Genomic DNA, 115,343 nt, shown 5'->3' on the forward strand with positions numbered 1-115,343 from the left:
GATCACCCGGGAGACTGTTGAAGGTGCAACTTCCGCAAGCTGTGCCACATCTTTTATCGTGATGGCCATGTAGTTTTCCTCTCCTTTCTTTAGCCTTAATTGACTTCATTGATAAATGCCAATGAACAGTTAATAATTTTTATATTTATACATTTATATGTATTAATAATACACTCTTCCCAATAGTGATTTCCATACTTTTTTATCGTTTTACTGTTTTTTTCAGAAAATACCAACTATTCTTTTTTCCTTTTTATTATATAAAAAAGAAGCTGATTTTTGGATCAGCCTCTAAAATCAAACAAAAGGACATGGAAGGAAGGTGAGGTCAGACGACTAACCTTATGTCGTCCCATTGCTGCATTCAATGATTTTCCTTTTTGTTCATTAACGATAAACCCTTGTTTCATATGGCCGTAATTCAATGATCGGCCCATCAGGACACTCATCATAATTTGCAAGCAATAGCTCCATCGCCCCCCAAAAGGATAGGTCGATTTGATGGTGATTCGTACTGAAATTACATACTACCTTGACTGAATCGCCATTCATGGTTCTTGTATAAATATAAAGTTCAGGGTGATCCTCCCATAACAACTCGTATTCTCCGTAAACAAGGACCTCATGTTTTTTTCTAAGCTGAATCATCTTCTTATAAAAATGGTAAATGGATGTAGGATCATTTCTCTGCTGCTCTACATTGATCGCACGGTAATTAGGATTAACCCTCATCCAAGGCGTCCCATTAGTGAATCCACCATTTTCCCGCTCACTCCATTGCATCGGGGTTCTTGAATTATCACGTCCGCTGTGCCATATGATGTGCATGATTTCGTCATGCGGGCGGCCTTTGGAGGTCTCGATACGATAGAAATTTTTCATTCCGACATCATCATAATCATCAATCGAGTCAAATTGGACATTCGTCATGCCTATTTCCTGACCTTGATAAATGAAAGGGGTCCCTTGCATGAAAAAGTATAAGGCCGCAATCATTTTTGCACTCTCGAGCCAATATTGATGTTCATTTCCCCATGTCGATACGCTTCGCGGCTGATCATGGTTCTCAAAAAACAAGGCATTCCAGCCTTTTCCCTTTAAGCCCTTTTGCCACTTGGTCATGGTGTGTTTCAGTCCGATTACATCAACATGCTGGTTTTGTCCTCGATTCCATAGCCCAAGATGCTCGAATTGAAAAATCATATTAAATTTCCCATGGGTTTCCCCAACCCAGTCTTCAGCCTGCTCGATCCTGACACCATTGGCTTCCCCGACCGTCATGATGTCAAATTTAGAGAAAGTTTCCTGTTTCAGCTCTTGCAGATATTCCAGGATCCCATCCTGGTTCGTATGCATTTCGAACGCAGGCACATACTGATGCCAATAAGGGTTTGGCATATCCGGGAGACCTTCCCGCTTATGGATATGCGTGATCGCATCGATCCGGAAGCCGTCAATCCCTTTATCGAGCCACCAATTGACCATCTGATACAGCGCCTTCCGCACATCAGCATTTTTCCAATTTAAGTCTGGCTGCTTTTCGGCAAATAGATGTAAATAGTATTGATGTGTACGTTCATCGAATTTCCATGCACTTCCCGAAAAGATGCTTTCCCAATTATTCGGCTCGCGGCCGTCATGTCCATCCCTCCATATATACCAATCGCGTTTAGGATTATCTCGGGACGACCGTGACTCCATGAACCAGGGGTGCTCATCACTCGTATGGTTCAGCACAAGATCGAGGATCACCTTCATTCCGCGCTCGTGAGCATTTTTCAATAATAGCTCGATATCATCGATTGATCCGAACTCTTCTGAAACTGCCCGATAATCGCTAATGTCATAACCATTATCAGCATTGGGAGACTTGTAAAATGGGCAAATCCAAATAACATCGATTCCTAAATCCTGGAGATAATCGAGTTTGGATATCACCCCTTTTAAATCCCCTATTCCATCACCATTACTATCCATGAAGCTGCGCGGATAAATTTGATAACAAACGGCTTCTTTCCACCAAATTTTATTCATGATGAACCCCCCGATCCTGTTTTCACAAAAGCCTTGGGACGTTATTCCTCAGTCACAGAAAGATGTGTTCAGTTTGGTTGGTTCCTTTTGGACCGTTTCATGATTAATGCGATGAATAGGAAAAAAATGAGAAGAACCAAACCGATTACGAACAGGTAAGGAATATTGATGGTCGACTTAGGGGACAGTGTGTAGACCTCCGTCGTTTCCCTATCGATTACGATTGTGTAACTGTTGTCCTTACTGCGGACCAGATCGCCATTCAGCATGCCCCTCAGCTCTTTATTTTGACCAAGTTCCTTATCGGCAATTTTTATCGTTTGGGTTTCAGACGTATTGTTCATGGTAACAACCATCGTCTCCTTGCCATAAACCCTTTTAAATACCGAGGTTCCCCCCCGTTCATATAAAAGTTCCATATCCCCCTTTGTCAAAGCAGGATGCATGACTCTAAGATCGGTGAGCTTCGTGATGTATTCCACCAGCTCCTGTTCTGTCTTGAAGTTCATCAATTTATGATTATCAGGGGCCTTATTGCCATTCAAGGCAATTTCGGAGCCATAAAATACGATGGGCACTCCCGGCATCGTATAAAGATAGGATAATGCCATTTTCCACCTCGAACCTGGGTTTTCATTGTTGTCGGCTGCATCCTTCGTAAAACGGGGCATCGCCTGCGTATCCATGAACAACGCTTGGGAAGCCTTACCGCCAAACTTCGCTTCACTCTCCTTGAACGCATCAAAAACCGGCTTCAACTCTTTGTCAGGAGAGGCAAACGCTTCCCTTAATTCAATATTCTGCGGATAAGCCATAAAGGCATCGATACCCGTTTCCTTGTAGCTTGAAATCGTATTAGCGTCACCTTGTACATCCCCGATCGTATAGAAATTTGATTTTTCAGATTTGACCGAATCCACAAATTCCTTCCAAAAATCCTTTGCCACATATTGGACTTTAGTTAAACGATACCCATCAATATCCGTTTCCGTTATCCACCACTTTGCAGCATCAAGTAAATATTCCCTTGTTTCGGCATTGTCTTGATTCAAATCGGGAAGACCGTCAAGCCAGGCGGTTTCCTTCTGCTTCTGATCGCTGTCGTTTGAAGCTTCCTTTTCTTCATGGAACCAATCTTGTTTATCTGCATCTTCCAGCCAGGATGAATGCGGTCCCACATTATTGACCTGAAAATCAAGGATCACTTTCATGTCAAGATTATGTGCCTCATTCACAAGCTTTTTGAAATCTTCAATTGTCCCATAGTGTTGATCCGTTTTATAAAAATCGGTCACCCAATCCCCATGGTAGCCCTTATCTTCATTAGAAAAAATCGGTGAAAGGATGATAGCGGTATAACCCATGTCCTTCAGATAATTCAGTTTCTTCGTGACGCCTTCGAAATCCCCGCCATTAAACGCAGAAGGGTCATTTACATCCGCATCACCATTATTTTTGGTGTTTCCATCGAAAAATCGGTCCACCATTAATGAATATACGATTTCATCCGTCCAAGTTCGTTGTTCTTTTTCAGCTGCTCCTACTGGAATGGCGTAAAAAAGAAGCAACGGAATCAAAGCGAGTGCCAACACTCCATTTCTCATATCCGCTCTCCTCCTAGCTATCTCTTTACGCCTTTAAGATTAGCCTTTTGACCACATCTCGTCAAATCCAAATTATAAAAATCTTTACACTAAAGGGACAAATTGGGCATTGATCTGAAGTGCAGTGAAATTGAAGAGTGAAAATGAGGAAATCATTGTTTTTTTATCGCCTTAACCGCTTCATCCAAGGTCCGTTTGGGTTTAGCCCTTTCCATCGTTATCCGATTCATCGCAGAATCCATCGGTCCCCAAACTTTATTCATTTCAGGAATATTAGGCACAGGTTCAGCGTATTGTAATTGTATGCTTAAGGCTTGTGCCTTTTCCTTATCTTTAATCGATTCAGCATGCCCGATCGATTTGTTCGGTGGGAAATCCCCTGTCGCCTCATAGCGGTGCCATGCTTGTTCGTCGTTTGTCAAATACTCGACTAATTTTGTCGACCAATATGGATGTTTCGTGAATGCCGTTACATGCCAGCCTTTGACTTCCAAGAACGGTTTCACCGGCTTGCCGTTTGGCAACTCAGGCAAATGCGCCATTCCTGTTTCCTCATTCCCGGAAATTGAGTTAGCGTCACCTAAGAATGAAGCCAATTTCCCTTGCCTAAACAAATTCTGGATTGCAGCCTTATCACCGTTAGGAATCAAATCGGCTTTATACCATTTTTGGATATAGGCAGCTGCTTTTATGGCATGCTTATCATTCAGACCGACATCCGATGAGATGAAATGCCCTTTTTTATCCTTGAATACATAGCTTCCCATCCCGGCCATCACACCATACGCATCATGAAAGCCATTCCATTCGGCGTGGTAGCCATATACGTTTTTTTTCCTATATTCCTTTGAGATTTTATATAAGTCATTCATCGTTTCGGGTGCCTTGGACAGCATTTTTTTATTGTAAATCAAAACGGAAGTGTTGACGGATTTCGGCAAGCCAAAAACTTTATCTTGGTACATTTCGGCCCTGATTGTTGATTCATGGAAGGCGTTCAATACTTCCTTCTCCACCTTCACTTCCTGAATCAGGCCTTCCTTCACCAGCTGTCCGATTTGTTGATGGGAAAATGTTACGACATCCGGAGTTTTCCCGTTTCCGATCGGGCCATCACGGCGAAGTCTGTCATGCATTTCACGTGCAATTTCCAGCTCTTCATGTACAATCTCGATCCCATATTCTTTTTCGAATTTTTCAATCATTGGCTTTAGGGCCTCTGCTTTACCTTTTTCCTCCCAAATGACCATTTTTTCCGGTTTCGCTTCATCGGTGGCTTCTTCCACAGGTTTCTCATCATCTAAAATCTTCCTATTATCCTTAGCTGAATCAATACCACAAGCACTTGCCACCATGATCAAGAATATGGACATAATCAAATGAAAAATCTGCTTCTTCAATTTCATTCTCCTTTTTAAAATGTTTCTTCTATCATGTCCAATTGCGCCAAATTGTTTACAATGCTTGTTTGTGGGTTCAATCATTGAGAAGGTTCAATCATTGAGAAGCTCCCATAGGAATGTAAGCGATATCACCCCTGTTGTTATCATTATATGAACCGGTTTTATTTTTACAACATTTTCCTTGAGGTTATAATTTTCTTGTCGTGATACTTAATTTTTGTTATTTTTTAGTTAATCCCCGCTTTGTTCAATGATTATCGGGTATATATTCATATTGAAAATACGAATGACGGCTGAGCTCAACTTATAAAATTCCCACATTCACAGCCTACAGTTTCAATTTTCAATTCACCTCCTCAAATACGCTTATAGAATTGGAGTGATTATTATTGGAATTTTCATCCATACATCATAGACCTACGGACAATTTCGCCTATACCATCGACAAAGAAACCCTGCATATCCGTCTGCGTACGAAAAGACAAGATATCTCCACGGTGGAATTGATTTTTGGAGATCCATACATATCGAATGAAGGACAATGGCTATACGAAGAGAAGGTGATGAGCCTATCCGGCCGTGATGCCCATCATGATTATTGGGAAGTGTATGTGTCGCCCCCTTACCGCAGAATCCGCTATGGCTTCAGGGTCAGCTCAGGAAATGAAACGTTCTTTTACACGGAAAAGGGTTTTTTCCATGAAGCTCCAAAGGATCCCGGTAGTTATTTCGCCATTCCATATTTGCATCAAAATGAAATATTCGGTGCTCCTGAATGGGTAAAAGATACGATTTGGTACCAGATTTTCCCGGAACGATTCGCGAATGGCAACCATGATAACGACCCAGAAGGTGTAAAGCCCTGGGGGAGCGAAGAACCGACAGTGGATAATTTTTTTGGAGGTGATTTTGAAGGGATCATCGAGCATTTAAATTATTTAGAAGAACTTGGCATCAATGGTATCTATTTCACACCAATCTTCGAAGCCCACTCTAATCATAAGTACGATACGATCGATTACCGGAGAATAGATCCTCAATTCGGAACGAAGGAAACATTGAAAACACTCATACAGGAGTGCCACAAGCGGGGAATCCGCGTCATGCTGGATGCCGTTTTCAACCATAGCGGCTACTACTTCCCACCTTTTCAGGATTTACTCGAGAAGGGAGAGGGATCAAAGTATAAGGAATGGTTCCACCCACATGATTTCCCCCTTCATGGAGGGGAAAGGCCCAATTACGAAACATTCGGTTTTTTCGAATCGATGCCGAAATTGAATACAGCGAATCCGGAGGTAAAGGAATATTTGCTGGAGGTTTCGACCTATTGGATCAAGGAATTCGATATAGACGCCTGGAGACTGGATGTGGCCAATGAAGTTGACCAACCCTTTTGGCGTGATTTCCGTAAAGCGGTCAAGGAAATAAAGCCGGATCTTTATATCCTAGGAGAAATTTGGCATGACTCCTTGCCTTGGCTGCGCGGGGACCAGTTTGATGCGGTGATGAACTATCCGTTCACCAACCAAGTGTTTAGCCTGGTGGCTTCGCAAACCATCAATGCTCGCGAGTTCATCGAGGAAATGACAGCCATCTATCAGAGCTATCCAACCAATGTTTTTGACGTCACGTTCAATCTGCTCGGAAGTCATGATACACCGCGGATCTTCACCGATTGCGACGAGGACTTGGCCCGGGCCAAACTTATCCATGCCATCCTGCTGACCTTCAATGGCAGCCCCTGTATCTATTATGGAGATGAAATCGGCTTGACCGGCGGCATGGATCCTGGATGCCGTAAATGCATGGTCTGGGAGGAAGAAAAGCAAAATGGCGAGCTTTTGGATGAAATCAGGGAATTGATTTCATTACGAAAGGAGGAACGGTTACTTGCCAATGAAGGGATGTTCAAATTCCTGGATACTAGCGGAAATGAAAATATCGTGGCCTACTTAAAATATAATCAAGATCGTTCCGTGGTGGTCATCATTAATCCGACCGAATCGTTACAATCCTTCACCCTGCCTTTCGACTTGAAGGGACAGAGCGTAACCGATGTAAGGACGAAAGCTGCCGTTAAGGATCCGCAAATTCAATTGGGCGGCTATCAATATAAAATCCTGACAATCAATCATTAGGCAAAGGGAAAGGGGCATGGATAATATCCTGCCCCTTCTTATCATTCAATGATTTGAATATCGTATTCTTTGAACCATACATGTGTCTGGGCAAGATGGGCAAGTAACTGCGGACCCGACATCAATTGGCCGAACCATGGCACCTTAAATGCTGCACCTTTGGAATCGACAATGTCATGTAACTTCTGTTTATCGAAAAACTCGTGCAGAACCGAATTTTTGTCCTTCAGCAGCTCTTTCAGCCATCCCTGCACTCGATCTGTATAGTAAGGATTATGCGTTTTTGGGTATGGACTTTTTTTACGATACAATACCTCATCAGGCAACAGCCCTTCCAGCGCCTTCCTCAGTATCCCCTTTTCGCGGTTACCCTCCATCTTCATGTCCCAGGGGATGTTCCACGCATATTCGACAAGGCGATGATCGGCAAATGGCACCCTGACCTCCAGGCTCGCTCCCATGCTCATCCGGTCCTTGCGGTCAAGAAGTGTCGTCATGAACCATAATAAATTCACATAAAACAGCTCCCGGCGCTTTGCCGCTATCCCGTTTTCACCATCCAGTCTAGGCGTTTCGGCAAGGGTGGTCAAATATGCTTCCTGTGCGTATTCCTCCAGCTTCAGTTTTTCACGCCAGCCCCCCTTCAATAATGACACTCGCTCATCCGTTGACCTCATCCAAGGAAACCCAGCCCGATTCAAGTCATCCTCGCGATGAAACCATGGATAACCGCCGAAGATTTCGTCCGCACATTCACCTGATAGGCCTACGACAAAATCCTGCTTGATTTCCTTGCAAAACCAAAGTAAGGAAGAGTCTACGTCCGCCATCCCTGGGAGATCCCTTACAAGCACCGCTTCCGTCAAATGATCGGTTAACTGTTCCTGGGTGATGATGGAGGAATGGTGAACCGTATTGAAGGTATCTGACATTTTTTTAATCCAATACCCATCGGAGTTTGGCTGAAAATCATTCGCCTTGAAATAGCGTTCATTGTCTTCATAATCGATCGAATACGTATGAAGCTGTCCTTTTCCTTCTTTTTGATAGGAATTGGCTGCAATGGCCGTAATCGCACTGGAATCAAGTCCTCCGGAGAGGAAGGTGCAGAGCGGAACATCGGATACGAGCTGCCTCGTCACTGCATCCTCGACTAGGAAGCGAACCTTCTCTGCCGTCTCATCCAGGGAATCCCGATGCTCTTCGCTTTTCACATTCCAGTAGCGCCATATCCGAAGACCCTGCCTTGATAATGTAAGCGCATGGGCGGGTCTTAATTCGTGAATATTACGAAACACACCAGAGCCTGGCTTTCGGGATGGACCGACACCAAAAACTTCAGACAGTCCTTCCCGGTCTATCTCTGTTTTTACATCCGGATGGGCCAAAATCGCCTTCAGTTCCGAACCAAAAATGAACCCGCCGTCCTTTTCCGTGTAAAATAAAGGTTTCACCCCCATCCGATCTCTTGCAACGAATAATTTTTGCTCCTTTTCATCCCATATTGCAAACGCAAAAATTCCATTGAACAAGTCAATGCATTTTTCTTTCCACTCAATATAAGAAGTTAGTAAAACTTCTGTATCAGAATGACCCTTGAAGGAATATCCTTTTAATAATAGCTGTTTGCGAAGATCTTCGGTGTTATATAGCTCCCCATTGTAGCTCAGCGTATATCTGCCGTCCTGTTGATTTTTCGTCATCGGCTGTTTTCCGCCTTCCGCATCAACAACCGTCAACCGTTTATGGCCAAAGGCAACATGGGCTTCGCTCCAGACATTATCCTCGTCCGGCCCCCGTTTTGCCAATGTTTTCGTCATGCTTTCCAGTGTTTTCGTTTCAGTTCGTAAATCTTTTCGAAAATGCACCCAGCCTGTTATCCCACACATTTTACACTTCATCCTTTCCATCGGGACTACTACAGAATATTGGCTCCTGTCTTAAAAAAGATTTACCGTCCCTTATTTCCTAATTCGAAGACATGCACAACAAAGTTTAAGTATCGATCAGCATCATTCGTAGGATTTCTGCCCCCAGATCGCCCCCTGTAGTGATTACGAATTGGTGAGCAAAGCATCCCGTGTTTAAACATAGCCTATGCAAAGACGGAAAGATGGTTATTTGTCCATAATATTTTAAAATATACCGTTATATTTTCATTGGATTTTGACTAAAAAGTAGGTGAGGATTCCACTATTGGAGGTATATGTATGAGTCAGCAACAACGAACCAAACTAATGAACAGGCAAACGAGAGCTTTTACCGAAGGAACAGTGGAAAATATCAATCAACAATGGATTTTCTTCGATGATGAAACAGATGAGGCCTGCTCCATCGAAGACCATGTTGATAGCGTCATTGAAGTATACAGGGGTGGGCGTTGGCAGCAAGGAGTTATTGAGGAAGAGGGAAAAATCCTGCTTCACCGGGAAATCACCTTCCTAAGGGAAAACGAACCCATCCGGATCCGCAAAAAGCTGCTCTACTCTTTCGAGCGTTTATTGGAAGAATTGAACGACGATTCGTTTTTCCAATTTGTAACGACCTTGAATTCTCTTGATTTTTCCATTTATGATTGCATATATAGCTATAACCAGCTCACGTTTTTAAGGACCGTCCCGAACCAGTCCGGCGTGAATTTCTTCACCTTCGATAACGAGAATCAAATATGTCTCGTCCAACACCATTTCTCGTATGGAAAAAAGGATCATGATCGCTTCGAATTCACCTTGAACACGGGGAAAAGGATCGTGATTGAGAAAGTGAATTCCCAATAGCAGAAAAAAAGCGGGTAAATGAGATCAGCTCATTTACCCGCTTTTTCCATTCCTATTTAAAGAGGTAAAGTCCTTGCGGCAGGGATAGCCCCAAATACACGACGAATACTAATGCAACGGCGAATAAGATCCACATTGCACTTGTGCTTTTCCTTTTCTTCGTGCGTACCAGCACCATTTCCATCGCAGCAATCACGATGATGCCGACGATCATTTTAACGGCATATGCACCAAAATCAGTAATCAGCATTCCGCCAGTCAAAATAATCAATAGATAGAATAACCTTGTAATCATATGTAGCATTTTCGCTTTCGGATTTCCACTTTTATACATCGAATATGTGACAAAGAAAAGGATGATTCCGATTACCCATGCTGTAATATGCATATGAGTCATTTTATTGCCCCCTCGTTCAGTTTCTCTCTCATCATATCATAGGCTTTTATAGAAAAACAAAACTAAGATGCCGCCCGGATGGGAAAAACCAACAATTTCATGAACATCCCCTACCTTTTCCCTTCACTGGTCTTTCCTTGCGCATAACCGGCTTTTTGCCATATGTAACACAACGCCAGATATATTCCACCGGGCCGTATTGATACAGGCTCATCCATAAGTGGGATAGCAGGATTTGCAGGCAAAATATCCCTAGCAGCAGGACGAACCCTGTCGTGTACGAAATCGATCCATATAGGCCTAAGCCATATGAATAAAAAATCCAGGTACAGACAAGCGATTGGAATAAATAGTTGCTCATCGACATCCTGCCAACATGGGCAAGGAGCATCAACAGCCGGGAAACTCCATTTTTTTCCGCAAGAAGCGTGATGGCTGTGATATAAAATATCGTCAATAACGGCCCGCCAAAATAATCCTGTACGAAAATCGTGCCAAAATCGTATATGGTCACATATGGAAGAATTTTGATAGTCAGACCCAGTAGCAGGCTTACGATCATGATTGCTTTCAATTTCCTCCTAGAATGCATCGGGTTTAGCAAATAGCCTCGCTTGGCAACACCTGCCCCGATCAAGAAAAACGGAAAAATGGATAAAAAAAGGATGCCGGCATTAGCGAGATTATTCACCATATACCAATCTTGCACCCTCTGATTGATGATTTCCGTAAATGTGCCAGATTGATAATTTTCCAAAGATCGCTTCATCATCGTCGAATCTGTCGGTATCGTCAGCCCCTCGCTATCGATGCTGCCCATAACCAGGAGAAGTGCACCCAATATGGCAAAGGGCAGAACATAACACACCGTGCCCACTAAAATTAACGTCTTTGCCTTCATTTGATAAAAAAACAATAATGCAAACCCGAACACAGCATAATTTATAAGGATATCGCCATGCCAGATGAAAAAAGCATGGATGCACCCAAGAAGCAGCAGGAAGGATAGCCTTCTCATAAACAGGGCAGGAAAGGATATCCCCTTCGCTTCACTCCTGATGGCCAGGATAATCGCACCGAAACCGAATAAAAACGCAAATAATGGATAAAAACTGGCCTGTGCCATGACATCACTGAGCCTGTATAAAATCCCATCCCAGCCCTCGGGCCATTGCCTTTCACCATCAATGTACAAGAGCGGGGAATGGAAAGCAGGCATATTCACTAAAAAAATCCCTAAAATGGCCAAGCCCCGTAATATATCGATGCTAGCGATCCGTTTATTTTCCTGCAACGACCCCATCGTTCCGTTCAAGAATGTCACCCCTTTCCACTACAGAATTTCTTTCTTCTATAGCCTCACTGCACCATTTCCACAGTGGATACCGCTTGCCTCTTTATCATTATGACGAACAAGCTTCCTAATAAACAGAAGATCCCCGCAAGGAAAAATGCCCAGGTATAGGAGTTGAAAACCTTGAAAATCAGCCCTCCGCCGTATGCCGCCACTGCAGCACCGGCCTGGTGGGAAGCGAATATCCACCCGTAGACAATCCCGCTTTTCTCCACCCCAAATACTTGCCTTGAAATGCTGATGGTCGGGGGAACTGTCGCAATCCAATCCAAGCCATAAAATACGGAGAAGATGATCAACAGGGTGATCGTCCCCTCTTTGAGTGCAAAAGGAAGCAATACGAGGGAAGCTCCCCTTAACCCGTAATACCAAAACAGCAGCCAGCGGTTATCAAAACGGTCCGATAACCACCCCGACAAAGTCGTCCCAATCAGATCGAAGATGCCCATGAAAGATAGCAATGATGCTGCCGTAACGACCGGCAAACCAAAACTGATGCAGTAAGAAATGAAATGTGTGCCGATCAACCCGCTAGTTGACAGTCCGCATATAAAAAAGCTACCTGCCAATAACCAGAATTCCTTGACCCGCACCGCTTCATTTAATGATCGAAAAGCCATGCCAATAGGATTCTTCTTGTGAACCGCAGCTTCCTCCTTGATTTCTTCTTTTGCCCCATACGGAAGGACGCCAACTTCCTTCGGCGTATTTTTCATGAAAAATAGGATGATAGCAGCATGATTATGCTCAGGAAAACAATTAATCCAAGCGCCCATTTAAAAGAGTGGTTCTCAATGATGATGGCTAAAACCGGCAGCAAAATGAGCTGACCTGTAGCCGTGCTGGCTGTTAAAACCCCAACTGCGAGACCCCGCCGCTTTTCGAACCAACGGTTCGCCACATATGGGCTCAATACCGTCAAAAACACGCCAGAACCCAGTCCTATGATCATCCCCCAGATAAGCATTAGCTGCCACTCATGCTCCATGAAAAATGTGAGGCATATACCTGCCAATAAAGTCGACATGCCAAGTACCATCATTTTCTTTAATCCAAGCACTTCAATCAAGGCTGCCATGAAGGGTCCCGATAATCCATAAAGAAATAGACTTATCGCAAATGACAAGGAAATGATGGAACGGTCCCACCCATATTCATTTTCAAATGGTACGATGAATACGCCGGATGAGGATCTGATGATCCCTGCTACAATAATTGAAAAAAACGTAATGATTAAGATGACCCAGCTATAATGAAGTCGTTTCAATGTCCTCCCCCTCAATCCAAAACTCTTAGAATTAACATGACGAAAAGATGAAAAATCATAATAATTCGAAATATTTTATAATCGTAACACTTTATCGTTAATCGGGAAGCTTTTTTTCGAAACAACTTCCTTTGCTCTGGATGACCCATCCATTTTTAACAATGGCATGAGTGCCCCTTCACAGCTTAATATGAAACTCGAATGAAATGGACATAAAAAAAACGCTGTTCAGTTCTGAACAGCGTTAGCGGTGGTTCAATTAACGAATCTGCCGGATTTTCCGTTAGCTTCCCAGTAATCATTGCGGAGATGGATTTTTTGTATTTTCCCCGAGCCTGTTTTTGGAAGCTCATCAACGAACGACACACTAGAAACTGATTTGAAATGAGCTAGTTTTTCCCGTGTGAAGGTTCTTATGTCATCCTCCGTCAATTTCACGCCCCTTTTTGGCACAACGAAGGCATGCGGCGTCTCACCCCACTTTTCATGCGGAACGGCAATGACTGCCGCTTCAAGAATATCCGGATGTTCGTAGAGTACTCCTTCCACTTCTATCGAAGAGATGTTCTCTCCGCCACTGATGATTATATCCTTTTTGCGGTCAACGATATCAACATTTCCATTTTCATCGATTGTGGCCATGTCCCCTGTATGCAGCCATCCATTTATCAGTGTCTGGCTGGTCGCTTCTTCATTTTTCCAATAGCCTAACATCACTCCATGACTGCGGACGATGAGCTCTCCCATATCCAAGCCATCACGAGCAACTTCCTCACCATTTTCGTGGATAACCTTTATCTCACTGCCTATGATGGGATATCCGGCTTTTGCCTTCATCCTGTATTTTTCTTTATCGGAGAGATCATCGAATTCGGAACGAATCTGTGATATCAGACTAATCGGGGTTGATTCAGTCATTCCGTAAATTTGAATGAATTCCCAGCCCAACTCTTTTTCCACCCTTGTAACGAATGCAGGAGGAGGAGCGGAACCCGCGACAACGATTCGGATATCCTGCTCGATATCCGGAACATTCCGTTCATAATATTGAAACAGTGAATTCAGGACCGTCGGTGCCATATGCATGATGGAAACCTTGTGCTTTTGTAGTGCATCAAATATCATTTCTGGGCTGGTTTTCCTCAAACAAATTTGAGTAGAACCATTTGCCGTGTAATAAAATGGAGCACCCCACCCATTCACGTGGAACATGGGCAGTACATGCAAATATGTATCGCGGTCATTGACCCTGAAATGATGCATAGCACCCAGAGCATGTAAATAATTGTTGCGGTGGGTCAGCATCACCCCTTTGGGATTGCCTGTAGTCCCGCTAGTATAAAGGAGGCTCGCAACATCCTCTTCATCAATTGACTCCCGGTTAATATACTTATTATCATAACGTTCCAGCCAATGGTTATAATCGGTTTCATTAATCTCTCCATCTTTATAATGAACGATAATGTGCTCCACCGATTCAAGTTGATTCTTGACAGGGGCTATTAAATGATACAATTCCTGATCTACAAAAAGGATCTTTGATTCGCTATGGTTCAAGATGAATACATAATCGGCGGGCTTCAAGCGGATATTCAAGGGAACGATTATGGCCCCAAGTTGACATACCCCATAAAAACCTTCAAGCATTTCAACTGAGTTAGGTGCCAAATATGCCACCTTATCGCCCTTATGGACTCCAAGCTCTCTTAAACCATTTGCAAGCTGATTTACACGGCCGTTCAGCTCTAAATATGTTAAAACCTTGTCATCTCCTATGATGGCTTTCTTATCCCCATATAGTAAGGCTGCTCTGTCTAAGAAATGCGATAATACTAATGGTACTTTCACTTCATCACCTCTAATTTTATATGATACCCAAAAACAAGGATTATTTTTCCATATATGTCAACACCCTTCAGCAAATCTGGTATTATATTACCATATATGTAAACTGTTTTCAATTAAATTAGTATTATATCACTATTTTTTGTTATCAATCTTTCTCCCATAAGAAACATTGTTTTACGACAGTATATTGGTAGGCAAATGAATCACATCAATCATTAGCGAACATACAATACATGGAAACTCCCTTCATGATGGGCCCGTAGCCTGGGATTTAGGGGAAAACCGAATGAAAAAAGGGTGATTTTCTTGCCGGCCATTGTAGGAGTCGTTCAAGTCATTAACGTCGGGAGCAGTGGGGTCGTCCACATTGGAGACGTCTTTAAAATAAATCCATACTCCGCTTCAAAAACATTTGCAGGTGCTGGTTCGTTCAATACAGGTGAATCCATTTCACTTTATAATGCCTATAGCACCACAAACACAAATGATACAGATGGTGTCGACCAGCCAATGGTCTTAAATCTCTAATGGTTGTATAGAAAGGAGCCATCATGATTTTCAATATTCACCAAACCATCCAAATCAATATGATAAAAATTGAAAGCATCGCCAATTCCTCCGTTTTTCAAATTGGAAGTGCAGGGGTGATCAAACCTTATTCCACATTAGCCAATACTGGCGGTTTCACTGAGCCTGCTCCGGCAATTGAAGCTGATATAACACCATTGACCAGCTTCGTCCCATTCACACCTCCTAGTTCATAGGCATTCACCTACCACAAACTTTTTCATATACTGTCATATATGAAAATATATCTTGGTGAAGGTGAGGTGTTGAATCGTGAATCAGGATCTTTATTCGTACTCCATACAAATGCAGCGTTTTCTAGAAGCCCAGGATAAACGGATCATGAAACTTGAACACGAGCTCAAACGCCTGACGGATGAACTTGCCGAGCTTAAAAATAGACCGCCTATCCATGTTGATAGAATCGAATATAAATTCGATCAGTTAAAAGTCGAATCGTTGGACGGCACGTTGAACATCGGTTTAAATCCCAATGATTTAAACAACATCGATGAATTCGCCGTTAATAACCAACCGGTTCAGCCTGCTCCAAATTTATTTCCTGGCCGGGAGCTCGTCGTCCAGGAAATCCATAACGATATCCTTTCAGACTTGGAAGATTTGATTCATGATACGGAAAGCCAGTTGAAGATATCATTGGAGCCTTCCTATCATGATTTCATTAAACAAGACGTCGAACGTCAGCTCCATCAGCGGATCAATATGTATTACGATAATCTGTCTCACCCCGAACGTGCACCGCAGCAACGTGATAACGTCAAGGAAAAGATCAGGGAAAAGGTAAAATCCGATATTCAAGCGGCATTGTTTCAATTCATCACACATTCACAAGCCGAAACAGGAGGAAATGTAAATGGAGTTTAACGTAACCAATCATCAGCTTTGTGTCGGTGATATACAAATCACGGGTGTAGCCAGTTCAGCTTTATTTCTTATCGGGGATGTCCAAACGGTCCAACTATCTTCCGCATTCGATACTCCGCCTGAATCCCTAATCATCGGACCATTCGTACCGGTTTCCCCGGAAGGATAACCAACATGTTCTCTCGAATATCAAAAGTGAAATCCATATTATCCGATACGGTTTCATTTTGTTCCACCATGCAAATCGGGGATACCTCCTATATTGACGGAAATGCCCTTGCTTTAGCGGTTCAAAAGAAAAGTGAAACGTTCGGTTCAGTGGACATTCAATTCAAAGATTATGACATTTTCAAGAGACCCATTTATATCCCGAGATTATATGAACCCGTCAACACCAGATTTTCAAATTCAAATCCCTTCATACGTGTCGGCAACATCAATATCATCGGGATATCATCCTCATCCGTGGTTGGTGTCGGCAATGTCGGCCATATCCGTATGGAATCCAGGGTGAAGCACATACGGCAAGTTCCTAAGAAGGTAGAAGAAACACAAATTGAGAATTCAAGCAATGATTGATTTTTTAATAAGGAGGGGTTCATATGCCAGCCATAGTCGGCCCAATTCAAATATTCAATGTAGGCGAAGGAAATCTATTATTCGGTGATGCTGCGGTCATCTCCCCAAAATCATCCTCCAAATCGGTCACAGGATCAGGTTCAGCTAACACTGGTGCCATCGTCTTTACCGCCAATGGATTGAATGGAAGCAATGTACTTGATATCAACGGAATCGACCAGCCCATTGCAGGGAATAATTAAAGAAAGAAGCCTACAGCTTCCAATCCCCTATAGTGTAGACATATTCATCTAAAGTCTACCCTGTAGGGTACATTTTGTTAGTAACAAGACAAATGCCCTCAGCTTCCGATATTTTCTTATCGATCTGCATCATTAGATAGCGGTCATCCTTCATGAAAGACGCTTATGTTTATTTCTGATAAAGGAAACCACTGTTCCGCTCCGTGTTTGATTGAGGACAATCATGACATGCCAGAAAAAAGATTGGTATCCTGCTACACGAGGCCTGAAGAAAATATTAGATAGTCTATTGAACGCTTTCGAGGACATTTGAGGCTTAAAAAAAAAATGCCGCCTGCAAAATCCAGACAGCATCTTCTTTGAGTTCCCTATTTTTATAGGATCACTTTATTCCAGAAAGGCTTTCATGTTTGTCGGCTTTCCCGATTGTTCCTTCCCGCTTCTCCTAAACTATACTTCCATTAAATGCGACCCATCAAAGAAAAACAGGTAACGGTTGGTAACCTTCTTATTCAATATCCCTTCGACAGCCCTCGTATAAAGCTGGAGCTGCATCCGGTATCGATCGGCAAGGATTTCTTTGGCCCCTTCAAACCCGCTGGCAAACCGGCCTGATATCGTATCCGTTTTATAATCCAGGAGGACAAGGCCCTGTTCATCCTCAAAAATGCAATCAATTACACCTTGAATGAGGATTTCCTCTTCGCCAGAAGTCCATTCAGCGTATGCTTCCTTTGCCGGCAACGACATCGTGAATGGCACTTCCCGGCGAATATTCAGCGACCTTTGCATTCTTTGCCCGATTTCACTCTCAAAGAAAACGACAATCGTCTCAGGCTCCACCGCTTCTTTCTGCTCCTCTGTCAACAATTCACGTTCAATCAAGTCATCCATCAAGTTTTCGACCGCCTGAACGGTAATCTCCTTTGATAAATCGATATGCTGCATCACTAAATGGGTAATCGTCCCCCTTTCCGCAGGTGTAAGCGACTTTTCCTGCATGAAAGTAGGACGCTTCGTGATCGGACGCTTAAATTTGCGCAATAATTCCGTGGAACCCGCCTCGTCCCTCAATTCGTATTGACGCTTCAGCTCAGAAACAGATTGCTTCGAGCGGTGCACGGACGCTTCAGATTCCGGGTACTTCCATCCAAGCTGCGCCTTGATATCTTCATAAAACTCGGAAACGATCCCGACCTTTTCCGATTTCTGGACATGCTCAAGTAATTGCTCCTGTGCAAGCGCCTCTTCCTGATCAAGAACGGCAAGCTCCTCACTTGGAACGATCGTAATCGACCAGTTTGATGGATGCGACTCCATTTCGAATCCTTGACCTTCAACAAGCGAATCGCGATGGCGGACTAAGGCTGGGCCGATCCAGTCAAGATAGCTTTTTGCACCTGCCCGCACATAGTCCTTCAATAGCCATTCCCCATGCGCCGCATTGCTTGCCCAGTCTTGCTGCGTTTTCTCGGCATCACTGATGCTTGCTATCAAATAAAGCTTTTCCTTAGCCCTTGTAAGTGCCACGTAGAGGACCCGCATCTCCTCGGCAATCGATTCAAGCTGCTTCTTCTTCTTAAATGCCATCTGGGGCAAGGATGGATAAGTGATCCGTAATTCTGGATTAACATACTTGGCTGCGAATCCATAATCCTTATCGAGCAGATAAGATTTGCGGATATCCATCAAATTGAATGGTTTGGACAGTCCGGCAATAAACACGATCGGGAATTCCAAGCCCTTTGAGGAGTGAATCGTCATCAGGCGGACTACATCTTCCTGTTCCCCTAACGCCCGAGCCGCCCCTAAATCATCTCCGCGCTCCTGCATCCTTTCGATGAAACGCAGGAAACGGAACAATCCGCGGAATGAGCTTGCCTCATATTGCCGCGCCCTGTCATACAAAGCCCTTAAATTGGCCTGACGCTGTTTGCCGCCAGGCATCCCCCCTGCAAAATCGTAGAACTGGGTGTCGCGGTACAATAGCCAAATTAAATCTGACAAAGCTTCCTGCCTGGCAAGCTTCCTCCAACTGATCAGTTTTTTATAAAAAGCCGAGGCCTTTTCATAAAGCACCGGATACTCCTCCCGATCACTCTTCCTGTAAAAATCGGCTAAGGCCTCGTAATAGCTCCCGGTATGGAATAAACGTATCTGTGACAGTTGTTCTTCATCCAATCCGACAATGGGGGAACGAAGAACGGATGCCAAGGGAATATCCTGTTGCGGATTATCGATCACCTTCAATAAGGAAATCATAATCGCAACTTCTGTCGCTTCAAAATACCCTGTCGATAAGTTGGCATAGACTGGAATCCCCTGCTTCTTCAATTCTTCCATGATTTGCGGTGCCCATGGCATCGAACGCAGCAGGATGACCATATCACGATAAGTGGCCGATCGGTACTGTTTGGTTTTCGTATCATATATCGGATGTTTTTCGCTAATAGCCTTTTTAATGAGCCTTGCCATCTGCCTTGCTTCGAGCTGAGCTTTTTCAAGCTCTTCTGCCTCAAATCCATCCTCTTCCGCCGGTTCCGCATGAGCATTCGGTTCAGCTGCTCCATCAATCAAATGAAGTTCAATGGGGTTGGGAGCGTCTTCGGGATAAGGCGCACCTTTTTTCAATTGAGCATCCTCATCATAATCAATCTCCCCGACTGTGATGCCCATCAACTGCTGAAACAAGAAATTCGTTCCATCAAGAACCTCTTTACGGCTCCGGAAATTGCGGTTCAAATCAATTTTCAGGCCAGAATCAATTCCATCACGGGTGAACCGATTGTACTTTCCAAGGAAAAGATTCGGTTCGGCAAGCCTGAACCGGTAAATGGACTGTTTGACATCACCCACCATGAAAAGGTTTCCGTCATATTCACCATCGGCCGTTACCAGTTTTAGAATCGATTCCTGAACAAGGTTCGTATCTTGATACTCATCGACAAGCACCTCTTTGAACTGGTTTCTGTATTCGATGGCCGCCGCCGAAGGTTTACGCTCACCCGCCACGGTTTCACCAGTAAGGATTTGCAGGCAATAATGCTCCAAATCAGCAAAATCGACCAAGTTCTTTTCTGCTTTGGCCGCGAAGAATCGAGCCTCGAATCGTTTCACCAGCATGATGAGTGTGTCCACATATCCCTTGAGCTCCCTTATATCGCGCAGATAGCTTTCCGGCTTACGGGAAAACAGCTCCTCCTGTAACGCTTTGATGATTTTTTTCGCCTTATCACGATATTTCGTGGCCTCATCCGTTATTTCCTTGACGAAATCAGCACCAGTGCAGCGTTTTGCCGTTCCAAATTTCACGTTTTGGATTTCTTCATAGAGCTCATCCCAGGATTCCTCCTTCGCTTCAGACAGCCTGGCCACCAAGGCCAGGTCAGCCAAATAGTTTTCAGCCCTTGGCGCCGGTCCCCCTGGTACCTTTGTCAGCGTGAGCGAGCGCTCCAATAAATCCCTTGCGGTGTCCAATTGTAAACCAATATCGAATTTCAATGAAGTGATGAACGAAAGGTCGTCGATCCCCTCATCCTCAGCCAGCTCATACATGCTGGCGGCCCCATCGAGCCATTGATCGGGATCAGGGTTCGATTGCGAAAAATCATGGAGGGCCCCTACGATATCCTGAAGTGCATCATCGTTTCGATCGCTCGTAAATGCATCAACCAATTGAAAGAACGTTTCATTATCATTTTGTCCGTACTGCTCCTCGAAAAGCTCTTCCATTACTTCATCGCGAAGCAGCTGGACCTCTGTGGAATCCGCAATCCTGAAAGCTGGGTCGATATCCGTCATGTAATAATACTTCCGGATCACCTCTAAACAAAAAGAATGCAGTGTCGATATCGAGGCCCGATTGATCAAGCTCAGCTGCTTACGCAGATGCTGTGACTGCGGATTATCCTGGATCGCTTTTTCCAATGCTTCCCCTACCCTGTGCCGCATTTCGGCGGCCGAAGCATTGGTGAATGTCACGACGAGCAGTTCATCAACATCGATCGGCTCTTCTTCCGATATCACCTTTTGAATGATCCGATTGACAAGCACCGCCGTTTTCCCGGAACCGGCAGCGGCCGCAACCAAAATGTCCTGATCCTTGGCCCATATCGCCTTCCATTGATCTTCAGTCCAGGTCACATCTTCTGGCAGAGCAGGTATTTTCGTTTTACTCATTACTCTCACCCTCCCCTCTCAATAGATCAAGTACATCATTTTGTTTCTTTTGCGCTAAATTCCTAAACTGATTTTCCTCCAGGGACTGGTCGAATTGACATACAGATTTGAAGGAACAGAAGGTACAGGGCGTTTTTTCCTTTAATTTATATGGCGTTATATTCACGTCACCATCAACCATTCGATCACCAGCCTCCTGATAAACGCGGCGAACATGGCGATTCAGCAGTGAAAACTCTTCCCTGCTGGCAACTTTGGAAGCGGCGAGAAGCGATCCATCCTTTTTGAATCCTGCCGGAATGATATCCGACTTACCCGAACTTTCGATATCGAGCGATTGGTCCATCATCTGGATGACATTGGAATGATTCAAAATAAGGCCATTCATTTTAAAGCTTTTATATATCTCTTCCTCAATTTTATCCAAGCTGAGCATACCTTTTGATTTGACGACGGGGTTATGCACATGAAAATATAAAACGCCGGCAGGGATCGCTTCCTTGCCGATCAGCGAATTCGAATGTGTAACGACAATATCGAGATACGTCAGCATTTGCAGGGCAAGTCCATAATATACTTCACTCATGTTCAATTCCTTTTCACTCGACTTATAATCGAGCACACGCAAATAGACCCCTTCCCCTTCTTCCGCTTTATCGACGCGGTCGATCCTGCCGATCAATTCCATCTTCGTACCATTTTTCAATGTGAAAGTCAGCGGCGGCAGCTCCCCATTTTTCCCAAACCCAAGCTCCAAACCAACCGGAGCAAAACCGCTCACCTTAGCATGCTCGCTCAATACCATCGAGGCACGTCCGATGACATTCTCCAATTTCCTGCGTAAATAGTGATGACGGTTCGTACTTAATAGAATTTGGTTTTGCAGTTTAGGCGCGAGTTTCTCCACGGCAAGCCTGGCAAGTTCCAAGCATTGTTCATTCGTTAATGCGGACCAAGGAATATCATGCTCCCTTAAATAATCCGAAATCATTTTCAATGCTCCGTGGAACATCTCTCCGATATCCGGTGCATCCAAACGGAAAATTTGCCTTTCCCTTAATTTCAAGCCATGGGCTGCATAGTGGGAAAACGGGCAGCTATTGAACATTTCCATTCGCGACACACTTGTAAGTATGCTTTCCCCATATAATTGCTTACTCGTTTCTTCGGATAATTTCTTCGTTTTGTTCTGGTAAAATAGGCTCGATAACACCTTGGTTGCAAAAGGGCCAACCACTTCATCCTCTATAATGACGTTATAAACATCCCACCATAATGAATGGATTGGATAGTTCCTTTTTTTAAGCTGTAATTGGGCAGCCAGATACGATAGGGCCACCTCGTGATTCGCGGCATATTTAAGTTGTTCCGCAGCAGGCAGGTCGGATGGATCATTCATGTAATGCACATCGGAGACGTTAGGCAGCACATCCCTCACCCTCTTTAAGTAGGAAGATGGCAACAGTGCTTTTCCTTCCTCATCGGCAAGCGGATATGATAAATGGAGGGACTCTGCAGGCGTCGTGAATGCTTTATACGCGGTGAACTCCTCATCAAGGAGGCGCACCTTGGAGCTTGGGGCGACATCAAGTCCACCTGACACGAGCACCTCGCGATCACTATCGGAAAAAACTCCGTCAGAAACAGCCTTGCCCGGCAGGACCCCTTCATTCAGGCCGATGACAAAAGCCGTCTTCACATCGTCCAGACGGGATAAATCGAGATTGGCGACTAGGACTTGGTCAATGGCAGGAGGAACCAAAGAGAATTCAAGCGATTCCAGTCCGGCTTCGATGATTGCCGCAAATTGCTTCATGGAAAGCTGCTCCCCGCTTAAAAGCTCAACGAATTGGTCCAATAGATCGACAATCGCATTCCATGTTTGTTCATGCTCTCTAGCCGAAACCAAATCCCCGGCTCCTTCGGCGTCCTGTTTCAGTTTTTCCAATTTTTCCGGCACATGCAATTCTTCAAGATATAAATAAAGGGCTTCGCATAATTCCCTTCCATTATCAGCCTTCTTGACACGTTTTGAAAGCTTAAGGATGGGTTCGGTAAATAGTTGCTTCATTTCATTCAGCTCTTGCTCGAGCAGCATTTCCTTGTCCGTCTGGTTCCGGTCCTCCAGCTCCAGTCCCCGGAAGCGCCTGTATGACCAACGATCCTTTGCAGTCCATCTGCTCCCTTTAATTCCACGGGACAGCACATAGTTCTCCAGCTTATCCACCTGCTCGCGCATCCTGTCATGATTATTTTGCAGCGGAAAGAGAAGCTCCGTCTTGATGGCCCGAAACACCGGCTCATATCGCCAGTGACCATTGATTACCTCCAAAGTGGATCGAATCAATTCGATTAAAGGATGATTCAGCATCGTCCGTTTCGAATCGACGAATAACGGAATCTGATAATCGCGAAAAACAGTTTGTAAAATATCCGAGTACATTTCCCCATTCCGAACTAAAATTGCGATATCACGGAAACGATGTTCCTTTTTCCGGACGAGCGTCAAGATATCCCGGGCAACGCCTTCAATTTCTGCCCTGCGGTTAACGGCCTGTGCTATCGTTACATCAGGTGAGCGATCAAACGCCCGTATAGGACGAATGGCAAAATACGTTTCGAGATGATCCAGTCCTGGACTATTACGGAACCTTTCCGTTCCCGTTAAAACCCGATCGGCTGAAATTGGGATGTTATTCCTCAATCCCGCTTGATAAAGGTGATGATACAGGTTTCCCGTTTGCCTGAACAATTGCAGGTCATCCGGGGCATATTGCTTATAGGGCTGATCCAACGTCAATGAAACCGTCACATTTTTGCACAGCTTCATCATTTCTTCGACAATCAATAATTCCTGTGGCGTCAAGCTATAAAAGCCATCGATGTAGATTTCCGCATTCCTTATATATGAAGACTCGGCCATTTTCTCGATCAGTAAAGTGAAATAGTCTTCGGAGTCGAGATATTTGCCGGTCATTTCATCCTCAAACGCCTGATAGATCAATTCAAGGTCATGCAGTTTATCCTGGATGCCGCTTGCCTCCTTTAGTGGTTCAGTCAAGAAGTTTTGAATGTCCCGCGGCTCGATGCAATACTGCTTGAATTCAGCCAGCATTTGCTCCATCTGGCCGATGAATCCCTGCTTATCCGCCGAACGGCGAAACAGCTTGAATTCCTCTTTTTTATCATCCATGATTTTCCGGATCAGCATATTGACGCCAACGCTGTCCAAATGGAGGCGGCTCATTCCCCCGGTTTCCTGAAGAACCCGCCAAGCCAGCCTGCTAAAACTGAAAACCTGTGTCCGAATCATTCCGGCAAGGCCTGGCGTTTTAATTAATTTATATTCAGATAGAAACGTCATCTGATCAGGAACGAGGTAGATGATTGGATTGCCTTCGGGATCTTCTGCCAGCTTGGAGCGGATTTCGTCCAATATGTTCGAGGTTTTCCCTGCACCCGATCTTCCCAGTAAAAAACGGAGTGACATCTCTTTTTCCCCCTTATATAACAACATTTTGTCTAAATCTATCATACCAGAAAACCCTTCATCGTTTTGGCTGGGTTCTGTTTCCAATCAAGATTCACTTTCTATCATTTTACCGTTTCCGGACCCCGAATACCAATCATACGTTCGCGTATCTCCAAAAGAAAAAGCCCTCTGCTTTATCGGGCCTTCGCAAAATTATTCACCTGTAAATCTATAATTGAATTCTTTGAGGGGCCAATACCGAACATCCACCTTACCGACGACATTTTCCACTGGTATGAAGCCAAAGTGGCGGCTGTCCGCACTCTCCAAACGGTTGTCACCCATGACAAACAGTTTTCCTTTCGGAACGGTGGTCTCATCCGTCAATTCCTTCAATGTGAAATCCCCCGTAAAATCTTGATCTGGGAATCCTTCCTTCCACTTCTCGAGATAGGGCTCATCCACCTTCCTGCCATTTACATAAAGCCAATCATCCTTATAACGGATGCGGTCACCTGCAATTCCAATCACTCGCTTAACATAATCTTCTTGTGAATTCGCATGAAAAACGATAATGTCAAACCGGTGAATATCATGAATTTGATAATTGATTTTATTCACGACAAGTTTGTTGCCATCTTCAAGGGTCGGCTGCATCGACTTGCCTTCAACATCATAGCTTGAAAAGAAAAATGTACGGATCAAGATGTAAATAACAAAAGCTATCATGGCTGCTTTTATCCAATCGGATAAAGAATTCTTGTTTGTTTTTCCCATCTCGTCAACCCCTACTACATTTATATTCTAACTTATTGTCCATCTTCCCTCTTCATGCTTTTATTTAATCGGGCTTCGAGTCTTTTTCCGACATACCACAGGATGAATATGACGACCCCGATAATGATCGTGCGTATCGGCTTATGTATCAATGATACTAAATCATAACCTACGAAGCTAATCGTGAAAATCATTACCGCTTTCCCGCCTACGACCGCAAGCCCATATTGCAACGGACTCACCTTTGACAGTCCAGCCACGATATTCACGATGGCCGAGGGTGTAAAAGGGAAGCAGAGCAGGATGAACAAAGGTCCGAATCCATGGCTTTCCACCCAAACCATCAACCGCTTAACCTGCTTATGTTTTTGTAAAAATCGAAAAAACCTCATTTGACCATATCTTCTGATGACTAAAAAGATCAAAAATGACCCTGCAACCGCCCCAATCCAGGAAAATAAAAATCCCCACCAAAGACCAAAAGCGGTTGCATTAGCCAATACGAACACCACTAATGGTAAAAAAGGCAAAAACGCTTCCAGCATCGGCAGTAAAATTCCGGGAATTGGACCGAATGAGCGATATTGCTGAATAAGCTGTGATATATGATCAAGTGTAAACCACTCACGTATTGTCTCCAAGTCCATAATTATCTCCCTCGACATGCTGCTGTCAAAGCAGCATAAACTTATTAAAAAGCTGTTTATTTTAGATATATCACTTTCCTCTGAAATTGCAAGAATTATTATCCATATATCTTCATACTTTCCCTATCTCAGGAAAACATAATCTTGTTAATGAACATTTCATCATTTTTCAAAACAACTTGCAAATCGATTGAAGGTACAGTAGGATAATTGAATAAGAACAAACGTTCTTATTATTACAAAAGGTACATATCCATAGTAAAAAGCGCTTTGTCAGAAAGGGGCGGTCATGATGACCCGCATTCCAGAAGTTGACCGGGACATGATTGAAAAAGCCATCTACCTCCCGATGGTGATTACAATCTTAAACCGGGATCTCAAAGTCATCGAAATCAGTCCATTTAAATTAAAAAGGCCTTATTCCCAACTGGTCGAGCATATCCTCAAAATCGTTCAGGACGATTTTGCCGAGGTTCGACGCTATCTTCGCAAGGAAAATATCAAGGTGAGTGAAATCAAACGCGATGAATCCTTCACCATGTATTGTTTTCTATACAAAGGATACGAGGAACATCATAATTATTTCAATCCACGCCTTCGCAACAAAACCGAAGACCTTTTATGTTATTACTTTTTCGAAAGAAGCCATGGTTCAAGGAAATAGCCGGGTTATAGCCATATCCTTTCTGCAGAGATGTTAGTGCGAAGAATAACAAAAGTCCTTGAATGTTCAGGATGCATTACCATAAACAACTCCCTTATCTTTATTGATAAGGGAGTTCATTTTGATGAGGTTCATTTAATCCACACACCTCGATTCGCCGGTTTAACGATGAGCCTTGAAAAGAGCCTTGAACAGTACAAAACTGGATTAGCCAAACTCGGTCGAATCTTCCAACATACGCATATAACCTTTCCTTACATTAATTTCCCTTCTCTAACGCGGAATATACTTTGACATTACCTCTGAAGCCTTGGTTCCATTGGCATCGGTGAATAAATAGAAAGACTTTCTCTTGGTTTCCTCAATCCTCTGAAGCAGTTTCGTTTTTAAAAAGGAGGTACGGTGCAGTTGATTTTCGAACGAGCTGAATGATACCTCTATGTCGATCGTTTGTTTGTTCCGGAATGTGACGGTTGTATGTTTGGAATCCAGGCGATCATAGGCCACCACATGCTCATGTGATAACCAGATGCATGGAGGACGCAGCGGAGATGTAGTCGGAAAGAAGAATATCGAACTGGTCGGATCAATCGCGATAGGTGCTTTATGTGTGATGTTTATAAGCTGCTTGGTCCCTTGTCGACGTCCTTCATAGCTGGAACCAAAGAATTCGCAGCTTTTCTTGATGATTTCCAAAGGCTTGTAGGGGGATATGAACTCGTCCTCCATTTCAATGATACGGGTATAAATTTTACTGCCGTAGTTGAGCGGTGCAACCATAAGTGTATGTGGCGATATTTCATATTCCTCAATAATTCCCTGATTTTGTTGCATCAATTTTAACCCACCTCTTCCTCATTGCATTAGAATTCAATATTTTACTATAGGCATTTGTCCCCCTTTCACCGACATTTGGTGAAAAGAATTAGTCCATATAAGTAAATTTACTCATTATGATAGCACAATAAATTATCAAAGATGTAAAGTTCACAAAAAATTTAGAATTATATAAAATAACCACTTGTCCGCCATCTATACGACACATTTATTATTAATATTAGAATTTTTTAAATTTTCAGTTGATTTTATCTCCGCAAATCCATATACTAATAAAAAGGGTCAGGGGTGGTAACTTTGAAAAATGAAAAATCTTATTCAGAGTCAGTGAAGTCCTTATCAATGAACGAAATGAAAAACGATGCCGTGGTTCAGGAAATGTTGATTGATATGATTATTCTGGAAGCCGTCCTTACTACCAAAAGAAATATCCTTGCGAAGCAAATTGATGATGCCTTGGATATGAAAAACAAGCCTTTATTCCTGAAACTTAGTTCTGAAATGAACGTTTTACTAAAACAGTTTGGAAATTAAGTGCCTCGATAGAAATTAAAAATGAATCAAACAAAAAGCCTCCCATATTAAGGGAGGCTTCAGTTTGTAGGCAAAAGGGATTGAAAATCATAAAACACCGGACCCCTTTTGAAAATTCCCCATTGATTTTCACCTAAAGTTATAAGATTGCAGCACCCACCATGATATAACTAAGCTGAGAAGGAGGTTCCATTCCCAATGCTTCGGATTAGTATTGGGGTTTCACCTACTCTCACTCCTTATGAAACATTCCCATGACTTCGGCTGTTTCGGTTATATTGACGAAGGCATGCGGATCCACTTCTTTTATCATCGCTTTGACGTCGGTTAATTGGTAACGGGTGATGACAGTCATCATCACTTTACTTTTTTCCCCGGAGTATGCACCTTCTCCATCCATAACTGTAATCCCTCGATATAAGTTGGTGAGCAGCTTCGTTTTCAACTCGTCACTCTTTTTCGTAACGATCATCAAGGTTAACTTAATGTGGTTGGAGTGAATCGTATCGATCACTTTTCCTGCTGCATAGATGGAAATCAATGTATAAAGTGCAGCATCCCAGCCAAAAATGAAGCCTGAAATGACCACCACGACTGCATTCATCCCAGATAGTAATGAACCAAGCGGGAAGTCGCTCTTCTTAGCCAAAAGCATGGCAATGATATCAAACCCGCCGGAAGAGCCTGAAGCACGAAAGATAATCCCGATGCCGAATCCGGAAATGATCCCGCCGAATAAAGAAGACAAAATCGGTTCAGTGGATATGCCATGGATTGGAATCAGGTATAAACTGATGGAAATTACAACAACTGACAATATCGTATAGGTAATGAACCGCCTTCCCAATTTTAAGTAGCCAAGGATCAACAAGGGCAGGTTCAACAGAAAATTCAAGATTCCAGTATTCACCGGAGTAATGATTCCCAGCATGATCGCTATTCCGCTGAGTCCGCTGCTTAAAATTAAATGAGGTATCAAAAATAAGTTATAGGCAACTGCAACCAGCACCGAGCCTATGGTGATGAAAAGTACATTATACATAACTGATCTCCTTAAACGAGCTGAGAATTTAATTAATTATAGTGGAGATCATCGGCATTTATAAAATAAAAGTTTTTTCTGATAAATCCCCGACAAACCTTACTCCCAACTAACGGATAAGAAAAAAACCAGCTGTTCATCAGCCGGCTTTCAATCACCCTTTGTATCTGCCTTTTCAATCGTCGAGATTCGTTCGAGCATGGTTGGATGTGAATACCGCAGCCATTTCACCAGAAGTGGAGGGTTCACTTGACTTAACCCAGCCCTTGTAAGTTCCTGAAATGTGGTGATCGCCGATTCTTTATCCCCGGTCATTTCGATTGCATATCGGTCAGCCCTTGTTTCTTCGTATCTGGACACAACATTAGAAAGCGGACTGGAGGCGAATAGCAGCATGGCCGTGATCAAAAGGAATAATGGCAATGAGGAGATGCTGGCTACCGAATCCACCTTTAACAGATGGCCCCAGCGCTTAATGATATAATTCATGATTTTCGATGTCAGCCACAGCCCGATCAAGGTCATACCTAAATAGCCTGCAATGCCAAAATAGATATGTTTTTCGACATAATGTGCCATTTCATGTGCCATGATAAAAAGGATTTCATCTTCCTTCAGCTTGTTCAATGTGGTATCCCAGAGGACGATCCTTGAATTGGAGCCTATGCCTGTCACATAAGCGTTCAACGAATTCGTTTTTTCTGCCATATTAACTTCATATACGTGTTCAGCAGGAATTTCTGCCTGCGTGGCAAGTGACAATATTTCCGTTTCCAGCTCTTTGTTTTTGAGTGGATAAAATTCATTATACAGCGGATCGATCAATACCGGCTGAACGAACATCAAGAACAGCGTAAAGGGAATCGACAGCATCCAAGCATAAAGCCACCACTTTTTTACACTTTTCCTCATCAACCAGTATAGAACGGATACAATGATGAACATCATCCCGAAATTCACCCAGAAGTCGATGATTCCATCCTTCATCCATGATGTGAAGCTTTGTGTACTGATATGGTAGTTCTTACTAAGCCGGTAGCCAATGAAGCTTATTGGAAACAGGACCAAATAAGATATGATGGAAAGCCAGAATAAGTAAATGCCGGTTTGAATCACTTTTCGCCTGGAAACGGCCAATGCCGAATTTTCAAAGACCCTGGATATGCCAAATAATAAAATGAAAAAGTACAGCAGCCATTCAAATGGTGTGGAAACGAAAAATATGAAATTCCGCAATCCCGAATACTCTTCGCTAAGCTTCATTTCCCTTGCATTCAAGAATGTAGCGGGGTCTGCCGCAGTGCCTCGCAATGCCTCGGGAATGGCGGTATCAGCCCCATGAAAAATATACCAATACATCACTGCCACATAAAGGATATAGACTAAAAAAGCTCTCCCAGCCCATTTTCTAACCATGATGCCCCCTCCTTCGAATCTCCCTCATAATAGTTTAATCCAAAATGGACAGGTTAGAACCGCATTTCCATCTAATATCCTTCAAATCAACAGGGTCTTTTTACTGCTGTACCTCTGTGCAGAAAGTATATCCTTCAAGGACAATACTTTTGATTGCAAGCAACGATTGTCAGCTAGGCAAGGATCGTCCCTCCCTTGCTTATTGAGGAGGCTCAAGTTCTATTTTGGAACTTATACAAAAGTGCCAAAAGCTCGGGGCGATTGCTTACATTCATTTTTTTGTAAAGCTGGCTGATATAATTTTTGACTGTACCTATGGATAAATATAGATTTTCGGAAATCTGCTGATTCGTTTGCCCTTCAGTGAGGAGAAAAAGCAGTTCATACTCACGCTTGGAAAAGGATCCTAAATTTTTTATTGCCTTTTCAAAGGCCCCATTCTCCTGCCCCATCCCACTCTGCTGTAGTTTTCTCATCAAAAAGGATTTAACGGAGGCAGGATAGACAATTTGCCCATTAGCGCATTGACGGATTGCCGCCACGACTTGTTCAATTCCGCCGTTCTGTAACACACAACCTGCTGCTCCATGTGCTATCGCATCTATAAGATAGTGATCCTCTGGATAAGCTGTACGTATGACTATTGGAATGGAAGGATGTTTTTCCTTCAGCAGCAGCATCATTTCCTGTCCATGTTTCCATGATGAGCGTACATCAAAAAGAATGACATCGGCCATGGCGGCCGCTGAAAAAACATCCAGGCTGCGCAATTCCCTTTCACTTTCTGTGGCACCAATGATGGAAATATCCTGTTCCTTATCAATGATTTCCTTAAGCCCCCCTTGTTTACTGACTATCAATAGCTTAATCGGCTTCATATCTTCACCTGTTCTTCTCTTTATTGATAATAATTTTCTTCATTCCTCCACATAATTCATTTGAACTATATTCCGCTTTTTATTCACTTGATACCAATATAAGTGAAATATATGTAAAATCAAAATTTAAACTGCAAGAACACCTTAAAAAATGAAAGGTCCTGAATGTAAAAAATGCTATCAACCCTTTTTCCTTCAGGATGATAGCCTTTTTCTTTGTTCTTCATCAATGAGTTCATCAAGGTTCATGATACTTTCCTTTGCCCGGATGAAATCAATTTTACGATAATGGTGCTTACCGCCTTCTTCTTCATCTTTTTCGTCAGCCCATTTAACGACCTGCTGCAGCGGGGTCCGGATAATATCATTTGAAGGTAAAAATGAATCGGTGTGAAATAAAATGGCGAGGGAAATGGTCTTTGCCTTAATTGGATTTTCGCCTAGGCGGATTAACAATTTATGAGCTCTTTCCGCTCCTTTGATCGGATGAATATCATTTTGCTTGTACAGGTCATAGTCCCATTTTCCATTGCGATACCAAGTGAAGTGACCCATATCATGCAAGAGACCGGCTTTGGCCGCTATATCCGGATCGATGTTATATTCAATGGCTAGGTGAAACGAATGGTATGCCACCGCAATCGCATGGGCAAGGCCAGAGCGGTTCAAGTATTTTTGAGCAATGGGATGTGTGAAAACATCCAACAACTTTACATCTCTCATGTAACCCCTCCTTACAATTATGTGGAAATTTTTAAAATCAATCATAACTCTTTTAGAATAAACAATCAAGTCTTACAGCTTACCTCATATACATTTTATGCAGCGCATGATTCTTTGTTTGTACAAAAAAAAGGCCATCGCCGATATCTGGCAATGGTCTTCCTCGATTTATCATTTAGTTTTGGATTACTTGAGTTTTTAACGAACGTCTTAAAATTTTTCCTGTTGCATTTTTTGGAAGTTCATCCAAAAAGTCAATTTTCGCCGGAACCTTATATTTAGCCAAGTGCTCCAAGCAATAGTCCAGGAGATCTTCCTCGGTCAATGCTTCGTTTTTCTTGACCACGAAGCATTGAACCACCTCTCCCTGATTTGGATCGGGCACTCCTATCGCTGCTGCCTCAACCACTTCAGGGTGGGCATAAAGGATTTCTTCGACTTCCCGCGGATATACGTTATAACCACCGACGATGATTAGCTCCTTTTTGCGATCTACGATGAAAAAGTACCCTTCATCATCCATCCGCGCCAAATCTCCGGTATATAACCAGCCATCTTTTAACACGGCTGCCGACTCTTCAGGCATCTTATAATACCCCTTCATGACATTAGGACCCCTGACGATCAATTCTCCCACACCATTCACAGGAACCTCTTCACCAAGCTCATTGACGACCTTGTTTTCCACCCTTAGGATGGATGTCCCGATAGATCCCGCCTTCCTTGGGCGATCAAGAGGATTGAAGCATGTAACAGGAGATGCTTCTGAGAGGCCATACCCCTCCGAAACCGTAACATTGAATTTTTGCTCGAATGATTCAAGCAATGATATTGGCATGGCGGATCCGCCTGATATGCAGATACGCAATGAACTTAAATCGTCTTTTTGTCCACCCGGATATTGGAGCAGGAAATTGTACATGGTCGGCACGCCAGCAAAAACGGTCGCATCATATTTTTTGATTTGCCTGAATATTTCCTTCGGGCTGAATTGCGGAACAATTAAAAGCGTACCTCCTTGCAGCAACGGTGCGTTCACGACGACGGTCAGACTGAAAACATGGAACATGGGCAAAGTGGTAATGACACGATCATTTTCCGTGATTTTCAAATATTCGCCAACATCCTGTGCATTGGAGAATATATTGGTGTGCGTGAGCATCGCCCCCTTTGGTTTACCTGTTGTACCGGAAGTATAAAGGATGATGGCCGTATCATCGGGATCCAATTCTGGACCTTGAAAACTGGCATTCCCCATTTTAATCATTTTTGTAAACGATTTCATTTTTTCATAAATGCTTAATTCAGCACTATTCCCGTTATCGGGCTCTGTTTCACAAATAACATAATAAGCTACATTTGAAAGAATGGGGTTCATTTTCTCAAATAAGGGCAACAGCTTATCCAATGCCACGACAACCTTTACATCTCCGTTATTCAGGATGTATCCAATCTCATCAGGTGTGTAAATTGGATTTACGGGTATTACGGTTGCTCCTGCACGGATGGCTCCATACAGCGAAATAATGAAATGTGGTGAATTCCCTAAAACCAGTGCTACATTATCACCTTTCGAAACACCAAGCTTATGTAGTTCATCAGCGAACTTTGTAACGGCTTGATCCAATTCCCCATATGATGTGGATTGGTCCATAAAATAATAAGCTGGCTTTTCAGCCTGTCTTAAAGCCGTGTGCTGCAGCTTTTCGGATAAATTCATCGTTCTCCCTCCCCAGTAAACCTTATGAATGAATAATCATTCATTTTTATATGAAACTAAACACCTTTTTATTATATTAAAAGAAGTGTATAACAGCAACAATTTTATCCATATTAAAGCAATTACTGTCATTTTTAGACACAAAAGCCGTCCCATCAAGTCAGGACGGCTTTTTCTGGCTTAGTAGATTAATGCCAATATTTCCTCTTTCGTTACATTGCCAAAATAATGCTGAACATCCACCTCATCCAAGGCCTTGCTAATGGTGTCTTTTTCATAGCGAATCCCCGTAAGTTTTCTCTCTATATCCGCAACCTCTCCTACCCCAAAGAAATCACCGTAGATTTTACAATTTTCAATGATCCCCTTGTTCACTTCCAAACGGATATCAACTGACCCCACTGGAAATCTGTGCGAATTCTGCAAATTAAATTTTGGTGATTTTCCATAGTTCCATTCCCAGCTTTGGTACCGCTCTTCAGAAATTTTATGGATCTGCGCCCAATCTTCCTCCGTTAAAACATACTCGGTGACCTTACCGCTATCCTTGAATATGTTTTCTAGCAGGAATGAACGGAATTCCTCAATAGACATCGGTTCTTTCAGGAATTCAGCAATATTGGCGACTCGGCTTCTTATCGATTTAATACCTTTTGACTCAATTTTATCTTTTTTCACTTTTAAAGCGGATACAATATGGTCCATTTCAGATTGGAACAACAATGTTCCATGACTGAACATCCTGCCCTTAGTCGAAAACATTGCGTTACCTGAAATTTTCTTTCCTTCAGCCAGGATGTCATTACGGCCGCTTAGTTCAGCTTGAATTCCCAGTTTCTCGAGCGTTTCCACAACAGGCTGGGTGAATTTCTTGAAATTATGGAAACTGTCGCCATCATCCTTCGTGATGAAGCTGAAGTTGAGGTTTCCCAGATCATGATAAACCGCCCCGCCGCCGGAAAGCCTTCGAACTACCGTAATGCCGTTTCCATCTACATAATCGGCATTGATTTCTTCAATTGTATTTTGGTTTCTCCCGATGATGATTGAAGGGCGGTTAATGTAGAATAGAAGATAGGTTTCATCAATATCCAAATGTTTAAGCGCGTATTCTTCAATGGCAAGATTGATTCTCGGATCCGTAATTCCCTTATTATCAATAAAAAGCACGATTGTTCCTCCTTGAATGCTTCATTCGCATCACTAATTTTCCCATCATAGTTGGAATTCGAGATTGGTTTTCGCCACAGCTATTTCCCTTTTGAATACCTCTGCAGCCTCTTTCTTCAGCTGATTGAGATCTCCGTAATGGGGGAGGTGGGTTAATAGCAAAAGCTGTACGTCTGCCCTATCCGCTAGCATGCCCGCTTCCCTAGCAGTCATATGCCCCGCCTGTGAACCATCCATATCACTGTAAAAATTGCTTTCACACACTAAAACATTTGCATCTTTAGCAAAATCGGCCAGCTCATCCATATAAGAACTATCACCTGTATAAACAATCGAATGATTTTCAGCTTCTATTCTCATAGCAAAACAAGGGACTGGATGCTTCGTTTTCATGAATGTGAATGTACACGGACCAATGGTCAAGGGTTTATCGGCAGAATACGCGATTCCCTTTGTCACGTCTTTATAAGTTAACTTTCCAAATTCGGCTTCATCCAAATCATGGCCATAAATGGGAATGGTCCTTTTTTCGCTGCCCAATATCTGCTGAATGAGTGCAGCATGCTGCAGAACACCGACATCCGCTATGTGATCCGGATGATAGTGGGATAATACGACCGCACCGAGGTCTTCAGGCTTCATATGATTTTGGAGCTGTGATAGTACACCGCTGCCACAATCAAGCAAAATGCGAAAATCTTCATATTCAAGCAAATAGCCAGAGCTTGCCTCATTTTTAGCTGGATATCCTCCCCAGCAGCCAATTACGGTGATTTTCATCCATAGGCACCCCTTTTTTATCTCTCATTGACTTCCCCATTAATATAAACTATTCCAGCCCTTATTTCACCTTTTTTACTTATGTTATAAAACATCATTGACACACATAACCTGTTATAATACAATAAGGATACTAAAAGAAGCCAAAAAAATACAGGAGATGATGTTCATGATTCAAAGCAGTGTCGAGTTCTTCAAAAATCTTCCTCCTAAACAATGTGCCGAATGCGGCAAAAAAATTGATGAGCAGCACGAATGCTATGGAAACCACTGTGACCATTGCCTTTCTGGAGAGTAGGCACCATGTGTGACACAATCGCATATTCTCGCAATTGAAACCCATCCCCACAAAAAAGGAAGAGATACCTTGAATTCACGGTATCTCTTCCTTTTTTGTGATATGGATCGGTCAAAAAAAATAGAATTATCACAAAACGGATAATCCTTTGAACAAATATATCTTGAATAATTCTGCAATTTCTTCTTTCCCTAATGGATCATGGTTCCTCTCCCAATCAAAGATAAGGGCAAGGTACATTTTCAGCATCAGGAACGCTGTTATCTCTGGATCACAAGGCTGAATATATTCCTTGTCGATTGCTATTTTTAGTTTTTCCTTAATGTAGGCGACGATCGCCTCTTCCATTTCATTGACCATTTCCTGAACGGCCGGGGTACCAATCTCCCGCTCTTCCTGAAGAAGCTTCAGCGATAATTGATGTTCCTGCCTGAACTCGAGAATCCGATAAACGGCCCGGTGCAGGTTTTCAAAGAAAGAAAGATTTTCGTCCAAAGATTGTTCAGCCTCATATTTCATTTCCTCGATCAATCGCTGAACAATTTCTTTAAACAACTCTTCCTTGTTCTTATAAAAAGTATAAATGGTCCCTTTACCCACATTGGCAATTTTAGCGACTTGATCCATCGTCGTCGCCTTGTAGCCAAAAAGTGAAAAAGACTTGGTCGCAGCTTCCAAAATTAATTTTTTACGATCAACAGACATCTTCCACCTCAATTCTGACCAAACGGACAAAATAGTCATTTATATATTACCAAAAATATTCAGTTTTTTCAAACATTATCTGCAGAAAAGGTGGCCGTCCCAGATCGGGCAGCCACCTTTTCCAAACCCAGTATTCAATTCAAGCGATCATCAATTTTCCTGCAGTCGGTTCAAGACGATGGTTGCCAACGCATCAATGAATTGCGGCTTTACATTAGGCATATCGGGACGGTAGTATACCGCACCAATATCGTCCGTCACTACCTTGCATTCATAATCATTATCATAAAGGACTTCAAGATGCTCGGCTACAAATCCAACCGGAATATATATGAATGCCTGATAGCCTTTTGCTTGATGAAGGTCCCTCGTTAAATCCTGGACATCTGGTCCTAGCCATGGTTCAGGTGTTTGGCCCGCGCTTTGCCAGCCAACGGCATAATTGGCAACTCCCGCACCCTTGGCAATCATTTCAGCCGTTTCCTTCAATTGATCTGGGTATGGGTCTCCCAGCTGCAATATCTTTTCGGGAAGGCTATGTGCCGACACGATCAAAGCATAATTATCCCGTTCTTCCGAGGTCATCCTCCCGATCACGGCTTTCACTTGATCCACCCAATATTGAATGAATTTCGGCTCATCATACCAGCTCTCGACGGAGGTTATCGTCATATCACCGAATTTAGCGGCCTCGTCCTGTGCACGTCCGTTATAGGACTTGACACTGAAGGTTGAAAAATGCGGAGCCAATACAATACTGACAGCTTCCCTGATGCCGTCATCATGCATCTGTTTCACTGCATCTTCCACAAAAGGTTCAATATGTTTCAATCCTAAATATGCTTTGAATTCTATTTCTTCTTGAATTGTATTCAATTGCTTTTCAAGGGCTTCAGCTTGTCCAGCCGTTATTTTTGCAAGCGGGGACAATCCGCCTATCGCTTCGTAACGCCCTTTCAGATCTGCAATCAATTCGTCACTCGGCCTTCTTCCATGGCGAATGTGTGTATAATACCTTTCAATATCTTCTTCTGTATAAGGAGTGCCATAAGCCATGACCAGAAGGCCCATTTTTTTTCTTGACATGAAATTACACCTCGTTTAAATATTCGTATTGTCCACCATCATTAAAGGTTTATACAAGCAATACCATTCGATTCGTCACTTCATTTTTGATGAATATTCGTGAATGAATGAAGTCAACCTTTTCAGTGTTTCCGGATTTACGGAAGGGAAAACCCCATGTCCAAGATTGAAGATATAGCCATCCTGTTCCATGCCCTGATCAAGAATCTGTTTCGCCCGTTCTTCTATGACATCCCATGATGATAATAGCAAGGCAGGATCAAGATTGCCTTGAACCGTTTTTTGGATGCCCAGCTGTCTAGCTTCTGTAATCGGAAGTCTCCAATCCAAGCCTACAACATCGATCGGCAAATCATTCCATTCAAGCGCCAGATGACTTGCACCGACACCGAACATGATTAATGGCACATTCTCTTCACGCAGAGTGGAAAAAATGCGCTGCATGATTGGCTTGATGAATACCCGATAATCTTCAACGTTCAATGCCCCTACCCATGAATCAAAGATTTGGATGGCCTTGACGCCTGCTTTGATTTGGGACTTAACATAAACAATGATCATATCCGCTAATTTATCCATCAAGGCAAACCATGCCTCAGGCTCTGAGTACATGAAGGCTTTTGTTCGATTGTAATTTTTCGACGGGCCACCTTCAATCATATAGGAAGCGATCGTGAATGGTGCGCCAGAAAACCCGATCAAAGGCACGGACAATTGCTCCGTGGTTAATAATTTGATCGTTTCAAGTACGTATGGAATGTCCTCTTCCGGGTTCAAATCCCCTAATTTCTCAACATCTTTGACTGATTGGATCGGGTTGGAGATGACTGGACCGATCCCCGACTTGATCTCTACATCCACACCAATGGCTGGTAGCGGTGTCATAATATCTTTATATAAAATGGCTGCATCCACATCATATTGCTCTACGGGCAATCTCGTCACATAAGCACATAATTCGGGCTGATGGGTAATTTCAAAAAGGGAGTACTTCTCTTTCAATTTTCGATATTCAGGCTGTGAACGGCCAGCCTGACGCATATACCAAACAGGCACATGATCCGCTTTTTCTCCTCTCGCAGCTTTTAGGAATGTGTCATTCGTAATTTCCTTAGACATTAATATCCACCTTTCAAGCAATCACGTTTCTAATTTCATTCAATACATAGAATATCAGAAGGATGTTTAATTTCAAATTGAATCACCTTCAACTATAGCTTTTTCTAGAATGGAAGTATAGCCAACCTATATATTTGTCAAAAATTCGACGTTTTTATCTCATTTCAGCACAACTTTTCCACCTTTCCTCTATAAAAACGGCTTAAAAATATTAGGCAGAATGAAAATGGTAAAAGCGCTATTCATTGGGTAAAATGGGTATACAGGTACTATCTAAGAAGTTGGAGGGGAATTTTTATGAATGTATACATCACGTCCGGTACTTACGAATTTTTGAAGAACAAGAAAAATGAGCATCCGAATGAAAAAATATTATTGATGCAAAATCTTGATTCTGCCGTCCTTTTACATGAAACAACAGGTAAAACGCTTTTTAGCGCCCCGCGAAAATATGAAGTCGTCGATGGGAAGGGAAGCCTGCAGGATCATGGTTATGTCGTCATGAATAATATCCCTGTCAGTGAGGAAGGACAGCCCGTATTTGAGCATCAGTTTAAAAACCGGGCAGGTCTCATTGAAAATGAATCAGGTTTTGTCGCCCTGCGTATCCTGCGGCCACTCAATTCAGAAACGTATGTCATATTGACGATATGGGAGAAACAGGCTGACTTTACGAATTGGAAGAAGTCCGCTTCCTTCCAGAAAGCGCATGATCACGGCGCTAAAGCGGCCGCTACGAACTCCAGCCAGAAGCTGTTTACGGGTGATGCCTACGTCACACAATATACATTGGTACAAGATTCAGAAAAATAGTTCTTTCGATACAAAATAAGCCCGTCCCATTAAGAACGAGTTTAAACTGTCGACATACTCCTTGAATGGAGTATGTTTATTCATTTTGTTCTGTCTCAATCCGCTTCAATCAGCTTCGTTTTTAATTGTTAGGATGGATTCGTGATGACCATTTCTGGTATCGACTCATGCCGACAAATAATTTCTATATTACCGGGTAAATACACCGATTCGTTACAAATTTTTTATCTTTTACCACCATTCTCAAATGAACCTTCCCAGCAACTTATTTAACTTAAACAAGACAAGAGTGAAGGCGACTCCCAATCCATAACCAGCGATGACGTCTGTTGGAAAATGGACATTCATGGCAATCCGACTGAGCCCGATCAAAAGGATGAGGACAAAGAACCCGATTCCCACCACCCATTTCAATGCGTTTCGCTTTATTTCTTTAATGATGAGATATGCCAAGATACTGAAGAATATTAGGCCAACCATGGCATGCCCGCTTGGAAAGCTGAAGCCGGGTGCCTCCACAAACTGGTTGTCAGGTCGTTCTCTCTGGATTTGATTTTTGATCTTCTTATTTAACAAATCTGCCCCACCCATTCCTATGGAGAATAAGGCCATCAATAGGTAATCCTTCTTTACGATCCATAAATATAGAACAATCAGTATGCTTCCAACTCCGATGACCATGGACTTACCAAGATAAGTGATGCATTTGAAAAACGAGAACGATAAGGCATGTTCATCCACGGCAAAGTCCAGATATGCATCCAGCACAAAGGTCCGCGCACTCGAGACTTCATACGCTAGCAAAAAGAATAGCAATAAGCACAGCACACTTGCTGCTATCCATGAATGTTTTACCATGACTGCACTCTCCTCGACGACTAATTGACTCTGATTATTCAGAATATGATATACTATTTACCATAAAACCAAGCATTGGGAGGTGCAACATGATACATCAATTACACGCTCTTCTGGAAGGCTCTTACGATGAAATGGTTTCCATCAGGAGGTATCTTCATCAACATCCCGAGCTTTCATTTCATGAAACGCAAACAGCTGCCTACATCGCTGATTTTTATGAAAAACTGGGAATTGAACATCAAACCAATATAGGCGGCAACGGTATCATTGCTACGATTACAGGCAGCAAACCTGGTAAAACCGTGGCCTTGCGTGCTGATTTCGATGCCTTGCCCATTCAAGATGAAAAGGAAGTTCCCTATAAGTCTACCGTACCTGGCGTCATGCATGCTTGCGGACACGATGGTCATACAGCCGCTTTACTGGTTCTTGCGAAAAACCTGAATGAGCTGAAGGATGAGCTCGAAGGTCGTTATCTATTCATCCACCAGCATGCCGAGGAATATGCTCCAGGGGGGGCCAAGCCAATGATCGAGGCTGGCTGCCTCAATGGGGTCGATGTAATTTTCGGCACCCATCTATGGGCTACCGTCCCGACCGGAACTGTTCAATATACCTACGGTCCGCTAATGGCTGCTGCTGACCGTTTTGAAATCATCATTCAGGGGCAGGGCGGACATGGAGCACAGCCGCATAAAACCCGTGATGCAATCGTCGTCGGCTCTCAGCTAGTCACGAACCTGCAGCAAATCGTTAGCCGCCGTGTCAATCCGATAGATTCTGCAGTCATCACCATCGGCTCCTTCGTAGCTGATAATGCCTTTAATGTCATTGCTGATAAAGCCAGAATAATTGGGACAGTCCGAACCTTTAAGGAGGATATCCGTTCATTTATTAGCGAAGAAATCGAGCGGGTTGTGAAAGGTACCTGCTTGGCGGCGGACTGTACTTATGATTATCAATACTTCCAAGGCTATCCGGCTGTCATCCCGCATGACGAGGAAACGAAATTCCTTATCGAGAGCACAAAATCGATCAAGGAAGTAATGGTTACGGAGGAAATTGATCCGGATATGACAGGAGAGGATTTTTCTTATTATTTACAAAAGGTGAAAGGAACATTCTTTTTTACGGGTGCCAGGCCAAATAATGAACATGTGTATCCACACCATCATCCTTTATTTGACATCGATGAAAAAGCCATGCTCATTGCAGCAAAAATTTTAGGCACGGCAGCGATAACTTTTCATTCTAAGGAGCAATCCGCACTCAGTGCGAACGAATCTTTATTACGGTAAAGGAAAAAGGGACGGGATGCTCCCGTCCCTTCATTCTTTAAGCAGTCTGATCCGATAACAATTGACGGCCGTCTCCCCAAGCTGTTCCAGTAAATGATGGTTAGCATATGCACCGACAGCGGCACCCAACCCCGGGACGAGCTGGAACAGCTTGATGATATCGATATGATCGCGATATTCCTGCTGAAGCTCCTGCCAATCAATTTCCGGAATATCCCCGAAATCCCATCGTTCCAGCACCATCAATGTCTCCAGCCGTTTTTCTTCGCTCGAGAAGGCCATCTGGAAAATATGGAGGATGAACAAGCGTTCCTCATATTTATTCGGATCAAAACCATACAAACGGGATATTTCAAATAGCAATTTCATCTTGATGCTAAGCAGTAAAGGAAAATCAGCCAGACCAATCAAAAGCCCTGCCGCACCTGTACCTGCCCCCTCTAAGATAGCCGTTTTACGATATGCCGCTATCGTTTCCGTAACCCATTCTTCTTTTTGCTGTAAAGAAAGCAGCATTACATTCTTCTCTTTGGACATATACTTGGACCCTGACAATACTGCTTCAATCATGGCCTTAATGCTATCTGCAATCATTTTATGCACTCGGTCAGGGATGTAACCATTCACTTTCGTTTGCGCCTTTTTTGAAATACGCTCAAACTTGCCTGATTTCTTGGCCATCTTCTTTTTCCATGTCACCAGCTCCGCTATGGCCGTTTGCTCATATTCATTCATGTACCCACCCCCGTTATGTATGTATATACTTCTCTCAAGGTTTTTAGTTTTCCTTTTTTAAACGAAAAAGCTGATTTATGAAAAATCAGCTACCCGTTCAAAAGTTTTTAATTTTCTTTGTTGCGTAACCTCTAAAGCCGACCAAGAAAACAAGACCCAGCGCCAAAGCAGCCAAAGCTGACACCCATTCCCCTTTCACCAGCAGGACGACACAAAAGACGAAGTCCTCAAAGAATAAGAAATAAGAAATAAGCTTGATCACTGCAGATTCTCTCAATTTTGCCGGTAATGGATACAGTGAAACCCACACTTTCCATTCGTGAATCTTCCAGACCGGCAGCAGCTGCAGGGCTGTCATGAATAGGAATAAAAAAGTCACGATCAAATGGGCCCACAAATTCGTGAATGCACTTAAAATGACCGATCCAATGATGGTTAAACGGAAACAAAGACCGACATAATCATTGGATCGCAGCAAGGTACGGGCATATAAGAAGGTATAAGTGGATTTTTCACCATATGGAATGAACGATAAAAACCAATCCATCCATTTCCTTCTTGCCACCTTCCCTTTTAGATGGGGGACATCCGTGAACATATTGGCAATCCTATAGAATGAATTCATCCGCTTATTTTCCAATTCAACTAGCCGGTCCCACTTGAGGACGTAATCCTTTGCTGCGCTTCGGTAATACAAGTAAAGCCCTATCAATAGACACATTGTAATGATGGAATAAAGAATATTTGCCGCTGAACAGACGAAATAAAGCATCACACCATTAAGTATGAAGCGGATAAGTGAATCCCAATGGCTGACTGAAGGATCCTGGTATTTCAATACAATCCAACGGATCGATAAATTCACATACTTCAATATCAACAATACGGCGAGAATGATACCAAAATCACTTCCGCCAGCATCCGTGACTTTCGCATACATCGGCATGAATGCAATGAGGACTATAAGCAGGATAAATCCCTGCATGACCCAGCTCAGCATCAGTGAATTGCTAAAATAATTTTTCAGCTTCGTTTCAAGCGGAAGCAAAAATACGGTATCGGGTTCCTTCAAAAAGGTATTTATCGGACTCCTTGTGATAAGCAGCGATAAAACAACCGCCATGATCCATTCAGCGGGGAAATCACCATCGAGCGTCTTCACCCAATCACTGTAATAATAAGCCAGACCTCCTAAAACTAATACCATCACAAAAACAAGATGCCCATTAAAAATATAACGAAGGTATTTCTGCGTTTCATTTATATAGCCCAAATATCTTTCCTTCCAGAGATTTTGACTATTCATGTCCGATTTCTTCTTTCGTTAATTGAATATACAAATCGTCAAGCGTCGCTCCCGGCATGTCAAATTGCTCGCGAAGCTGCTCAAGATCGCCCTTTGCACGAATTTCCCCATTATGGAGAATGATGAAGGAATCACAATACCTCTCCGCCGTTGCCAGGATGTGGGTGGACATTAAAATCCCCGCCCCGCTTTCCTTCATTTTTCTCATCAAGTCAAGCAATGATTGAATGCCCAATGGATCAAGACCAACGAATGGTTCATCCACGATATACAAAGAGGGCTGCACCAAAAAAGCGCACATGATCATGACCTTTTGTTTCATCCCCTTGGAGAAATGGGCCGGAAACCATTTAAGTCTTTTCTCCATATGGAACTCCTTAAGCAATGCATCCATCCTTTCTTTGTATGTCGCTTCCGCCAATCCGTGCGCCATGGCCGTCAGCTTCAAATGCTCCTCAAGCGTCAGCTCATCATATAAGATGGGTGTTTCAGGAACATATGTAAATTGTTTTCGATATGTATCAGGGTCCTGCGCAAGCGTCTTGCCATGTATCGATACACTTCCGCCCTTTGGCTCCATCAGCCCGATGATATGTTTGATTGTCGTGCTTTTCCCTGCACCATTGAGCCCGATCAGCCCCACCAGTTCATTTGGCTGAATGTCAAAGCTTATCCCTTTTAAAACAGGCGTTTTCGTGTACCCACCTACCAATTGCTTAATTTCCAATAAGGACATATAAACGATCCTTTCTATTATAGAGGTTCTAATTTCCATTTTATCAAATTCTCCTGCATTTATATAGTCGAGTGTCCTCGAGATAAATTTCCATAAATAACTAATTATATTTTCCCGGCTAAGTGGCTATCATAAATAAGGAAGAAGGGGTTAGTCATTACGTGTGATTCACATCATCTTGTAAATGAGGTGTCAGTTAAAGACGTATTACACTGAAATGCCCAAATGTTTTATTACAAATGATTCACATCATATTGTAAATGAGGTGTCAGTTAAAGACGTATAACTGAATTAAACCATAAGCTTCGTAACAAAAATCGTTTCGAGCAAGGAGATGGTTCTCTTGCACGTAAAAGCAGAAAAATCATTCAATGATTATCATTTATGCTTTATAAGTTGATGAGACTTTAAAGATATAGGAGATGGTTGCTTTGAATGGAAAATCTCTAACCAGATAACCATATTTTACTTTATTGTAGATGAGGTGTTTGTCGCAGAGAATTTATGCTAATGCGAATTTTGAAGCAAAACCCCCTTTTTCTAGGCAGGGTGCAACTCAATGTTGCATCCTGTTTTTTGATTTTTCTTTTCGCAACGATTCATGCTATGGTACGATTAATCAAATACACTAATTAACTCTTAAAGGAGCGGTTTCAATGAGTGATTGCATTTTTTGCAAGATAATCGATGGAGAAATTCCCAGCACCAAAGTATTCGAAAATGATCATGTATTGGCCTTTCTTGATATCAGTCAAGTAACGAAAGGACATACGCTTGTAATTCCTAAAATACATAAAGAGAATCTCTATGAGTTGACACCGGAAATTGCAAAAAGTTTATTTGAAGTCGTACCGGAGATTTCCCGCGCGATGAAACAGGAATTCAACCCTACAGGTCTTAACCTCTTGAATAATAACGGGGAAGCAGCAGGTCAATCCGTTTTCCATTTTCATATGCATCTCATTCCGCGACATGGAGAAGGAGACGGCTTTGGGGCAGTCTGGAAAACGAATGCCAGTGCGTATTCCCCTGATGACCTGAAGCAGATTGCCGATTCCATTGCCCAGCATATTAAATGAATCAGCATGCCTGCAATCAAAGGCATCCAAACTTTGGTCCACACTTAAAAGGTGCTGGGCCATTTCTCCATGGTGATTCATTTCGCATTCCGACCATTAAATTCTAAAAATTCTTCCAATTGAATTTCAATTTCTGTTAGGATGGATAAATAGATTAAATGCTTTAACACACTATCGTATAGGAGGAAAAAAATTGAAACGTGCACGCAATTTTAACGCCGGGCCAGCTGCCCTGCCCTTGGAAGTTTTACAAAGGGCCCAAACTGAATGGTTGAATATAGACGATTCCGGCATGTCGGTCATGGAATTAAGCCATCGAAGCGGAGAATTCGAAAAAATCCATAACCATGCCATCCAAACATTAAAAGAGCTTATGGACATTCCGGAAAATTATGAGGTCCTTCTGCTGCAAGGCGGCGCAAGCCTTCAATTCTCCATGATTCCGATGAACCTGTTGCCTAAGGGGGAAAGGGCAGATTATGTCCTAACCGGTTCTTGGTCCGAGAAAGCATTGAAAGAAGCCAAGAAGGTTGGGGAAACGGCAGTAGTAGCTTCATCCAAAGCCGATAAGTATAGATTCATTCCTCAAGTGGAAGATATCGAAATGAATGGGGATGCTGCTTATCTTCATATTACAAGCAACAATACGATTTACGGAACGCAATGGAAAGAGTTCCCTGAAACAGGTGACGTCCCTTTAGTGGCGGATATGTCCAGTGATATACTCAGCAAAAAAATCGATGTAAGTAAATTCGGACTCATATATGCAGGAGCACAAAAAAATCTTGGTCCATCAGGAATCACGGTGGTCATCATCCGTAAAGATTTGATAAAGGATATTGACAGCATTCCATCCATGTTAAACTATTCCATTCATGCAAAAAATAATTCTTTATATAATACGCCCCCTACTTTGGCCATTTATTTATTATCGCTTGTATTGGATTGGGCAAAAGAGCAAGGCGGAGTCGCGAAGATTGCTGAAAACAATGAAGAAAAAGCAAAAGTCATATATGATGCCATCGACAGCAGCGATGGTTTTTATAAAGGGCATGCAGAACCTGGCAGCCGCTCTTTCATGAACATAACGTTTACACTTCCATCTGAAGAAGCTGAAGCTCAATTTCTTAAAGAAGTAAAGCTGGCCGGTTTCGTTGGATTGAACGGCCACCGTTCCATTGGCGGCTGCAGGGCATCCATTTATAATGCCGTGCCCCTGTCCCATTGCCAAGAACTTGCCGCTTTCATGAAAAAATTCCAGGAAGCATATAACGCAAAGGAAGCTCATACCCTATAATCGTGTGAATAAATTTAACTTCTAAAAAAATAGGACTTATGGTATACTATCTTATACTTCTTGCAACAAGCAATAGTGCATTGTTGAAGAAAAGTCGTTAGTTGAGATGAGAATAGGAGAGATGAGTATATGAAAACGAAAACCCTTGTGTCGCTGTCCCTATTAATTGGGATCGGGGCTGCCCTGCATTTTATCGTACCAGGCTTCTTCCTTGGAATGAAACCGGATATGATGCTGTTGATGATGTTTTTGGCGATCACCCTGTTTCCGGAGAAAAAGAATGTATTCATTGTCGCCTTGGCTGCTGGAGCCATCTCTGCCATGACAACTACATTTCCTGGAGGACAGATTCCAAATATCATCGACAAGTTGGCAACAGCCTTTCTGTTTTACCTTTTATTCATCGGTCTTAAAAGGTTTTCGACCTCCATTGTGACGGTAAGTATCTTGACTGCCGTAGGAACAATCGTTTCCGGTGCTGTCTTCCTTGGATCGGCATATTATCTCGTGTCCCTTCCAGGTCCTTTCGTTGCCCTTTTCGGAGCTGTCGTGCTTCCTGCCGTACTGCTCAATACAGTTGCGATGGTCATCATTTATCCAATTGTGAACGGCATCGTCAGAAAATCGAATGTAACCATCAATGCATAAACACCATACTTAAAAAGCGCCGGACTGTAGTCTGGCGCTTTTTTTCACCTATGGATTCGGAGTAAGCAAGCCTCCTGCAATCAATGCATGAACAGCCACATCAACCAAATGAAAAGCAGCAGAACCCCGGGCAGGCCCATGGCGTAGGCCCTGGCCTGGAGCACTCTCTTAGACGGATAGCTGCCTGGATTTTTTGCTTTCCTTAGAAAATACCCCATCCCGCACAGGCCTATCAGGCCCAATAAGAAAATGATTTTCATAATAACCCACCAGTGCCATCAATGATCCGACAGCTTGTTTTTACTATCTATATGCTCCCCATTCCTTTATATGAAGCGTTTTCGCTACAATTTCAAGTTATTTTTAAATATTATATAATTCCTATCTAAGTTTAAGAAAATATTTTTGTGATATAAAGATAAAATGGTAGATACTCTTCCATAGGAATGAAAATTATGGTATTTTGTTATCAATAGTATTTCCATCACTATTCATCAAAATTTCCAATTGAGTTTTTTTTCAGCAGGGAATCAGACCATGTAACGCGAAAACAATATTATTGAATGAGGTGATCCTAATGAAAGCAAAATCATTATTAATTGGCTTTTTAACCGGAACGGTCGTAGCGGGCGCCGCAACTTTGTTTGCAGCACCAAGCTCTGGCAAGGACTTGCGAAATCGCATTAAAACGAATGCGGAAGATATGAAGACTACCATTGAAGAACTGAAGGTAAAAATGCAAAATATTAAAGATGACTCGTTGGAAGCCACTCAAATCAGTAAAGAAACGGTAAAAACCTTCATTTCGGACGTTCAGACGGTCATTGAGAACTGGAAACGGGAAATCGAACCGAACAAGAATGAATTATTGAAAAACGTTCAAGAAATTGAAACTTCATTAAAAGAATTGGAAACGTCCATCCCTGCTTCCAAAAAATAATCGGTAACATCGCTCCAGAAGTTCAATTCTCCATTTTTCCCATAAAATAGCATTTTACACAAAGGGGAAATGGAGAATCTCTTAAAAAAACTAAAATTTTCTAAAAATTTTGCAAATATTTATCTTTATTAATTTTTATTTTATTGTCATAATAAATATACAGAATCTTATAAGTAGGTGAGCCCATAATATGCAGAATAAAAATTATTCTATGAAAGAAGCAATGATTTTTAGTCAAAGAATTGCACAATTAAGCAAAGCATTATGGAAATCGATTGAAAAAGATTGGCAGCAATGGATCAAGCCCTATGATTTAAACATCAATGAGCATCATATTCTTTGGATTGCCTACCATCTTAATGGCTCTTCCATTTCAGACGTTGCAAAATTTGGGGTCATGCATGTTTCTACGGCATTTAACTTTTCAAAAAAGTTAGAGGAACGCGGTTTCTTAACGTTTTCAAAGAAAGAAAATGACAAGAGGAATACGTATATCGAGATCACAGCTGAAGGTGAACAGATCCTGCTTGATTTAATGGAGACTTACGATCCTGGTAAAAATTCTGCTTTCTCAGGTGCACTGCCACTTCGTGAGCTTTATGGTAAGTTCCCCGATATGATAGAAATGATGGCTGTCATCCGTAATATATACGGAGAAGATTTCATGCAAATCTTTGAGCGGTCCTTCGATAATATTGATCAGGAGTTTACTGACACGGAGGGTAAAATCACAAAAAAAAAGATAGAGAAAGAAACTGAGCCCGTTTAATCTCACACTCTATCCATTTCCCTCATGAAGGATACATATAAACCTTGTGAGAGGCATGCGTCAATGCATTCCTTAGTCGTAATTTTGGAATTGACCTTTCTTTCAAATTGGTTAAAAAGCGGTTGAAAGTTCATGTATCCTTCCGCTTTTTCTATTTCATAGCGTTTGCTCATAATATCACATAGTTCCAATAGTTCTTCCGCCTCCCTCTTCGTGAAATTTTTTTCCACAAATAAAAAGTCCAATCTTGCCTTTGGATTGCGTATCAAGTTCAATAAAAGCCCTTGGTGAAAACGGAGTATATCTATTTCTTCGTTTATATTTCTCATACATCATTAATCCCCAATCAATCATTCATATTCAACATATTTCAGATTAAAAATTTCCGTGATTTCCTGACTAATAATGGAACACCATGATGTTCCATTGCCCTCACTCATAACCTTTTGTCTTTGTCCATTATTTAGTAATGATTATCTTATAACTAAATCCAAGAATTCTATTGCTTTTTCCATCCATTCATCGTAATGTATGTAAGTAAATTCAACGGTCTTTGGAGGGCTGATTTCAAAATGAACTCGTGGAAAACAATTGACATGGCAAAACAATATGGGAATTGCCGTCTGATCTTTTTTTCAGTTTTCACTATATTGATGTCTTTTGTTTTGATCTATACATCATTAAGTGCCGTTTCATCCCAGGTCGTATTGTATGACGATCGAACAATGCAATTTTTCAGCCTATTAGTCTTATTATATCCTGTTCACAAACTATTACACTATTTACCTTTACGAATATTATGCAAAAAAGTAAAAACTTCTTGGACCATCAAGTGGAAACTTGTGCTTACATGCAATGTGAACGTGCATTATCCGATTCGCAAGCATCTCTATCTTTTGACACTTGCCCTGCCTTTCTTCGTTATGTCGGTATTATTAATCGGCTGTGCACTTAGTTTTCCGCATTACATCCATTATTTCACCATTTTACTTTCCCTGCATACCGGATTATGTGTATCTGATTTCATTTATATAAAACACTTGGTTGGTTCGCCAGGACATTCCTTTATCGAAGAACATCGGGAAGGATACGACATCCTGATCCAAAAGTAATATTTTTTCAAGGATGTCCCAAAGATTTTTAGGTATCTTTTTTCATTATAATTTGGTATCGTATTTATACATGACGTTTTGCAAGGAGGGATTTTAGGTTTTGATCTCGTTCTGGTTTATTATTGTTGCCATTTTGATCCTTTATAATATTAATAGAATGACCAACTCTTTATGTATCCAAAAGGAAATTGCGGAAGACCGACAGCCTAAAGTATTCAGGACCATTAATGTATTGATTACTATTATGTTATTATCCTCCTATATTGAAATTTTGTATACGTAGAGATGAGCAGCAAATGATGGAGCATCATTTGTTACATACATTGGTGATACCCGGCACATTTTCGAAGAAAAAGGGCGAAGCGATAAGCTTCGCCTTTTGTTTATGCATTTATAACCAAGAAGCCCCAATGATGACTAACAGGATGAAAAGAACGACAATTAGAGCAAAGCCTCCACCTATTCCTCCAGACATTGATCTTCCTCCTTTCCATTCTTAAGTAATAACAAGTTCATGCACACTCTTATATCCGCCAAAAGGAATCCATCCCTTTCGTAGCTTGATAAACATTTTATTCATTTCTGTTGAGCGGCTACCCTATCCTATTCAACTCCACGGCAAAAGGAGTGGGCACTTTCCATTATTAATTTTGCAATTGTTTAGCAAAAAGCTGCTCCCACAATTATTAATAAAATGAATAACACTACTAACAAGGCGAAACCTCCGTTAAATCCATTACTCATTATGCTACCTCCTTTTGATGTCCTCGACTTATCATATGTAGATGATCATAAACTGGGTAGGCTTCTACCCAGTTTTTTTAAAATTCTTATTGGTACATCAATATATTATTTTTTGTAAAGCAACCAGAATATGTTATAGTTAATTTTGTGGAAATACGAAGAATAGTAAACCAGAAACTTAAAATTAGGAGTTGTTCTCAATGAAGAAATGGGCATTATCGATTGCTGTTACTGCAGGGCTGATTGGACTTACAGCATGCAACAGCGACAAAGAGGCAGTCGTGGAAACTAAAGCGGGGGATATTTCGAAAGAGGAATTTTATAATGTCATGAAGGACCGTTATGGTGATGCCGTTCTTCAGGAACTTGTTTATGAGAAAGTTCTTTCCGAAAAATATACAGTAACGGATAAAGAAGTTAAGGCTAAAACGGCAGAACTTAAAGAGCAAATGGGTGATAATTTCCAAACTGCCCTAGCCTCTTCCGGATATAAGAGCGAAGATGATCTTAAACGTGCACTTAAGATCGGCATGCTTCAAGAAAAAGCAGCAGTTGCGGACATTACAGTCAAAGAAGCTGATGTGAAAAAAGCCTATGAAGACTACAAACCACAAATCAAGGCTAGGCATATTCTTGTAAAAGACCAAAAAACAGCTGACGAAGTGAAAGCTAAATTGGATAAAGGTGAAGACTTCGCCAAACTTGCCAAGGAATATTCAACAGACACCGGGACTGCTGAAAAAGGCGGCGAACTTGGCTGGTTCGGACAAGGTGAAATGGTGCCTGCATTCGAAGAGCAAGCATACAAGATGAAAAAAGATGAAATCAGTAAACCGGTCAAATCGGATTATGGCTACCACATCATCCAACTTGAAGATATGAAAGAAAAGAAACCGTATAAGGATATGAAAAAAGACTTAGAGTATGATTTGAAAGTCGCGCAAATTGACCAAACCAAGGTTCAAGATATCTTGAATAACGAAGTGAAAAAAGCAGACGTGAAAATCAAAGATAAAGACCTTAAAGACGCCATCACTTCCGGTGACGCAACCAAAGCCGAAAAATAATCGGGCAAGCAAAAGCGACAGGACGTTAGCCTGTCGCTTTTTTTTTGCTATGCTCCTTGATTTATATCCTTTTTACGCCTTTCACGCTCTTCTTCCATGCGTTCAATGTACTTCTGCCCTTCCTTCTCTATCCAAGCATCATCTATGAGGCGCTCCTGCCTAGCTGTCCAAATCGCCATCACTGCACTGACAATTATTCCAATAAATACGAACCAGATCCAAATTGGCATGTCCATTCCCTCCCAAAAAATCTACTATTCATTTACTAGAGAATATGCAGGAACAAAAAAAATATGCTTCTTTCTCCATAGGAAAGAAGCATATTTCTGTTAAAATGTAGGTTTATAAAATGAGCGATTATCGAGCGCGAATACTCTTTCCGTGAATTCCCCGGGCTTCACTTTCTCCAGGGCCCGGTCCATCATATTAATCTTGGCATCCATGTTATCGATGTAATGCAGCACTTCCGCTTCCCTCACCATCGGCGGTTTGGGGCTGCCCCACTCCGCTTTGCCATGATGACTTAAGATCAGGTGCTTGAGGACCATGATTTCTTCTGCTTCAATCCCTAACTCCTCTGCTGCTTTTCCGACTTCATTAACCATGATGGTTATATGGCCCAACAAATTCCCTTCCACCGTGTAAACGGTCGACACAGGTCCAGATAGCTCATGTACCTTTCCAAGGTCATGCAGGATGACTCCTGCATACAAGAGGTCACGATCAAGCGAAGGGTAAAGGGTTGATATGGCTTTTGCCAGACCCAGCATCGATACTACGTGGTAAGCGAGACCTGACATATACTCATGATGGTTCTTTGTCGCTGCAGGAAACGTAAGAAATTCATTCTGATACTTCTTGATAAGGTGCCTTGTCACTCTTTGGATATTCGGATTCCTCATTTCAAAAATGAACTGAGTGATCGTTTCCATCATTTCCTCCTGGCTTAAAGGCGCCGTTTGAATCAAATCCGCTTTTGTTACGCCATCAGCTTCGGTTGTGATTCTTATATTGCGAATTTTCAATTGGCTTCTGCCCCTGTAATTCTGGACTTCACCTTGAACCCTCACAGTAGCTTCGGCACTGTACGTTTTCTCATCAGCCTCGGAAACATCCCATAGCTTAGCCTCGATCTCCCCAGTCTTATCACACAAAATCAATGTTAAAAACGGCTTTCCATTACTTGCAACCGCCTTTGTACTCGTTTTTATATACATAAATATATCTACAACTTCACCAATTCCATGATGAATGATCCCATTTCCCATGCGACTGCCCCCGTTCGATTAAATATCAACATTATAACATATGAACCCAATCAGTGCGTTTAGTTTTATCGATAGTACTGGACATATTGCAAGGAAGATAGGCGATGCTGTCACTTTTCACACGAAAAAAAACAGGCTCAATACCAAAGCCTGGCTTTCCATACCTTCTGATTAACTGTTTTTATTCGGACAATACGCACATTTTTCCTGTCCATCGATCCGGTAATATAAACAGCATGTCACTCTTTTATACGGATTCAACGACTCCGGAACCGTTTTATTTCCTATGAATCGCTTAAATGGTGAATGCCTTTCAATATTCCGCCATACTTCATCTGCAAGCAAGCAATTTATATCCGCTTCAACTCGGACCTTTATATCAGGCAGTTTCATTAGCTCGCCATACATCCAAACCGTATAGCTCCATATCGTTTCCCATAGTACAAGTTTCGATATTTTAGTGGTTTTAGAAAGCGGGCCAATGGCCTCCGCACCAAACCTGCTTAATATCGAATGAAGGGCAGCGGACCTTTCCTTTTCCGGAACAGGTCTCCACCGATTGGTTTTCAGCAAAAAATCCGGCAGCCAATTCATGTCTTCCGGATCATCCAAAACCCCAATGTCCCCTAGTGTCCCCTCCCAGGCAAGCCGATGCTTGCTGACCATGAACAATTGTGCCGTAACAAAAAAAGCATATCGCCTGAACCACATCGAAATGGCTATTTGTGGCGTCTTCGCCCCTGACCGTTCTTGTGCATACCAAATCAGCTCTTCGACATCACAAAAGGTCTTGGCAGCTTTGTTTCCCCGAATCGATACGCGAAAGCCTTGCAGCTCTTTTTCAATGGTTGGTGTGAAGCTATCCATTGGCCAGCACTTTTACCCGGCTTTGAGCGTAACGCCCCTTCCCAAACGGGATGCACATGGGACTGCCGAAGATTGGATCGAAGGCAATTTGGCATTCCATCCCGAATACTTGCTGAACCAAACCAGATGTGATGATATCCTCGGGCCGCCCTTCTGCATGTATTTCCCCGTCTTTGACCGCAACCAGATTATCCGCATAACGGCAGGCCAAATTCAAATCATGGAGTACCATGACGATCGTTCGATCCTCAAGCTCATTCAAGTCGAACAATAGATCCAGAATTTCAATTTGATGGGTCATGTCGAGATATGTAGTCGGTTCATCCAGCAAAATGATGTCGGTATCCTGAGCCAGGGTCATCGCGATCCATGCCCGTTGCCTCTGCCCTCCCGATAATTCATCGACGGCACGATCCTTCAATTCCGACAGGTTCGTTGCATCAATCGCCTTCTGAACCTTCTCTTCATCCTCGGTACTCCACTGTCTCAACCAACTTTGATACGGGTACCTTCCTTGCTTCACAAGCTGATAGACGGTAAGACCTTCAGGAGCTGTCGGCGATTGTGGAAGAATCGCCATTTTTCTTGCTATATCCTTGGATGACATGGACGAAATCGCCTTGCCTTCAAGCGCGATCGAACCAGCTTGCGGCTTCAACAAGCGCGCGACCGAACGCAGCAGTGTCGACTTCCCACATCCATTGGCACCGATGAAAACAGTGATTTCCCCTTTTGGTATTTTCAGATTCATATCATTTATTATCAATTTATCCCCATAACCGAGCGATAAAGACTGTGTATTAATAATTGGTCGCATAAAAATACTCCCCTTATCATTTTAATAATACAAGTTTAATGAAAATGATTATCACTGTCAATCTTAATGGGCATATTGAACCGAAACTTCCTGCAATTGATTCACTATTGACGGACATTCCAAGATATCAAGCATTTTAACAAAAAAGTTTTTCATCCTGTTTAAACATTCATCCATGCTTTTGCTATGCTGTTCACATAAATGACCATCATCCGGTTTCATATTACTTTTATTCCAAAGTGGTTGGCTGGGAGGGCGCGGAACTGTGCGGGAAAAAGTTTCATGAGCAAATATGTGCCTGTAGTGGAAAGCAACGGTCTGAATACATACACCGCCACCATAAAATTGCAGGGGAATGGGGATTACGTATTCTTGTTCAGGAAAATTGGAAAGCAGCCAAAAACGATAGACAATTAACTCCATTACTACCGAGCGTTTGTCTACCGTCTGGCTTATCCATTTGCGCGGACATTAACCTACGAGCATGCGTTTTGTACAATATGCCAGAGATTCATCCTTGATGGAAGTAAACAAATCCCGCCCGACAAATGGCATTAATTCACCTGCAATATTCCAGGCATTGAGCTCAATTTGATAAAGGATTTCCGAGCTCCCCGTATTCCATAGCTCCTCACTCAGCACACCCAGCTCTGTATCCAGCGCATGCCCCATTTCATGTGTAAGGATGACCCATGTATATTCCTCTAGCCTATCGAGCGAGCCTAAAGATCGCTCACATTGGAATTCGATATCTTTCTTATATAAAGTGATTACATGATCTTCGACAGAATATTTCCCCCCCACACACCGATTTCCAGGGAACTCGTTCTCGATGATCAACGATAAGGACGCATCATGCCCCCTTACAAACTCATACATATTCAAGGTCTTCACTCTCTTTTTTCATGATATTATTCCTATCATATTTCACGGATGATCCAATCATTCTCTTTTTTCAATATCGGCCTGGATAGCTGGATTATTTGCTTTTCCGTGAAATTCCCCATTACATGTCGATGGCAGGTAAAAAATAAGATTTGCCGCGTTCGCGAAATTCCCTTCAATAATTCAAGCATCCGTGATGTCCTTTTGGCATCAAAGTTAACAAAACCATCATCGATGATGAGGGGAAAAGGATCATTGGAAAAAGTATGATCTGCAAGGGCAAGCCTTAGGGAAACATAAATTTGTTCCGCTGTCCCTCGGCTGACCTCTTCCACCCCGAACCTCAAACCGTCACTGCGCTGGACTGAAATGCCTTCTCCTGAATGATCAAGGATGATATTCGAATAGCATCCTTCCGTTAAAAAGGCGAAGTGTCGCTCCGCATCAGCAATGACCTTCGGCAGGCGCTCCCTTTTATATCGTTCCAAGGTTTTATGCATTAAGCGTTTTGCTATTGCCAATTTTGCCCACTCTTTCGCTTCTTCGTTGAATGCCGCTTTTTCTTCATAAAACCGATGAAGTAATTCGTCATAAACACCGGATGCTTCAAGATGTTTTATCTGATGCTGCGTGTCAGTGAGTTTTTCCAATAATGCTGATTTCACCTTTGCAGCATCTTTTCGTTTCCGCACTATCTCTTCAAATGCATCTGAGCTGATCCGTTGCTTTACGTACGCTTCAATTCGTTCTGGAACCATCCTGGATTGCTCAATTTGGGTGGAAATCAACTCAAGTTGATTTTGCAAGGAGGCTTTCTTTTCTGACAAGACAGCGTGATACCTGAACTCTTCCTCATCTTTGACCTTCGCTAAGTTAAAAAGCTGTTCCATTTCGGTTTCAAGATAGTCTTTCTCAATCGTCAGCTGCTCAATTTCATTCTGCAAAGATACTCGTTCCTGTAACCATTGCGTTTGCTGGACGGAGAACTCCACCGCTTTGTTACATTCCCGTTTTAACAAGCCAAGCGCTTCACGCCAAGTGGCTGGCTCAAAATCAAGGCTGTTAGCAAAATGAAATAAACTCTTCGCCTTGCCATTAAACTCTTCATCTAAAAATAGATGCCGCTTGATCGTTTCATATTTCCTTACGACGGCCTCCTTCCAATTTTCAAGCCCTTCAAAGACAGACTCCAAATTTACTTCCATGCCAGTAAAGGACATGCCCCACACGCTTAGGATGCTTTCCATTTCTTTAGCCAATTTGTCCCTTCCGGCTTCCCAAGCCGTATACGCTTGAATGGTCGATTCAAATTCCCTCTCACGTTCTTCGTATTTGAACCTTTCCGTTTCCAGCTGCCTTTGGAGACGGTCGTCCAATTCTAACAATTGCCCCATCGACTCTCCAGCGCCATCCGGAATGGCTTCTCTGCTAAGATCTTCCCTTTTTCGTTTTAAGTCATCCAATTGCCGGATATGCCCTGATAAAGTATCTTCTCCTTTGAAAAAAAACCTGGAAATCGCAAATAGGGCGGCAACGAGCAAAAGTATGATCGAAAGCTGCCACTGTTCATTGAAAAAACAACTGATTGCACCTAAACATAGCAGCGCCACTATACTGCCATTGATGATTAATGAACGTTTATGATGGTGCGCCTTCTTCTCCTCCTGTAGAGACGATTGTTTCTCAAGTTCAAATATTTGCTCATCAAGAATGAGTTTTTTGACTTTTGTAAATGCACCGTTATGTTGCTTATTGTATAAAGACTCCAGTTTGCTGCGTTTTTCCAGAGGCATTAATTGGGATTCCAGTTCCTTCAAGCGGGCTTCTACCGTCTCCAAGCTGATCTTTTGCAGCTGATATTTCTCATCAAGCTGTTTTTTATAATTGTGGAGTTGATGCTTATCCCTCTCCGTCCGCTTTACCTTTTCCTTCATATATGTACCGATATCGAGTTTGCTGATTTCATCATCAGGGGCATCGAGGAATAGGTCCTTCTTAACCGTTTCGATATACTTTTCTTCCATGAACCTATCATGTTCCGCCCTACGTATGTCAATCTCGAGCTTCTCCAATAAAGTTCCTTGGTCGGCTGCATGTTCGACCTGCTCTTTGTGCTCCCTGATGAACGGGTGAATTTCGATTTCAACAAGATTTTCTTCAAGTTTTTTAAGCTTCCCTGCCAATGCGGCTAATTGGGCCTTCATCGGCGTTCCGACTGCTTGCAGCTGTTCAAGCCTTTTTAATCCATCAACAGGAAAATTTATATCTTTGATTTTGCTAAGCTCATATTCTATTTTCGCCTGCTCCTCGATCAAGGGCTTAATTCTAAGGTAATTACCTACATTCACAAGATTTTCTTCCATTTCTTCGATAGCTGCCGTAATTTCTGCAAGCCTCTTCTTAAGTTCCGTCTCTTCCTGCAAAAATGCCGTATAGGATTGCTGCTCCTGCTCTGATGCCTTCAACTTTTTCTGCAGTTCCTTAAGCTCTTTCATTCTTACATTCAAAAGCGGTTTCTGGCCAGATGGCTTGAATAGCCGATCAAGCTCTCTTTGCAATCTCGTTTCAGCTTCAAGAAGTTTATCGTTCCCGACCAATCCAGCAGACAGTAAATATTTACTTACGGTCCCTTCACTTAGTGTATGTAAGGCTTGAAGTCCTTGCAGGTCGAAAGAAAAAATGGCTTGGTAATAGTTTTTATCAACACCATGAAGAATTTCATTCAGCTCCTCCTCACCCGCGACCCGACCATCTTCGAAGGTGATCGATACATCTCCGGTCGCTTTTCCCTTCACTCGTTCAATAATGATTTCCCCATGTTTTTTTGTTACAAGTGTGAGCCTTCCCCCATATTTGGCATGCAACTTAGGCTCATAGCGCGGTTCGTTTTGCACTCTTGTCGGAAAACCAAATAAAACACTATGCATGAAAGACATGATGGTCGACTTGCCTGATTCATTTTCACCAAAAAACACCTGCAGCTGACCCAGTTCCGGAAAACGCTGGTTTTCTAGTTTGCCATAACCATAAACATGGAGGTCCTTAATCATCACCGCTTTTCCTCCTCCCACAACTATTTGTTTGCTTCAAACACATTCAAAAGCCAGCTTTCGGCTTCATTCAAAAGTGCTTTCTGCTCTTTCGGTTCCATCGAATCGAGAAATCTTCTTGCAATCGGGTGATGATAAAGAGGGGCAAGGGCAGCCTCCATATCCTCGAATTCGGAAGCAAGCTGTGATATCTCGGCCATAAATGGAGACGTCTCGCTTGATCTGATCATATGCATGTCCTCGATGAGCTTGATTTTATACACCCAGACAAACGATTCACCATGCACCTCATCCTGTAAAATCCGGGTCAAATCCTCCAGATATTCCGTAATCTCCGTTGCATATCCCCCGGCATCCAGCTGTATTTCCAACAGATGGTTCCTTCCATCAAGCCATTTTTGTTCGATGAGTGCCTTGCATCGCTTGAAGATCGCATCGAATTCCCCGCCTGCCGTTACTTTGATTGTTTCACGATCCCATATCACCTCAGAGGTTCCTATGAAAGTATGCCGCCTCGTGTCTCCATTGAGTTCGATCAGCAAACATCCTTTTTCTCCCGTTTCCTTCCGGCTCCTGCCTTGGATATTACCTGGATAGATCACAAGCGGGTCCTCTGAAACGATCTGATGCTTATGAATATGACCCAAAGCCCAATAATCGAAATCCCTATCAGCCAGTTCCTTTAGGGAAAAAGGGGCATAGGGGCTATGATCCGCATTGCCTTCCAAATTCCCATGCAGCAGCCCGATATGATAATCCGCCCCTTCTGTCTTCACATACGTTTCAATCATTCTCTCCTTTACATGACGGCGAGGGTAACTGAATCCATAGAGACTGACGCTTGTCCCATCCGCTCTTTCGAATAATTTCATTTCCGTTTGCCCTGAGAATACGTGGACATTATCCGGGGGCGCGACAGTAATCCATGTTCCGCTAAGATGATCATGATTTCCATGAATGATATAGGCAGGTATCTGATTTTGCCGCAGTTTTTCCATTTCGGTCCGAAAGCGAACCTGCGTGCGAAGGCTCCGATTCTCGCCATCAAACAAATCTCCAGAAATCACGATAAAGTCAACTTGATGGAAAATGGCTTCATTAATGATTTTTTGAAAAGCCTTGAATGGACTTTCCCTTAATTGCTTTACTATCGTCGGCGGCAAATCCTTCAATCCTGAATAGGGGCTATCCAAATGAAGATCCGCCGCATGAATGAATTTCACACTGCTCATTGCCTCACCTCGGTATAAGTTTCATTTATTTCACTTTAACATAACCAGAACATACTTTCCCGCCAAATGTCAGAATTGTCAAGCCGATTGATTAAACAGTATCGCCACTTTCCAAACAAAAAAGACCAAACGGCTGGTACATTTTCGCTTGCACCGCGTTCGGCCTTCTACTATTATTGGAAAATATCCATACTTAAATATCGTTCACCATTATCAGGTGCAATGCACAGGACACGTTTACCCGGACCAAGCCGGCGCGCTTCCTTAAGGGCTGCCCAGACAGATGCGCCGCCTGATGGCCCGATCAGAATCCCTTCCTTCGCCGCCATATCCTTCATTGTCGAAATCGCATCCTCATCGGCCGCTTGGACAATTTCATCAAACACATCCGTGTTTAAGATGCTTGGCACAAAACCGGGACTTGTTCCGACCAATTTATGCGGTCCAGGCTTTCCGCCTGAAAGGACCGGCGAACCTTTAGGCTCAACTACCACGACCCTTAAATGCGGCAGCTCACCTTTTAATGCTTCACCCGTTCCTGTAATCGTCCCCCCTGTGCCGGCAGTCGCCACAAACACATCAAGCTTTCGATCCGTCTGCTCAAGAATCTCGATAGCAGTCGTCACTCTATGTATATCAGGATTGGCTTCATTTTCGAACTGCTGGGGAATAAAGCTATTCGGAATCTCTGCAGCTAGCTCTTGAGCCTTGCGAATCGCACCTGGCATCCGTTCCGCAGCCGGGGTGAGGACAACTTCCGAACCATACGCCTTTAGAATATTGATTCTTTCCTTTGACATATTATCCGGCATGACCATGATAGCCCTGTAGCCTTTTGCCGCTGCATTCATCGCCAAGCCGATCCCTGTATTGCCTGATGTCGGCTCGATGATCGTCGAACCCGATTGGATGACTCCATCCAGTTCAGCTTGCTTAATCAAATTAAATGCTGCCCTGTCTTTCACACTTCGGCTCGGATTGAAATATTCAAGTTTTACAAATACTTCCGCATCATCCCTCCCTGTAAGATGATTAATTCTCACAACTGGTGTATCTCCTATCAATTCCGTTATATTATTCACGATTTTCACCGTCATTCCACCTAACTCCCTTCGAACCTTACTTATACTCCAACTACTTTTGTTGCAATCTTCTTGTAATCCATTATATCATTTATGATTTTTATTTTAATATAGGAATTCACCTCGGAAAAATCAGCTTTACTTTGTTCACTTCATGACTCAAGAAATCAGCAGTTAAAGTTTGTTCGATATAATTTTATTCATCATTTTTCATGAAATCTCTGCTATTCCTCAATATCCCAGTCTTTCATATATTTCTTTGAGATAACAATAGTCAAAATTGACTGATAATGATAAAATTTGCTTAACCGTTCATATCTTTTAGCATATAGACAAATTCGTAAGGGAGTTTTTTGAACATGAGCAAAATATATAAACTAACCGTATTTGAGCCTTCAGGGGAAAAACTATTGGATGAATCGTTTACAGCGGAAAATGATCAACAAGCAAAAGAATTGGGTCAAAAGCTTTTGATCGAAAAAAACTACCAAGACCAAACACACCGTTGCATATCACCAGACGGGGCACTCTTGCTTTTTCACCGCTGATAATCATGAAAGCGCGCTCATAATTCAAGAGGCCGTCACAATAGAGTGACGGCCTCTTCTGATTCATGCTTTCATTTACCCGTGAAATTCGGTTTTCTTTTCTCGACAAATGCTTTTATTCCTTCTTGATGATCGGCCGTTTGACGCATTTTCATTTGAGCCGCTTTTTCTATCTCAAGCATCTTAATCAATAAAGGCCGATTTTTTTCACCAAGGATTTTTTTCGTTTTGATCATGGCAGAGATCGGGCTTTGAAGCCAAGCTTGGACTTTTCTCTCCACAGCTTGTTCCAAAGTACCGTCCGCCACTTCATGGATGAGACCTTTTTCTTTAGCCTCGAGCGCTGTAAGCACTTTCCCCTCCCAGATCAATTCTTTTGCTCCCACTTCGCCAAGACGCCGCTCAAGGAAGAAGTGTCCGCCGCCGTCCGGAATCAGTCCGATACCGATAAAGTTCATCGCAATCTTGCTATTCGAGTCGGCAATAAGGTGATCCGTTGCAAGAGCTATACTCAAACCAAGACCCGCTGCAGCTCCATGAATGGCACTAATCGTCAATTTAGGCATGAAATATAAAGTGGTCACCAGATCACTGATGCCGTCCATCAAATCGTCGAAAGCGTTTTCTTTTTCGGGAGAGAGCATCATTTTGATATCCCCGCCCGCGGAAAAGGCCTTGCCATTTCCTTTTAATATGACGACATCCACTTCTTCATTATCACTTACTTCTTTAAGCGCTGCTATTAAATCATGCAGCATTTCTGGATTTAAAGCATTCATCGCCTCTGGGCGGTTCATGGCAACGGTAGCTGTCCGGTCCGAATAAGTGACCAATACAGTGCCTGCAGCTGATGTCGATTCAATATTCAATATTTTCTTCCTCCTTCTCATTCCATGCATCAATTATATATTCCCGAGAATTAAACGATTAGGGCGAAAAGTTATACTTAACGAAACGATCCTACTTTTTGATGTATTTATCCTGAAGCTGATCTCGGAGGGCCCTTTTCAAAAACTTTCCAACCCCCGTTTTCGGAATATCCTCCAAAAATACCACCTCATCAGGCAGCCACCATTTTGCAAACTGCGGCTTTAAGAATTCAATGATGTTTTCCTCGGACACTTGCCCCTTATATGCATCTTTCAAGACAACGCAGGCAACCGGGCGCTCCTGCCATTTTTCGTGTGGAACTGCAATGACTGCCGCCTCAAAAATCCCTTCATGGGCCATTAATGCATTCTCCAGATCCACCGAGGAAATCCACTCACCGCCGCTCTTGATTAAATCCTTGGTGCGGTCGACGATTTTCACGAATCCTTCTCCATCTATCGTGACGACATCGCCAGTATATAGCCATCCGTCCTTGAACGTATCCTTTGTACGTTCATCTTGATAATACTCATCGGCGATCCAAGGTCCCCTTATCAGCAATTCGCCCATTTCTTTTCCATCAGGTGTTACTTCACCGTCCGGACCGACCACTTTTATCTCAATCATGGGCGCAACGAGGCCCTGCTTTGCCTTCAATTCATACAGCTTTTCTTCAGGAAGTCCTTCCTGGTAGCTTTTTGGTTTGGAAATAAAGACGAGCGGGCTTGTTTCCGTCATCCCATAGGCATGCAGAAAAGGGATTCCGTGCTTTTGTTCAAATGCCTTGATCATGCTTTTTGGGGCAGCAGAGCCTCCGCATAACACAGCGCGTATGCTGCTCGTATCATGGTTTGTTTCCTCAAGCTCCTTCAACAGGCCAAGCCAGATCGTCGGTACCCCAGCCGCAATGGTGACCTTCTCCGCTTCTATCAATTCAGCCAATATTTTCGGTGTAAAATACGGTCCAGGCAAAACCATCTTCGTCCCGAACCAAACGCTGGCAAAAGGCATCCCCCAAGCATTGACATGAAACATCGGTACGACGGGAAGGGCGACATCTCTTTCGCTGATAGCGGTGGAATCGGCAAGTCCCAGTGCAATCGCATGCAGCAATATGCCGCGATGTGAATACACCACACCTTTTGGGTTCCCTGTCGTGGCGGAAGTGTAACATATGCCTGCAGGAGCATTTTCATCTAAATTCTGGGCGAATGGCTGTTTTGGATTCCCTTCGGCCAATAATGTTTCATAATGGTAGAGTGGGGTCAAGGATGTTTCGGGAAGCTCGGCATTATCGGTCATGACGATGTAGCCCTCCACCGCCGGCAACTCATCTTTAATCGCCTCCAATAAAGGAATTACATCCGGATCGATCAACAATAACCGATCTTTTGCACTATTGACGATATAAGAAACATGTTGAGGGGAAAGACGCATATTAATGGTATGCAGCACAGCACCAGAGCACGGAATGGCAAAATAAGCCTCCAGGTGCCTATGATGATTCCAGGCAAGCGTCCCGACACGGTCACCCGCTTGGATTCCTAATTTATCCAATACACTTGCGAGCCTTCTTGTTCGCTCTGCAATCTCGGCATATGTAAAAGTATGGATACCACCATCCGTACGCGAAACTACCTCTTTCCTCGAAAAATATTTTTCAGCCCTTTCGATGATTTGAGTCATGATTAATGGAGTATCCATCATTACTATCTCCCCCTTATAATGAAAACGTCTTCATTTTATATATTCGACCATAATAAAAATAATCCTTTTTCCCTAGAGTTGTTTTTCCGTCGAAATTTACATGAATTTCAGGAAATCGACAGGGAAGAACTTTTTGAAACATGTTTTTTTCATGTTTCTTTCCAGAAAAAAGAGGTAATAGTAAAGATACAATCATTTTTAGAGGGAGCTCACTGATGGTAAATAGGATAAACGAAGAATTAGAGGCATATTGTGCGAGTGAATATTCGAAGCTATCACGGGTGATCGTCTGTGAACCGCGTCATATGGCGATTCGTGACATCATTAATGAAACGCAAAAGGAGTTCAAGGATGAAAACATCAATCAAGCACGCGCCTTGGAGCAGCATGCCAATTTCACAAACGCACTTGAACGGGAAGGGATCGAGGTCATAAAACTGCCTCCAGAACTTACATATCCAGAACAAGTCTTTACAAGAGATATCGGATTCACTCTTGGCAACACAGTTTACGTAGCGGAAATGGCTACGAATATCAGGCAAGGCGAAGAACTTATCTTGAAATCCTGGCTTGAAACGAATCATATTCCGTTTGTTAACCTTCACAAAAATCATATTGAAGGCGGCGATGTCATCATTGATGGCAGGATGATCTATATTGGGATCAGCGACCGGACGGACGAAACAGCCATCCAGCACCTCCAGGCCTTATTACCGGAATATGATATTGTGGCGATTCCCTTCATTGAAAAGTTCCTTCACCTAGACTGCGTTTTCAATGTGATTTCACCGACAGAGGCGCTTATTTTCCCCGAAGCCCATGCAAAAAAAGAGTTGGATTTATTAGCATCACGCTATGACATAATTGAAGTGACCAAAGAAGAACAATTCACATTGGGAACCAACGTACTTTCCATCGGAAATAAAAAATTGTTCAGCCTGCCTTGTAACGAACAAGTCAATCGTCAGCTACGTCAACGCGGATACGAAATCATCGAAGTCGATATAAGTGAAATCATCAAGTCAGGAGGCTCTTTCCGCTGCTGTACCATGCCTCTATTGCGGACAATGCAAAAAATGACAGGACTTGCCTAGCCAGAAAAAGCAGCATGGCCGGACATCCCGATGAGGGAGTCCGGTTTTCCTTTTTGTGGTTCAATCATTCATTTAGCAGCCTTAATATGGTTTTTGAATCGTTAGGATTCAATTGAACATGTTTTTTATGCTGATCCCGCGTCAATTCGACTACATGCGTTTCATCATCGACCCAAACATAAAAAACGGGTATATCACCGTCTTTTTTGTCATCATTGAAATAAAAGATGAAATCCGCCTTAGGCTGTTCTTTTGTCCAGATGAATTCATGCCAAGCCGCATTCCTTAATATTTCCTTAGCTTCTTCCGTATCTTTCATGTCTATTTTTTGCTTATAAGCTATGAATTGGTAGGTTTTATGTTCATATTTCTGGATTGAAATATGCTCTTCCTTTGCTGTGCAGCCCGCCGCAAGCGCTATTGGCAGCAAGCTAAGTGCTAGTAGGAATGGTTTTCTTTTCATATAAGTCATCTCCCCATAAGAATGGATTAATTATCCATCTCATTTCCCATTATACTCGTCCCCTCATAAAAGCCAATAGGGCGAGGAGCGGAAAAGGCTCGCGCTTCAGGCTTGAGATTTACCAAGGTCTGCAATTCTATCAAGGTTTTCAGGAGGAAAAAATTGATACGATGGAAATAACCTTGTTATACTTCTATAAGTTACCTAGAAAATAGATTGAAAGGGGAATGTAAAATGAATTATGTAAAAAACCAACTGACAATGATGCGCAAAAGTCTTTTGAAAGAAATCGAGGGAGTCGCTCCAGAGCTTCTGGATGTACAGCCTGAAGGCTTTAATAATACCATCCACTGGCATCTTGGACACGTTCTTACCGCAGCGGAAAAGTTCCTATTGGATGATAGCAGCACTTTGCCCGCCAATTACAGCCAGCTATTCGGATATGGCTCAAAACCTGCCGCCTGGACCGGGGAGGTACCTTCAGTCGATACACTGACACAACAATTACAAGAACAACTTGGCCGCCTGCTTGAAATTCCCGAAGAACGCATGACAGAAAAAGCAGCACAACCTTTCATGGGAATGGAAACCATAGGAGAATTCATTAATTTCGTAGTCCAGCACGAAGTTAATCACATTGGCCAAATTCACGCAATGAAACGCATCATTCAATCAACCCATCAATAATTCTACAGCTGCTGTCACTCCTTTTCTTTATATGGATGACAGCTTTTTTTATTTTTCTCGTGAATTTAGGGCTTTTTCCCGCGAGTTTGGGCTTTCATTCATGAGGTAGGCATTTGCGATGACATTCAAAAGCAGCCCCGGCCATGGAAGCGGGGGCTGCTTTTGGTTGAGTCATTACGTCAACTGATCCTGGTTCTCGATAAAGTCATTATATGCTTGTTCCGCTGCTGCTTCTGAAGTGAATAAAGCATCATCGTCCTCTATCGTATGGAATGTATCATTTAGGAATAAAGCGACGGCATTCGGATCCTTTGGATGGGGAACGATTTCCGCAGCCCTTATATTGGAGACAGTAGGAACATGGGGATTATTATAAATCACAAATACTTCGTCTCCTACTTGTACCTCTTTCGCATTGATAACTCCCATTGAATTCTTCCTTTCCTTAGCTGATTTTCTATAGTTTATGGAAAGTTGCGGGGAATTATTTATGAAATGATGATAAGTCCCAAAAACGTGAGGCTCCTTCAATGATGAAGGGGCCTCACGTTTCATTTAAGCATATTCATTTTTTGCAAAAATTCAATGGGATGCTGCTTGCGGAAAAACTCCTTCAGCATATAGGACACACCGTCTTGGTCATTGGAGCGGGTGACCCATTTGGCCACTTTCTTCACTTCCGCATCCGCGTTTCCCATGGCAACTCCCAGCCCGGAACCGGCAATCATCTCCATATCATCCAAACCATCTCCGATCGAGACGATTTCCGTCCTTTTCACCTCTAAATGGTCAGCTAAATAAAGCAAGCCACTCCATTTCGAAACACCCTTCGGAACAATTGTCATTTTATGGCCTGGATGTAAAACTGCATCCACCTCAGGAAACATTTCCTTAATCAATTTCAGCATATCACTTCGATCACTTTGTTCTGAAAATATAATATCCATTTTCGTTGGGGCCATGGGCTTATCAATCAGTTCTTCACTGATATCATCCACATAATTTTGAGCGTAGATGTTTTGATCATTTAAGTACATGACTGTTTTGCCAAGCAGATTCTCCGGTAGGTTGACGCGATTGCCAAGCGAATATTTTTCATGAATGAGCAAAATCTGGCACACGGTTTTTTCAAGCATTTGCACAAGCTCTGCGGCCAGTTCTTCTGAGATTCTTTTTACCATCATGGGCTTCTCGATGGAAGCTCCCACAAAAGCTCCTTGCTGGGCAACGATCATCGGATTTATTTTTAAGGCTTTGGCCACTTTTTTGGCTGAGTGATAGTTTCTAGACGTCACAAGTGCAACATGGACACCTTTTTGATGCACATAGTCGATTGCTTCTTTACTCGATTTATTTAAACGTCCGTTAGACTGGAGCAATGTCCCGTCGATATTGACCGCAAGTAGACGATATACCATGCTGATCTCCCCCATCTGTAATATCCTCTTTAAAATTTATGACTAAAATTTAGAGAGTAGAACAAATAGTGGTTCCTATAAAAAAAACTCCCAACCCCATATAGAGTTGGAAGTTACCTCAGCTTATTGCTGTTGCTCAGGCAAGCCGTATAAATCTTCAAGCGGCTTCATGATGATTTTATTGAGGTCGGCGATGACCATGCTCATACGTTGCTCAGCCTCCATCAATTGAGAGATGGTTGGGTTTTGTTGGACTAGCTGAACCGTCTTTTGTGCTTGCTCCACTTCTTCAGGAGCGATCTCCTGGCCCATCATTTGTTTTTGCTGCAATGACATTTGCAGATTACGGAAGTTTTCGAACATTCCTTTTGTTGCTTCGTCAGAGTTGACAAGATCATATAATCGTTTCAAGTCAGCATATTCATTACTTGCCCTAATCGCCTTTTCCATTTCATACGCTGCATCATATACGTTACTCATGTGTATTTCCCCTCCCGGTATCATTGTATTCCTACACCTTTTCCACTATAACAAATCCGCTTGCCAATTACACGTCTTCCTTCCCAAACGGTTTGATAATCGTCATTGAACAGTCTCACCTTCTCGTATCCCCCAGGAATTTTTTCTGCGTGAACCGTTCTTTACTTCTGCCTGGACGGAAATTTTCATAGTCTGTAAAGAACGCTAATCATAACCTGGATAGCTCGAATCTTCAATGACTAGCGGACATCAACTGACTGTGACATATGATTTTTTAGCAGTATGAAACGATGGGATCATGACACCTTCTACTTACAAAAACATAGTATGTGTTATCCACTTTTGCCCATCATTTAATTGAAAAAGGATCACAAACTTAGTGCAAACGGGGAATTGATATGAACATTAACCATCAGAAGGTTTTCATTACGGTAAACCCTGCAGGGACGAGGAAGAAGGCGCTCCTGTTTATCGAAGAAAAGCTATTTGGCGAATGGGGCCTTCAATTCGGAGAGCCCGTTACGATTATGGCTGGAAGCCGATCCGTTCCAGTCCTTGTGCAGCCATTCCCTTCATCCGGGCCTACATTGAAGCTTTCGTTTGATATGAACCAATTTTTATCACTGCCTGCTTTTTCGGATCCTATTTCCGTTTCTTTTCATTCGGAAAGGAAAGCGATTCAAATCGGCCCTTTCTTTGCTGCACTGACGAATCAAACTCCGCTGCAAGACGGAACATTCGGGGAGATGGAAAAATTCTATCAGGAAATGACTTCTTATTGTAATCAGCAAGGAATTCCCTTCTATTTAGTGAAGCTGCAGTCCCTTCAAGAAGGGATGACCGAAGGCTTGGTGGCAGGGAAAGATGGCTGGCAGACCTTAGCTCTCCCCATTCCTGATGTTCTATATAACAGGATACATTCGCGAAAGCTTGAAGCATCACCATCATTCGAGCTGTTCAAGACAGAACTAGCGGCAAAGTCAATACCGATGTTCAACGGACGGTTCCTTTCCAAATATGATGTGCATCAGCTTTTGAACCTGGAAAAAGAACTTCTGCCAAGTTTGCCGGATACCATACTTTTTGGCGAAAAGGAAACATTCCAGATCTTCATAGAAAAATATACAATCATTTATTTTAAACCCGCTTCAGGCAGTCAAGGCAAAAATATATGCAGGCTTACGCAAGTATCTGGTAAATGGAAGATCGAGACATCCGGAAAAAAGCAGGAACTTCTATTTGCCGACTCAGATGAGCAGCTCTTCCATACATTAAAAAAACTTTCCAGAAAGCAAACCTTCATCCTGCAACAAGGAATTTCCTTATACGAAACCGACCAAAGAAAGGTCGACTTCCGCATTCTTCTTCACCAAAACGAACAGCTAAACTGGAAGGTTTCATCAATGGTTGCCAGAATTGGGGAACAAGGCGCCATCGTATCCAATCTCGCACAAGGCGGGTTGATGAAGAATGGCTCGGATTTCCTTAAGGAGACATTTAATTATCCTGATGCCGGGCGTTTGTATCAAAAACTGATCCGGCTTGCTAAAAACACGGCAAGGGCAATGGATGAACAACATGAAGAAGTTTTCGGGGAACTGGGAATCGATTTAGCACTTGATATCGATACAAATCCATGGATCATCGAGGTGAATTCCAAACCGTCGAAAAAATTCCAAGGCAATTATGAAACCTTTCGCCCATCAGTTAAATCCATCATAGATTACATGCTGACCCTTAACCGCGAAAAACATCGATGAAAGGAGTTGCAAGCACGTGTTAATCGGATTAATGGCAACATCGGATTCACATGAAAACCAGTACTTCACCGAAATAGCCAAAACGGCAAAATCCTACAATATGAATGTTTGTAAATTCACGCCGGAAAATATTGATAGTGACCTGAAGAAAGTGCGGGGCGAACGGTTTGATGCTGATAAGGAAATGTGGATTGCTGCATCTTTTAATATACCTGATTATATATATGATCGCTGTTTCCACGGGCTATCTCGGCAACCATCGGAAATACGGACAAAAATCAACTGGTTAAAGGATCACTCCACCTTCCTGGGGCTCGGACTTCCTGGTAAGTGGGAAGTTTATCAAACGCTTAAAAAGCACCCCCTTCTTCAAGCTTTTTTTCCAGAAACCGTCCAAGTATCGGCATCTGAAGAAATAATCGGCCATTTGGAATGCCTGGATAAAATCATCATCAAGCCTGAATTCGGTGCAGGCGGTACGGGCATTTACCTCCTTTCCAAAAACGATGACGGGACATTGGTATCCACAACAAAAAAAGGAACCAAATATGACCGCCAATTCACCTCAACATCACAGCTGAACAAATGGCTGCAGCAATTATTGAAACGATATAAATACCTTTGCCAACCATATTTGGAACTTTGCAATCAAGAAAATGAACCATTCGATTTACGCATCCTGCTGCAAAAAAACGAGAAGAACCAATGGGTGGAACGAGGCCGCGGCATTCGCACCGGTCAAAAGGATGGAATCACTTCTAATTTGGCAACTGGCGGTGAAGCCCTGACTTTGGATACCTTCATCAAAAAGAATCCGGAAACCATTTCGATAGCCGTCGAACAAAAGATCCAGCATATACTCCGAACCCTGCCTGCCGAAACCGAAGCCATGTTTGAAAGGCTATTCGAATTGGGCATCGATTTAGGCATCGATAAAAAGGGACAGTTATGGATACTGGACATTAACTCAAAACCTGGAAGGAAAATCATCCAGGCACTGCAGCCAGAGACCATGAAGCATATTCTTGGGGCACCGTTTGAATATAGTCAATATTTAGCCAACCATCTACAGAAGGCAGGTGAATGAGTGTGAGAAAGACATACCCTGTCGAAATCGCCGCCACTCCCGGCAACGTTCTCTTCTACCCTTCAGAGCTTGGAGATCTGAATGACATCGAATTGATTTACTTCGGACAGCATTCATGTCCGGCCAACGTGAAATCAAACCCTGCCATCAACCAATCGATCGTCCTATCGGAGAGTCTCGCGGAATCGCTAAAATTCGAACTGACCGATATCCCCCTCCATTTATTCATATACGGCAGGACCATTCATATCGGCCCTTTAGTTGGCATTTTTTCTTCAGGCTTCACCGGCTTGTCGAACAAACCTTTAGGAGAAAGATCACAATTCTTCTCGAAGCTTCTCTCCCTTAGCCGAACAACAGGCTGCATCCCCTTCATTTTCGGAGAGAATGTCATCAATTGGGATGAAGAGACCATCAAGGGTTATGTGTTCGAAAACGAAAATTGGCACATTCAGGAATTCCCGTTTCCTAACGTCATTTATGACCGGCTTCCCAATCGGATGACCGAAAATCGCGACGGCCCCAAAGAAGTGAAGCAGAAATTCCAGAAAGACTATACGATTCCATGGTTCAACCCGGGTTTTTTCAATAAATGGGACGTTAACGAAAGGTTATGTGCAGATGAGCGAGCACTGCCATTCCTTCCTGAAACATATCCATTTCAATCCATCTCCGTTGTAGAGACGCTTCTTTCCCATTACCGTCAAGTTTATATAAAGCCCATTCATGGCAGCCTAGGCCTCGGCATACACCAAATCCTTTATGATAAGCATGAGAATGTTTACTATTGCCGATATACGAATGAAGCAAGGGAGAAAAAATTACTAAAATTCCCCACACTGGAATCGATCGTTAAACACCTATTTCATGACCGGCCGCTCGACAATCTCATTGTCCAGCAGGGCATCTCGCTCATTCGATCCGAAAAGCGGCCCGTTGATTTCCGCGTGCATACAAACAAGGACAGCAATGGAGTATGGCAAGTAACAGCGATAGCCGCCAAAATCGCCGGAGCAGGAAGTGTCACGACCCATATTAAGGGCGGAGGGGTCATCAAAACGCTTGCCGAGCTGTTTGGGGATGACGATGAGGCAAAAGAAGTGGAACGCAAGCTCTCTGAAGCCGCACTCATATTAAGCGAAAGCATCGAAAACCATCTGGATGGCATCATTGCAGAAATCGGTTTCGATTTTGGCTTGGATAAAAAAGGGCAAGTTTGGATGTTTGAAGCGAATTCCAAGCCAGGACGCTCCATCTTCTCCCATCCGAAACTTAAGGAATTCGAATTATTAACCAGAAAGCTCAGTCTCGATTATGCGATCTATTTGACTGAACAGACGATAACAAACTCCATTAGTGTGCAGCGATGAATATTTTTTATGATAGCGTCTCGGAAACTTGGTTTCATGATCAAAAGGATGCAGTACTTTTTGCAGGAGCTGACGATGAAAAGATAACCTATAAAAAAGAGATACCAGATCAAAGTCTCTACCCGGTCACTGAATTTCCGGGCAGCCGGGTGCTGGTTGTCGCAATACTGACTTCGCTCAATCCCAAGAAGGAAACGGGCTTGGGCGGCAACCTGACCCTTTTTCAGGATTTATCGAGTTATCTTTCCCAACATGGAATTCTATCCTATGCCATCACGGGAAGGGCCCTTGCTTCCGGTTCAATGAAAGGGTATGTATTTTCAACCGATGCAAACAAGTGGATTGAGTATAAGATGCCGCTTCCTGACATTGTCTATAATCGTGTACCCTCCAGGGGCTATGAGGCTTCGGCAGAATTTCATTCGCTCATGAACCACTTCAATGAACGCAATGTGAACATATTCAATCCGAGCTTCCTAGATAAATATGTGATGTACGAATCATTGAAGGAAGCTGGTTCCCTCATCAGGCATCTGCCGGAAACGGCGATCCTGCATACCCGCGAATGCCTGGAGTCATTCCTTGACACGCATCGGCACATCTATTTAAAACCTTGCAAAGGGAGCCAGGGAAAAGGCATCTACACCATTTGCAAAAATCCTGATGGCACGCTTTTGGTAAGCAGCCTGAAAAACAGCGAGACTTTCGACAATTTCACTTCTTTCTGGGAAACAAAAAAAAAGGTTCTGACAAAAAGGAATTACTTGGCTCAGCGCGCGATCGTACCAAAAAAACTTCTTGGTCACCGTTACGATTACAGGATTCTCGTTCATTATGAAAAAGGATTTTATAAAGTGACGGGCAAAGCTGTAAGGATGTCACAAACACAGGAAATCACGACACATACTCCGCGAGGCGGTAAGCTTTATCCTTATCAGAACCTGCAATCAAGACGGCTGAATCTAGCGTTGGCGAAAATCGCCCAAAAATGCGGAGAAATCCTTTCAAAGAAAGTAGGCTTTCTCGGCGAATTTTCCATTGATATCGGTGAAGATGAATCAGGCTCGCTATTCATTTACGAAGTGAATTCCAAGCCCATGCAATTCGACGAAGAAGATATCGAAGCTAATCGGCTTTTACAGTTAAAAGATCTTTTCATTGAATTAACTTTTTCGAACAGGATGATAAAATAACACCTCCTGCTGCCGTTTTCCATTATAATGTAATGTGAGACAGCATATATGGAGGTAATACATATGATCAGTCATTTTCAATGGGCACCGCTGCATAAGAACCTGCCAGGATGGAAGATTTCCTTTTACTTCAACAGACAGTCCATCCAAGCCATCTATCATAAAGATGGAACCATTGAGTGGACAGCCAACCCGCCTGCAACGGAAGATGAACCGAAACTCAAAGCCATGATACATGATCTGATGGTCTATCATGTTTATGAATAAAGCCTCTCGTCCACTTTCTTCTTTGAAGGTCTCAAAAGAATAAAAATCCCTCTATTGCTTATACTAATGAAAAGGCTAGGAGGGATTAATTTTGGACAAAGAAAAAATGACTTTTTTAAAGGATAGTGAGTATGATGGACGGGATTCCGCCTTCCTTGACATCGATCGCTATATCAATGAAGGATTGGCAGGCGGAAATGTGTATGAAGCCGCAGACCTTCGGAACATTGAAGAAGCACATGATTTCTATGACGAGACCGATCCTAACATCAACAAATAGACGATCTAATGGCTAGGGCTCTCTTATTTAGAGAGCTCTTTTTGGAACAGAACTTCCCCTGTTTCCCCGAACATTTCTTGGATCACTTTTTCATAGGCAATTTGCAGGTTGTTCGAAAACGCTTCTTTTTCGGCTGAACTTACTGCTTGCTTGTTAATATCTTTTGTAAGTTTCACCAGATTTTCATTTAAAGAAACCGTATTTGCCCCCGAGAAATTGTACATAACCTGGGTTTTAAGATTATCCGTGAAATATTTAACCGTTCCAAACATTTGGATTCCTCCTTAAAAAATAAAAAACAACTTACCAGAAGGAAGTTGTTAGAATGCTCACGAAGGCATAACAAAAATAAACATGTTTATTCATTTTTTTGAAAAATGATTGCATGCATTTGCCAATATTCGCACTTAACATCCCCTATCCTCGTAGGCATCTGATGATGTGCTAAAAACAGGCAGGTATCCTGGCTCATGATCATCGCTTTTCGAGCCTTCCCATCTCCCATTCAGGAAACAGTGGCATATTTCGAATCGCTCACATATACAGTTGCGGGACAGCCCCGGATTCTAACCGGATTCCCTTTTAAGCGGATAAGTCGTTGGTTTCCATATCCACACCCATTCCTAGACGTATTCAGTTTTCCATTTTAAATGTATCAAATTAATTGTTGAATTACAATCCGCACCTGCGAAGGGTTTCCGCCATTCCCTCCACGAACTCCATACTGTTGAATTTCTCCAAAGAGCATGTACAAAAGAATGTTTGTATATCGTTTATTTCTTTTCAACAGAGCTTGCTTCGCTTGAATCCTCTCATAGACACGCCGGCTCATAATTCCAAAAAAATCCAACTATAACGAACCTTCACACAATGAAAAATGTAGGGCTAAACCATCTTTCATCCAAAACATGGCTTAAGCTGATTGACCGAACTGGTTTTTATGTGCTGCTTCCCTTCAAAACATCTTCATTCAAAATCGATGTAATGATATGCTCCGAATCCCATTCATGCTCCGATATCTCGATAAGGGGATACCGATGGGGTAAAATGAGATGCTGAATTTCTTGTACCGTTCGTCCTTGTTCATGCAAATGTAAAATTTCCCCACGGAGGTTTTCCAAATAATCGAGTTTTTTTCGGAACATTTCCTTTCCATTCGGAACATGCCCGGCATGGCAGCAAAACATCTCCCCAAAATCGTATTGAAGCAAATTTTTTATGGAATCAATGATAACGGGAACGGATTCTTCCCGCAGAACGAGTTTTGTTTTTGGTGTGACGAAAAGATCCCCTGAAAAAAGCATACCCGTACTAAGATTCAAATAGACCATATGATCTTCCGCATGACCAGGGGTGTAAATAGGTTCCCAAGTTTGGCTGCGGGAATGAACGGTCTTTCCAAGCGGCTCAGCTTTGAAGGCATCCCTTCTTCCCCAGAACATTTTACGATAAGCGGGATATTCCGCATCCTTCGCACAAGCCTCAACCGACATCGGATGAATGAATATAGGGACCTTTTTATTTTCCTGAATCCAGGCCGCTCCTCCCGTATGGTCCTCATGATAATGCGTAAGGGCCACTGAATCGAAGTCAGCGGACTGATAAAACGGAATGAGTCCGTCCAGTAATATCTGTGCGCCTGTATCAATCAAGAGACCGTCCGTTAAAAAAACATAAACGCTCATCCCCGACCTGACGCTCCCCGGAGTTCCATGCACACAAACTACATCATTTACCTTCTTAACCTCTATCATGAAGCTGCACACCCTTCATCGTATAAGATAGTCACAATCCTCATTTTTTCTATTTATTGAAATAAATGTATTCCTATCCCTCCCATTTTACAAGGGATAAGCAAAACACGCAAAAAAATTATTCCAAAATTACAGAATTCATTGACAATGGAATGATTAACAAATAGTATAGAATATATTAAAAAACTTGAAATATTCCAAAATAATAATTCACTTATCAAGAGCGACGGAGGGATCAGGCCCTGTGATGTCCGGCAACCGCCCCGATCGGGAACGGTGCCACTTCCTGCAGAATGATTGCATTCTGAAAGATAAGACGAGATATAATTTCGCTGCCTCTTTCTGAATGATGGAGACAGTTTTTTTATGTTTAAGGAGGTTGGGTCATGATTGAAATCCGTTCAGTCAGGAAGGAATACATAACGAAGAAAAACCGAGTTATCGGAGTGGATAACGTATCTTTAACCATTCAAAAAGGGGAGGTATATGGAATTGTCGGCTACAGCGGAGCAGGAAAAAGCTCATTACTTCGCTGCTTGAATTTGCTTGAACGTCCGACAGCAGGAAATATCATCATTGATGGAATTGACTTAACATCTCTATCTAGCAAGGAACTGCGTAAGCAACGTCAAAAAATCGGTATGATCTTTCAGCACTTTTCCCTTGTTAGCTCCAAAACCGTTTTTGAAAATGTCGCTTTTGCCTTGAAGGCAGCACATCAATCCAAAGGCGCCATCAAGGCACGTGTTTTACAACTGCTGGATATTGTAGGGCTCAGTGATAAAAAGGATGTCTACCCGGCACAGCTTAGCGGCGGCCAGAAGCAGCGGGTCGGCATCGCCCGGGCCTTGGCCAATGATCCCACTGTATTGCTTTGTGATGAGGCGACTTCAGCCCTTGATCCGACTACGACTAAGTCCATTCTGCAGCTACTGAAAAGGATCAGCCGCGAGCTTGGCATCACCATCGTCTTGATTACACATGAAATGGAAGTGGTCAAGGAACTATGCCATCGAGTCGCGGTCATGCAGGATGGCCGGGTCATAGAAGAGGGTTCCGTTTATGAAATATTTTCACAACCCAGAGAGGATTTAACGAAGAAATTCATCAGCAGTGTACTGGATTTTGAACTTCCCTCACATTTGATTGAAGCAAGTGGAGGAACGATCATCAAAATCCAATTCGAGGGGCACAAAGCAGGTGAGTCCATTCTCTCTGATACCCTTCAATCTTATTCTGTAAAGGGGAATATTCTGCATGGAAAAATCGAGTATATTCAGGATGTACCTTTAGGAATATTGATCATCGAACTGAATGGCGATGCTGCTGAAATCCATTCAGCATTGACCTATATAAAGAATCGTACCAGCTCTGTGGAGGTGCTAAAACATGTCACTGCTTGAATCCATCATCAATATCCTGCCAGACCTGAATAAAGCATTCATTGAAACGATTTATATGGTCGGTGTTTCACTGGCGGTAGCTCTTCTAGTCGGTTTACCGCTTGGCGTATTACTGTTTACGACGACGAGGAACTTGTTCTTCGAAAACGGCGTCGTGAACCGTTCGCTCGGCTTCTTAGTCAATATTGTCCGTTCCATCCCATTCATCATTCTCTTGGTCGCCCTCCTTCCTTTAACGAATTTGCTTACGGGATCGACGATAGGGCCGAAGGCTGCTTCCGTTTCCCTCTCCGTTTCCGCGATACCTTTTTTTGCAAGAATCGTTGAATCGGCATTGCGCGAAATAGACAAAGGAGTGATTGAAGCGGCAATTGCCGTCGGTGCCACGCCTTGGATGATCATCAAGGATGTTCTTCTTCCAGAGGCGAAACCAGGTATCATCCAAGGGCTTACATTAACGACCATCTCACTCATCGGTTATTCGGCAATGGCAGGGACGATCGGGGGCGGCGGAATTGGTGATCTGGCCATCAGGTTCGGATATTACCGCTATGACAATACGGTCATGATTACGACGATCGTCGTATTGATCTGCTTGGTGCAAATCATCCAAATGCTTGGTGACAAAGCTTCATACTTAGTGAATAAACGATAGAATCTTTCATTTACCAATGATTCATACAATAACCCATATTTTTAGGAGGAAGTTCAAATGAAGAAAATAGCTTCGTTATTATCAGTTTGTGCCCTTGCCATAGGCTTGACAGCTTGCGGAAGTGACAATGCATCCCAAAAAACCGAAGACAAAAAAGAATTGAAGATCGGGGCGACCACCGGTCCATACGCCGATATGGTCAATGAAGCCATCAAACCAGGCCTTGAAGATCTTGGCTACAAAGTGGAAATCGTTGAATTCACCGATTATATCCAGCCGAATAAGTCGCTTGGCAACGGCTCGATCGACGCAAACCTATTCCAGCATAAAGTGTATATGGATAATTTCGCCAAAGAAAATAAGCTAAAGCTCTCTGACCTTATCATCGTTCCTACAGCACCAATGGGTATTTACTCGAACAAATATAAATCGTTGAAAGACATTAAAGAAGGCGCATCCTTGGCATTGCCAAATGATCCGGTCAACCTTGCACGTGCACTTAAAGTATTGGTAGATGAAAAGTTGATTGAAGTCGATCCGGATGTCGACCCTTTAAAAATATCTGAAAAAGATGTAACGAAAAACCCTAAAAATATCCAATTCAAACCATTGGAATCCGCCCAATTGCCTCGGGCAACCGAGAGTGTCGACCTATCTGCGGTGCCAGGCAACTTTGCACTTGCAGCAAAAATGAAGCTTGAGGATGCCCTTGTATTGGAAAATATGCCAGATATGTATCGAAACGTCGTCGCCGTGAATACAAAAGATGTAGATGCTCAATTTGCCAAGGATATTAAAGCCGTAGTGGAATCCCCTGATTTTGAAAAAGTGATCGATAGCAATTTCGTGGGCTTCGGAAAACCTGATTGGATGAAGTGATCGACCCGATAAACATAAATTCGAGGCCTGCGTCCCATATGTGGAACAGGCCTTTAAAGAAGGAGAAAAAACGATGAATACCCTACTCGAAGTTCGCAGCGGCCCCTCCTACTATGCCTGCAGGGCTAATGTTCTCGATTCACTGGAAGCAAAACTAAGAAAAGCGAATATAGGTAAAGTGCTTGTTATTCATGGAGACAAATCGTGGGAAGTGACTGAGCCCTTCTTTCCTTCATTTGAAAATGTCGAACTAAGCTTTTTTAAATATAATGGGGAATGCAGTGATCTGGAAATTGAGCGTGTGGTTAAGTTCGCACAGGAACGAAATGCAGATGCCTTGATCGGAATTGGCGGAGGCAAACTGCTCGATCTTGCCAAATCGGCGGGAAACTCCAGCGGATTGGAAATCATCCTCATCCCGACACTTGCTTCCACCTGTGCCGCTTGGACACCTTTAAGTGTCATATATGATGGGAATGGTTCATATGTGCGGTTTGATATTCATGAAAAAAGCGCCTGGATGTTACTTATCGAGCCAGGAATACTTCTGAACTCCCCCATTGCTTATTTACGGGCAGGGATCGGTGATACATTGGCGAAATGGTATGAGGGCAATGCACTCGTCGAGAAAATTGCCTCTAAGTCCGTGTGCATTGAATTGGCACATATAGCCGCAAGGCAATGCCAGGAGGTTTTATTGACACATGGCGAGGAAGCCCTGGCAGATTTAACGAAGAGAAACTGGACAGACGCCCTTCAGCGTGTAATCGAAACGAATATTGTCACGAGTGGTCTCGTCGGTGGCTTTGGTGATCAGTTCCTGAGAATTGCCGGTGCCCACTCCATTCATAATGGCATGACCTCCATTGAACAGACTCATCATTTACTGCATGGGGAAAAAGTGGCATATGGCATTTTAGTGCAGTTAGTGCTGGAAGGGAAGTTTTCGGATATCAAACAGCTGCTTCCAATCTACGAGGCTCTTAGGCTGCCGCGGACATTATCCGACATTGGCCTTACCGTGGAGCATAAAGCGGAGCTACAGCAAATGGCCGCCCTGTCTGTAAAGGAGGGAGAAGCCATCCACCTCCTTTTCCCTGATGTGACCATGGAAAGAGTGGCAGCTGCCATTGAAACCCTTGAAGTCCTTACACCCCCTGCAAGCAAAACCAGGAACTAAAACTCAATGGGTATTCCTCCTATCCAAACCAAACCGAAAAAGCTCTAGAAATAAAGGGATGATCCATATTATTCATGCATAATATGGATCATCCCTTTTCCTTCTTTTTCACGCATTCTTGATGAATATATCGATTAAACGAAGCTCATGCTCGGCGTTGCTTTAGCATTGGCTTGCCATCCCGTATGAATGAACTTAAGGGTTCCTGCTTAATTGGTGATCCACGTATCCAATGCTTTTTTGTAATAAAGCATAAGGGGAAAATCCCTGGGACCCTTTCGAAAAAAGCAAGGAATATCCTATTCTTTTGAACTTTATCCATTTTAGCTATAATGATAGGAAGAAAGAAGGTGAAGAACAGTTGCTTGAAAATCTTAAACAAAAATTCCCGAACGCAATCTCCAACAAAGCCAATGCAAATAACAGCACTGAATATGTTTGGTACGAGGATCCAATGGGAAATGGCATCGGCATTCCCCGCTTTGATATCTCAGCCGAGGAAATCCATTTATTGGAGCTGCTTTTTCCGTCTTCCTTGAACCAAGCCGACCTCACTTCGTTTTCAGGCACATCTTGGAACACTTTTTTGACCGACCCGAATGCACCCTTGCCTTTAACAAGCTGGGAAAACGTTCGCTTCATTCACTTCAAGCTGAGTCATGCTGATTTTTCCCAGACAGATTTTGAAGATGCCTTCCTTGCTTTCGTCCCATCTGACGCAGCCTTGATTTGGGACAATGATACAGAGGGAATCCTGATTGAAACGCACAAGGGGGAGGCTTTATCCTATAACGACCTGCTCGCCATCTCCTCTACATTGGAAAGTGATTTTTATGTTAAGACCCGGATGTTCACCGGGCGCTTTCACCTTGTGAACCAAGAACTTCAGCACCATAGGATTCGGGAGAAAAGGTGTTTCACTTTGGCACAAGCTGAGCTGCCGGATTTGAAGGTGACCGATTTGGCCGATATCATTCCCTACATACTATTGAACCGGAAATCCGATGCGGATATGGAATGGTATATCCAGCAGATTCTTGGCAAGACCAGGCATGATACAGAGCTTATCAAAACGATCAAAACGTATATGGAGTGTAACTCCAATGCCACGCTTGCCGCCAAACGGCTTTATATACACCGAAATAGCCTGCAGTATAGGATAGACAAATTCATCGATAGGACCGGACTGGATATAAGAAACTTTCGTCATGCTTTGACTGCTTACTTGCTTGTTTTATTGAATGATTGATTTTTCAGTTTGCAAGAAAAGGATCTTACCTTTTTTTGTGCAATGTGCCCATACTTTTTTCGAAACTGATAGCTTAGACTATAGTTAATTGGTACAAGTAATCAGTAGTGTAAAAGGGGGATTTTTTGATGGCAGAGTTAGTATTGGATCATATATTCAAAATTTATGATAAAAAGGTGACGGCTGTTAAGGATTTTAACCTTCATGTTGCCGACAAGGAATTCATCGTGTTTGTCGGTCCCTCCGGCTGCGGTAAATCGACGACTTTACGGATGATTGCCGGACTGGAGGACATTTCCCAGGGTGATTTATTTATCGACGGCAGGCGCGTCAATGATGTCCCTCCAAAAGATCGTGATATCGCGATGGTTTTCCAGAACTACGCTTTATACCCCCACATGACCGTATATGACAATATGGCATTTGGATTAAAACTTAGGAAAACCCCAAAAGCGGAAATTAAGCAAAGGGTCACTGAAGCAGCAAGGATTCTCGGCCTTGAAGAATATCTGAACAGAAAACCTAAAGCGCTTTCAGGCGGTCAGCGTCAGCGTGTTGCACTTGGACGTGCCATTGTACGTGACGCCAAGGTCTTCCTGATGGATGAGCCATTGTCGAATCTGGACGCAAAACTCCGGGTCCAAATGCGCGCGGAAATTGCCAAGCTGCATAAACGCCTGGACACAACAACGATTTATGTCACACATGACCAAACGGAAGCGATGACCATGGCGACAAGGCTAGTCGTCATGAAGGACGGAATTATCCAACAGGTCGGTGCGCCAAAAGACGTATATGAAAAACCGATAAACGTTTTCGTTGGCGGCTTCATCGGTTCGCCTGCCATGAACTTCTTCAATGGGACTTTAAAAGAAGGCTCCATCAAAATTGGTGAGCAAACGCTCGAAGTACCTGCAGCGAAAATGAAAATGCTTCGTGATCAAGGCTATGTCGGTAAAGATATCATTCTTGGCATCCGTCCGGAGGATTTTCATAATGAAGGAGAATCCTTCAAGGATTCCCCGAACACCACATTCAAGACCCACATCGATGTAGCCGAACTCATGGGGGCAGAAATCATGCTTTATTCCACGCTTGAAGGACAGGACTTCGTTGCACGGGTAGATGCCAAAAATATCATCCATGCAGGCGAAAAAATCGAGCTCGCCCTCGATATGAATAAAGCCCACTTTTTTGATAAAGATAGCGAACATCGCATCTATGTCGAGGAGGACGAACAGATGCAGGAAGGTTTGAAATTGTCTGCTAACTGAACATAAAAAAATACCCGTTCATGAACGGGTATTTTTTTATGTTCAGACGTGATTCAAGGATTTCCCTTATTCCTGAACCAATACTACTTCATCATGTCCGCATTCAGGGCATTTCATGAGGTGTGGGCATTGGCCCTTCTGTAAGGATTGGGGGTATCCGTCATTTAGCTTAAGTGTATCGATGTCCATATAAGCACTATATTCATCAGCATAATCCATCAATTTACCTTTATCTCCAAGTTCATTGCCGCATTCTGGGCAATTCACGTGGATTTTTCTCAGACCGTTGCAAAGCGGACATAAAGACATTGTGTTTCCTCCATTTCCAGCCTTTGATGCAGCTTAGTATTTGTTGTTTTAATCATTTTAACACATTGAAAACACCCTCCCCAAGGAAACGGCGGGAGGGCATGATGAGGGTATTATTTATTGACCATATTAGCCGGGTCAACCCATGCATTGAATTCATCTTCCGTAAGGAATTCCAATTTCAATGCCGCTTCTTTTAGGGTAGAGTTGTCCTTGAATGCCGTTTTGGCAATCTTGGCCGCTTTTTCATATCCAATGTGCGGATTCAATGCTGTTACCAACATCAGGGAACGATCTACATTTTCCTTGATTTTATCTTCGTTGGCAGTGATGCCGACCGCACAGTTATCGTTGAAGGAATGAATGCCGTCCGTCAATAATTTAACCGTTTGCAGGAAGTTGTAGATGATGACCGGTTTGAATACGTTCAATTCGAAGTTTCCTTGGCTGGCTGCAAAGCCGATCGTGGCATCGTTTCCGACAATTTGTGTTGCAATCATGGTAAGCGCTTCACTTTGGGTTGGATTGACCTTCCCTGGCATGATCGAGCTGCCTGGTTCGTTTTCCGGGATGGCAATTTCACCGATTCCGCTTCTAGGGCCACTTGCCAGCCATCTGACATCGTTGGCAATTTTCATCAAGTCCGCTGCCAATGCTTTCAATGCACCATGGGCGTAAACGATTTCATTATGGCTTGTCAGTGCATGGAACTTATTATCCGATGTGACAAAAGGATGTCCTGTATCCGCAGCGATTTGTTTTGCGGAAAGTCCCGGGAATTCTTTTTTTGTATTGATGCCGGTTCCAACAGCCGTTCCGCCCAGCGCTAGGTTCAATAATTTTTGGCTGCTTTCCTCAATCATCTCCAGGTCTTTATCAAGCATCGCTTTCCAACCGGATATTTCCTGTCCTAAAGTTAACGGTGTTGCATCTTGAAGATGTGTACGGCCAATTTTCACGACATCCCAAAATTCTTTTTCTTTTGCATCGAATGTATCTCTAAGTACTTTGATGGCAGGGACCAGCTTTTCAGCAACTTCCATGAAGGCCGCAATATGCATCGCAGTCGGGAATGTATCATTTGAGCTTTGGGCCTTGTTAACGTCATCATTTGGATGAAGGAATTCAGATTCCCCAATTTCCTTTAACCATTCATTTCCTTTGTTGGCGACCACTTCGTTCACATTCATATTGCTTTGTGTGCCGCTCCCTGTTTGCCAGACCACAAGCGGGAAATGTTCATCAAGCGTACCTTCGAGGATCTCACCGCATATCTTGACGATGGCATTCTTTTTCACTTCCGATAAATCACCAAGATCATAGTTCACCTTGGCTGCAGCCTGCTTAACATATGCAAACGCACGAACCAGTTCAACCGGCATTCTTTCGTTACCGATCTTGAAGTTGTTGCGGCTTCTCTCCGTCTGCGCTCCCCAATATTTATCAGCAGGCACCTTCACTTCACCCATCGTATCTCGTTCGATTCTGTACTCCATGTGTTCTCCTCCTATGGTTCACTATTCATCGAAGATCTTATGTAATAAGAAATGAATAATGTCGTAATATTCTTTCTCTCCATCCATTGTACAAACTTTATTATTTTAAAGCAAAAAAAACCGGTCAAGGCTGCTCTTTTTTCAATAATGACTCCATTGAAGACTATCTCCCAATATTTTCTGACCTTTTTTATCGACGTCAAGTCTTGGCACACTTGGGTTGAATAAGGATGTCCTTCCAAAGCTCCCCCAAATTGCCCTTGACAGTATTTTGTATATATAGTAAATTCAAAAGAAATTGAATAATCTAAACTCTTATCGAGAGAGGTAGAGGGAATGGCCCGATGACACCTCAGCAACCTTCATTTGTTTGGATCAAATGAAAAGGTGCTAATTCCACAAGTTTTGAACTTGGAAGATAAGAAGAATGACTCATCCCCATTTAATCAAAGTCTTCTTCTTAAAGAAGACTTTTTTTATTTTATAAAGAAAAGGAGCAGTGAAAATTATGTACAAAACCGAAACGTATCTTGCTCAGTTAGGAAATCGCAGTGAAACGGCGACAGGAACGGTCAATCCTCCCGTCTACTTCTCGACAGCCTTCCGTCACGAAGGAATTGGCCAATCGACTGGTTTCGATTATACAAGGACAGGTAATCCAACACGCCAACTATTGGAGCGTTCGATCGCCGATCTCGAAAAAGGCGATCAAGGATATGCCTGCAGCTCGGGAATGGCCGCCATCTCCACGATATTGGCGCTATTCAAATCGGGTGATGCATGGATCGTCAGTGAAGATCTTTATGGAGGTACATATCGTCTGCTGGAACAAGGCTTTAAGAAATGGGGGTTGAAGTGTGACTATGTAAACACCTGTTGTCTGGAGGAAATCGAAAATGCCATCACTCCTCATACGAAAGCCATCTTCATCGAAACTCCGACTAATCCCCTTATGCAGGAAACGGATATTGGTGCCGTTGCCGCATTGGCCAAACGATTCAATGTATTGCTTATCGTCGATAATACTTTTTACACGCCTCTCATCCAACAGCCGATCCTGCTTGGAGCCGATATCGTAATTCACAGTGCTACCAAGTATCTCGGCGGCCACAATGATGTCCTCGCCGGTTTGATCGTGGCCAGCGGCGCGGAATTATGCGAATCACTTGCCTTCCACCATAATGGCACGGGAGCCGTGTTGAGCCCCTTTGATTCATGGCTGTTGATGCGCGGGATGAAAACTCTTGCCCTTAGGATGGAGCGTCATGAAAAAAACGCGAAGGTCCTTGTAAAATACTTGTCGGAGCATGATTGTGTAACCGACGTATTGTATCCCGGAAGAGGCGGCATGATTTCTTTCCGAGTCATTGATGAAACTGCGGTCAATCCATTTTTACAATCTCTCTCACTCATTTCATTTGCAGAAAGCCTTGGGGGTGTTGAAAGCTTCATCACGTACCCTGCCACACAAACACATGCCGATATCCCGCTTGAGATCAGGACGGCAAACGGAGTTTGTAATCGCCTGCTCCGCTTCTCCGTGGGCATTGAAGACAGCGAAGACTTGGTCTCAGATTTACAGCAAGCATTCACGCATGTAAAAAGGGAGGCACTAAAATGACGGATCTTGATTTCAGCTTCGAAACCAAATTGCTTCATAATCAACATAAATTCGATAGGACGACTGGCGGGGTGAGCGTACCGATCCAGCACGCCTCCACTTTCCATCAATCCGATATCGATCGCTTCGGCAAATACGATTACAGCCGAAGCGGCAATCCGACTCGCGAGGCATTGGAAGAAATCATTGCCGAACTTGAAGAGGGGACCCATGGCTTCGCCTTTTCATCAGGTATGGCCGCCATTTCAACCGCTTTTCTGCTGTTATCTGCCGGAGATCATATCATCATTTCCGAAGATGTATACGGAGGTACGTTCAGGATGGTGACCACCGTACTGAACCGATTCAACATTGAACATAGTTTTGTTGATATGACGGATCTCGAAAGCATCGAAGCGGCGGTTCAGCCAAATACGAGGGCCATATACATCGAAACCCCTTCAAACCCATTGCTGAAAGTGACCGATATTTCTGCCGTTTGTGACATCGCAAAAAAAATCGGTGCTATAAGCTTTGTTGATAATACCTTCTTGACGCCAGCACTCCAGAAGCCTTTGAACCTTGGGGCAGATGTCGTTCTTCATAGTGCTACGAAGTTCTTATCCGGTCATAGTGATGTAGTGGCAGGTCTCGCAGTGGTGAAGGATCCCGTATTGGCGCAAAGACTCGGCGCCCTCCAAAACTCCTTTGGAGCGGTCCTTGGCGTTCAGGATGCCTGGCTGGTCATGAGAGGCTTGAAAACCTTGTCCGTAAGGATGGAACACTCCCAAAATGGCGCAGAAAAGATTGCTGCTTACTTAAAGAATCATCATTTAGTGAAAAAGGTTTATTACCCGGGGCTTGCGGATCATCCCCAGTATGCCATCCAAAAGGGCCAATCGCTTGGGGCGGGAGCGGTCCTCTCATTCGAATTGGCTAGCGAGGACGTTTTCCGTTCGTTCGTAAACACGGTTGAGCTTCCCGTATTCGCCGTAAGCCTTGGAGCCGTGGAATCGATATTATCGTACCCCGCTAAAATGTCACATGCTGCAATGCCTGCTGTTGAAAGGGAAAAACGGGGCATCACCAACAGCCTGCTTCGTCTATCCGTAGGACTTGAAAATCCGGATGATTTAATCAAGGACTTCGATGCCGCCTTACTTAATATCGTCAAAGGTGAAGCTCTTGCAAAATGATGGAAGGGTTGGCTGCCCCTGTTTTTTCATGGGGCATCCTTTCTTTGATTTCATTAAGACAGTTAAGCATCATCAATAACCAGATATTGACAAAAATGGTTGTGGAGCTAAGGCTCCTGTCTAGTCCCCTTGTACTGCTTCCGCCGGACGAGTCTCGCCCCACCCCCTGCTTTGCATTGGAATCCAATCGTTCCGATATAGATGGAATATGCTGCACAAATGTGTTTGAAATTGAACATTTAAGGAGAAATCAAAGGCAATATTTCAAAAGGGGTTCGGAATTTTTGAATTCCGAACCCCTTACTGCAGGGACCATTGATCGCTCGATGGTCCTGCTATCATTTCTTCATATTATATTTTTCCAGAAAGCGATCCACTCGTCCGCCTTTTTCGGCGAACTTTTGCTTTCCTGTATAAAAAGGATGCGTATCGGAACTTATCTCCACTTTCAATAATGGATATGTTTGACCGTCTTCCCATTCGATGGTTTCGTTAGACTTTTTGGTCGAACCAGTCAAAAATTTGTACCCGCTGTTCGTATCCATAAATACTACTTGTTGATAATCAGGATGAATATTCGGTTTCACTATTATCACCTCATTAGTTAGTATAATACCATATTAAACGTAATGATTACTATTATCAAGTAATATGCTTGAGTGTGCCATATTTGGCACACTCACATCCTTTCCTGTTTATCATCCGGCCAGCCCTTTATGCGGACCAGCCTGCAGTTCATACATTTGATAATACTTTCCTTTCAACTCCATTAATTCCTCGTGTGTCCCTTTCTCGGCAATCCTTCCTTTATCAAGGACGAGGATTTGATCGGCATTTTTGATCGTGGAAAGTCTATGGGCGATGATGAAGGTCGTTCTTCCTTTTTTCAGCACTTCCATCCCCCTCTGGATAATCGCCTCCGTTTCGGTGTCGATGCTCGCCGTCGCCTCATCCAAAATCAATATCGCGGGATTGAATGCCAGCGCTCTGGCGAAGGAGATCAACTGACGCTGCCCGGAAGACAGTGTCCCCCCTTTTTCAATAACCGGTTCATCCAGTCCTAGAGGAAGATGCTTCAACACTTTGTCTCCGCCTACATCCTTTAATGACTTTGCGACCATTTCCCGTGTGATGCTGTCATGATCGAGGCTAATATTGGATGCGATGGTGCCAGTGAACAAATAAGGATCCTGAAGAACGATACCCATATGCTCCCTGAGTGTTTGATGAGGGATATCCAATATATTCTTGCCGTCAATTTTGATTTTCCCTTCACTGCTATCGTAAAATCGAAACAACAAATTCATGATCGAGCTTTTACCTGAACCGGTATGGCCGACCAGCGCGACCGTTTCCCCTTGTTTGGCAGAAAAGGTAATGTCTTTTAACACATATTCATTTTCCTTATAACCAAAAGAAACATGTTCGAAATCCACATTTCCTTTGTATCTCGCTATGTTTTCATCACTGACGGCCAACCCCTGCTCATCCAATAAGCTGAATGCCCGTTCCCCTGCAACGAGTGCCTGTTCGAGGTTGGCGAATTGATTGACAATTCCATGAAGCGGATGAAGCAGGCGGCTGATCAAATCGACAATCGCATACAACATCCCTAAGGAAATCGCTGAGCTTGCTGTCAGGGATATTCCACCGAAATACGAGACGAATGCAATTAACGCCAAAACCTTAATGACCCCGATCAAATTTCCGCCCGTCAATGAATTTAAATGCAGCATCTTATTTTGATAGGAATAATGCTCCCGGTTCAAATTTTCAAACGATTGCTTCGTCTCCTTCTCGCGTCCAAAGGCCTGGATGATGCTCATTCCGGAAATGGATTCATTGATCATGCCATTAATATCACTGATCCGCTCACGAATGATGTGATTATATTTCGAAGCGAATTTACGATAGACCTTCGTCCAGATTGCAATGATAGGAATCAGTAGGAGGCCCATCGCACCAGCACGTGCATCCAGAATGAATAAAGCGATGAGAACACCGATGATGTTGATTGTACTTGAAAAAAAGCTGGCGAGCACCGTTACGTACAATTCCCTGATCGCCTCTGTATCATTTGTAACCCTGGCCACCACTTTTCCTGCTGGCATATTATCGAAATACCGCATTGGCAAACGGGATATATGCGTAAAAATATCGTTCCGCATTCTTTGTATGATCCTGTTAGCCGCTTTCTGCAAATAAAAACTTTGCCCATATTGAAAAATCGAGGAAATGATGACAAGCCCGAAGTAAAAAGCGACCAGCTTCATAATACGCGGAATTTCCGGCTGGTAAAAACCCATCACTTCCTGACTCGTCAATTTCTCTATATGAGCTCGGTGTTCCTGCCCGTCTTTGTTGATGATTAACGTTTGATTTTCCAACGTTCTGCGCCCATCCGTTGGTACAGCTTCATTAACGAAGACAAATTGATTGCCCACCTGGAATATGTGCACTTCCCTGCCTTTTTTCTCCCCTTCTCTTAAGTAATCTGCACGCTTATACCAATTATCTTCATACTTAACAGCATCTTTTCCTTTTTCCGTTTCATACCAGGACGTTTCGATGCCGAGTATATGTGAATCGATGATTTTCTTGGCAACGAATGGCCCCGTTAAATCGGCCGCTACTGAAAGCGCAAGCATGATCAAGGCGCAAATGATCAATTTTTTATAAAGGGCAGCATAATGAAATAGTTTTTTCACGACCGTCATGCCCTCACCTCCGTTCCTTCGTCAACCTGCTGACGCTCGTATTGCTCCCTATACCAGCCATCTTTTTGCAATAAATCTTCGTGGGTCCCTTCTTCGATGATTTCTCCGCTATCCAAGACGATGATCAGATCGGCGTGCTGAACGGCTGATAAACGATGAGTCGTGATGATGGTCGTTTTTCCTGCCCGTTCTTTTTGGATGTTTTCAATGATCGTCGTTTCCGTTTTTGCATCAACGGCAGATAAGGAATCATCCAAGATAAGGATCTCCGGATTTTTGATCAGTGCCCTTGCAATCGAAATTCTCTGCTTTTGTCCCCCTGAAAGAGCGACACCCTTTTCCCCAACGAGGGTCTCAAGCCGGTCGGGCAGCATCTTCAAGTCTTTTTCAAAGTCGGCCAGCCTGATTGCTTCTGCCAATTCGTCTTCAGTTGCATCCATCTTGCCGAATAAGATATTTTCCCGCACGGATCTTGAGAATAAAAAATGGTCCTGGGGAACGTAGCCGATCCACCTGCGGATTTCTTCGAGATTCAATTTCTCCAGTGGCCTCCCGGCAAAAGCGATTTTCCCTTTGCCTAATGGATATTCCCTGAGCAATTGCTTCACAAAGGTCGTTTTTCCACTTCCCGTCTTACCAACGATCCCCAACGTTTGCCCGCGTTCAAGTTGCACGGAAATATTGGATAGATTCCCTACCGGTGAAGATGGATATGTAAAATAAACTTGTTGAAAAGAGATATCTTCCGGGTTCGGAATGCTCTCCAGTCCCATTGGATTTTTCACATCCCGTTCATATGAAAGCGTATCTTGAACGCGGTCAAGCGAAGCATTCCCCCTTTGCATGACATTGATCAATTCACCCACTGCAATCATCGGCCAGATTAACATGCCCAGGTATACATTGAATGAAACGAGCCCGCCGAGAGTTATCGACTGTTGAAAAACAAGATAAGCCCCATATCCCAAACCGATTAAATAGCTGATGCCGATGATGATCGAAATCGTCGGATCAAATAGTGCATCGATTTTTGCCACTGCAAGGTTTTTACGATAGACGTCCTCGGTCATTTCATCGAATCTCTTTTCATCCTCCCGCTCCTGGACATAGGCGCGGATGACGCGGACACCCGAAATCGATTCCAGCACCTTGTCATTCAACGTACCAAAGGCTGCTTGTGCATCCGTAAAGCGCTTATATATTTTCTTCACGTAGACTTGCATCATCACTGCCATGATCGGCAGCGGCAGCACCGCTGCAATCGTCAATTCCCAGCTGATGGTCACGCCCATCATGACCACGACGGTAATGGTGAACAGCACCGCGTCAACAAGGGTCAAAATCCCAAAACCAGCTGTAAGCGATATTGCCTTTAAATCATTGGTAGCCCTGGCCATTAAATCTCCGGTCCGGTTTTTCTTATAAAACGTCGGCGTCATCTTCAGTAAATGGCCCATGAACCCAGACCTTAGTTTTCGTTCCACCAAGTTTCCGCCGCCGAATAACAGGAAACTCCATAAGTAACCAAACATGTAGCTTCCGCACAGCACCAACAGCAAATAAATGACGTATTTCATGATTGCCTCTTGCGTCATGTTGCCATTATTCATATCATCGATGGCGTTCCCGACGAGCTTTGGCGGGATAACCTCCAAAATATTCACCAGGCATAAAAATAAAATGGCCCAGGTGTAGCGCTGCCACTGTTCTTTGAAGAACCAGGACAGCTTCGTAAAAATCGAAAACATGGATTTTCCTCCCTTTTGTTCAGAACTGTGCCTTTTGACTAACCGCTCCCTGGATCTCCCGGCTGCTGGATGATTCCCGAAGAATTTTGTGTCATCATGCTTCCCCCTATCTATTAATTGAAAAGGATACTTATGATCCTCAACTCCCCAATGCCAAAAAGCCCCCGCCGTTTAGCGGAAGCTTTTTTAGATGCGTAAGAACACATATAAAGGCGCAGGCCGCGAAAAATCCACAACCTGCGCTCGTAAATGATCAATGGCTTCATTTTGATCTTTGCCTAGAAAGGCTGATGATCTGTGCAGGCGGACGTATGAAAATTTTCAATTAAAGCTTTTAGTCGCTTAACGGATTTAGTCATGACGTTCGCCTCCTTTTTCGGAAATAATGGTAATTTTTAACTCGTGTTTAAAGATTACTACGTGAGTATATTTTTGTCAATTGTGACTTTTCTAGATTATTGCGGAATAATCCTTTATTCTTATAAGAATGACATAAGGAGGTTTTTGCAATGGATTGGAGAAAATATATACTCCTGGCGGTTCCATTTTTATTTTTATCCATCTTCATCTTATTCGCCGTACCGGTCCAATATAGGCCATTATCTTTTATCCCCGTGTTACTTTTCTGGATAGTTTATTATATTTTATTGAACAGGGAAAAGAAGAAGAAAATTAAAAAATGAAGGAAAAAGTTTCATCTGCAATAAATCTGGGGGCGTTGCATATGCAAAGCCCTTTCTTGACCGTCCTGCATATAATGAATGAAAAACACTCGTGGTGATCGTATGCTCTACCAATTAGTACAGAAGCTATTAGGCACATCCCCAGTAAAATCGCGGCCCATCATCGATCCTGAAAAATTTGGCCTGCTAAAAAATCAATTACAAAAAGAACTATTTCAGCCTGAAACGGAGTCAAAGGCTTTCTTCCCTGAGGAAGCCGCTCTTGTAAAAAGCATCCGAACCGAAACGGCTGCCCTGAACCGAAATAATATGACGAGAACGCAAGCCTATCTTGCCTATTACCGCCGTAACCCGGAGGTTCATTGGGCCTTTTTGGCACATATGGTTTCGAGGAACGGGGGTTACCATATGACCGATTTGAAAAGCTCTTCCATGGATCACCTGCTCAGCCAAGAGGAGCGGCAGAAATTCTTCCTTTTCCTGGAGCGCGCGAATTCAGCCATCTTTGCCGATGCTTTTCCTCAGCTCCTACTATACGAGCACTCTAAGCAAAAGGAGCTTCGATTAAGAAAGTATTTCCCCATTTTCCATATATCAAGATTCATGGCCCCGATTTGGGAATCTTTCATAAAAGAACCCCATTCGCCCCTATTGACGACATCCCTTATCATCAATGAACAAAGAATGATTCAAGAACGTGTGTTGAAACGTACCCGTCATGGTGAAATTCTCCTAAGGCTTGATTTTCAGCTACAGGAATTTTTAGGCTTTACGAATGTAATCTTTCCTTACGTAAATAAACAAGACGGAATCCGTTCATTGACCGGACTTACAGTTGAACGCTTTGCCGATTCTAAACAGAGAATTGAAACGGGAAAATTCCTTTATGAGCTCCTTTTTCAGGATTCGGCTGTTTTTCATGGAGTAGGCGAATTCGCAAACAGCGTTCCACACTCAGGCTCGAGAATGGATTACTGGGAACGCATCTATACCTGCGATGCAGTTGCCAAGGATGATAAAATCTATAGTCCCCTCCTGCAAGATGCATGGGCAGATTATCCCATCTTTTCCCTCCAATCGACTGATTGGTTCACGAAGGAAAGCTTCATTGAGGATTTACAAGAATCTCCGCTTATTAAAAAAGTGGATTTGACCAAAAAAGTGCTTGATAATATCAACCATCTCAAAGCCATCAACGAACTGAAAGCCCTTTTCTAGCTGGACGAAGCCTCTTACGTTGTATAACCCATCCTCCATTTGGCAAGAATGGATAGCAAAAAGAATGGGTGAAGCAAATGAGAGGCATCGTACTACTGAATCGGCACTATACATTCGGAGAGTTACATATGAAGGAAAGCTTTGCAATCCAAGAAATCGTGACAAACAAGTATATGGAAGAAAATAATATTTCCCCGGTGATACTGAATCCTTATCAGCTCCATCTCTATTACACGATACCGCATGAGCTGCTATCCAATTTGCAGCATAAAAAAACCGCCCAACTCGATTGCCTTGTATTGCACTCGATGGAGACGTTGGGACGTTTCATCCATATCTATCCTGAAAAATGGCTCGAATTATCCGGATATTTCAAAGAGATCATCTCCGTTACCGCCCAAATGCCAGTCAAGAGATATGAAGTCAATTAATCATGGAATCCGTAGGAGCGATCGTTCACTTCAATTATCCCCCCCTTGCATGAACCCCTTTTTTCGCATGAACTAGTCCTAAACCTTCCCGCTTAAAGGGTCTGACGCATTTATAGAAATCATCAGACTCCTTTTTTATCTCTCAACATTACAATTATAGTAATTTTCCCAATTATAAGATTACGAGTTATTTTATGACTATCTAACAATTCTTTGGAAATATAGATAAATTTACGGATAAACCATAGAAAAATAAGTTAATTTTATATATCATTAGAGATAGGAATTTTCTTATTTTTTACTTTTACTAGAAAGGAATGCTACTGATGGCCAAAGAAAAAAAGAAAAAAACCCCAATTCCTTTCCGACTGAACTTCATGTTCTTTTTAATATTCATTTTATTTTCAAGCTTAATAATCCGGCTTGGAATCGTCCAAATCGTTTATGGGGATGATTACCTCCGCGAAGTCGACCGGACGGAAAACGATGTGGCCAATACCCCTGTTCCGCGTGGGAAGATGTATGACCGCAACTTCAATCCGGTCGTCGATAACGAGCCGCTCAATGCCATTACTTATACGAAATACCCAAATACAAAAACCGCCGATATGGTGAAGACGGCGGAGATTCTTGCTACCTTGATCGAAAAAGATACGAAAAAGGTAACGATTCCGGATAAAAAGGATTTTTGGATCTTAAAGCATCCGAAAGAAGCCGAGGCATTGATCACCAAGGCCGAGAGACAGAAGGTAACTGAAAAGAAATTGGAGCAAAAGGATTTATACAAGCTTCAGCTGGAGCGTGTCACCGAGGAGAATATCAAGGAATTCACCAATGATGAATTGGAAGTGATAGCCATATTCCGGGAATTCAATAGCGGCTATGCCCTCACACCTTCGATCGTGAAGAACAAAGATGTCTCCACAAAAGAATTCGCGAGGGTTAGTGAGCATTTGGATGAAATGCCAGGCGTGGACGTAACGACGGACTGGGAGAGGACCTATAAGTATGAAGAAACCCTTCGCTCGGTCCTTGGCAAGGTTTCTTCATCCGAAGAAGGAATTCCCAGTGAGAATATCGACTATTACCTGGCACGCGATTACACCAGGAATGACAGGGTCGGAAAAAGTTATATTGAAAAACAATATGAAGATGTCCTGCGTGGTCAAAAGACGCGGGTTGAAAATGTGATGAGCAAAGGGGAGGTCATCCAAACGAATACCCTTACGGAAGGGCAAAGCGGAAAAGACTTGATCCTTTCAATTGATATGGAATTGCAGCAAAAGGTCGAAAAAATCATCGAAGGCGAATTAAGGCGGGCCAAAGCTAGGGGAAATACCTACTTTTTGGATCGCGCCTTCGTCGTCTTGATGGACCCGAACACAGGCGAGGTGCTCACGATGGCCGGCCGGCAATATGGACCTAACAGTAAAACAGGCTTGACCGAAATGAACGATTTCGCCCTTGGGAACATTACCACCTCCTACACGATAGGATCATCCGTTAAAGGGGCGACGGTATACACGGGCTACCAGACGGGAGCCATTTCACCGGGGTCTGCTTTTTTTGACAGAAAACTCCAATTAGCAGGGGCTAAACCGAAAGGCTCTTATAGTGATTTAGGATATGTAACGGATGTCTCCGCGTTAAAGAAATCGTCGAATGTCTATATGTTCATGACCGCCATCAAGATTGCCGGCGGCCATTATATTCCCAAACGTCCGCTCGGGATCAACCGGGAAGCTTATGCGATCATGCGCAACCATTATGCCCAATTCGGATTGGGCGTCCGTACCGGCATCGACCTGCCGAATGAATCGGTCGGATTTAAAGGCGTTGATATGTCAAAAGACGGGTTGCTGCTGGATTTAGCGATCGGGCAGTATGATACGTATACACCAATGCAATTGGCACAGTACGCATCGACGATTGCAAATGGCGGCAAAAGGCTCGAGCCGCGGATGGTCAAGGAAATTAGGAACCCTTCCGACGAACACAATCAGTTGGGCAGCGTTTTTAAATCGATGAGCCCAAAAGTGCTGAACGAATTAGGCGGCAAGGATGTTTGGATTCAGCGTGTCCAGGAAGGATTCAGGCAGGTTGCCCAGGAGCCTGGCGGGACTGCGTATAAGTATTTTGGCGGAAAGTCCTATCGGGCTGCAGCGAAAACGGGAACAGCCGAGGCCTTTTACGACGGTCCGCGGAGGAGTCAATATAGTGCTCCTGTCCCGACCATCAATTTGACGCTTGCAGGATATGCACCTAACAATAATCCGGAAGTGGCATTCTCTGTCGTCGTGCCATGGGTATATCAAGGCAAGCCAGCTGACGATATCAACAAACGGATCGGGGAGCAAGTAATGGACGCCTACTTTAAATTGAAGGAAGATCGAACAAAAGGTAAATCCGGTTCAGACAAGCAAGCGGAAGACACCCATTAATCTAACTAGGCCTGCTCAAAATCGAGCAGGCCATTTCATGCAAATCGCGCTATTCCAGCTTGTGAACGAATTCCTTATATAAAGCCCGCAGTGCATCTCCCCTGCTGATGATGCCGACGACTTTATCATTTTTGTCAACGACCGGGATTTTCTTGAAATGATGCTTGGAAAGCACCTTGATCAATTCATCTAAAGGATCTTCCGGTGATAGCTTGGTGATCCTTTTATTTCTTATGATTTGCGAGGCTTTGTCGTTCATTTTGGATCGGACCTTTTCATCCAGTTCCTCACCTGGAATGACTGTGATGTATGTGAAATATCCCTTGATGGCTTCTTCTGCAGGTGTCAGATAACGAAGGATATCCCCATCCGTGACCATTCCCAATAGCTTATCGTGTTCATCGACGACCGGGACCCCTCCCACTTTATTCTCGATCAAGGTTCGCAAAATTTCCTTTAAGGTATAATCAGGACGGGCAACGTAGACTTCCCGGATCATGAAATCCTTCACTAACATGTAAAACACCCCTTTTTTAAGTTTGTTCCTATCTCCATCTCTTCTTTCTATTAATACCCTAACTTATTCTATTTAAAAACCCTTGCGTTCTGAACTGCCTTTTACCAGCCTTGAGTTGAATTTCATTTATAATCTTGCGGGGAAGCTTGAAAAATATTGGCAGATTGCAAGATTATCTTTTACAATGAAACAAGAATGTTGGGAGGAATGGCCAATGAATAATCATGAAATCGATTTTAAAATATATGGTGATGACATGCAGTTTGTCGAGGTTGAATTGGATCCACAGGAAACGGTGGTGGCCGAGGCTGGAAGCTTGATGATGATGGAAGATCAAATCAAGATGGAAACCATCTTTGGTGATGGATCCCGAAATAGTGACGGCGGGATGATGGGCAAATTATTTGGTGCAGGCAAAAGGCTTCTTACCGGGGAAAGCCTGTTCATGACGGCATTCACGAATGAAGGACGAGAAAAACGACATGCCTCCTTCGCCTCTCCTTACCCAGGAAAAATCATTCCATTGGACTTAAGCGAGCTCGGCGGCAAAGTCATTTGCCAAAAGGATGCCTTTCTGGCGGCAGCCAAAGGAGTTTCAATCGGTATCGAGTTTCAGAGAAAAATAGGTACAGGCTTTTTTGGCGGCGAAGGCTTCATCATGCAAAAGCTCGAAGGTGATGGAATGACCTTCGTCCATGCTGGCGGCACAATCCATAAAAAGGAATTGGCTGCGGGTGAGATCCTGCGAGTGGATACAGGGTGTTTAGTCGCCATGACTGGCGGGGTAGATTATAATATCGAATTCGTAAAAGGCGTGAAAACCGCATTATTCGGGGGGGAAGGTATATTCTTCGCGACATTAAAAGGTCCTGGAACCGTCTGGGTGCAGTCCTTGCCTTTCAGCCGCCTAGCAAGCCGCGTCTTTGCAGCAGCGCCGCAAAACGGGGGATCTTCTGAAGAAGGCAGTGTAGCGAGGGGTTTATTCAATCTATTCAACGATAAATAAGGAGCAAATCAATGGCTGCCATCAAGGCAGCCATTGATTGATTCCGAAAAGGATGGTTCTCTATGCAGCTTGTTAAATGGTCCTATATGAGACGATATAATATCAAGGCAATTTTTGATGTATTCCCGAACTCCCCAGTCATTTTTCGAAAGATAAGAGATTACTATTTTGTTTACACGACTCACTGGACTGCTGCCGATGGCCCGATCGGCGTTGAAGAGCTCGAAGAAATGGAACGGCTGCTCAACAGGGAGCTTGGAACCGAACTGCAATATCTGTATCGGAGAAAATGAACTCACTCTTCATACATCATTTTTCTTGTCATCCCTCCATCGACGATAAGGTTAACACCCGTGACGAAATCATTTTCAGCCGCCGTCAAATAAAGACAAGCCCTTGCGATATCATCCGGTTTACCGACCCGATTGGAAAAATGCTGTTGATGATCCTTCTCCCTAAGTGCATTATAATCGCCCGTTTCGATCCATCCAGGAGAAATCGAATTAACGGTAATTTTCTCTTTGCTTAAAGAGGCGGCAAGAGCATGGGTCAGGGCAACGATCCCCCCTTTCGTCGCAGCATAGGATTCAGAATCAGGCTCTGACATGCTGGCTCTTGTTGAAGCCATATTAACGATTGCCCCTCCCGTTTCATTACCCCGCATCGCTTTTGCCGCTTCCCTGGTGCAAAGGAACACACTGCGTAAATTCGTATCCATCATATCGTCCCATTCAGCAAGCGTCAGTTCATATACTGGTTTGAATAAAGCCTTTCCGGCATTATTGATTAAAATATCAATGGTTTTATAGGCTTTTTGCGTCACATCCATCAAATGACGGATATCCGCCTCATTCCGAACATCGGTTTTTACGAACAGAACTTCATAACCGTTACCTTTAAGCTCCTCTGCATACCGGATGCCCTCCTGCTCATCGATATCCGCCAGGACGACCGATGCACCGCTTTGTGCATATCCCTTTGCCACGCCCCGCCCTATCCCATTTGAAGCGCCTGTGACAATCACAGTTTTATTTGAGAAGCCCATCCTATCATCCTTCCTTCCCCTAGCTTACTTTTCCATATCATACTATCCAATCCCCTTCACTTCAAACACGAGCTTCCGTGGTCATCTGCAATCGGGCGGACCCATTATATTTTTGTCGCGGCCCTCAATGATGTATGATAAAAGGAACAACAAGAAGAAATCAGGGGAAGGTTACCCGCATTGTAAACAATTGATGGAGGGATGGAAAATGGACTTATTAAAAAACGTGTTTTCTTTAGGATTGGGCGCTGCCGCCGCTACGAAGGAACAAATTGAAAAAGCAGTGGACTCGCTTGTGAAAAAAGGCGATATCAGTAAAGAGGAATCCAAGGTCCTGGTTAAGCAATGGGTCGAAAAAGGGGAGCAAGCCCAAAAGCAGCTGGATGAATCCGTCAAGCTTAAAGTCAATCAAGCACTTAATGGGCTGAACTTGGCAACAAAAGAAGAAGTGCGAGAATTAGAGAGGCGAATTGCCATTTTAGAGCAACAAAACCAAAGCACACAATCATGACCTGGAGGTACTTGCATGTTTGGCAGACGACTGAAACACGCACATCGTTACCAAGAAATCATTAATGCCTTTTTGAAAAATGGCTTTGGATACTTCGTCTATCGTCTCGGGCTATCGGAAAGCAAGGCGGCATCGGACCTTCAGCCCGACGAAAACCTGAACCTCCGCTCGATCGGCGAGCGGCTGCAAACGATATTGCAAAGTCTCGGACCCACTTTCATTAAACTGGGCCAGATAGCAAGCACAAGGCGTGATTTCGTTCCGGAAGAAATTATACGCGAACTGGAAAAACTTCAGGACCAGGTCGCCCCCTTTCCGTTTGATAAGGTCCGCAAAATAGTTGAAGCAGAGTTGGGCGACTCTTTGGAAAACCTTTTTCTCGAATTCCAAGAAAAACCGCTGGCAACCGCATCGATTGGACAGGTCCACGCTGCACGCCTTCCATCAAAGGAAGTCGTAGCGATTAAGGTCCAGCGTCCTGATATCATGCCGACTGTGGAAACGGATTTGGAAATTCTCGATGATTTAGCAAGACTGATGGAAGCACGCCTTTCCTGGGCAAGGCGCTATCAAATCAGGAAAATGATTGATGAGTTCGCTAAATCACTTCGCGCAGAGCTCGATTATCATGCAGAGGGCCGCAATGGGGAGAGGATAGCCAAGCAATTCAATCATGATCAGGGCCTGAAGATACCTAGAGTTCATTGGGAGTATTCGACGAAAAGAATCCTGACGATGGATTTCATCCAGGGAATTAAGATCAATCACTATAAACAGCTTGATGAGGAAGGTTATGATCGGCGGATAATCGCTGAAAGATTGGCCAATTCAATGCTTCAGCAAATTTTGATCGATGGTTTTTACCACGGTGATCCCCACCCAGGCAATATCATCATTTTGCCTGGGAATGTCGTCACACTCATGGATTTTGGAATGGTGGGACGATTGGAGGACGATAGGAAGTATCAGTTTGCCTCGCTTGTCATCAATCTGAAACGCGGAAGCACCAATGGATTGATTAAAACGCTTTCCGACATGGGACTTCTGACGGACGAAACCGATATGGCTTCATTGAGGGCTGATATCGATGAACTGCGAAATAAATATTACGATATCCCATTAAGTCAAATCAGCTTAGGCGGGGCGGTCAATGATTTGTTCACTGTTGCCAATCGGCATCATATCCAAATCCCCCCGGAATTCACCATGCTCGGCAAGGCCTTACTTACGATGGAGGCCATAGTCGAGGAGCTGGATCCTCATTTCAGCATCATGAAGGCAGCCGAACCTTTTGGCGAAAGGCTTTTCAAGGAACGCTACAATCCAAAAAACATCGCAAGGAATACGTGGAATCAATTCATCGAATCGACTGAGGCGATCGCTGAACTTCCGAAGGATATTAAGGAAGTAACGGGCATCATCAAAAAAGGGAAATTGCGCTTGGATATCAACATACCTGAGCTTCAAGTATTTTTACATAAGCTTGATCAAATATCGAACCGCCTTTCCTTCAGTATTATCCTGCTTGCCTTCAGCATCATCATGGTCGGTCTCATCATCGGCTCGGCGATAGGCGGGGAAACGCTGCTGCTCTGGAAAATCCCGGTGATCGAAATTGGATTTGTCGTTGCCACCTTGATGTTTTTGCTTATGCTTTACACCATTTTCCGATCGGGGAAAATGTGAAATTCACAAAAAAGAGCAAAATCTTCAAATTGAAGATTTTGCTCTTTTTCATTCATTGGCCATGTGTGCGACGCTCATACGAAACGGCATAAGCGCGATGGCGAAAATGGAGGATCGGATCGTTCGAGCATGCAATTCCTTGAGGGATATTTGTCGGATCAAACAGCAAATGATCCGCAATCGTTTCCACCTGGTCAGTGATCAGCAAATGCCCGACCATGATTACCTGTTTGTCTTCCGACCAAGCGATGGTCGGATCGTCAACCGGATCGTTCTCCCCTCCTATTTGAATGTTCAAATTAAAGCCTACTGGTCCTTGCTTCAGTCTTTCTTCCATTTCATCTTTCAAATAATCCGCAGGGTGCTCGGCTGCCTCCTTCTTCTTCAGCATGCTAATTCCTGAATCCGGCACCCATTCATATTTGATCGCCTGTCGTCTTCCTTGTGCGTTGATGAAGTAGAAAGCATGTATCGAGTAATATTGACACGTTGCGAAACTTGCCGGGGAGCGCATTTCCTTAAGCATTTCCAAGCCTGCCTTGCTCTCCGGATATTTATACAGGATTTTTCCAAGCTCCTTCAGATTGGGAAAACCGTCTTTTGCAGATTTGATGAAATGAGCAATCTCAATGAAAGCCTCAGGTGTTTTCGCAAAGAAGAGCGGAATCGTCACCGTAATGAGGTCTGTTTCTGTACCATCTGGCAATTGAAACTTAACAGCCATGCCCTTTACAGGGGAATGGGCATCCGGATGACTCGGGACCGGTGAGCTATTCGAAAACCGGATGACCGCAGGCACCGCTTCACCCTGAAGATGAGCAGCTGCCGTTAAGGGCTCTCCATTTCCGTTCGGGGTAAAAACCCCCTTATATACATATCCCCTTGCATGTGCCCGACGGTAGCCTGGATACGTTCCAATCACTTTTTCAATAGCATCCACCGCTTCACTGGCTAGTGCCGGCTTTAAGTTGTCATTTCCCTCCATTACATATCCCCCCATCTTTTTACCATTCATTATTACCCCTACCCATCAATTCATAAGCAAATTCAAGGAAAACCTGCATTCCAATGATTCTTCACAGAGTGCAATCCACTATTGACTTCTGGTATATACGGTCACCTGATTGTTGGAAAAAGCGCGTGTAGGGGAGCACCCACGGGCAAAACGCAGAGGAGTCTTCCCGTAGCCTCAGCAAAGATTAGCACCAGCACTGGAATGGAACTGTCTACGTACAAATCCCCCACAACGGTGGGCCATCTGGAATTAACTCATTTTCACGTACAGTGCAATGAATCGGGCAATTTCCATCCTAAAAAGATACCCCATACATGTTAATTTTGTGCCAAACATGTACGGGGTAATTCAATATTTTCTAAAACATATCGAAAAAATATCCAGTTTCAGTTACGTACCAAGGTCTATAGAAGCTTTTCAATATCACTTTCCATTTCGAAAGGCCCTTCGACGGATTCAAAGCGCCCCACGACATTTCCAGCACGATCGATCAAAAATTTAGTGAAGTTCCACTTAATCGAATCGTCGATCAAGAATTCCGGATGTTCCGTTTGCAGCATTGCCTGCAGCATTTTCCCGCCTGGTTTATTGTCAAGTCCTGCAAACGGGGCTTGGTCGGTTAAATATTGGAATAATGGATGTGCTTGGCTTCCCCTTACATCGACTTTATTGAATAATGGGAAGCTAACGCCGTAATTCAACTGACAAAATGTCTCCACTTCTTCATTTTTCCCAGGTTCCTGAGCGCCAAACTGATTGCATGGAAACCCTAAAATGTTTAACCCTTTATCTTTGTAACGGGAATAAAGCTTTTGAAGATCTTCATACTGCGGAGTGAAGCCGCATTCACTTGCCGTATTGACTACAATAAGGACCTCTCCTTTATATTGTTCCAAGGAAACTTCCTTGCCATTGATTCGCTCTGCTGAAAAATCATATATACCCACGCTTCATTCCTCCTTATATCTTGTTCGGAATTATACAATAAACAACAAGAAGAACAAAGAAATATGCTCAAAGAACTAAGACTCATGACCCTGTTATCGACCATTTCATGTCATACCGCCTGAACGCCAGTGCTACAGGAAAGGATTTCACCTCCAGCAAGAATATATTTACCGCTTTCTTAACAAGCCGCAATAAATCTGGGATTCTATACCCTGAAAAGGATTGCATAATTAATATAATCATTGCTTCCGCTCTACTTCCGAAAGGATAACATGTGTTACCGTTGCTGCAAAGGGCATGGTTTGATTGATGAATTCCTCCACCTTTTCCAGACTCTCCGTGCGAATCTTCAGCATAAAGCAAGCTTGGCCGGCAATTCGATAACAAAAATCAATATTCGGAAGCATGGAAATGTACTTTTTGAACTTTTCATATTCGCCATTTTTTATCGTCGCTTCCACGATACACTCAATCGGAAAGCCGATCTTTTTATGGTCAATCTCGGCAACATACCCCTTAATGATGCCGAACGATTCCATTTGCCGAACTCGTTCGGTAACGGTAGGCGCGGAGAGACCTACCTTCTTTGCCAGTTCCCTCATGGAAACCCGACTATCTAACATTAATTCAGCAAGGATATCCCTATCTTTTTCATCAATTTTCATTTGATTAATATTTCCCTTCCACTCTTTGCGTTCAATCCAATATTCACCGGAAACTCCTTACAAACGCAATTAAAAATACGCACTTTTTATATTAAGATTATCACAAAGGAGAGATGAACATGACTAGAATAAAAACCTCGGAGCATGGGTCCAGCCCATTTCAACGATTATTTCATTCGGAAGAGATTTTGCAAAGATGGACAGACCTTGCAGAGTCTGTGTCTGCAAATGGGCAACTTTCGAAGGAATTGAAGGAAAACGTCAGGAGGGTCCTGGCATTCGGCAACGGTTGTTCGTACTGTCAGGCAAAAGGCAGTCCACTAAAAGCAGCTGAAGTTAAAGAAAGCTATGCGATTGGCTTTGCAGAAGTATTCCTAACCCAACGTGAAAAAACAGGGGAACAATTTTTCCTCGTTTTGAAAGAAGTGCTTAGTGATGAAGAAATTTCGGAACTATTGGCCTTCATTTGCTTTACCACCGCCCAGCAATATTTCGGGGCACTGATGGAATTGAAATGACACCAAAAAGGAACAGAGGCCCTGCACTGTTCCTCCTTCCCCCAGGCCCTGCATCATGGCTTGGGACCCTATCATTCACTGACCTTCGGAAGGATGGAACGCGAAGGAACAGGGGAAGTCAAGACTATGGAAGTATTCAAATGCCCATAGGGTATCAATCGATCGATAAGTAATCTCATGCTGTCCATATCAGATAAGGCCGCTTTTAAAAAATATCCCACTGTCCCCGTTACGCGATGGCATTCAATAATATCCAATTCATTTATCACTAATTGCTCGAAGTCGGAAACGGAAACCTTAAGTTCACTCACTTGAATGAAAACGAGCACCCCTCTTCCGATTGCGGTCGGTGAAACCCTTGCACTGAAACCCTCAATGATCCCCCTTTCCTGGAGGCGATACATCCGTTCGGAAATGCTAGGTCGACTTAATGCCAATTTCTTTGATAGTTCACTTATCGTCATGCGTCCATTCATTTGTAGAAGCTCCAGTAAATTGACATCTATATCATCCATGAAACGACCGCCTTTCATAATGAAGGAATATAAGTCTATATTTCTTTAATATGGTGGATGGAAAACCGTAAATACGTTCTTTTTTGTATATGATTTTGACAATTAATATTCTATCATTAATATTACCATTGAAAAAGAAAATTCAGAATTATATAAAAGGAGGAACCTGCATTGACCTTTAGTAAGATCCCGGTACGAAAAAAGATTGAGGAATTAAGTCCTTATGTATCCGGTAAACCGATTGAAGAAGTGCAGCGTGAATTAGGCCTTGAAACAATCGTCAAGTTGGCCTCGAATGAGAATCCTTACGGCTGCTCACCTTTAGCAAAAGAAGCCATGATTTCCGAAATGGCGCAAGCATCCTTTTACCCTGAAGGTATGGCTCCGTCATTAGCTGAAAAACTGGCAAGGAAATTATCCATCAAGCAAGATCAAATCATCCTGGGGAATGGATCGGATGAAGTGATACGGCTGTTAACACGAACATATATCCAACAAAATGACGAGGCCATCATGGCTGATGTCACTTTTCCGCGCTATGAAACGAATGTTTTGATCGACGGCGGTACACCTGTCAAAATCCCGCTCGTGAATGGCGTGCATGACCTTCAGCGGATGCATGAAGCCATAACGGAAAATACGAGAATGATATTTGTCTGTAATCCCAATAATCCGACTGGAACGATCGTTCAAAAGGAAAGGTTAAGAGCCTTCATCGAAAAAGTTCCGAAACATATTTTACTGATTGTTGACGAAGCTTATTATGAGTATGTCAATGATGAAGACTATTTGGAAACTTTGCCCCTTTTACATGGTCATGCAAATCTTGTCATCTTACGTACGTTTTCAAAAATTCATGGCTTGGCTGCATTAAGGATCGGATACGGTATAATGGACGCCACCATCATCCAAGAGCTCATTAAAGTGAAAGAACCCTTCAATACGAACCGGCTTGCCCAGTCTGCAGCATTCGCCTCGTTGGATGACGATGATTTTGTAGAGCAATGCGCGCGCAGGAACGAGGAGGGACGAAACTACTTGGAAAATGAGCTGACAAGGATGGGTTTGTCATTCTTTCCGTCTCACGCCAATTTTTTAATGATCAAGCTGAACCAGCCTGGCAAGGATGTTTTCGAGAAGCTCTTGGCTTCCGGTGTCATCATTCGTCCTGGTCATCTGCTTGGGTATGATGATACGATCCGTGTGACTATCGGCACGCTGCATGAAAACGAGAAATTCATAACGAGCTTGCAAAATGCAATGAATGAAACGGCTAGTGTATAACTCAAAGGAAGGATAAAAAATACGGCATGGACGCTATCGCTCATGCCGTATCTTTTATGTGGATTCATTTGATGGAATCCTTTTTCATGATGGTAGGTTCCTGACCATCCGCCCTTTTAAATTTAAAAATCGAAATGACGGTTAATGCAGCCAGCACCAGAAGACAGGTTACGATACTGATTCGATTTTGTTCACTAAACACGAAACTGAGGCTAATGATGCTTAAAATGATGGCTGCAAATGTCGTTACATATGGAAAACCCCACACTGTAAAGCTCGGGACCTCAGCATATGAACGGCGAAGTTTCAGCTGTGCAAAACAAATGCTGATCCATACTAGTGAAACGACAAAGCCCGGTATCGCCATTAACAAAAGAAATGCTTTGTCCTGTGCAACGTAGGTGATCATCGAACCGACCACCAAAACAACGGCACTAAGCACCAAACTATACATCGGAACGCCATTTTTAGAAACATATGAGAACGATTTTGGAGCTTCCCCTTCGGCAGCCAAAGAATGCAGCATCCGGGTACAACCATATATTCCGGAATTAGCGGCTGATAAAACAGCCGTAATTAGAATGAAGTTCATGATATGGGCAGACCCTTGGAAGCCGGACATTGAGAGAACTTGGACAAACGGACTCGATTGGTCGGTAATCTCGTTCCATGGAATCAGCCCGCAAATGACAAGTATCGGCAAAGTGAAGAATAAAATGATTCTCCAAATATAGCTTTTGATGACCTTTGGCAAGATGCGCTCTGCATCTTTAGCTTCCGTTACCGTTAATCCGATTAACTCGGAGCCGCCATATGAGAACATCACGATCAATAATGCCGAAAAGATGGACATCCAGCCATTAGGGAAGAAACCGCCATGCCCTGTAAAATTGTGCAGATAATTAGATCCGTCGCTTGGGATGATACCAAATAAAATACAAGCTCCCAATACAATGAATAAAATGATCATGGCAATTTTTATGCCTGCAAACCAAAATTCGAATTCACCATAGTTTTTTACATTCATCATATTGACGCCAATGATCAAGGCTGCACATGCCAGGCTTAATAACCATAGCGGGACTGCGGGAAGCCAGTATTGCAAGAAGCTTCCTGCCACCACTATCTCGATGACACAGACGGACAGCCACATGAAACAATACATCCAGCCAATAATGAAGGAACTGCGCTTGCCGAATGCTTTCCGAATGAAACCCTTCATATTCGTATTCGGGTAAGCGATTGCCATCTCGGCAATGGCTCCCATGACGACAAGAAGTAATAGTCCTGCAAAAATATAAGTGAAAATTACGCCCGGTCCTGCTAATGAAATGGTTTCGGCACTTCCTTTAAAAATCCCGGTACCGATTGCCCCTCCCATTGCCATCATGCTAATATGCCGCGGCAGCAATCTCTTTTGAAGTGATCCACCATTTGTTCCCATTTGCATCTGCCTCCTTCATCCATAAGTGTTTACTATAAAAACTAAAAATACCCCATTCAAACCAGTGAATGGCGACTTGATAGGTTAGATTCTCATCAACCGTTATGGAAAAAGCGTGGAAGCCTGCACTGCTTGCTTGAGAAACCACTTCTTCACAAATTAAAAATATATCAATATGCGGGTAGTTTTACAAGAGGAAACATTGTAAGCTCTTACAGTTACTGTATGCCTAAACGTCATTTTTTCGTTGTGATATGACCGGTTATACTGGCCAATATGCTGATACCATTGGCCTTGCACCCAAATCAGGGGACTACATTGGTAATCCCCATGAATTAAGAATATTTTAATTATTCACGATGTGAATCGCATGTCCTAAAGCAGCTTCTGCCGCTTCCATCCATACTTCCGATAAAGTTGGATGCGGATGGATGCTGAGGGCGATATCTTCGACCCGAGCAGCCAATTCAAGTGCGAGAACGCCTTCGCCTATCAGGTTGGAGGCATCAGGACCTACCATATGCATACCAAGCAATATGTGGCTTTTCTCATCCACGACCACTTCAGCGAATCCCTTCATTTCATTCGTAGCAAGAGCCCTGCCATTCGCACTGAATGGGAATCTTCCTGTCTTGACGCTGTAGCCTTTCCGCTCGGCTTCTTCACGAGTGATGCCAACTCCTGCTATTTGCGGATCCGAGAAGATGACGTATGGGACATAAGCTGAATCATTGGCACTTGGCATCCCACAAATCACCTCCGCTGCCACCACCCCCTGTTTTGCCGCCCGATGAGCAAGCGCTGGGCCAGGTGTAATGTCCCCGATGGCAAAAATGCTCGGCACATTCGTTCGGCATTCCATGTCCACGGTAATATGGCCTTTTTCTCCTGTGATAACTCCAGCCCGATTCAGACCTATTTCTTCCGTATTGGGAACTCTTCCGATAGTAACAAGCGATTTTTCGCTGACGATCACTTTTGAACCCAGCTTTTCCGAATGAACATGAAGATGCACCTGACCGTCCACGACAGTCGCCTTTTCTACCCTGGCAGAAGTCAATACATCCATTTCAAGCTTCCTTATATGTTGGCTGACCTCCTTGACCAGGTTTCCGGCAACCTGAGGAAGGATGCGGTCGGCCATCTCGATGATGGTCACTTTAGTGCCTAGCTTTGCATATGCCATGCCCAATTCAATTCCAATATAGCCTCCGCCGATGATCGACAGGCTTTCTGGAACTTGCTTCAGCTGCAAAGAGGCGGTGGAGTCCAGTATATACTCTCCATCCACTTCGATGAATGAAGGAATGAAGGGTCTCGATCCCGTCGCAATGATTGCTTGCTCAAACTTGTAGGTTTCAAAATCTCCATCGGTTTCCACACCAACCCGATCATCCGACAAAAAAGTCGCGTGACCTTTGACCATGGTCACTCCATTTTCTTCACATAAATGGGCTATCCCCTGAGTTAACCGGGAAATGATTCCACCCTTCCAATCCTGCCAAACATTAAGATCCATGCTGATGCTTTCCTGTGGAAGCTTGATTCCCATTTTACTTAAGTCACCAAGCTTTTGGAATTGCTCCGCCGAATGTATCAGAGCCTTCGAAGGGATGCACCCTTTATTGAGGCAAACGCCGCCGAGCCGATCCCTTTCCACCAGGACGACCGTTTTCCCCAACTGTCCGAGACGGATAGCCGCTGCATACCCTCCCGGACCTCCTCCGATGATTACAACATCTGTTTCAACAGCAACTTCCCCTACTACCATTATCTCATCTCCACAACTAAACGAATTGGATTCTCCAGCAGTTCCTTGATCCGATTGGTAAACTGTACAGCTGTGACACCATCAATCAAGCGATGATCGAAGGATAAAGACATATTCATCATCAAACGGATAACACCCTCCAAATCACGAACGACCATGCGCGGTTCCATTTTATGCAGCGCCAGTATTGCAGCTTCCGGGTAGTTGATAATCGGGGTCGCGTGCACACCTCCAATCGGTCCTACATTGCTGATAGTAAATGTACTCCCTGTAATTTGCTCCAGGCTCAGCTTCCCCTCCCTTGCTTCGGTTGCCAGCTGCCTGATTTCATCAGCCAATTGAAAAATCGTTTTTTGATCTGCATGTTTTATGACGGGAACTATCAGACCCTCGCTCGTATTGGTTGCAATCCCGATATGATAATAGTGTTTCAGGATGATTTCATTGGTCGTCTCATCTATGGAAGCGTTTAAGGTCTTGAACTCCTTTAAAGCAATCACGATGGCCTTGACGAAAAACGGTAAAAAAGTTAATTTTATTTCTTTGTCTTCGGAATAGGCCTTTAATTGATCCTTCAATTCCTTCAGTGCTTCCATTTCCAATTCATCTACATGGGTGACGTGGGGAATGGTTGAAACCGACTTCACCATATGTTCAGCGATTTTCTTACGGATCCCCTTTAACCGGATGCGCTCCTCCATCCCAGTTTCCGCACTCGTTGGCTGATTGACCTTCTTTTCCGGCTCCCGCTTGCGAAGGATCCTGTCATTGCTGTGAACGGGATGTTCCCGCAAGTCCGAATTGGATTGTGCAAACTGCAGCAAATCGCTTTCGATTATTCGTCCAGCCGGTCCCGTCCCCATCACCAGCTGGAGGTCAATCTTCATTTCCCTCGCCATTTGGCGCACGAACGGTGTTGCCAATGCGCGCCCTGCCTCAGGTGGCCATGGGCTTGCCAATCGATCCCCTCCTTCTTCATCACACGGCTGCAACTGGGATCTATCACGTTCATCACTGGCCGGTTCCTTTGATGGCAGTTCACCTTCTTCTTGTATGGTGAAGATGGTGGTCCCCACTTCCACAGTATCGCCTGCGGAAAAAAGGATAGTCTTGACCACTCCGGTAATAGGAGCAGTCAATTCGGCATTGACCTTATCCGTTTGCACTTCAACGATGGGCTGATCCTGCGTCACCGCATCTCCTTCTTTAATCAGCCATTGGATGATTTCTCCTTCATGCATTCCTTCCCCTACATCAGGAAGCTTGAATTCAATCATGCCCTTCCTCCCCTTCCTAATCACATTTAGAATGAAATCGTTTCGACTATCCCCTGTTTCACACGTTCGACAGTCGGCAGATAATGATCTTCTATAGAAAACGGTGGGACCGGGACATCGAATCCAGTGACACGCTTAATCGGAGCTTTCAGGTAAATGAGAGCTTCATCATTAATGATGGAGATGATTTCCGCACCTAATCCAGCTGTCTTATGAGCTTCATGGACGATCAGTGCGCGACCCGTTTTTTTGATGGACTGGACAATCGCATCCCGATCCAAAGGGTATAATGTGCGCAAATCTACCACCTCACACTTCCAGCCTTTTTCTTTCTCGATTTTCCTTGCGGCATTCAATGCTTCCCTTAACATGGTCCCCCAGGCAAAAATGGTCAGGTCACTTCCCTCCTGGACCACTTTTGCCTGACCGATTGGAATCCGGTACATTTCTTCCGGTACGTCTTCCTTAAAAGCCCGATATAATTTAGTCGGTTCCAAGAAAATCACCGGATCTGGATCTTCAATGGCGGAAATGAGCAGCCCCTTCGCATCGTGAGGATTGCTTGGTGCCACCACCTTTAAACCAGGGGTATGGGCAAAAAAGGCTTCGACACTTTCAGAATGAAGTTCCGGACCTCTTATTCCCGCTCCATAAGGCGTACGAATCACAAGCGGTACCCCAAATTGCCCGCGGGTCCGATATCTCATACGGGCTGCATGTGAAATGAGCTGTTCGAAACCGGGATAAATAAAGGCTAGGAATTGAATCTCCACTATCGGCAGCATCCCATTAAGCGATAAGCCGATGGCAGAACCGATGATCCCAGACTCAGCCAAAGGAGTATCGACAATGCGATTTTCGCCATACTTTTCATGAAGCCCTTCCGTCGACCTAAAGACCCCTCCGTTCACTCCAATGTCCTCGCCCATTATCATGACACGATCATCATGATCAAGCTTTTGATCCATCGCTTCCGTAATAGCCTGGAGCATCGTTAGGCTTTTGCCCATCATTTCTTCACACCCTTCTTTAGGATTTGCTTCAATTCTTGCCGCTGTTCCTTTAGATGCCATGATTCCCCGGCATATACATGATTGAACATTTCAAGAGGTTCCGATTTCGGATAAGCTTCCGCTTTTTGAAGGTGAAGATCTATCAGTTCATTGAACTGCTTGCTACTCTTTTCTTCTTGTTCCTCATTCCAGAGACCCTCTTTTTCCAAGAACCTTTTTAAGCGGGCAATCGGATCGCGATTTTCCCTCCAAAATGTTGAGATTTCGTTTTGATTACGATATATGTTCGGATTATCTGCCGTAGTATGGGCACCATAGCGAAAGGTAATCGCTTCAATCAGAGTCGGCCCTTCACCCTTAAGTCCCCTTTCGACAGCCTTCCTCACGGCAAGCCAGACGGCGAAAATATCATTTCCATCGACCCTGACCCCGTGAATGTCATATGCGGAGGCTCGCTGGGATATCGTTTTAGAGGCGGATTGCTTCTCAAAAGGCATACTGATCGCATAGCCATTGTTTTGACAGAAAAAGATCGTCGGGGTCTTATAAACTCCTGCAAAATTCAACGCCTCATGAAAATCCCCTTCAGAAGTGGCGCCATCACCAAAATAAGCTATGCTCACATTCTCCTCACCCTTAAGCCTACTTGCCCAAGCCGTACCCACCGCATGAACCAGTTGAGTGGCAATGGGGACACTAGGCGGCAGTATCCTCTTTCCTTCCGGGCAAACCGATCCTTCCAAATGGGCCATCCAGTACAGAAAAACGCGGTATAATTCCTGCCCATGGATGATTGCAGCTCCATGATCACGATATGTGGGAAACATCCAATCCCCTGCCGACAACGCCAAGGCGCTCCCGACCTGGGCGGCCTCCTGCCCTTCGAATGGCGCATACGTCCCCATTCTCCCTTGACGCTGGAGATTAACTGATTTACGGTCAAAAGTCCTGAGTAAAAGCATGCTTTCATACATCTTCACCATCAGTGATTTATCAATTTTCCCATCAATGGTTTCAATGATTTCTCCATCGGGGGTCAATACACGATACATCTCAGGATCGCCTCCGATTGAATGCGCTTTCATTATTTGGTTTTCCATCTTTTCCATTTCTTTTCTCCCCTTAAGTTAGATTTGTTTCGCAACCTTACCAAGGATTTGAACGGTCATGAAATAATAGCCCAACTTGTTTTTCCGGACTATTTCTGCAAAGGATAAATGCTTTTTATAAACTTCATTTGCTTATATAAAAGGATAATACATCAGTGATTTTAATAACATGTAAAATAGAATGAATTTACCGTATTTTACCTTTTTTTAGCATATGTTTTCTAATGCTTCGCCTTCATTTTGAAAATATGCTAAATCAAACGAAAAACTTCAAAAATTTCATAACGACCTTAACTGAGTTTCATGAGAATTTAAGTCCGTACCTTTTTTTAAGACTCAGTTTGTCCAGTGGTTGCTTTAAGCAAATCCCAACCAAAAAGGACCCACCGAATGATGGGTCCTAAAGTGCAAAATAAAATTTGTCCGTGATTGCCGCTCGACCCTTCATGTATCAGTTTTGAATGCACTTGGGAGCCCGAAGCAGCAATTGCAAGCAAGCCACCGCAGTAAAAATAGGAGGCATCTATCTTTCAAATATCCCCTTCACCAATGCCGCTCCATCTTTGACCATGAGTTGCCCCATCGCGATGACCGTATCGATTTTAAATGTGTCCTTGTCCATTATGATCATATCCGCATCTTTCCCCGCCTTAAGCTGGCCCTTGTTGGGGAGTTTCAAAATACTTGCCGGATTTTCCGTCACGACCCGCAAGGCATCATCTGTGGCCACTCCATCCACCAAAATAGCATCGACCACGGATTCATAGAGGGACATGCATGACCCCATCCCCAATCCTCGCAGTTTTCCGTCATCATCAAAGTCGGGGAGGCTTGCTTGCCCATCTGAAGTTAACGTGATCTGCTTGATGCCGACTCCTTCTTCTAGTGCCATTTTTATTGCAGTACTTGCTTTCACTTCTCCTTCTTCCAGGAATTTCTTGACCGTACTCGTCGTAAAATCGATATAGCCTCCTTTTTTGGCATATGATAATCCTGCTTTGAACACGTGCGGATTTCGATTAATATGCGTCGGGTAAAACTGAGTGATCGGAATATCTGTAGTCTCGACAACCTCTTCAATTACCTTTAATTGATTAAGACTGTCGCCCACATGCATATTCACGATTCCGCCTTTCCCTGACAGCAGGCCTCCATTTCGGGCCTGGGAGGCAAGTTTGGCAAGTTCTGCCGCAGTAGGCTGCGAAGAGCGGTGATCCGCAATCGCAATTTCACCGACACCGATTATCTTGTCGACAAGGATCAAGTCGTCCTCGACCTTGCCTGTCAATGTCCTGACAGGGATATGATAGGAACCGGTATGTACGAAGCAGCTAATTCCTTCCTCTTCAAGCGCTCTCGCTTTAGCTATCAGTGCAGGCATCGTCCTTGTCGTTCCATCCGTTCCAATCACCCCGACCAATGTCGTGATTCCAGCAAGCGTAGCATCCGTTAATTGGATTTCAGGAGTCCTCGTCTTGAACCCACCTTCACCGCCTCCGCCAATGATATGTACATGGGCATCGATAAACCCCGGCACCACGATTTTCCCACTCGCATCTATCACTTCCATTTCAACGAAATCGGCAGGAGCATCAATACGATCCTTAAGGAAGCCGATTTGCCTTCCAACCACGAGGATGTCTTTTTGCCCCATATATTCCGGTCCATAAATCTCCCCATTTTTTATAAGTGTCAGCATCAGTCCTTCTCCTTTCAAAAATGTAAATACCAAATAGGTTTCAATTTCTTTCACAAGGGTAAATATACAACATAACTCGCTAACGATTACATAAAAAAGACTGAACTTGCTT

General features: G+C 43.4%; 113 protein-coding genes, 1 pseudogene and 3 riboswitches (1 of these 117 cut by a window edge). Of the genes and pseudogenes, 49 read left to right on the forward strand and 65 right to left on the reverse strand.

What is annotated here, in order from left to right; all coding sequences use genetic code 11:
• From QNI08_RS11680 to QNI08_RS11695, 4 genes are all read right to left on the reverse strand, one after another.
• A protein-coding gene (locus tag QNI08_RS11680) for a LacI family DNA-binding transcriptional regulator (protein WP_285767607.1) crosses the window boundary here: on the reverse strand, positions 1–69 show its beginning. It extends 978 nt beyond the left edge of the window; 69 of the gene's 1,047 nt are visible here — the first part of the coding sequence; it begins with the start codon at positions 67–69; its stop codon lies off the left edge, out of view.
• A gap of 318 nt (positions 70–387) precedes the next feature.
• Positions 388–2,034, reverse strand: coding sequence for a glycoside hydrolase family 13 protein (locus QNI08_RS11685; protein WP_285767608.1), 1,647 nt, complete (start codon positions 2,032–2,034; stop codon positions 388–390).
• Between the two features lie 68 nt (positions 2,035–2,102).
• Positions 2,103–3,638: an alpha-amylase family glycosyl hydrolase gene (locus QNI08_RS11690; RefSeq protein WP_285767609.1), complete on the reverse strand. Its 1,536-nt coding sequence runs from the start codon at positions 3,636–3,638 to the stop codon at positions 2,103–2,105.
• A 152-nt stretch (positions 3,639–3,790) separates the two neighbouring features.
• Positions 3,791–5,038, reverse strand: a complete 1,248-nt coding sequence (locus QNI08_RS11695) for an extracellular solute-binding protein (RefSeq protein ID WP_285767610.1) — start codon at positions 5,036–5,038, stop codon at positions 3,791–3,793.
• A gap of 392 nt (positions 5,039–5,430) precedes the next feature.
• Between QNI08_RS11695 and QNI08_RS11700 the strand changes: the two genes are divergently transcribed.
• Positions 5,431–7,182, forward strand: coding sequence for a glycoside hydrolase family 13 protein (locus QNI08_RS11700; RefSeq protein ID WP_285767611.1), 1,752 nt, complete (start codon positions 5,431–5,433; stop codon positions 7,180–7,182).
• A gap of 41 nt (positions 7,183–7,223) precedes the next feature.
• On the opposite strand, the gene asnB is transcribed toward QNI08_RS11700, so the two are convergent.
• On the reverse strand, positions 7,224–9,071 hold the full coding sequence (gene asnB / locus QNI08_RS11705) for an asparagine synthase (glutamine-hydrolyzing) (RefSeq protein ID WP_285767612.1): 1,848 nt from the start codon (positions 9,069–9,071) through the stop codon (positions 7,224–7,226).
• 321 nt (positions 9,072–9,392) lie between these two features.
• On the opposite strand from asnB, the gene QNI08_RS11710 reads away from it, so the two are divergent.
• Entirely contained in the window at positions 9,393–9,959 is a 567-nt protein-coding gene (locus QNI08_RS11710; protein WP_285767613.1) for a DUF2777 domain-containing protein, read from the forward strand.
• A gap of 52 nt (positions 9,960–10,011) precedes the next feature.
• Here QNI08_RS11710 and QNI08_RS11715 read toward each other — a convergent pair whose 3' ends face one another.
• The 4 genes and pseudogenes from QNI08_RS11715 to QNI08_RS11730 all read right to left on the reverse strand — a co-directional run bounded on the left by QNI08_RS11715 (position 10,012) and on the right by QNI08_RS11730 (position 14,825).
• Complete coding sequence (locus tag QNI08_RS11715) at positions 10,012–10,356, reverse strand: YisL family protein (RefSeq protein WP_285767614.1); 345 nt, start codon at positions 10,354–10,356, stop codon at positions 10,012–10,014.
• Between the two features lie 97 nt (positions 10,357–10,453).
• On the reverse strand, positions 10,454–11,671 hold the full coding sequence (locus QNI08_RS11720; RefSeq protein WP_285767615.1) for a DUF418 domain-containing protein: 1,218 nt from the start codon (positions 11,669–11,671) through the stop codon (positions 10,454–10,456).
• 44 nt (positions 11,672–11,715) lie between these two features.
• Positions 11,716–12,977: pseudogene (locus QNI08_RS11725) on the reverse strand (MFS transporter).
• A gap of 255 nt (positions 12,978–13,232) precedes the next feature.
• Positions 13,233–14,825 carry a long-chain-fatty-acid--CoA ligase gene (locus QNI08_RS11730; RefSeq protein ID WP_285767616.1) on the reverse strand — a complete coding sequence of 531 codons (1,593 nt, stop codon included), beginning with the start codon at positions 14,823–14,825 and terminating at the stop codon, positions 13,233–13,235.
• Between the two features lie 306 nt (positions 14,826–15,131).
• Between QNI08_RS11730 and QNI08_RS11735 the strand changes: the two genes are divergently transcribed.
• From QNI08_RS11735 to QNI08_RS11760, 6 genes are all read left to right on the forward strand, one after another.
• Positions 15,132–15,353, forward strand: a complete 222-nt coding sequence (locus QNI08_RS11735; protein ID WP_285767617.1) for a spore germination protein — start codon at positions 15,132–15,134, stop codon at positions 15,351–15,353.
• A 23-nt stretch (positions 15,354–15,376) separates the two neighbouring features.
• Complete coding sequence (locus tag QNI08_RS11740) at positions 15,377–15,589, forward strand: spore germination protein GerPB (RefSeq protein ID WP_285767618.1); 213 nt, start codon at positions 15,377–15,379, stop codon at positions 15,587–15,589.
• Between the two features lie 76 nt (positions 15,590–15,665).
• Positions 15,666–16,277 (forward strand): spore germination protein GerPC, encoded by a 612-nt coding sequence (gene gerPC, locus QNI08_RS11745; protein ID WP_285767619.1) that lies wholly within the window; start codon positions 15,666–15,668, stop codon positions 16,275–16,277.
• Positions 16,267–16,446, forward strand: coding sequence for a spore gernimation protein GerPD (locus tag QNI08_RS11750; protein WP_285767620.1), 180 nt, complete (start codon positions 16,267–16,269; stop codon positions 16,444–16,446). Before gerPC ends, QNI08_RS11750 begins: the two co-directional genes overlap by 11 nt.
• A gap of 5 nt (positions 16,447–16,451) precedes the next feature.
• Positions 16,452–16,856, forward strand: a complete 405-nt coding sequence (locus tag QNI08_RS11755) for a spore germination protein GerPE (protein WP_285767621.1) — start codon at positions 16,452–16,454, stop codon at positions 16,854–16,856.
• A 23-nt stretch (positions 16,857–16,879) separates the two neighbouring features.
• Positions 16,880–17,098, forward strand: a complete 219-nt coding sequence (locus QNI08_RS11760; protein ID WP_061143070.1) for a spore germination protein — start codon at positions 16,880–16,882, stop codon at positions 17,096–17,098.
• 450 nt (positions 17,099–17,548) lie between these two features.
• Here QNI08_RS11760 and addA read toward each other — a convergent pair whose 3' ends face one another.
• The 4 genes from addA to QNI08_RS11780 all read right to left on the reverse strand — a co-directional run bounded on the left by addA (position 17,549) and on the right by QNI08_RS11780 (position 26,173).
• Positions 17,549–21,277: a helicase-exonuclease AddAB subunit AddA gene (gene addA, locus QNI08_RS11765; protein ID WP_285767622.1), complete on the reverse strand. Its 3,729-nt coding sequence runs from the start codon at positions 21,275–21,277 to the stop codon at positions 17,549–17,551.
• Positions 21,270–24,767 carry a helicase-exonuclease AddAB subunit AddB gene (gene addB / locus QNI08_RS11770; protein WP_285767623.1) on the reverse strand — a complete coding sequence of 1,166 codons (3,498 nt, stop codon included), beginning with the start codon at positions 24,765–24,767 and terminating at the stop codon, positions 21,270–21,272. The genes addA and addB overlap by 8 nt, the downstream gene beginning before the upstream one ends.
• Before the next feature lie 195 nt (positions 24,768–24,962).
• A complete protein-coding gene (lepB, locus tag QNI08_RS11775) occupies positions 24,963–25,526 on the reverse strand; it encodes a signal peptidase I (protein WP_061143073.1) in 564 nt (187 codons plus the stop codon).
• Positions 25,527–25,558: 32 nt separating this feature from the next.
• The gene (locus QNI08_RS11780) at positions 25,559–26,173 is read right to left on the reverse strand and encodes a TVP38/TMEM64 family protein (RefSeq protein WP_285767624.1); all 615 of its coding nucleotides are present in this window, start codon (positions 26,171–26,173) and stop codon (positions 25,559–25,561) included.
• 292 nt (positions 26,174–26,465) lie between these two features.
• Between QNI08_RS11780 and QNI08_RS11785 the strand changes: the two genes are divergently transcribed.
• A complete protein-coding gene (locus tag QNI08_RS11785) occupies positions 26,466–26,837 on the forward strand; it encodes a YhjD family protein (protein ID WP_285767818.1) in 372 nt (123 codons plus the stop codon).
• Positions 26,838–27,110: 273 nt separating this feature from the next.
• Here the strand turns inward: QNI08_RS11785 and QNI08_RS11790 are convergent, their stop codons facing one another.
• Positions 27,111–27,671 carry a competence protein ComK gene (locus QNI08_RS11790; RefSeq protein WP_285767625.1) on the reverse strand — a complete coding sequence of 187 codons (561 nt, stop codon included), beginning with the start codon at positions 27,669–27,671 and terminating at the stop codon, positions 27,111–27,113.
• A gap of 300 nt (positions 27,672–27,971) precedes the next feature.
• Here QNI08_RS11790 and QNI08_RS11795 point away from each other — a divergent pair, with 300 nt between their 5' ends.
• The gene (locus QNI08_RS11795; protein ID WP_285767626.1) at positions 27,972–28,208 is read left to right on the forward strand and encodes an IDEAL domain-containing protein; all 237 of its coding nucleotides are present in this window, start codon (positions 27,972–27,974) and stop codon (positions 28,206–28,208) included.
• Positions 28,209–28,440: 232 nt separating this feature from the next.
• Here the strand turns inward: QNI08_RS11795 and QNI08_RS11800 are convergent, their stop codons facing one another.
• The 7 genes from QNI08_RS11800 to QNI08_RS11830 all read right to left on the reverse strand — a co-directional run bounded on the left by QNI08_RS11800 (position 28,441) and on the right by QNI08_RS11830 (position 35,937).
• Complete coding sequence (locus QNI08_RS11800) at positions 28,441–29,250, reverse strand: YitT family protein (RefSeq protein WP_285767627.1); 810 nt, start codon at positions 29,248–29,250, stop codon at positions 28,441–28,443.
• A 150-nt stretch (positions 29,251–29,400) separates the two neighbouring features.
• Positions 29,401–30,666 carry a M48 family metallopeptidase gene (locus tag QNI08_RS11805; protein WP_285767628.1) on the reverse strand — a complete coding sequence of 422 codons (1,266 nt, stop codon included), beginning with the start codon at positions 30,664–30,666 and terminating at the stop codon, positions 29,401–29,403.
• A gap of 212 nt (positions 30,667–30,878) precedes the next feature.
• Entirely contained in the window at positions 30,879–31,544 is a 666-nt protein-coding gene (locus QNI08_RS11810) for a LuxR C-terminal-related transcriptional regulator (RefSeq protein WP_285767629.1), read from the reverse strand.
• 195 nt (positions 31,545–31,739) lie between these two features.
• The gene (locus QNI08_RS11815) at positions 31,740–32,267 is read right to left on the reverse strand and encodes an HD domain-containing protein (RefSeq protein WP_285767630.1); all 528 of its coding nucleotides are present in this window, start codon (positions 32,265–32,267) and stop codon (positions 31,740–31,742) included.
• A gap of 175 nt (positions 32,268–32,442) precedes the next feature.
• Complete coding sequence (locus QNI08_RS11820) at positions 32,443–33,987, reverse strand: fatty acid--CoA ligase family protein (RefSeq protein WP_285767631.1); 1,545 nt, start codon at positions 33,985–33,987, stop codon at positions 32,443–32,445.
• A 180-nt stretch (positions 33,988–34,167) separates the two neighbouring features.
• Complete coding sequence (gene lplA, locus QNI08_RS11825) at positions 34,168–35,157, reverse strand: lipoate--protein ligase (protein ID WP_285767632.1); 990 nt, start codon at positions 35,155–35,157, stop codon at positions 34,168–34,170.
• A gap of 45 nt (positions 35,158–35,202) precedes the next feature.
• Positions 35,203–35,937, reverse strand: a complete 735-nt coding sequence (locus tag QNI08_RS11830) for an MBL fold metallo-hydrolase (RefSeq protein WP_285767633.1) — start codon at positions 35,935–35,937, stop codon at positions 35,203–35,205.
• A gap of 169 nt (positions 35,938–36,106) precedes the next feature.
• Here QNI08_RS11830 and yhfH point away from each other — a divergent pair, with 169 nt between their 5' ends.
• Positions 36,107–36,235 (forward strand): protein YhfH, encoded by a 129-nt coding sequence (gene yhfH, locus QNI08_RS11835; protein ID WP_285767634.1) that lies wholly within the window; start codon positions 36,107–36,109, stop codon positions 36,233–36,235.
• Positions 36,236–36,364: 129 nt separating this feature from the next.
• On the opposite strand, the gene QNI08_RS11840 is transcribed toward yhfH, so the two are convergent.
• From QNI08_RS11840 to hemE, 3 genes are all read right to left on the reverse strand, one after another.
• Positions 36,365–36,940, reverse strand: a complete 576-nt coding sequence (locus tag QNI08_RS11840) for a TetR/AcrR family transcriptional regulator (RefSeq protein ID WP_285767635.1) — start codon at positions 36,938–36,940, stop codon at positions 36,365–36,367.
• Positions 36,941–37,090: 150 nt separating this feature from the next.
• Positions 37,091–38,026, reverse strand: a complete 936-nt coding sequence (hemH, locus tag QNI08_RS11845) for a ferrochelatase (RefSeq protein WP_285767636.1) — start codon at positions 38,024–38,026, stop codon at positions 37,091–37,093.
• A 75-nt stretch (positions 38,027–38,101) separates the two neighbouring features.
• Positions 38,102–39,145 carry a uroporphyrinogen decarboxylase gene (gene hemE / locus QNI08_RS11850; protein ID WP_285767637.1) on the reverse strand — a complete coding sequence of 348 codons (1,044 nt, stop codon included), beginning with the start codon at positions 39,143–39,145 and terminating at the stop codon, positions 38,102–38,104.
• A 297-nt stretch (positions 39,146–39,442) separates the two neighbouring features.
• On the opposite strand from hemE, the gene QNI08_RS11855 reads away from it, so the two are divergent.
• Positions 39,443–39,958, forward strand: coding sequence for an antibiotic biosynthesis monooxygenase family protein (locus QNI08_RS11855; RefSeq protein ID WP_285767638.1), 516 nt, complete (start codon positions 39,443–39,445; stop codon positions 39,956–39,958).
• 243 nt (positions 39,959–40,201) lie between these two features.
• Here QNI08_RS11855 and QNI08_RS11860 read toward each other — a convergent pair whose 3' ends face one another.
• Positions 40,202–40,816, reverse strand: coding sequence for a phosphatase PAP2 family protein (locus QNI08_RS11860; RefSeq protein ID WP_285767639.1), 615 nt, complete (start codon positions 40,814–40,816; stop codon positions 40,202–40,204).
• 89 nt (positions 40,817–40,905) lie between these two features.
• On the opposite strand from QNI08_RS11860, the gene QNI08_RS11865 reads away from it, so the two are divergent.
• Positions 40,906–42,117, forward strand: coding sequence for a M20 family metallopeptidase (locus QNI08_RS11865; RefSeq protein ID WP_285767640.1), 1,212 nt, complete (start codon positions 40,906–40,908; stop codon positions 42,115–42,117).
• Positions 42,118–42,147: 30 nt separating this feature from the next.
• Here QNI08_RS11865 and QNI08_RS11870 read toward each other — a convergent pair whose 3' ends face one another.
• The 3 genes from QNI08_RS11870 to QNI08_RS11880 form a co-directional block, all read right to left on the reverse strand.
• Positions 42,148–42,852, reverse strand: coding sequence for an EcsC family protein (locus tag QNI08_RS11870; RefSeq protein ID WP_285767641.1), 705 nt, complete (start codon positions 42,850–42,852; stop codon positions 42,148–42,150).
• Between the two features lie 97 nt (positions 42,853–42,949).
• A complete protein-coding gene (locus QNI08_RS11875; protein ID WP_285767642.1) occupies positions 42,950–44,158 on the reverse strand; it encodes an ABC transporter permease in 1,209 nt (402 codons plus the stop codon).
• Positions 44,151–44,894: an ABC transporter ATP-binding protein gene (locus QNI08_RS11880; RefSeq protein ID WP_285767819.1), complete on the reverse strand. Its 744-nt coding sequence runs from the start codon at positions 44,892–44,894 to the stop codon at positions 44,151–44,153. Before QNI08_RS11880 ends, QNI08_RS11875 begins: the two co-directional genes overlap by 8 nt.
• Before the next feature lie 656 nt (positions 44,895–45,550).
• Between QNI08_RS11880 and QNI08_RS11885 the strand changes: the two genes are divergently transcribed.
• From QNI08_RS11885 to QNI08_RS11895, 3 genes are all read left to right on the forward strand, one after another.
• Complete coding sequence (locus QNI08_RS11885; protein WP_285767643.1) at positions 45,551–45,973, forward strand: HIT family protein; 423 nt, start codon at positions 45,551–45,553, stop codon at positions 45,971–45,973.
• Between the two features lie 193 nt (positions 45,974–46,166).
• Positions 46,167–47,270, forward strand: a complete 1,104-nt coding sequence (gene serC, locus QNI08_RS11890) for a 3-phosphoserine/phosphohydroxythreonine transaminase (protein WP_285767644.1) — start codon at positions 46,167–46,169, stop codon at positions 47,268–47,270.
• 129 nt (positions 47,271–47,399) lie between these two features.
• A complete protein-coding gene (locus QNI08_RS11895) occupies positions 47,400–47,918 on the forward strand; it encodes a tryptophan transporter (RefSeq protein WP_285767645.1) in 519 nt (172 codons plus the stop codon).
• A gap of 80 nt (positions 47,919–47,998) precedes the next feature.
• Here the strand turns inward: QNI08_RS11895 and yhzF are convergent, their stop codons facing one another.
• Entirely contained in the window at positions 47,999–48,178 is a 180-nt protein-coding gene (yhzF, locus tag QNI08_RS11900) for a membrane protein YhzF (RefSeq protein WP_285767646.1), read from the reverse strand.
• Between the two features lie 317 nt (positions 48,179–48,495).
• Between yhzF and QNI08_RS11905 the strand changes: the two genes are divergently transcribed.
• Together QNI08_RS11905 and QNI08_RS11910 are read left to right on the forward strand one after the other, a co-directional pair.
• A complete protein-coding gene (locus QNI08_RS11905) occupies positions 48,496–48,858 on the forward strand; it encodes a YtxH domain-containing protein (RefSeq protein WP_285767647.1) in 363 nt (120 codons plus the stop codon).
• Positions 48,859–49,048: 190 nt separating this feature from the next.
• A complete protein-coding gene (locus QNI08_RS11910; RefSeq protein ID WP_285767648.1) occupies positions 49,049–49,627 on the forward strand; it encodes an HTH-type transcriptional regulator Hpr in 579 nt (192 codons plus the stop codon).
• 2 nt (positions 49,628–49,629) lie between these two features.
• Here the strand turns inward: QNI08_RS11910 and QNI08_RS11915 are convergent, their stop codons facing one another.
• Positions 49,630–49,956, reverse strand: coding sequence for a DUF1878 family protein (locus QNI08_RS11915; RefSeq protein ID WP_285767649.1), 327 nt, complete (start codon positions 49,954–49,956; stop codon positions 49,630–49,632).
• 396 nt (positions 49,957–50,352) lie between these two features.
• Here QNI08_RS11915 and QNI08_RS11920 point away from each other — a divergent pair, with 396 nt between their 5' ends.
• Together QNI08_RS11920 and QNI08_RS11925 are read left to right on the forward strand one after the other, a co-directional pair.
• Positions 50,353–50,739 (forward strand): DUF3267 domain-containing protein, encoded by a 387-nt coding sequence (locus tag QNI08_RS11920; protein ID WP_285767820.1) that lies wholly within the window; start codon positions 50,353–50,355, stop codon positions 50,737–50,739.
• A gap of 100 nt (positions 50,740–50,839) precedes the next feature.
• Entirely contained in the window at positions 50,840–51,022 is a 183-nt protein-coding gene (locus QNI08_RS11925) for a hypothetical protein (protein ID WP_057912502.1), read from the forward strand.
• Positions 51,023–51,130: 108 nt separating this feature from the next.
• Here the strand turns inward: QNI08_RS11925 and QNI08_RS11930 are convergent, their stop codons facing one another.
• Positions 51,131–51,214, reverse strand: a complete 84-nt coding sequence (locus QNI08_RS11930) for a YjcZ family sporulation protein (RefSeq protein ID WP_034314699.1) — start codon at positions 51,212–51,214, stop codon at positions 51,131–51,133.
• Positions 51,215–51,399: 185 nt separating this feature from the next.
• Complete coding sequence (locus QNI08_RS11935) at positions 51,400–51,483, reverse strand: YjcZ family sporulation protein (protein WP_285767821.1); 84 nt, start codon at positions 51,481–51,483, stop codon at positions 51,400–51,402.
• Between the two features lie 200 nt (positions 51,484–51,683).
• Here QNI08_RS11935 and QNI08_RS11940 point away from each other — a divergent pair, with 200 nt between their 5' ends.
• Positions 51,684–52,550: a peptidylprolyl isomerase gene (locus QNI08_RS11940; RefSeq protein ID WP_285767650.1), complete on the forward strand. Its 867-nt coding sequence runs from the start codon at positions 51,684–51,686 to the stop codon at positions 52,548–52,550.
• Positions 52,551–52,597: 47 nt separating this feature from the next.
• On the opposite strand, the gene QNI08_RS11945 is transcribed toward QNI08_RS11940, so the two are convergent.
• The 4 genes from QNI08_RS11945 to QNI08_RS11960 form a co-directional block, all read right to left on the reverse strand.
• Entirely contained in the window at positions 52,598–52,780 is a 183-nt protein-coding gene (locus QNI08_RS11945) for a sporulation YhaL family protein (RefSeq protein ID WP_370662518.1), read from the reverse strand.
• Between the two features lie 99 nt (positions 52,781–52,879).
• Positions 52,880–53,818: a 3'-5' exoribonuclease YhaM gene (gene yhaM / locus QNI08_RS11950; protein ID WP_285767651.1), complete on the reverse strand. Its 939-nt coding sequence runs from the start codon at positions 53,816–53,818 to the stop codon at positions 52,880–52,882.
• Positions 53,819–53,989: 171 nt separating this feature from the next.
• Entirely contained in the window at positions 53,990–54,685 is a 696-nt protein-coding gene (locus tag QNI08_RS11955; protein WP_285767652.1) for a (2Fe-2S)-binding protein, read from the reverse strand.
• The gene (locus tag QNI08_RS11960; protein ID WP_285767653.1) at positions 54,678–55,502 is read right to left on the reverse strand and encodes an ABC transporter ATP-binding protein; all 825 of its coding nucleotides are present in this window, start codon (positions 55,500–55,502) and stop codon (positions 54,678–54,680) included. Before QNI08_RS11960 ends, QNI08_RS11955 begins: the two co-directional genes overlap by 8 nt.
• A gap of 282 nt (positions 55,503–55,784) precedes the next feature.
• Here QNI08_RS11960 and QNI08_RS11965 point away from each other — a divergent pair, with 282 nt between their 5' ends.
• Positions 55,785–55,919 carry a hypothetical protein gene (locus tag QNI08_RS11965; protein WP_285767654.1) on the forward strand — a complete coding sequence of 45 codons (135 nt, stop codon included), beginning with the start codon at positions 55,785–55,787 and terminating at the stop codon, positions 55,917–55,919.
• 54 nt (positions 55,920–55,973) lie between these two features.
• Here the strand turns inward: QNI08_RS11965 and QNI08_RS11970 are convergent, their stop codons facing one another.
• From QNI08_RS11970 to cysK, 4 genes are all read right to left on the reverse strand, one after another.
• Positions 55,974–56,381 (reverse strand): hypothetical protein, encoded by a 408-nt coding sequence (locus tag QNI08_RS11970; protein ID WP_285767822.1) that lies wholly within the window; start codon positions 56,379–56,381, stop codon positions 55,974–55,976.
• A 41-nt stretch (positions 56,382–56,422) separates the two neighbouring features.
• Positions 56,423–59,437 carry an ATP-binding protein gene (locus QNI08_RS11975; RefSeq protein ID WP_285767823.1) on the reverse strand — a complete coding sequence of 1,005 codons (3,015 nt, stop codon included), beginning with the start codon at positions 59,435–59,437 and terminating at the stop codon, positions 56,423–56,425.
• Positions 59,438–59,460: 23 nt separating this feature from the next.
• Positions 59,461–60,669: a metallophosphoesterase family protein gene (locus QNI08_RS11980; RefSeq protein WP_285767655.1), complete on the reverse strand. Its 1,209-nt coding sequence runs from the start codon at positions 60,667–60,669 to the stop codon at positions 59,461–59,463.
• 173 nt (positions 60,670–60,842) lie between these two features.
• Positions 60,843–61,766, reverse strand: a complete 924-nt coding sequence (cysK, locus tag QNI08_RS11985; RefSeq protein WP_285767656.1) for a cysteine synthase A — start codon at positions 61,764–61,766, stop codon at positions 60,843–60,845.
• A gap of 344 nt (positions 61,767–62,110) precedes the next feature.
• Between cysK and QNI08_RS11990 the strand changes: the two genes are divergently transcribed.
• Complete coding sequence (locus QNI08_RS11990; RefSeq protein ID WP_285767657.1) at positions 62,111–62,299, forward strand: YhzD family protein; 189 nt, start codon at positions 62,111–62,113, stop codon at positions 62,297–62,299.
• A 71-nt stretch (positions 62,300–62,370) separates the two neighbouring features.
• Here QNI08_RS11990 and QNI08_RS11995 read toward each other — a convergent pair whose 3' ends face one another.
• Both QNI08_RS11995 and QNI08_RS12000 read right to left on the reverse strand, forming a co-directional pair.
• Positions 62,371–63,162, reverse strand: a complete 792-nt coding sequence (locus QNI08_RS11995; protein ID WP_285767824.1) for an enoyl-CoA hydratase — start codon at positions 63,160–63,162, stop codon at positions 62,371–62,373.
• A 97-nt stretch (positions 63,163–63,259) separates the two neighbouring features.
• Positions 63,260–64,876, reverse strand: coding sequence for a long-chain fatty acid--CoA ligase (locus QNI08_RS12000; RefSeq protein WP_285767658.1), 1,617 nt, complete (start codon positions 64,874–64,876; stop codon positions 63,260–63,262).
• Between the two features lie 215 nt (positions 64,877–65,091).
• Here QNI08_RS12000 and QNI08_RS12005 point away from each other — a divergent pair, with 215 nt between their 5' ends.
• A complete protein-coding gene (locus tag QNI08_RS12005) occupies positions 65,092–65,970 on the forward strand; it encodes a dimethylarginine dimethylaminohydrolase family protein (protein ID WP_285767659.1) in 879 nt (292 codons plus the stop codon).
• Positions 65,971–66,034: 64 nt separating this feature from the next.
• Here QNI08_RS12005 and QNI08_RS12010 read toward each other — a convergent pair whose 3' ends face one another.
• The gene (locus QNI08_RS12010; protein WP_285767660.1) at positions 66,035–66,433 is read right to left on the reverse strand and encodes a hypothetical protein; all 399 of its coding nucleotides are present in this window, start codon (positions 66,431–66,433) and stop codon (positions 66,035–66,037) included.
• A gap of 234 nt (positions 66,434–66,667) precedes the next feature.
• Here QNI08_RS12010 and QNI08_RS12015 point away from each other — a divergent pair, with 234 nt between their 5' ends.
• Positions 66,668–67,120: a DinB family protein gene (locus QNI08_RS12015; protein WP_285767661.1), complete on the forward strand. Its 453-nt coding sequence runs from the start codon at positions 66,668–66,670 to the stop codon at positions 67,118–67,120.
• Between the two features lie 174 nt (positions 67,121–67,294).
• On the opposite strand, the gene QNI08_RS12020 is transcribed toward QNI08_RS12015, so the two are convergent.
• The 3 genes from QNI08_RS12020 to QNI08_RS12030 form a co-directional block, all read right to left on the reverse strand.
• On the reverse strand, positions 67,295–67,549 hold the full coding sequence (locus tag QNI08_RS12020; protein ID WP_285767662.1) for a transcriptional regulator SplA domain-containing protein: 255 nt from the start codon (positions 67,547–67,549) through the stop codon (positions 67,295–67,297).
• Positions 67,550–67,671: 122 nt separating this feature from the next.
• The gene (locus tag QNI08_RS12025; RefSeq protein WP_285767663.1) at positions 67,672–68,538 is read right to left on the reverse strand and encodes a Cof-type HAD-IIB family hydrolase; all 867 of its coding nucleotides are present in this window, start codon (positions 68,536–68,538) and stop codon (positions 67,672–67,674) included.
• Between the two features lie 123 nt (positions 68,539–68,661).
• Entirely contained in the window at positions 68,662–69,018 is a 357-nt protein-coding gene (locus QNI08_RS12030; protein ID WP_285767664.1) for a YlbF/YmcA family competence regulator, read from the reverse strand.
• Positions 69,019–69,416: 398 nt separating this feature from the next.
• On the opposite strand from QNI08_RS12030, the gene QNI08_RS12035 reads away from it, so the two are divergent.
• The 6 genes from QNI08_RS12035 to QNI08_RS12060 all read left to right on the forward strand — a co-directional run bounded on the left by QNI08_RS12035 (position 69,417) and on the right by QNI08_RS12060 (position 74,975).
• Positions 69,417–70,778 carry a YheC/YheD family endospore coat-associated protein gene (locus QNI08_RS12035; protein ID WP_285767665.1) on the forward strand — a complete coding sequence of 454 codons (1,362 nt, stop codon included), beginning with the start codon at positions 69,417–69,419 and terminating at the stop codon, positions 70,776–70,778.
• A 16-nt stretch (positions 70,779–70,794) separates the two neighbouring features.
• Positions 70,795–71,865, forward strand: coding sequence for a YheC/YheD family endospore coat-associated protein (locus QNI08_RS12040; RefSeq protein ID WP_285767666.1), 1,071 nt, complete (start codon positions 70,795–70,797; stop codon positions 71,863–71,865).
• Positions 71,862–73,235 carry a YheC/YheD family endospore coat-associated protein gene (locus tag QNI08_RS12045; protein WP_285767667.1) on the forward strand — a complete coding sequence of 458 codons (1,374 nt, stop codon included), beginning with the start codon at positions 71,862–71,864 and terminating at the stop codon, positions 73,233–73,235. Before QNI08_RS12040 ends, QNI08_RS12045 begins: the two co-directional genes overlap by 4 nt.
• On the forward strand, positions 73,232–74,428 hold the full coding sequence (locus tag QNI08_RS12050) for a YheC/YheD family endospore coat-associated protein (RefSeq protein ID WP_285767668.1): 1,197 nt from the start codon (positions 73,232–73,234) through the stop codon (positions 74,426–74,428). The genes QNI08_RS12045 and QNI08_RS12050 overlap by 4 nt, the downstream gene beginning before the upstream one ends.
• Positions 74,429–74,491: 63 nt before the next feature.
• A complete protein-coding gene (locus tag QNI08_RS12055) occupies positions 74,492–74,695 on the forward strand; it encodes a YheE family protein (RefSeq protein ID WP_285767669.1) in 204 nt (67 codons plus the stop codon).
• 91 nt (positions 74,696–74,786) lie between these two features.
• Positions 74,787–74,975 carry a hypothetical protein gene (locus tag QNI08_RS12060; RefSeq protein ID WP_061143120.1) on the forward strand — a complete coding sequence of 63 codons (189 nt, stop codon included), beginning with the start codon at positions 74,787–74,789 and terminating at the stop codon, positions 74,973–74,975.
• Positions 74,976–74,998: 23 nt separating this feature from the next.
• Here the strand turns inward: QNI08_RS12060 and QNI08_RS12065 are convergent, their stop codons facing one another.
• Together QNI08_RS12065 and QNI08_RS12070 are read right to left on the reverse strand one after the other, a co-directional pair.
• Complete coding sequence (locus QNI08_RS12065; RefSeq protein WP_285767670.1) at positions 74,999–75,247, reverse strand: hypothetical protein; 249 nt, start codon at positions 75,245–75,247, stop codon at positions 74,999–75,001.
• Between the two features lie 164 nt (positions 75,248–75,411).
• Positions 75,412–75,611: riboswitch (cobalamin riboswitch) on the reverse strand.
• A gap of 302 nt (positions 75,612–75,913) precedes the next feature.
• The gene (locus tag QNI08_RS12070) at positions 75,914–76,729 is read right to left on the reverse strand and encodes an MBL fold metallo-hydrolase (RefSeq protein ID WP_285767671.1); all 816 of its coding nucleotides are present in this window, start codon (positions 76,727–76,729) and stop codon (positions 75,914–75,916) included.
• Positions 76,730–76,940: 211 nt separating this feature from the next.
• Positions 76,941–77,047: riboswitch (SAM riboswitch) on the forward strand.
• A 68-nt stretch (positions 77,048–77,115) separates the two neighbouring features.
• On the opposite strand from QNI08_RS12070, the gene QNI08_RS12075 reads away from it, so the two are divergent.
• The 6 genes from QNI08_RS12075 to QNI08_RS12100 all read left to right on the forward strand — a co-directional run bounded on the left by QNI08_RS12075 (position 77,116) and on the right by QNI08_RS12100 (position 83,369).
• Positions 77,116–78,132: a methionine ABC transporter ATP-binding protein gene (locus QNI08_RS12075; RefSeq protein WP_285767672.1), complete on the forward strand. Its 1,017-nt coding sequence runs from the start codon at positions 77,116–77,118 to the stop codon at positions 78,130–78,132.
• Positions 78,119–78,787 carry a methionine ABC transporter permease gene (locus QNI08_RS12080; RefSeq protein WP_285767673.1) on the forward strand — a complete coding sequence of 223 codons (669 nt, stop codon included), beginning with the start codon at positions 78,119–78,121 and terminating at the stop codon, positions 78,785–78,787. Before QNI08_RS12075 ends, QNI08_RS12080 begins: the two co-directional genes overlap by 14 nt.
• 57 nt (positions 78,788–78,844) lie before the next feature.
• Positions 78,845–79,666 (forward strand): MetQ/NlpA family ABC transporter substrate-binding protein, encoded by an 822-nt coding sequence (locus QNI08_RS12085; protein WP_285767674.1) that lies wholly within the window; start codon positions 78,845–78,847, stop codon positions 79,664–79,666.
• Between the two features lie 73 nt (positions 79,667–79,739).
• Positions 79,740–80,846: an iron-containing alcohol dehydrogenase family protein gene (locus QNI08_RS12090; protein ID WP_285767675.1), complete on the forward strand. Its 1,107-nt coding sequence runs from the start codon at positions 79,740–79,742 to the stop codon at positions 80,844–80,846.
• Between the two features lie 361 nt (positions 80,847–81,207).
• A complete protein-coding gene (locus tag QNI08_RS12095) occupies positions 81,208–82,095 on the forward strand; it encodes a PucR family transcriptional regulator (protein WP_285767676.1) in 888 nt (295 codons plus the stop codon).
• Between the two features lie 128 nt (positions 82,096–82,223).
• Positions 82,224–83,369, forward strand: coding sequence for an ABC transporter ATP-binding protein (locus QNI08_RS12100; protein WP_285767677.1), 1,146 nt, complete (start codon positions 82,224–82,226; stop codon positions 83,367–83,369).
• Between the two features lie 66 nt (positions 83,370–83,435).
• Here the strand turns inward: QNI08_RS12100 and QNI08_RS12105 are convergent, their stop codons facing one another.
• Positions 83,436–83,678, reverse strand: a complete 243-nt coding sequence (locus QNI08_RS12105; protein WP_285767678.1) for a hypothetical protein — start codon at positions 83,676–83,678, stop codon at positions 83,436–83,438.
• Between the two features lie 113 nt (positions 83,679–83,791).
• A complete protein-coding gene (fumC, locus tag QNI08_RS12110) occupies positions 83,792–85,174 on the reverse strand; it encodes a class II fumarate hydratase (protein WP_285767679.1) in 1,383 nt (460 codons plus the stop codon).
• A 312-nt stretch (positions 85,175–85,486) separates the two neighbouring features.
• Positions 85,487–85,599: riboswitch (SAM riboswitch) on the forward strand.
• 83 nt (positions 85,600–85,682) lie between these two features.
• On the opposite strand from fumC, the gene QNI08_RS12115 reads away from it, so the two are divergent.
• Both QNI08_RS12115 and metC read left to right on the forward strand, forming a co-directional pair.
• Complete coding sequence (locus QNI08_RS12115; RefSeq protein ID WP_285767680.1) at positions 85,683–86,795, forward strand: methionine biosynthesis PLP-dependent protein; 1,113 nt, start codon at positions 85,683–85,685, stop codon at positions 86,793–86,795.
• Positions 86,792–87,970: a cystathionine beta-lyase gene (gene metC, locus QNI08_RS12120; RefSeq protein ID WP_285767681.1), complete on the forward strand. Its 1,179-nt coding sequence runs from the start codon at positions 86,792–86,794 to the stop codon at positions 87,968–87,970. The genes QNI08_RS12115 and metC overlap by 4 nt, the downstream gene beginning before the upstream one ends.
• 338 nt (positions 87,971–88,308) lie before the next feature.
• Here metC and QNI08_RS12125 read toward each other — a convergent pair whose 3' ends face one another.
• From QNI08_RS12125 to QNI08_RS12135, 3 genes are all read right to left on the reverse strand, one after another.
• Positions 88,309–88,557: a type B 50S ribosomal protein L31 gene (locus QNI08_RS12125; RefSeq protein WP_285767682.1), complete on the reverse strand. Its 249-nt coding sequence runs from the start codon at positions 88,555–88,557 to the stop codon at positions 88,309–88,311.
• A gap of 111 nt (positions 88,558–88,668) precedes the next feature.
• Positions 88,669–90,687, reverse strand: a complete 2,019-nt coding sequence (locus QNI08_RS12130; protein ID WP_285767683.1) for an ABC transporter ATP-binding protein — start codon at positions 90,685–90,687, stop codon at positions 88,669–88,671.
• Positions 90,684–92,435, reverse strand: a complete 1,752-nt coding sequence (locus QNI08_RS12135) for an ABC transporter ATP-binding protein (RefSeq protein ID WP_285767684.1) — start codon at positions 92,433–92,435, stop codon at positions 90,684–90,686. Before QNI08_RS12135 ends, QNI08_RS12130 begins: the two co-directional genes overlap by 4 nt.
• Before the next feature lie 509 nt (positions 92,436–92,944).
• Here QNI08_RS12135 and QNI08_RS12140 point away from each other — a divergent pair.
• The 4 genes from QNI08_RS12140 to QNI08_RS12155 all read left to right on the forward strand — a co-directional run bounded on the left by QNI08_RS12140 (position 92,945) and on the right by QNI08_RS12155 (position 97,208).
• Positions 92,945–93,118 (forward strand): hypothetical protein, encoded by a 174-nt coding sequence (locus QNI08_RS12140; RefSeq protein ID WP_285767685.1) that lies wholly within the window; start codon positions 92,945–92,947, stop codon positions 93,116–93,118.
• 102 nt (positions 93,119–93,220) lie between these two features.
• Entirely contained in the window at positions 93,221–94,336 is a 1,116-nt protein-coding gene (locus QNI08_RS12145) for a DUF2515 family protein (RefSeq protein ID WP_285767686.1), read from the forward strand.
• A 77-nt stretch (positions 94,337–94,413) separates the two neighbouring features.
• A complete protein-coding gene (locus QNI08_RS12150; protein WP_285767687.1) occupies positions 94,414–94,767 on the forward strand; it encodes a hypothetical protein in 354 nt (117 codons plus the stop codon).
• A gap of 326 nt (positions 94,768–95,093) precedes the next feature.
• Positions 95,094–97,208, forward strand: a complete 2,115-nt coding sequence (locus QNI08_RS12155) for a peptidoglycan D,D-transpeptidase FtsI family protein (RefSeq protein ID WP_285767688.1) — start codon at positions 95,094–95,096, stop codon at positions 97,206–97,208.
• Positions 97,209–97,257: 49 nt separating this feature from the next.
• Here QNI08_RS12155 and QNI08_RS12160 read toward each other — a convergent pair whose 3' ends face one another.
• The gene (locus QNI08_RS12160) at positions 97,258–97,725 is read right to left on the reverse strand and encodes a CBS domain-containing protein (protein ID WP_285767689.1); all 468 of its coding nucleotides are present in this window, start codon (positions 97,723–97,725) and stop codon (positions 97,258–97,260) included.
• A gap of 214 nt (positions 97,726–97,939) precedes the next feature.
• Between QNI08_RS12160 and QNI08_RS12165 the strand changes: the two genes are divergently transcribed.
• Positions 97,940–98,731: a TIGR00266 family protein gene (locus tag QNI08_RS12165; protein ID WP_285767690.1), complete on the forward strand. Its 792-nt coding sequence runs from the start codon at positions 97,940–97,942 to the stop codon at positions 98,729–98,731.
• 62 nt (positions 98,732–98,793) lie between these two features.
• Complete coding sequence (locus QNI08_RS12170) at positions 98,794–99,024, forward strand: hypothetical protein (protein ID WP_285767691.1); 231 nt, start codon at positions 98,794–98,796, stop codon at positions 99,022–99,024.
• A 2-nt stretch (positions 99,025–99,026) separates the two neighbouring features.
• On the opposite strand, the gene QNI08_RS12175 is transcribed toward QNI08_RS12170, so the two are convergent.
• A complete protein-coding gene (locus tag QNI08_RS12175) occupies positions 99,027–99,776 on the reverse strand; it encodes an SDR family NAD(P)-dependent oxidoreductase (RefSeq protein WP_285767692.1) in 750 nt (249 codons plus the stop codon).
• A 208-nt stretch (positions 99,777–99,984) separates the two neighbouring features.
• Between QNI08_RS12175 and QNI08_RS12180 the strand changes: the two genes are divergently transcribed.
• On the forward strand, positions 99,985–100,287 hold the full coding sequence (locus tag QNI08_RS12180; RefSeq protein WP_285767693.1) for a phasin family protein: 303 nt from the start codon (positions 99,985–99,987) through the stop codon (positions 100,285–100,287).
• A gap of 15 nt (positions 100,288–100,302) precedes the next feature.
• Positions 100,303–101,973 carry an ABC1 kinase family protein gene (locus QNI08_RS12185; protein ID WP_285767694.1) on the forward strand — a complete coding sequence of 557 codons (1,671 nt, stop codon included), beginning with the start codon at positions 100,303–100,305 and terminating at the stop codon, positions 101,971–101,973.
• A 52-nt stretch (positions 101,974–102,025) separates the two neighbouring features.
• On the opposite strand, the gene QNI08_RS12190 is transcribed toward QNI08_RS12185, so the two are convergent.
• The 3 genes from QNI08_RS12190 to QNI08_RS12200 form a co-directional block, all read right to left on the reverse strand.
• On the reverse strand, positions 102,026–102,958 hold the full coding sequence (locus QNI08_RS12190; protein WP_285767695.1) for a catalase family peroxidase: 933 nt from the start codon (positions 102,956–102,958) through the stop codon (positions 102,026–102,028).
• 434 nt (positions 102,959–103,392) lie between these two features.
• Positions 103,393–103,935 carry a glutathione peroxidase gene (locus QNI08_RS12195; RefSeq protein WP_285767696.1) on the reverse strand — a complete coding sequence of 181 codons (543 nt, stop codon included), beginning with the start codon at positions 103,933–103,935 and terminating at the stop codon, positions 103,393–103,395.
• 240 nt (positions 103,936–104,175) lie between these two features.
• Complete coding sequence (locus QNI08_RS12200; protein ID WP_285767697.1) at positions 104,176–104,601, reverse strand: Lrp/AsnC family transcriptional regulator; 426 nt, start codon at positions 104,599–104,601, stop codon at positions 104,176–104,178.
• A gap of 119 nt (positions 104,602–104,720) precedes the next feature.
• Between QNI08_RS12200 and QNI08_RS12205 the strand changes: the two genes are divergently transcribed.
• The gene (locus tag QNI08_RS12205; RefSeq protein WP_285767698.1) at positions 104,721–105,119 is read left to right on the forward strand and encodes a carboxymuconolactone decarboxylase family protein; all 399 of its coding nucleotides are present in this window, start codon (positions 104,721–104,723) and stop codon (positions 105,117–105,119) included.
• A 71-nt stretch (positions 105,120–105,190) separates the two neighbouring features.
• On the opposite strand, the gene QNI08_RS12210 is transcribed toward QNI08_RS12205, so the two are convergent.
• On the reverse strand, positions 105,191–105,634 hold the full coding sequence (locus QNI08_RS12210) for an Lrp/AsnC family transcriptional regulator (protein ID WP_285767699.1): 444 nt from the start codon (positions 105,632–105,634) through the stop codon (positions 105,191–105,193).
• A 171-nt stretch (positions 105,635–105,805) separates the two neighbouring features.
• On the opposite strand from QNI08_RS12210, the gene hisC reads away from it, so the two are divergent.
• Positions 105,806–106,918, forward strand: coding sequence for a histidinol-phosphate transaminase (gene hisC, locus QNI08_RS12215; protein ID WP_285767700.1), 1,113 nt, complete (start codon positions 105,806–105,808; stop codon positions 106,916–106,918).
• A 64-nt stretch (positions 106,919–106,982) separates the two neighbouring features.
• Here the strand turns inward: hisC and QNI08_RS12220 are convergent, their stop codons facing one another.
• The 6 genes from QNI08_RS12220 to iadA all read right to left on the reverse strand — a co-directional run bounded on the left by QNI08_RS12220 (position 106,983) and on the right by iadA (position 115,231).
• Complete coding sequence (locus tag QNI08_RS12220) at positions 106,983–108,362, reverse strand: amino acid permease (protein WP_285767701.1); 1,380 nt, start codon at positions 108,360–108,362, stop codon at positions 106,983–106,985.
• 346 nt (positions 108,363–108,708) lie between these two features.
• A complete protein-coding gene (gene lpdA / locus QNI08_RS12225) occupies positions 108,709–110,133 on the reverse strand; it encodes a dihydrolipoyl dehydrogenase (RefSeq protein ID WP_285767702.1) in 1,425 nt (474 codons plus the stop codon).
• A complete protein-coding gene (locus QNI08_RS12230; RefSeq protein ID WP_285767703.1) occupies positions 110,133–111,410 on the reverse strand; it encodes a dihydrolipoamide acetyltransferase family protein in 1,278 nt (425 codons plus the stop codon). Before QNI08_RS12230 ends, lpdA begins: the two co-directional genes overlap by 1 nt.
• A gap of 26 nt (positions 111,411–111,436) precedes the next feature.
• Entirely contained in the window at positions 111,437–112,420 is a 984-nt protein-coding gene (locus QNI08_RS12235; protein ID WP_285767825.1) for an alpha-ketoacid dehydrogenase subunit beta, read from the reverse strand.
• A complete protein-coding gene (pdhA, locus tag QNI08_RS12240; RefSeq protein ID WP_285767704.1) occupies positions 112,420–113,532 on the reverse strand; it encodes a pyruvate dehydrogenase (acetyl-transferring) E1 component subunit alpha in 1,113 nt (370 codons plus the stop codon). The genes QNI08_RS12235 and pdhA overlap by 1 nt, the downstream gene beginning before the upstream one ends.
• A gap of 523 nt (positions 113,533–114,055) precedes the next feature.
• Positions 114,056–115,231, reverse strand: a complete 1,176-nt coding sequence (iadA, locus tag QNI08_RS12245; RefSeq protein ID WP_285767705.1) for a beta-aspartyl-peptidase — start codon at positions 115,229–115,231, stop codon at positions 114,056–114,058.
• Between the last annotated feature and the right edge of the window lie 112 nt (positions 115,232–115,343).

This window comes from Peribacillus folii (genome assembly GCF_030271255.1).
Taxonomy (GTDB): domain Bacteria; phylum Bacillota; class Bacilli; order Bacillales; family DSM-1321; genus Peribacillus.

What these genes read in the sequence shown, in the direction of transcription:
- QNI08_RS12200 (WP_285767697.1), bottom strand. Translation starts at nt 104,601, where the DNA reads ATGAAAATTGATGAAAAAGATAGGGATATCCTTGCTGAATTAATGTTA.
- QNI08_RS11815 (WP_285767630.1), bottom strand. Translation starts at nt 32,267, where the DNA reads ATGAGAGATGTAAAGTTGTTGGATGTTTTCACACATCCCATTGCTCAA.
- QNI08_RS12220 (WP_285767701.1), bottom strand. Translation starts at nt 108,362, where the DNA reads ATGGGAACAAATGGTGGATCACTTCAAAAGAGATTGCTGCCGCGGCAT.
- yhfH (WP_285767634.1), top strand. Translation starts at nt 36,107, where the DNA reads ATGATTCAAAGCAGTGTCGAGTTCTTCAAAAATCTTCCTCCTAAACAA.
- QNI08_RS12175 (WP_285767692.1), bottom strand. Translation starts at nt 99,776, where the DNA reads ATGGGCTTCTCAAATAAAACTGTGATTGTCACAGGCGCTTCAAATGGG.
- QNI08_RS11955 (WP_285767652.1), bottom strand. Translation starts at nt 54,685, where the DNA reads ATGGATAGCTTCACACCAACCATTGAAAAAGAGCTGCAAGGCTTTCGC.
- QNI08_RS12155 (WP_285767688.1), top strand. Translation starts at nt 95,094, where the DNA reads ATGGCCAAAGAAAAAAAGAAAAAAACCCCAATTCCTTTCCGACTGAAC.
- QNI08_RS11915 (WP_285767649.1), bottom strand. Translation starts at nt 49,956, where the DNA reads ATGAGAAATATAAACGAAGAAATAGATATACTCCGTTTTCACCAAGGG.
- QNI08_RS11830 (WP_285767633.1), bottom strand. Translation starts at nt 35,937, where the DNA reads ATGAAAATCACCGTAATTGGCTGCTGGGGAGGATATCCAGCTAAAAAT.
- QNI08_RS11935 (WP_285767821.1), bottom strand. Translation starts at nt 51,483, where the DNA reads ATGAGTAATGGATTTAACGGAGGTTTCGCCTTGTTAGTAGTGTTATTC.
- QNI08_RS12210 (WP_285767699.1), bottom strand. Translation starts at nt 105,634, where the DNA reads ATGGATGATATAGATGTCAATTTACTGGAGCTTCTACAAATGAATGGA.
- QNI08_RS12205 (WP_285767698.1), top strand. Translation starts at nt 104,721, where the DNA reads ATGACTAGAATAAAAACCTCGGAGCATGGGTCCAGCCCATTTCAACGA.
- QNI08_RS12135 (WP_285767684.1), bottom strand. Translation starts at nt 92,435, where the DNA reads ATGTTTTCGATTTTTACGAAGCTGTCCTGGTTCTTCAAAGAACAGTGG.
- QNI08_RS12190 (WP_285767695.1), bottom strand. Translation starts at nt 102,958, where the DNA reads ATGGAGGGAAATGACAACTTAAAGCCGGCACTAGCCAGTGAAGCGGTG.
- QNI08_RS11970 (WP_285767822.1), bottom strand. Translation starts at nt 56,381, where the DNA reads ATGTATGAGTTTGTAAGGGGGCATGATGCGTCCTTATCGTTGATCATC.
- QNI08_RS11930 (WP_034314699.1), bottom strand. Translation starts at nt 51,214, where the DNA reads ATGTCTGGAGGAATAGGTGGAGGCTTTGCTCTAATTGTCGTTCTTTTC.
- QNI08_RS11860 (WP_285767639.1), bottom strand. Translation starts at nt 40,816, where the DNA reads ATGGTAAAACATTCATGGATAGCAGCAAGTGTGCTGTGCTTATTGCTA.
- QNI08_RS11920 (WP_285767820.1), top strand. Translation starts at nt 50,353, where the DNA reads ATGCAATTTTTCAGCCTATTAGTCTTATTATATCCTGTTCACAAACTA.
- lpdA (WP_285767702.1), bottom strand. Translation starts at nt 110,133, where the DNA reads ATGGTAGTAGGGGAAGTTGCTGTTGAAACAGATGTTGTAATCATCGGA.
- QNI08_RS11945 (WP_370662518.1), bottom strand. Translation starts at nt 52,780, where the DNA reads ATGCCAATTTGGATCTGGTTCGTATTTATTGGAATAATTGTCAGTGCA.
- QNI08_RS11690 (WP_285767609.1), bottom strand. Translation starts at nt 3,638, where the DNA reads ATGAGAAATGGAGTGTTGGCACTCGCTTTGATTCCGTTGCTTCTTTTT.
- QNI08_RS11875 (WP_285767642.1), bottom strand. Translation starts at nt 44,158, where the DNA reads ATGAATAGTCAAAATCTCTGGAAGGAAAGATATTTGGGCTATATAAAT.
- QNI08_RS12080 (WP_285767673.1), top strand. Translation starts at nt 78,119, where the DNA reads ATGTCACTGCTTGAATCCATCATCAATATCCTGCCAGACCTGAATAAA.
- QNI08_RS11740 (WP_285767618.1), top strand. Translation starts at nt 15,377, where the DNA reads ATGATTTTCAATATTCACCAAACCATCCAAATCAATATGATAAAAATT.
- QNI08_RS11685 (WP_285767608.1), bottom strand. Translation starts at nt 2,034, where the DNA reads ATGAATAAAATTTGGTGGAAAGAAGCCGTTTGTTATCAAATTTATCCG.
- metC (WP_285767681.1), top strand. Translation starts at nt 86,792, where the DNA reads ATGACGGATCTTGATTTCAGCTTCGAAACCAAATTGCTTCATAATCAA.
- QNI08_RS12150 (WP_285767687.1), top strand. Translation starts at nt 94,414, where the DNA reads ATGAGAGGCATCGTACTACTGAATCGGCACTATACATTCGGAGAGTTA.
- QNI08_RS12090 (WP_285767675.1), top strand. Translation starts at nt 79,740, where the DNA reads ATGAATACCCTACTCGAAGTTCGCAGCGGCCCCTCCTACTATGCCTGC.
- QNI08_RS11760 (WP_061143070.1), top strand. Translation starts at nt 16,880, where the DNA reads ATGCCAGCCATAGTCGGCCCAATTCAAATATTCAATGTAGGCGAAGGA.
- addA (WP_285767622.1), bottom strand. Translation starts at nt 21,277, where the DNA reads ATGAGTAAAACGAAAATACCTGCTCTGCCAGAAGATGTGACCTGGACT.
- QNI08_RS12100 (WP_285767677.1), top strand. Translation starts at nt 82,224, where the DNA reads ATGGCAGAGTTAGTATTGGATCATATATTCAAAATTTATGATAAAAAG.
- QNI08_RS11750 (WP_285767620.1), top strand. Translation starts at nt 16,267, where the DNA reads ATGGAGTTTAACGTAACCAATCATCAGCTTTGTGTCGGTGATATACAA.
- yhaM (WP_285767651.1), bottom strand. Translation starts at nt 53,818, where the DNA reads ATGGGAAATGGGATCATTCATCATGGAATTGGTGAAGTTGTAGATATA.
- QNI08_RS12145 (WP_285767686.1), top strand. Translation starts at nt 93,221, where the DNA reads ATGCTCTACCAATTAGTACAGAAGCTATTAGGCACATCCCCAGTAAAA.
- QNI08_RS11885 (WP_285767643.1), top strand. Translation starts at nt 45,551, where the DNA reads ATGAGTGATTGCATTTTTTGCAAGATAATCGATGGAGAAATTCCCAGC.
- pdhA (WP_285767704.1), bottom strand. Translation starts at nt 113,532, where the DNA reads ATGGAAAAGATGGAAAACCAAATAATGAAAGCGCATTCAATCGGAGGC.
- asnB (WP_285767612.1), bottom strand. Translation starts at nt 9,071, where the DNA reads ATGTGTGGGATAACAGGCTGGGTGCATTTTCGAAAAGATTTACGAACT.
- yhzF (WP_285767646.1), bottom strand. Translation starts at nt 48,178, where the DNA reads ATGAAAATCATTTTCTTATTGGGCCTGATAGGCCTGTGCGGGATGGGG.
- QNI08_RS11710 (WP_285767613.1), top strand. Translation starts at nt 9,393, where the DNA reads ATGAGTCAGCAACAACGAACCAAACTAATGAACAGGCAAACGAGAGCT.
- QNI08_RS12180 (WP_285767693.1), top strand. Translation starts at nt 99,985, where the DNA reads ATGGACTTATTAAAAAACGTGTTTTCTTTAGGATTGGGCGCTGCCGCC.
- QNI08_RS12230 (WP_285767703.1), bottom strand. Translation starts at nt 111,410, where the DNA reads ATGATTGAATTCAAGCTTCCTGATGTAGGGGAAGGAATGCATGAAGGA.
- QNI08_RS11940 (WP_285767650.1), top strand. Translation starts at nt 51,684, where the DNA reads ATGAAGAAATGGGCATTATCGATTGCTGTTACTGCAGGGCTGATTGGA.
- QNI08_RS11755 (WP_285767621.1), top strand. Translation starts at nt 16,452, where the DNA reads ATGTTCTCTCGAATATCAAAAGTGAAATCCATATTATCCGATACGGTT.
- QNI08_RS11715 (WP_285767614.1), bottom strand. Translation starts at nt 10,356, where the DNA reads ATGACTCATATGCATATTACAGCATGGGTAATCGGAATCATCCTTTTC.
- QNI08_RS12185 (WP_285767694.1), top strand. Translation starts at nt 100,303, where the DNA reads ATGTTTGGCAGACGACTGAAACACGCACATCGTTACCAAGAAATCATT.
- QNI08_RS11820 (WP_285767631.1), bottom strand. Translation starts at nt 33,987, where the DNA reads ATGAATTTATCCGAAAAGCTGCAGCACACGGCTTTAAGACAGGCTGAA.
- QNI08_RS12050 (WP_285767668.1), top strand. Translation starts at nt 73,232, where the DNA reads ATGAATATTTTTTATGATAGCGTCTCGGAAACTTGGTTTCATGATCAA.
- QNI08_RS11990 (WP_285767657.1), top strand. Translation starts at nt 62,111, where the DNA reads ATGAGCAAAATATATAAACTAACCGTATTTGAGCCTTCAGGGGAAAAA.
- QNI08_RS11810 (WP_285767629.1), bottom strand. Translation starts at nt 31,544, where the DNA reads ATGAAGCCGATTAAGCTATTGATAGTCAGTAAACAAGGGGGGCTTAAG.
- QNI08_RS11840 (WP_285767635.1), bottom strand. Translation starts at nt 36,940, where the DNA reads ATGTCTGTTGATCGTAAAAAATTAATTTTGGAAGCTGCGACCAAGTCT.
- QNI08_RS12010 (WP_285767660.1), bottom strand. Translation starts at nt 66,433, where the DNA reads ATGAAAAGAAAACCATTCCTACTAGCACTTAGCTTGCTGCCAATAGCG.
- QNI08_RS11805 (WP_285767628.1), bottom strand. Translation starts at nt 30,666, where the DNA reads ATGGTTAGAAAATGGGCTGGGAGAGCTTTTTTAGTCTATATCCTTTAT.
- QNI08_RS12020 (WP_285767662.1), bottom strand. Translation starts at nt 67,549, where the DNA reads ATGGGAGTTATCAATGCGAAAGAGGTACAAGTAGGAGACGAAGTATTT.
- iadA (WP_285767705.1), bottom strand. Translation starts at nt 115,231, where the DNA reads ATGCTGACACTTATAAAAAATGGGGAGATTTATGGACCGGAATATATG.
- lepB (WP_061143073.1), bottom strand. Translation starts at nt 25,526, where the DNA reads ATGGGAAAAACAAACAAGAATTCTTTATCCGATTGGATAAAAGCAGCC.
- QNI08_RS12015 (WP_285767661.1), top strand. Translation starts at nt 66,668, where the DNA reads ATGAATTATGTAAAAAACCAACTGACAATGATGCGCAAAAGTCTTTTG.
- fumC (WP_285767679.1), bottom strand. Translation starts at nt 85,174, where the DNA reads ATGGAGTACAGAATCGAACGAGATACGATGGGTGAAGTGAAGGTGCCT.
- QNI08_RS11960 (WP_285767653.1), bottom strand. Translation starts at nt 55,502, where the DNA reads ATGCGACCAATTATTAATACACAGTCTTTATCGCTCGGTTATGGGGAT.
- QNI08_RS12130 (WP_285767683.1), bottom strand. Translation starts at nt 90,687, where the DNA reads ATGACGGTCGTGAAAAAACTATTTCATTATGCTGCCCTTTATAAAAAA.
- QNI08_RS11800 (WP_285767627.1), bottom strand. Translation starts at nt 29,250, where the DNA reads ATGTATAATGTACTTTTCATCACCATAGGCTCGGTGCTGGTTGCAGTT.
- QNI08_RS12105 (WP_285767678.1), bottom strand. Translation starts at nt 83,678, where the DNA reads ATGTCTTTATGTCCGCTTTGCAACGGTCTGAGAAAAATCCACGTGAAT.
- QNI08_RS12025 (WP_285767663.1), bottom strand. Translation starts at nt 68,538, where the DNA reads ATGGTATATCGTCTACTTGCGGTCAATATCGACGGGACATTGCTCCAG.
- QNI08_RS12065 (WP_285767670.1), bottom strand. Translation starts at nt 75,247, where the DNA reads ATGTTTGGAACGGTTAAATATTTCACGGATAATCTTAAAACCCAGGTT.
- QNI08_RS11895 (WP_285767645.1), top strand. Translation starts at nt 47,400, where the DNA reads ATGAAAACGAAAACCCTTGTGTCGCTGTCCCTATTAATTGGGATCGGG.
- QNI08_RS12140 (WP_285767685.1), top strand. Translation starts at nt 92,945, where the DNA reads ATGGATTGGAGAAAATATATACTCCTGGCGGTTCCATTTTTATTTTTA.
- QNI08_RS12070 (WP_285767671.1), bottom strand. Translation starts at nt 76,729, where the DNA reads ATGATAGAGGTTAAGAAGGTAAATGATGTAGTTTGTGTGCATGGAACT.
- QNI08_RS11870 (WP_285767641.1), bottom strand. Translation starts at nt 42,852, where the DNA reads ATGAATGAATATGAGCAAACGGCCATAGCGGAGCTGGTGACATGGAAA.
- QNI08_RS11855 (WP_285767638.1), top strand. Translation starts at nt 39,443, where the DNA reads ATGAATGTATACATCACGTCCGGTACTTACGAATTTTTGAAGAACAAG.
- QNI08_RS12085 (WP_285767674.1), top strand. Translation starts at nt 78,845, where the DNA reads ATGAAGAAAATAGCTTCGTTATTATCAGTTTGTGCCCTTGCCATAGGC.
- QNI08_RS11905 (WP_285767647.1), top strand. Translation starts at nt 48,496, where the DNA reads ATGAAAGCAAAATCATTATTAATTGGCTTTTTAACCGGAACGGTCGTA.
- QNI08_RS11865 (WP_285767640.1), top strand. Translation starts at nt 40,906, where the DNA reads ATGATACATCAATTACACGCTCTTCTGGAAGGCTCTTACGATGAAATG.
- QNI08_RS11790 (WP_285767625.1), bottom strand. Translation starts at nt 27,671, where the DNA reads ATGCAACAAAATCAGGGAATTATTGAGGAATATGAAATATCGCCACAT.
- QNI08_RS11910 (WP_285767648.1), top strand. Translation starts at nt 49,049, where the DNA reads ATGCAGAATAAAAATTATTCTATGAAAGAAGCAATGATTTTTAGTCAA.
- addB (WP_285767623.1), bottom strand. Translation starts at nt 24,767, where the DNA reads ATGTCACTCCGTTTTTTACTGGGAAGATCGGGTGCAGGGAAAACCTCG.
- QNI08_RS12075 (WP_285767672.1), top strand. Translation starts at nt 77,116, where the DNA reads ATGATTGAAATCCGTTCAGTCAGGAAGGAATACATAACGAAGAAAAAC.
- hemE (WP_285767637.1), bottom strand. Translation starts at nt 39,145, where the DNA reads ATGTCTAAGGAAATTACGAATGACACATTCCTAAAAGCTGCGAGAGGA.
- QNI08_RS12235 (WP_285767825.1), bottom strand. Translation starts at nt 112,420, where the DNA reads ATGGGCAAAAGCCTAACGATGCTCCAGGCTATTACGGAAGCGATGGAT.
- QNI08_RS12005 (WP_285767659.1), top strand. Translation starts at nt 65,092, where the DNA reads ATGGTAAATAGGATAAACGAAGAATTAGAGGCATATTGTGCGAGTGAA.
- QNI08_RS12115 (WP_285767680.1), top strand. Translation starts at nt 85,683, where the DNA reads ATGTACAAAACCGAAACGTATCTTGCTCAGTTAGGAAATCGCAGTGAA.
- hemH (WP_285767636.1), bottom strand. Translation starts at nt 38,026, where the DNA reads ATGTCAAGAAAAAAAATGGGCCTTCTGGTCATGGCTTATGGCACTCCT.
- cysK (WP_285767656.1), bottom strand. Translation starts at nt 61,766, where the DNA reads ATGACGGTGAAAATCGTGAATAATATAACGGAATTGATAGGAGATACA.
- QNI08_RS12055 (WP_285767669.1), top strand. Translation starts at nt 74,492, where the DNA reads ATGATCAGTCATTTTCAATGGGCACCGCTGCATAAGAACCTGCCAGGA.
- QNI08_RS11880 (WP_285767819.1), bottom strand. Translation starts at nt 44,894, where the DNA reads ATGTCCTTATTGGAAATTAAGCAATTGGTAGGTGGGTACACGAAAACG.
- QNI08_RS12170 (WP_285767691.1), top strand. Translation starts at nt 98,794, where the DNA reads ATGCAGCTTGTTAAATGGTCCTATATGAGACGATATAATATCAAGGCA.
- QNI08_RS12160 (WP_285767689.1), bottom strand. Translation starts at nt 97,725, where the DNA reads ATGTTAGTGAAGGATTTCATGATCCGGGAAGTCTACGTTGCCCGTCCT.
- QNI08_RS12035 (WP_285767665.1), top strand. Translation starts at nt 69,417, where the DNA reads ATGAACATTAACCATCAGAAGGTTTTCATTACGGTAAACCCTGCAGGG.
- QNI08_RS12165 (WP_285767690.1), top strand. Translation starts at nt 97,940, where the DNA reads ATGAATAATCATGAAATCGATTTTAAAATATATGGTGATGACATGCAG.
- QNI08_RS11965 (WP_285767654.1), top strand. Translation starts at nt 55,785, where the DNA reads ATGAGCAAATATGTGCCTGTAGTGGAAAGCAACGGTCTGAATACATAC.
- QNI08_RS11975 (WP_285767823.1), bottom strand. Translation starts at nt 59,437, where the DNA reads ATGATTAAGGACCTCCATGTTTATGGTTATGGCAAACTAGAAAACCAG.
- QNI08_RS11785 (WP_285767818.1), top strand. Translation starts at nt 26,466, where the DNA reads ATGACCCGCATTCCAGAAGTTGACCGGGACATGATTGAAAAAGCCATC.
- QNI08_RS11780 (WP_285767624.1), bottom strand. Translation starts at nt 26,173, where the DNA reads ATGGACTTGGAGACAATACGTGAGTGGTTTACACTTGATCATATATCA.
- QNI08_RS12000 (WP_285767658.1), bottom strand. Translation starts at nt 64,876, where the DNA reads ATGATGGATACTCCATTAATCATGACTCAAATCATCGAAAGGGCTGAA.
- QNI08_RS12030 (WP_285767664.1), bottom strand. Translation starts at nt 69,018, where the DNA reads ATGAGTAACGTATATGATGCAGCGTATGAAATGGAAAAGGCGATTAGG.
- QNI08_RS11980 (WP_285767655.1), bottom strand. Translation starts at nt 60,669, where the DNA reads ATGAGCAGTGTGAAATTCATTCATGCGGCGGATCTTCATTTGGATAGC.
- QNI08_RS12045 (WP_285767667.1), top strand. Translation starts at nt 71,862, where the DNA reads ATGAGTGTGAGAAAGACATACCCTGTCGAAATCGCCGCCACTCCCGGC.